Here is a 111558-nt window from a genome sequence, read left to right as displayed (position 1 = left end):
ACGTGCCAGACCGAAGAGCTCCACCAGGGTGGTGCCTGCAGAAGCAACAGCATCGCGCGGGGCGATGGCCTGCTTGGTCTCGACGTCGACAATCAGCTTGTCGAAGTCGGTGCGCTGCTCAACACGGGTTGCTTCCACGCGGAAAGTAACCTTCAGTACCGGCGAGTAGATGGAATCGACCGGGATACGGCCGATCTCTGCATCGCCGGACTTGTTCTGAGCTGCCGAAACGTAGCCGCGGCCGCGCTCGATGGTCAGTTCGAGTTCGAACTTGCCCTTCGAGTTCAGCGTGGCAATGTGCAGATCCGGGTTGTGGAATTCGACGCCGGCCGGCGGAGCGATGTCCGCGGCGGTGACGACTCCGGGGCCCTGCTTGCGCAGGTAAGCGACAACCGGCTCATCGTGCTCGGAGGAAACCGAGAGGCTCTTGATGTTCAGGATGATCTCAGTGACATCTTCCTTGACACCCGGAACCGTGGTGAACTCGTGCAGCACGCCATCGATCCGGATGCTGGTTACAGCAGCACCGGGGATGGAGGAGAGCAGGGTACGGCGGAGGGAGTTTCCGAGGGTGTATCCGAAGCCCGGTTCCAGCGGTTCAATGATGAAACGCGAACGGTTTTCTGAAACTACCTCTTCGGAGAGGGTGGGGCGCTGTGCAATGAGCACTTAGGTTTCCTTTCGGCGAGCATCCGCTATATGACGCAACACAGGTGGTGGAAATTCGGTCTGAAGACTTAACGCGCTGGGCTTGCCCGGACCATCGACGGTCCGGGCAAGCTCATGCGGCGTGGAAAGCCTTAGACGCGGCGGCGCTTCGGCGGGCGGCAGCCGTTGTGCGCAGCGGGGGTGACGTCCTGAATGGAGCCAACCTCGAGGCCTGCGGCCTGCAGCGAACGGATCGCGGTCTCGCGTCCGGATCCCGGTCCCTTGACGAAAACGTCAACCTTGCGCATGCCGTGCTCCTGGGCGCGCTTGGCAGCGGCTTCGGCAGCCATCTGGGCAGCGAACGGAGTGGACTTACGCGAGCCCTTGAAGCCAACCTCACCTGAGGAAGCCCAAGAGATAACAGCGCCGCTCGGATCCGTGATGGAAACGATGGTGTTGTTAAAAGTGCTCTTGATGTGCGCCTGGCCAAGCGCGATATTCTTCTTGTCCTTCTTACGCGGCTTGCGAACCGCGCCACGAGTCTTCGGGGGCATTATTTCTCCTACAGAAAGTTATTGGGGAAGGCTCCGTTAATCCCGGCGGGGATTTTAACGGGCCTTCTTCTTGCCGGCGACGGTGCGCTTCGGGCCCTTGCGGGTACGGGCGTTGGTCTTCGTACGCTGTCCGCGTACGGGCAGGCCCTTGCGGTGGCGCAGGCCTTCGTAGCTGCCGATTTCAACCTTGCGGCGGATATCTGCTGCTACTTCGCGGCGAAGGTCACCCTCAACCTTGTAGTTGCCTTCAATGTAGTCACGCAGCTCAACCAGCTGTGCATCAGTCAGGTCCTTGACGCGGACGTCAGCGCTGATGCCAGTGGCAGCCAGGGTTTCGTGTGCACGGGTCTTGCCCACGCCGTAGATGTAAGTAAGCGCAATTTCCAGCCGCTTTTCGCGGGGAATGTCTACGCCAGCGAGACGAGCCATAGTGGCAGTACTCCTTGATAAACCGGAGGTCGTAGGCAGTACACCCGCACGTTCTGTACGGCCCCAGCCTCCGACCGGGGGTTAGCTGTCCGGACTCTTTCGAGCTCAATGTTCCAGATCAGCTTGTGCTGCCTTTATTTACTTGCGTGGGTTAGCAACCCAGGATTTCCCGATGAAGGGAAATTAGCCCTGGCGCTGCTTGTGGCGCGGGTTCTCGCAGATCACCATGACCCGGCCATTACGGCGGATCACTTTGCACTTTTCGCAGATCTGCTTGACGCTCGGCTTGACCTTCATGGCATTCCTTTGCGTGTAACAGTTGGTCTACTGGAGCGGCCATCAGTTCGCACTGAAGCCGCCCAGCAATTTACTTGTAGCGGTAGACGATACGACCACGGGTGAGGTCGTACGGGCTCAGCTCCACCACTACGCGGTCCTCAGGGAGAATCCTGATGTAGTGCTGACGCATCTTTCCAGAGATGTGTGCCAGTACGATGTGCTTGTTGGTGAGCTCAACGCGAAACATCGCGTTAGGCAGCGCCTCAGTCACAACGCCTTCGATCTCAATGACCCCGTCCTTCTTGGCCATACCCTCCGCTAACTGTTGTTGCCGCAGTCCTGCCGGATTGCACCGGGCATGACCACGAACGTTTTTGTTGGATCGATTGTCAGTTCCAGGCCCCAAAAGGGCGTGGCAGTCCAGACAACCAACAAACAACACTACTCCGTATCGCTGTAAAAGTTAAATCGGCAATAGTAACCTACCGGGCGCCGTACGCACCATAATCGCCGGACGGAGTGCTCACGGCTTCCGCGCTGGTCACGCCGTCAAGGATGGCCAAACGGACGACGTCGGCTGCTGCGCTTTGCAGCGTAATAAGACTGATCTGCCGCGCGGCTTCGTCCGCCCGGTCGAGTGCCACAGTGCCGGTTGCGAGGCAGAAGACAGTGTCCCCGTCAGCGAGGGTGTGGGAGGGATTCAGGGCCCTCGCAATCCCCGCCTGCGAGGCAGAGGCCGTCCGCTTGCACTCGGCCACGTCCAGGACTCCGTTCGTTGCGACAACAACCAGCGTGGTGTTCGTCGTGGTGGTTGCTTTCACCGGTGCTGGTCCTGCAGGTTTGGTCTGGTCGAATGGCAGTCCCAGCGCGTTCACAACAGCAACGGCCCCCACAACTACGCCGTTTTCGAGCGTGATCGATGCCGTACCCAGTCCGCCTTTATAGGTTCGCGCCAGCAACGCGCCGGTGCCGGCACCCACGTTGCCGCGTCCGACGTCGTGCCCGTCCTTCTCTGCAGCGGCGGCGGCGGTTGCAGCGTAACCCATGTCCGCCGTCGGACGGGCCGAGAAGTCACCGCCGCGGCCGAGGTCGAAGATCGCAGCTGCCGGGACGATGGGGACCAAGCCCCCGGGCACCGCAAAGCCCCGGCCGTTTTCCTCGCACCAGCGCTGGGCCCCGTACGCGGACGCCAGGCCGTATGCGCTGCCGCCGGTAAGCACCACGGCGTCCACAGCGCTGACTAGGGCGGTGGGATCAAGCGCGTCCGTTTCGTGGGTAGCCGGACCGCCGCCTTGCACGTCCACTGATCCAACCGTGCCAGGCGGGGGCAGGACCACCGTCACACCACTCAGCCAGCCGGCGTCGGACCTCTGGGCGTGGCCGACACGGATGCCGGGTACGTCAGTGATTGCTCCCATAGGCTCATTGTGCCTGCCGGGAGGGTAGTCCGAGGTGAAGTTCGCCGGAAACGCTCCAGGTCGCCGGCGAACCCGAAGCCCCTGCTACGGAATCGGGACGGGGGTGACGCCGAGGGGCACCAGGTGCTCCGCGCCGCCGTCGGGCGCTGACAGCACCCAGATGCCCTTGTCGTGGACCGCCACAGAGTGCTCCCACTGGCAGGAGCGCTGGCCGTCGGTGGTGACAACGGTCCAGTCGTCCTCCAGCACTGCGGTGTCGATGCTGCCGCGGACCAGCATGGGCTCGATCGCCAGGCAAAGGCCGGGACGGATCTTGGGGCCGCGGTGGCTGGTGCGGTAGTTGAGCACGTCCGGCGCCATGTGCATTTCCGAGCCGATGCCGTGACCCACATAGTCCTCGAGGATGCCCAGCGGCTTACCCGGCACGGATGAAACGTAGTCGTCGATGGCTGCGCCGATGTCACCCACATGCTTGCCTGTGGCCAGTGCGGCGATGCCCCGCCACATGGCTGCCCGGGTGACGTCGGAAAGGCGCTGGTCCTCGGGGTCGGCGGTGCCCACAATAACTGTGCGCGCCGAGTCCGAATGCCAACCGTTCACAATCGCGCCGCCGTCGATCGAGATGATGTCGCCGTCGCGGAGCACGCGGCTGCCGGGGATGCCGTGCACCACTTCCTCATTCACGGAGGTGCAGATGGTGGCGGGGAACCCGTGGTAGCCGAGGAAGTTGGACTTTGCGCCGGCTTCATTCAGCACAGCAGCGAACACGTCGTCCAGGTGCTTGGTGGTGACTCCGGGAACGGCTGCTGCAACGGCTGCATCCAGGGCACGGCTCAGGACCAGGCCTGCTTCGTGCATGGTGCGCATCTGGGCGTTGGTTTTGTATTCGATGCGGGGCTGGCCAAAGGCCATGGTGTTTCCTTTCAAATGGCTGAGGCTCCTCCCGTTTACCGGGAGGAGCCTCGGAAATGCTTTGCCTGGATCAGGCTGCCTGTGCGGCCTTGATGGCCTGCATCACGCGGTCCGTGACCTCGTCGATGGGGCCGATACCGTCCACCTGGGTGAGGATGCCGCGCTCGGCATACTTGGCCACCACGGCTTCGGTCTGCTCGTGGTAGAGGTCCAGGCGGTGGCGGATGACGGCTTCGTTGTCGTCGCTCCGGCCCGTTTCCTTGGCCCGGCCGAGGAGGCGGTGTACCAGTTCCTCATCGTCGGCAGTCAGCTGCAGGACGACGTCGAGCTTCTCTTCGCCCTTGGCGAGGATCTCATCGAGGTAATCCACCTGCGCCGTGGTGCGGGGGTAGCCGTCCAGCAGGAAGCCGTTTTCGACGTCGGCCTCGCTGAGCCGGTCGCGCACCATCTTGTTGGTCACGCTGTCCGGAACGAAGTCGCCGGCGTCCATGTACTTCTTGGCTTCGATGCCAAGCGGCGTTTCGCCCTTTACGTTTGCACGGAAGATATCGCCGGTGGAGATCGCCACAACGCCGAGGCGCTCCGAGATCCGCTCTGCCTGCGTTCCTTTTCCGGAACCGGGAGGTCCAATAATCAGCATTCTCGTCATCGCAAAAGCCCTTCGTAGTGACGTTGTTGTAGCTGCGCATCAATCTGCTTGACGGTCTCCAGGCCAACGCCCACCATGATCAGGATCGAGGTGCCACCGAACGGGAAGTTCTGGTTCGCGTTGATCAGTACCAGTGCCACCAGCGGAATCAGCGCCACGAAGCCCAGGTACAGGGCGCCTGGCAGGGTGATCCGGGACAGCACGTACTGCAGGTAGTCCGCGGTCGGTTTGCCCGCCCGGATACCTGGAATGAAGCCGCCGTACTTCTTCATGTTGTCCGAGACCTCTTCAGGGTTGAAGGTGATCGCGACATAGAAGTAGGTGAAGAAAACGATCATGGCGAAGTAAAGCACCATGTAGATTGGCTGGTCACCGCGGACCAGGTTGTTGTTGATCCATTCCACCCACGGCTGGATCTGCTCGCCTTGCCGCGGCTGGTTGAACTGTGAGATCAGGCCCGGCAGGTACAGCATGGAGGAAGCGAAGATCACGGGGATGACGCCGGCCATGTTGACCTTGATGGGGATGTACGTGCTGGTACCTCCCACGGTGCGGCGGCCGATCATCCGCTTGGCGTACTGCACCGGCACGCGGCGCTGCGACTGCTCAACGAAGACCACCAGGGCCACGGTCAGCAGGCCGATGACAAGGACCATGAAGAACGTTCCGGGACCCTGCGAGCTCCAGATGGCGCCGAGGGAGGTGGGGAACGTGGCAGCGATGGACGTGAAGATGAGCAGGGACATACCGTTGCCCACGCCCTTCTCGGTGACGAGCTCGCCCATCCACATGATCAGACCGGTGCCGGCCGTCAGGGTGATGATGATCAGGATGGTGGTGATCACGCTGGTGTCCGGGATGATCGGCAGGTTGCAGCCGGGAAGAAGCTGCCCGGACCGCGCCAGGGAAACCAGGGTGGTGGCGTTCAGCAGGCCCAGCGCGATGGTGAGGTAACGCGTGTACTGGGTCAGCTTGGACTGCCCGGAAGCGCCCTCTTCGTAGAGCTGCTGGAACCGGGGAATGACCACCCGGAGCAGCTGGACGATGATGCTTGCCGTGATGTAGGGCATGATGCCGAGGGCAAAGATGGACACCTGGAGCAACGCGCCGCCGCTGAACAGGTTAACGAGCTGGTACAGGCCACCTGCGGTCTGACCGTTCTGCAAGCATTGCTGGACATTCTGGTAGTCCACACCTGGCGAGGGAATGAAAGCACCCAAGCGGAAGATGGTGATGATTCCCAGCGTGAACAACAACTTGCGTCGCAGATCAGGCGTGCGAAAGGCCCGGCCAAATGCGCTAAGCAAGCGTCCTCCTGGTGGTGTTAAAAGAGTGGTGTGATGGGGATCTATAAATCCCAACAACCGAGTCTAACGGTTGTTTGCGCCATGCGAACAATCCGTGAAAGTGCGCATGCGGCGGATGGCGGGAAAAATACGCCCGACGGATGTGAAAAACTCCCGGTCTCCAGGGCCTGGGCCCCGGAGACCGGGAGTTCAACAACGGGCTTGGCGCCCACCGGCTCTAGAGAGCGGTGGTGCTTCCGCCTGCTGCAGCAATCTTTTCAGCGGCGCTGGCCGAGAATGCGTGGGCGGTGACGTCAACCTTGACGGTGATGTCACCGGTGCCCAGCACCTTGACGGGCTGGTTCTTGCGAACGGCACCCTTTTCGACCAGGTTCTCCACGGTGACTGCGCCACCTTCCGGGAACAGCTCGTTGAGCTTGTCCAGGTTTACAACCTGGAACTCAACCCGGAACGGGTTCTTGAAGCCGCGCAGCTTCGGCAGGCGCATGTGCAGCGGCAGCTGGCCGCCGGCAAAGCCAGCCTTGACCTGGTAGCGGGCTGCAGTACCCTTGGTGCCACGACCGGCGGTCTTACCCTTGGAGCCTTCACCACGACCAACGCGGGTCTTGGCGGTCTTGGCACCCGGGGCGGGACGCAGGTGGTGAACCTTCAGGGCGTTCTGCTTCTCAGCAGCGGCGCTCTGTGCCTTGTCAGCAGTGTTCTCTGCCATTTACTTCGCCTCCTCTACCTGTACCAGGTGCGGAACCGTGTTGAGCATTCCCACGGTGACGGCGTCGGCGGTGCGGACAACGGTGTGTCCGATCCGCTTCAGGCCGAGGGACCGCAGGGTGTCGCGCTGGTTCTGCTTGCCGCCAATGGCGGACTTGATCTGAGTGATCTCCAACTGGGCGTCGGAGGGAATCAGGTTCTTAGCCATAACTAGACACCCGCCTTCGAGTTCAGGAGAGCCTTCACCAGTGCCGGCGGAGCGATCTCGTCGAGGGGCAGGCCGCGGCGTGCTGCCACTGCTGCCGGCTCTTCGAGGCGCTTCAGGGCATCAACGGTCGCGTGAACGATGTTGATGGCGTTGGAGGAACCGAGCGACTTGGAGAGGATGTCGTGGATGCCCACGCACTCCAGTACTGCACGGACCGGGCCACCGGCGATAACACCGGTACCGGCGGAAGCCGGACGCAGCATAACGACGCCTGCAGCAGCCTCACCCTGGACGCGGTGCGGGATGGTGCTGCCAACGCGGGGAACGCGGAAGAAGGACTTCTTGGCCTCTTCTACGCCCTTCGCGATTGCGGCAGGAACTTCCTTAGCCTTGCCGTAGCCAACGCCGACCATGCCGTTGCCGTCACCGACGACGACCAGGGCGGTGAAGCTGAAGCGACGACCACCCTTGACCACCTTGGAGACGCGGTTGATGGTGACAACGCGCTCTACGAACTGGCTCTTCTCGGCCTCACGGCCGCCGTCGCGGCCGCCACGGCCACCACGGTCGCCGCGGCCCTGGCCACGGTCGCCACGCTCACCGCGACGAGCGCCACCACGGCGGTCGTCGGCAGCTGCGGGGGCAGTGGTCTCAGCGGCAGCTACGGTTTCAGTAGCCTTCTGATCTGCAGACACAGTGTCCTTTTCCTTGTTTGCTTCCGTCACAGTGACAGCCCACCTTCACGTGCACCGTCAGCGACGGCGGCGATCCGGCCGTGGTACTTGTTACCACCGCGGTCGAAGACAACAGCTTCGATACCGGCAGCCTTGGCACGCTCTGCGACGAGTTCGCCAACGCGCTTGGCCTTGGCAGTCTTGTCGCCGTCGAATGCACGAAGGTCGGCTTCCAGAGTGGAGGCGCTCGCTACGGTCAGGCCCTTGGTGTCATCGACAACCTGGACGAATACGTGGCGTGCGGAACGGTTGACGACCAGACGAGGACGTACAGCCGTACCGGAGATGCGCTTACGGATACGAAGCTGGCGGCGGCTGCGCTGGGCAGACTTGCTCTTGTTCGTACGCTTCTTGTTAATTGAGATGGCCATGGTTACTTACCAGCCTTTCCGACCTTGCGGCGGATGACTTCGCCGGCGTAACGGATGCCCTTGCCCTTGTAGGGGTCCGGCTTCCGCAGCTTGCGAATGTTGGCAGCAACCTCGCCGACCTGCTGCTTGTTGATACCTGAAACAGAGAGCTTGGTCGGGGTCTCAACTGCAAAGGTGATGCCCTCCGGTGCGGAGACATTGACCGGGTGGCTGAAGCCGAGAGCGAACTCAAGGTCAGATCCCTTGGCCTGAACGCGGTAACCGGTACCGACGATTTCAAGCTTCTTCTCGTAGCCCTTGGTAACGCCCTCGATCATGTTGGAGATCAGGGTGCGGGTCAGGCCGTGGAGTGAACGGGAGGCGCGCTCGTCGTTCGGGCGGGCGACAGTCAGGGTGTCTGCATCCAGGGTGACCTCGATCGGGCTGGCCACAGTGTGGTTCAGCTCGCCCTTGGAACCCTTGACGCTGACGACAGAGCCGTCAACCTTGACCTCAACGCCGGCAGGAACGGTGATGGGGAGACGTCCAATACGTGACATTATTCTCTTCCTTTCCCGTTACCAGACGTAAGCGAGGACTTCGCCGCCCACGCCCTTCTTGCCGGCCTGCTTGTCAGTCAGGAGGCCGGAAGAGGTGGACAGGATTGCGACACCCAGGCCACCCAGCACGTGCGGCAGGTTGGTGGACTTTGCGTAAACGCGCAGTCCCGGCTTGGAAATACGGCGAACACCAGCGATTGAACGCTCGCGGTTCGGTCCGAACTTGAGCTCGATGGTCAGCTTCTTGCCAACCTCAGCGTCTTCTTCCTTCCAGCCGGCGATGAAGCCTTCGGCCTTGAGGATGTCAGCAACGCGTGCCTTGAGCTTGCTGTACGGCATGGACACGGAATCGTGGTATGCCGAGTTTGCATTGCGCAGACGCGTAAGCATGTCTGCGACAGGATCTGTCATTGTCATTGTGGGCTCTTGCCCTTCCTCATAACGGTTTCCGCGGTGCTGCTTTCCTGAACGGATTCAGGAGCCGGACCGCCGGACCTTTTACGTAGTTAGATTAGTCTTCGGCCTTGAACGGGAAACCAAGCGCCTTAAGCAGCGCACGGCCTTCGTCATCGGTCTTGGCAGTGGTGACAACCGTGATGTCCATACCGCGGACGCGGTCGATCTTGTCCTGGTCGATTTCGTGGAACATAACCTGCTCGGTCAGACCGAAGGTGTAGTTGCCGTTACCGTCGAACTGCTTGCCGGAGAGACCACGGAAGTCCCTGATACGGGGCAGTGCGAGGGTGACCAGACGGTCCAGGAATTCCCACATGCGGTCGCCACGCAGGGTAGCGTGTGCACCGATGGGCATGCCTTCGCGCAGCTTGAACTGAGCGATCGACTTGCGGGCCTTGGTTACCTGCGGCTTCTGGCCGGTGATCTGGGTGAGGTCGCGGACAGCGCCGTCGATCAGCTTGGAGTCCTTGGCGGCATCTCCAACACCCATGTTCACAACGACCTTCACGAGGCGCGGAACCTGGTTGACGTTTTCGTACTTGAATTCCTCAATGAGCGTGCTCTTGATGGATTCGGCGTACTTGGTCTTCAGACGAGGAACGATCTTCGTTGCCGGAGTCTCGAGAGTCTCAGTCATTAGATGTCCTTCCCTGAGCTCTTGGCCACGCGCACGCGCACTTCACGCTTCACGCCATTGCGCTCAACGGTCTCGGTGCGGAAACCGACGCGGGTGGGCTTCTTGGTGGACGGGTCAACCAGAGCCACGTTGGAAATGTGGATCGAAGCTTCAACAACTTCAATGCCACCGGTCTTGGTGCCGCGCTGCGACTGACCGACCTTGGTGTGCTTGGTTACGCGGTTGATGCCTTCGACCAGCACGCGGTTGGTCTCGGGGAACACGCGCAGGACCTTGCCCTGCTTGCCGCGGTCGCCGCCGCGCTCAGCCTTGGCGCCAGTGATGACCTGAACCAGGTCACCCTTCTTGATCTTAGCCATGGACTAGAGCACCTCCGGAGCCAGAGAAACGATCTTCATGAACTTCTTGTCACGCAGTTCACGACCAACCGGCCCGAAGATACGGGTACCGCGGGGGTCACCGTCACCCTTCAGGATCACAGCTGCGTTCTCGTCAAACTTGATGTAGGAACCATCCGCACGGCGGCGTTCCTTCTTGGTACGGACGATGACTGCCTTGACAACATCGCCCTTCTTTACGTTGCCGCCGGGGATTGCATCCTTGACGGTGGCGACAATGACGTCACCGATGCCTGCGTAGCGACGGCCGGATCCACCGAGAACGCGAATGGTAAGGATTTCCTTAGCACCCGTGTTGTCGGCGACCTTGAGTCGCGACTCCTGCTGAATCACTATTTACTCCTTGCGTCGCGCCGGTTCTCAGACCGAAAATCTTCCTACGGAATGAGCCTTGCGGAACGGTTGATCGGGGTGTCTCTTGACCTGCCTGGATTTTGCCAGACCAGGCCTAAACGCCCGTGCCAGAAGCAGTTGCTCCCATCCGGTCCAGGAGATCCTGGGCGCAAGGGGGCACTATGCCGTGGCACGCTTGTTTACGAGGTTGATGTCGGCACACTGAAGGCGCCATACAAACTCAATATCCTAGCACGTTTTCCGCTCATCCCCATATCATCGCCGCCGCTCCCCCGCAAGACGGACGACGGCGTCACGCCCCGCCCTGGGACGCTCTCTCACTTAATGCGCCTTTCCGGTTGACGCTCTCTCACTTTCCTGAGAGAAGTGAGAGAGCGTCGAGGGGGACGACGGCGCCACGCACGGCAGCCTTTTGGCCCACCTTGGGTGCCCCTCCCCCGGTAAGACGCGCCACCGCCGTCGTCCGGTCCCCAAAAGCGCCGCCCAGCGTTGCGGCCGGCGTGGCTGTTAACGCGGAAGCCCCCACTCCCAAGGGGAGCAGGGGCTTCCGGATACCGAAGCAGCAGGTGCTACTTGGCCTTCTCGAGGATCTCCACGAGCCGCCAGTTCTTGGTGGCGGACAGCGGACGGGTCTCAGCGATGACAACGAGGTCGCCGATGCCGGCGGTGTTCTCTTCGTCGTGGGCCTTGACCTTGGAGGTACGGCGGATGACCTTGCCGTACAGGGCGTGCTTCACGCGGTCTTCAACCTGGACAACGATGGTCTTTTCCATCTTGTCAGAGACCACGTAGCCGCGACGCGTCTTGCGGTAACCGCGCTGCTCAGCCGTGGCTGCGGTAGCAGTTTCCGTCACGTTCTCGTCCTTTTCACTCACTTGGCATCCTCCTCGGTCTCAACCGTTTCAGCCTTGTCGGCCTTCTTGGTTGCTGCCTTCTTGGACTTCTTTTCTTCCTTGGCTTCCACAACCGGTGCGGCAACCTCGGCACGAATGCCCAGCTCGCGCTCACGGAGAACGGTGTAGATGCGGGCGATGTCCTTCTTTACCGCGCGCAGACGACCGTGGTTCTCCAGCTGTCCGGTGGCGGACTGGAAACGCAGGTTGAACAGCTCTTCCTTGGCCTTGCGGAGTTCTTCAACGAGACGCTCGTTGTCGAAACCGTCCAGCTGTGCGGGAGCCAGATCCTTGGATCCTACTGCCATTTCTATTCACCACCTTCGCGACGCAGAATGCGTGCCTTCAACGGGAGCTTGTGGATTGCCAGGCGCAGGGCCTCGCGTGCTACCGATTCTTCGACGCCGGAGATCTCAAAGAGAACCCGACCCGGCTTGACGTTTGCGACCCACCATTCCGGTGAACCCTTACCGGAACCCATGCGGGTTTCGGCAGGCTTCTTGGTGAGGGGACGGTCCGGGTAGATGTTGATCCAGACCTTACCGCCACGCTTGATGTGGCGGGTCATTGCAATACGGGCGGATTCGATCTGACGGTTTGTGACGTATGCCGGGCTCAGGGCCTGGATACCGTACTCACCGAAAGTGACCTTGGTGCCGCCCGTAGCAGCGCCGGAACGACCCGGGTGGTGCTGCTTACGGTGCTTGACTCGACGTGGGATAAGCATTTAAGCCTGTCCTCCTTCTGCTGCCGGAGCAGCAGCTTCAGCTGCCGGAGCCTCGGCAGCAGGAGCTGCGTCAGCGGCCGGACGGTCGTTGCGACGGCGGCGGTCACCACGGTCAGCGCCACCCGGGCGGCCCGGACGGTCGCTGGGACCGCGGCCACGGGACGGGGCGGAAGCGGCCTGCTGGGCCAGTTCCTTGGCGGTGACGTCACCCTTGTAGATCCAAACCTTCACACCGATGCGGCCGAAGGTGGTCTTGGCTTCGTAGAAGCCGTAGTCGATGTTCGCGCGGAGGGTGTGCAGGGGCACACGGCCTTCGCGGTAGAACTCCGAGCGGGACATTTCAGCGCCACCCAGTCGACCCGAGCAGGCGATACGGATGCCCTTGGCACCTGCACGCTGCGCGGACTGCATGGCCTTCTTCATCGCGCGGCGGAAAGCCACACGTGAAGTCAGCTGCTCAGCAACGCCCTGGGCAACAAGCTGTGCTTCCATCTCGGGGTTCTTGACCTCGAGGATGTTCAGCTGGACCTGCTTGCCGGTGAGCTTTTCGAGCTCGCCGCGGATGCGGTCTGCTTCTGCTCCACGGCGGCCGATGACGATGCCCGGGCGGGCCGTGTGGATGTCCACGCGGACACGGTCACGGGTGCGCTCGATCTCAACCTTGGCGATACCGGCGCGCTCCATGCCCGTGGACATGAGCTGGCGGATACGGATGTCTTCGCGAACGAAGTCCTTGTACCGCTGGCCGGCCTTGGTGCTGTCAGCGAACCAGTGCGATACGTGATCGGTGGTGATGCCGAGTCGGAACCCGTGCGGGTTTACTTTCTGTCCCACTTAGCGAGCCTCCTCTTTCTCCGGGGTAGCGACTACCACGGTGATGTGGCTGGTGCGCTTCTTGATCTGAAATGCACGACCCTGGGCACGCGGCTGGAACCGCTTCATGGTCGGGCCTTCATCAACAAACGCTTCGCTGATGATGAGGTCGCCTTCGTCAAACGCCACGCCGTCGCGGTCCGCGAGGACCCGGGCGTTGGAGATTGCCGACTGAACTACCTTGAATACCGGCTCCGAAGCTGCCTGCGGGGCAAACTTCAGAATTGCCAGAGCCTCATTCGCTTGCAAACCACGAACAAGGTTGACGACGCGCCGGGCCTTCATAGGCGTTACGCGGATGTGGCGCGCAATTGCCTTGGCTTCCATTGCTTTCCTTCTCTCGTCTTTGACGTAAGTGCAGGCGCCTAGCGGCGCTTGCCCTTACGGTCGTCCTTGACATGGCCGCGGAATGTCCGCGTGGGAGCGAATTCGCCGAGCTTGTGCCCGACCATCGACTCAGTAACAAACACCGGAATGTGCTTGCGTCCGTCGTGTACGGCGATCGTGTGCCCGAGCATGTCGGGGATGATCATCGAACGGCGTGACCAGGTCTTGATGACGTTCTTGGTGCCCTTTTCGTTTTCCCTGGCTACCTTCACAAAGAGGTGCTGGTCAACGAAAGGACCTTTTTTCAGGCTGCGTGGCATGTGTCCAGGCTCCTATCGCTTGTTCTTGCCAGTACGACGGCGACGAACAATAAGCTTGTCGCTCTCTTTGTTGGGGCGGCGGGTGCGGCCTTCCCGCTGACCGTTCGGGTTGACGGGGTTACGTCCACCGGACGTCTTACCCTCGCCACCACCGTGCGGGTGGTCAACCGGGTTCATGGCGACACCACGGACGGTCGGGCGAACGCCCTTCCAGCGCATGCGGCCGGCCTTGCCCCAGTTGATGTTCGACTGCTCGGCGTTGCCCACCTCGCCGACGGTTGCGCGGCAGCGCACGTCAACGTTGCGGATTTCACCGGAAGGCAGACGCAGCTGGGCGAAGCGGCCTTCCTTGGCGACGAGCTGGATGGATGCACCGGCGGAACGGCCCATCTTGGCACCGCCACCCGGACGCAGTTCAACTGCGTGGATAACGGTACCCACGGGGATGTTGCGCAGGGGCAGGTTGTTGCCAGGCTTGATGTCAGCGTTGGCACCTGCCTCTACGAAGTCACCCTGGGACAGCTTGTTCGGCGCGATGATGTAACGCTTGGTGCCATCAACGTAGTGCAGGAGGGCGATGCGAGCCGTGCGGTTCGGATCGTACTCAATTTCAGCAACGCGGGCGTCAACGCCGTCCTTGTCGTGGCGACGGAAGTCGATCAGACGGTACTGGCGCTTGTGTCCGCCACCCTTGTGACGGGTGGTGATCTTACCGGTGTTGTTACGGCCGCCCTTTTTGGGCAGCGGACGTACCAACGACTTTTCCGGCGTCGACCGCGTGATTTCGATGAAGTCCGCTACGCTCGAGCCGCGACGGCCCGGGGTAGTCGGCTTGTATTTACGGATTCCCATAATTTATTTCCTCGTTAAAGTGGTCTCCGCTACGCGAGCGGACCGCCGAAGATGTCGATAGTGCCTTCTTTGAGGGTGACAATCGCACGCTTGGTGTTCTTGCGGGTACCCCATCCGAATTTGGTGCGCTTGCGCTTACCGGCACGGTTGATGGTGTTGATCGATTCGACCTTGACGGAGAAGATCTTCTCCACGGCCAGCTTGATCTCGGTCTTGTTCGACCGGGGGTCCACCAGGAAGGTGTACTTGCCCTCGTCGATCAGGCCGTAGCTCTTTTCCGACACGACGGGCGCAAGCACGACGTCGCGGGGATCCTTGATGGTGGCTGCACTCACTTGGCATCCTCCTCGTTCTTTGCCACTGCCTTGCCGGCAACGAATGCTTCGTAGGCAGCCTTGGTGAAGACAACGTCATCAGACACGAGAACGTCGTAGGTGTTCAGCTGGTCTGCGTACAGAACGTGAACACCGGCGAGGTTGCGCACGGACAGTGCAGCAACATCGTTGGCGCGCTCGATGACAACCAGCAGGTTCTTGCGGTCGGAAACGCCGCGCAGCGTTGCAAGTGCAGCCTTGGCGGACGGCTTGGAGCCCTCAACCAGTTCGGCAACAACGTGGATGCGTCCGTTACGCGCCCGGTCAGACAGTGCGCCGCGCAGTGCAGCAGCAATCATCTTCTTAGGGGTGCGCTGGCTGTAGTCACGCGGGGTGGGACCGTGGACAATGCCACCGCCGGTCATGTGAGGAGCACGGATGGAACCCTGACGGGCGCGGCCGGTGCCCTTCTGCTTGAACGGCTTGCGTCCTGCACCGGAAACTTCAGCGCGGGTCTTGGTCTTGTGGGTACCCTGGCGAGCAGCAGCGAGCTGGGCAACGACAACCTGGTGCAGCAGCGGCACGTTGGTCTGAACGTCGAAGATCTCTGCAGGCAGGTCAACCTGGACAGTGTTAGCCATTTAACTAGGCTCCCTTCACGGCGGTGCGTACGAGTACGACCTGGCCGCGGGCGCCGGGAACGGCACCCTTGATAAGGAGCAGCGACTTCTCGACGTCAACCGCGTGAACCGTGAGGTTCAGCGTGGTGTGACGAACGGCGCCCATGCGGCCGGCCATTTTCATGCCCTTGAAGACGCGGCTCGGGGTGGATGCGCCACCGATTGAACCGGGCTTACGGTGGTTCTTGTGGGCACCGTGGGAAGCTCCAACGCCGTGGAAGCCGTGACGCTTCATAACACCGGCGAAGCCCTTACCCTTGGTGGTGCCGATGACGTCGATCTTCTGGCCGGCTTCGAAGACCTCTACGGAGAGCTCCTGGCCCAGCTCGTACTCAGCAGCATCTGCGGTACGGAGTTCGACGACGTGGCGGCGAGGCGTGACGCCTGCCTTCTCAAAGTGACCAGCCAGCGGCTTGGTGACCTTGCGGGGATCGATCTGGCCGTAGCCGATCTGTACGGCTACGTAGCCATCAGCTTCTGCGTTGCGCAGCTGGGTGATGACGTTCGAATCTGCCTGGACCACAGTGACGGGGATGAGCTTGTTGTTCTCGTCCCAGACCTGGGTCATGCCGAGCTTCGTGCCCAGCAGGCCCTTTACGTTACGGGTTGCGGTCATAGTCTCTCAGCACCTCCCTACAGCTTGATTTCGATGTTCACGTCTGCCGGCAGGTCGAGACGCATGAGCGAGTCAACAGCCTTCGGCGTGGGATCGATGATGTCGATAAGACGCTTGTGCGTGCGCATTTCGAAGTGCTCGCGGCTGTCCTTGTACTTGTGCGGAGAGCGGATGACGCAGTACACGTTCTTCTCCGTCGGCAGCGGCACGGGGCCGACTACCGTTGCGCCTGCGCGCGTGACCGTCTCAACGATCTTCCGTGCTGAAACGTCAATGACCTCGTGGTCGTATGACTTCAGCCGGATGCGGATTTTTTGTCCCGCCATGTCGCCTGACTCTCTTTCAGTAAATGCTGCTCTGTTTACTTACCTGTTGTATGTGGCTGCCGAAGCATTTGAAGTCGTAACTACCACCCGCCGCACAAACTGAATCCGGATGGATCCGGGTTCCTCACCTTGCCGACGTAACCGACCCCCGCGGTCGGGCGTGTCGCGCTTGGCACGCATACAAATCCGCAATTCCATGGGGAGGGGGTTATGTTTGGTCTTCCACTTGGACCCTGGCACCCGGCATTATCCGGATCGGGACACGAAGAAGCGCTTGAACAACTCATCTAGTATGCCGGAATTTGGCGCCAGAAGCGAATTGGCCCTCTCCCTGGGCCGGTTCGAGGGGTCATTGCCTTCGGCAACATCGGAATGGATGATAGGGGCATGACGCTGGAGAGCACCGAATCCGTGACCGAACTGGCCAGCCGCATGCCGCCGTCGTTCACTCTTGGCGTCGCGGCAGCGGCGTTCCAGATTGAGGGCGCCCTGACTGAAGGCGGCCGCGGACCGTCCGGATGGGATGCCTTCGCCGAGAAGCCCGGGACCATCATGGACGGCCACTCCCCCGCGATGGCGTGCGACCACTACAACAGACTTCCCGAGGATGTGGCGCTGCTGCAGGAGCTGGGGGTGGATTCCTACCGCTTTTCACTATCCTGGCCGCGGATCCAGCCGGACGGCCGGGGAAGCTTCAACCCGGAGGGCCTGGATTTCTACGACCGCCTGCTCGACCAGTTGCTGGCCGCCGGCGTTTCCCCCATGGCCACCCTCTATCACTGGGACACTCCCCTGCCCCTGGAGCACCGGGGCGGGTGGATGAACCGGGAAACCGCGCAACGGTTTGGCGAGTATGCGGCAGTGGCCGCCGAACGATTCGGTGACCGAGTGGCGCAGTGGGTAACGCTGAACGAACCGGTGTCCGTGACCCTGAACGGCTACGCCCTGGGGGTCCATGCGCCCGGCCACGCACTGATGTTCGATGCGCTTCCCTCGATCCACCACCAACTCCTGGCCCACGGGCTCGGCGTCCAGGCGTTGCGGGCGGCCGGTGTAACCGGCACGGTGGGCGTGACCAACCTGCACGCACCCGTCCGCCCTGCGTCCCGGAAAATCGGCGACCGGCTGGTCGCCAACCTCTACGACCTGCTGATGAACAGGATCTACGCCGACCCCGTCCTGTTGGGCCGCTACCCCACCCTGCCGGCTTACGCGAGGCCGTGGCTGCGGTCCATCGGCCGGATTTCCGACGCGGACCTGAAATCCATCCACCAGCCACTGGACTTCTACGGCCTCAACTACTACTTCCCGGTAAAGGTTGCGCTGGGCCGCGGGGTGACGCCTATTCCTGCCAACACACACAAGGCGGTAGCCAGGCTCCCCTTCCATGAGGTGGGCTACCCGGAGTTTGACCACACGGGCTTCGGTTGGCCTGTGGCTCCTGGGCACCTGGGCATCCTGCTCAAAGAACTCCAGGACCGGTACGGGGCTGCCCTCCCCCCGGTATACATCACCGAAGGCGGCGCCAGTTTCCCCGAGCCCGAGCGGGTGTCAGGCGCCCTCCAGGATGAGGAACGGGTCCAGTACCTGGCTACCCATCTGGGCGCTGCGCTGGAGGCCACGTCACCGGGCGGAATCGCGTCCGGCGTGGACCTGCGCGGCTACTATGTGTGGACCCTGATGGACAACTTCGAGTGGGCAGCCGGCTACTCCCAGCGCTTCGGGCTGGTCCACGTGGACTTCGAAACGCTGGAGCGTACGCCCAAGCAGTCCTTTTATTGGTACCAGGCGCTCAGCCGGGCACGTCACAACAAAGCGGAAGCGTAGCCCCTGACGTCCGCCCGACGCAGGGGCCCCATCAACTACTGGTTCTTGTTCGCCCGGTTGATCCGCTTGGCGCGGTCGATTTCGTGGCGGAAGTGCTTCTTGGCCCAGAACACACCGGCAACCACGGCGACCGCGATGATCAGAAAAATAAGCCATCCCATGATGAACTCCTTTCGGTCCAGCAACAGTATCAGGCAGGGGTTAACCAAAAAGAACAGCCCCGCTGCAGTAGCAGCGGGGCTGTTCTTCAGTTCAACAAAAATTACTTGTTGATCTTGGTAACGCGTCCTGAACCAACGGTGCGGCCGCCTTCGCGGATTGCGAAGCCGAGGCCCTCTTCCATGGCGATGGGCTGGATGAGCGCAACGGTCATCTCAGTGTTGTCGCCAGGCATAACCATTTCCGTGCCCTCGGGCAGGGTGATAACGCCGGTTACGTCCGTGGTACGGAAGTAGAACTGCGGGCGGTAGTTGGAGTAGAACGGGTTGTGACGTCCGCCTTCGTCCTTGGAGAGGATGTAGACGTTAGCCTCGAAGTCGGTGTGCGGGGTGATGGAACCCGGCTTGACGACAACCTGGCCACGCTCTACGTCATCGCGCTTCAGACCGCGGAGCAGGAGGCCACAGTTCTCGCCGGCCCATGCTTCGTCGAGCTGCTTGTGGAACATCTCGATACCGGTAACCGTGGTCTTCTGGACCGGGCGGATGCCGACGATCTCGACCTCGGAGTTGATGGCGAGGGTTCCACGCTCGGCGCGGCCCGTAACAACGGTGCCACGGCCGGTGATGGTGAAGACGTCCTCGATCGGCATCAGGAACGGCTTGTCACGGTCACGTACGGGGTCCGGAACAGACTCGTCAACAGCAGCCATCAGGTCCTCAACGGACTTGACCCACTCCGGGTCGCCTTCCAGAGCCTTGAGGCCGGAAACGCGGACAACCGGTGCTTCGTCGCCATCGAAGCCCTGCGAGCTCAGGAGCTCACGAACTTCCATTTCAACGAGGTCCAGCAGTTCCTCATCGTCAACCATGTCGGACTTGTTCAGTGCGACCAGCAGGTAGGGAACACCAACCTGGCGGGCGAGCAGAACGTGCTCGCGGGTCTGTGCCATCGGGCCGTCAGTGGCGGCAACCACGAGGATTGCACCGTCCATCTGTGCAGCACCGGTGATCATGTTCTTGATGTAGTCAGCGTGACCGGGGGCGTCTACGTGTGCGTAGTGGCGCTTCTCGGTCTGGTACTCAACGTGGGAGATGTTGATGGTAATGCCGCGCTGACGCTCTTCGGGAGCAGAGTCAATCGACGCGAAGTCACGCTTCTCGTTGAGAGTCGGGTACTTGTCGTACAGCACCTTGGAAATGGCGGCCGTCAACGTCGTCTTACCGTGGTCAACGTGACCAATGGTGCCGATGTTAACGTGCGGCTTAGTCCGCTCGAACTTTGCCTTTGCCACAGGTTCCTCCTAGAACGTTTTCAAATGACATACCCTTCAGCCGCGCTTGTCGCGGCAGAAACTCAGGTAAGTCTACTTGGGGGGCTTTGGATTGGTGAAATTGCAGATTCAGGAACTAATACTAGTCCCTCGAGCCTGTTCGTGCAGGTGGCCGGATTCCGGCTTGACCGGACTGCGTCCGACCGGAAAACCGGCCACCTGCACCAGGCGGCCTCCATCAAACGGAAGCACACCCGGGTTTGTTCGCTTCGAAAGTCCGAAGACTACTCGCCGCGGGTCTTCTGGATGATCTCGTCGGCAACTGCCTTCGGGACCTCGGCGTAGCTATTGAACGTCATGGAGTACACAGCGCGGCCCTGGGTCTTTGAGCGCAGGTCACCGATGTAGCCGAACATGCCGGACAGCGGAACGTGCGCACGGATGACCTTGACGCCCTGTGCATCTTCCATGGACTGCATCTGGCCACGGCGGGAGTTGAGGTCACCGATAACTTCACCCATGTATTCCTCAGGGGTGCGGACCTCGACATCCATCAGCGGTTCGAGCAAAACAGGGTTCGCCTTGCGTGCAGCTTCCTTGAAAGCCATACGGCCGGCGATCTTGAACGCCATTTCCGAGGAGTCAACATCGTGGTACGCGCCGTCAACCAGCGTGGCCTTGATGCCCACAACCGGGTAACCGGCCAGGACGCCGTCGTTCAGCGCATCCTGGATACCAGCGTCAACCGAAGGGATGTACTCGCGGGGAACGCGGCCACCGGTGACCTTGTTCTCGAACTCGTACAGCTCGCCCTCGGCGGTGTCCAGCGGTTCGATCGCAATCTGGATCTTTGCGAACTGACCCGAACCACCGGTCTGCTTCTTGTGCGTGTAGTCGTGACGTTCCACGGCACGCTTGATGGTCTCGCGGTAGGCAACCTGGGGCTTACCAACGTTGGCCTCGACTTTGAATTCGCGGCGCATGCGGTCCACCAGGATGTCCAGGTGGAGCTCGCCCATGCCGGCGATGATGGTCTGGCCGGTGTCTTCGTTGAGGGACACCTGGAAGGTGGGATCCTCAGCGGAGAGCTTCTGGATGGCCGTGGAGAGCTTCTCCTGGTCACCCTTGGTGTTCGGCTCGATGGCAACCGAGATCACGGGCTCCGGGAAGCTCATGGACTCGAGGACGATCTGGTTGGCGGAGTCGCACAGGGTGTCACCCGTGGTGGTGTCCTTCAGACCGATGGCTGCGTAGATGTGGCCGGCGGTAGCACCCTCAACGGGCATTTCCTTGTTGGCGTGCATCTGGAACAGCTTGCCGATGCGCTCCTTCTTGCCCTTGGTGGAGTTGACCACCTGGGCGCCTGCTTCCACGTGACCGGAGTACACGCGGATGAAGGTGAGCTGGCCGAAGAACGGGTGCGCAGCAATCTTGAAGGCCAGTGCGGAGAACGGCTCTTCGGAGGACGGCTTGCGGGTCAGTTCCTTCTCTTCGTCGCGAGGATCGTGGCCGACCATCGGAGGGACGTCGAGCGGGTTCGGCAGGTAGTCGACAACTGCATCGAGCATCGGCTGAACGCCACGGTTCTTGAACGCGGAACCGCAGAAGATCGGGTAGAGCTCGGAGTTGATCGTCATCTTGCGGATGCCGGCCTTGAGCTCGTCGATCGAGATCTCTTCACCCTCGAGGTACTTCTCCATGAGTTCCTCGGAGGACTCTGCAACGGTCTCAACGAGCGCTGCGCGGTACTCTTCGGCCTTTTCCTGGAGGTCAGCCGGGATCTCGCGGATCTCGTACTTAGCACCCATGGTGACGTCACCCTTGGCATCGCCGGGCCACACCAGTGCGCGCATGTAAAGCAGGTCCACGACGCCGATGAAGTCGTTCTCGGCACCGATGGGGAGCTGCATAACGAGCGGCTTGGCGCCCAGGCGGCTGATGATGGTGTCTACGGTGAAGTAGAAGTCGGCACCGAGCTTGTCCATCTTGTTGACGAAGCAGATGCGTGGGACGTTGTACTTGTCAGCCTGGCGCCAAACGGTCTCAGACTGCGGCTCAACGCCTTCCTTGCCATCGAAGACGGCGACGGCACCGTCGAGGACGCGCAGGGAGCGCTCAACCTCTACGGTGAAGTCAACGTGGCCGGGGGTGTCGATGATGTTGATCTGGTTGTTTTCCCAGAAGCAGGTCACGGCGGCAGACGTGATGGTAATGCCGCGTTCCTTTTCCTGTTCCATCCAGTCAGTGGTCGAAGCGCCGTCGTGCGTTTCGCCGATCTTGTGGTTCACACCCGTGTAGAACAGGATGCGCTCGGTGGTGGTGGTCTTTCCGGCATCAATGTGGGCCATGATGCCGATGTTGCGGACCTTACTAAGGTCGGTAAGCACGTCCTGTGCCACGGGGTCTCCTTTTGGGATGGACTACACGTTCGCCGCCGGCTCGGTTGAGCCGGCGGCGTACGGGAAGTATTACCAGCGGTAGTGTGCGAAGGCCTTGTTGGACTCGGCCATCTTGTGGGTGTCTTCGCGACGCTTCACAGCGGCACCGAGACCGTTGGAGGCATCCAGGATTTCGTTCTGGAGGCGCTCGGTCATCGTCTTTTCGCGGCGGGCCTTGGAGTAGCCGACCAGCCAGCGCAGGGCGAGTGCGGTGGAGCGGCCCGGCTTGACCTCAACCGGAACCTGGTAGGTGGCGCCGCCGACGCGGCGTGAGCGGACCTCGAGGGAAGGCTTGACGTTGTCCATGGCCTTCTTGAGGGCTGCCACGGGGTCGCCGCCGGACTTGGCGCGGGCGCCTTCGAGGGCACCGTAGACGATGCGCTCTGCCGTGGACTTCTTGCCGTCAACGAGCACCTTGTTGATGAGCTGGGTAACCAGCGGGGAGCCGTAAACGGGATCTAGTACGAGCGGCCGCTTGGGGGCCGGACCCTTGCGAGGCATATTACTTCTTCTCCATCTTTGCGCCGTAGCGGCTGCGTGCCTGCTTACGGTTCTTGACACCCTGGGTATCGAGGGCGCCACGGACGATCTTGTAGCGGACACCCGGGAGGTCCTTCACACGACCACCGCGAACGAGCACAATGGAGTGCTCCTGCAGGTTGTGTCCCACACCGGGGATGTAGGCGGTTACTTCAACGCCGCCGTTGAGGCGCACACGTGCCACCTTACGCAGAGCCGAGTTCGGCTTCTTCGGGGTGGTGGTGTAAACGCGGGTGCAAACACCGCGGCGCATGGGGCTGCCCTTAAGCGCGGGGGCCTTGGTCTTTGAGACCTTAGGCGTGCGGCCCTTACGGACCAGCTGGTTAATCGTAGGCACTCTCGTGTTCTCCGTTTTATCCGGAGTGGCCGCTTCCGGCCACTCTCCTTTGCGTTGCCCCGCCGCCTGGGCCTTGAAGAAGATCTCCAAGGCGGCGAAGGCGAAGCCTTAATAGTCGGATCGCATACGCAGGGAATGACCTGACTCGCGTCTTCAACGGTCCCTAGGCATGCAAAAATGTGGCATACGTTGCACAAGAACCCTGCAAACCGGAAACGTCGCTCTGGTTCAGCCTTTCAGCTGGAACCGGCGCACTCATCCACTGCCACAATAACAATTGGTAACAAGTCTAGCACGGACGGCCTCCACCCCTTAATCGGCGGGGTTAAACGGGGATGGTCCCCCACCTTGCGGTGAAGGACCATCCTTGCGTCAGGCGCGTCCGGGGTTAGCGGAAGTCGTTGCCCAGGTCGTAGTCATCCAGCGGGATGGCGTGGAACTCAGGAGCTCCGTCGCCGCCCAGGGTGTCGTACGAGAAGTCACTGAATGCGCTGGGGCCGGTGAACAGATTGGCCTTTGCTTCTTCAGTGGGCTCGACGGTGACCTCGGTGTAGCGCGGGAGGCCCGTGCCGGCCGGGATCAGCTTACCGATGATCACGTTCTCCTTGAGGCCGAGCAGCGGGTCGCTCTTGCCTTCCATGGCCGCCTGCGTCAGGACGCGGGTGGTCTCCTGGAAGGAAGCTGCGGACAGCCAGGACTCGGTGGCCAGCGACGCCTTGGTGATGCCCATGAGCTCAGGACGTCCGGAAGCCGGAGTCTTGCCCTCGGACACAACACGGCGGTTGGCGTCCTCGAAGCGGCTGCGCTCGGCGAGCTCGCCGGGCAGCAGGTCCGATTCGCCGGACTCGATGACCGTGACGCGGCGCAGCATCTGGCGGACGATAACCTCGACGTGCTTGTCGTGGATACCGATGCCCTGGCTGCGGTACACGCCCTGGACTTCGTCCACCAGGAACTTCTGTGCCGCACGCGGACCCATGATGCGCAGGACCTGCTTGGGATCCACCGGTCCGTTGATCAGCTTCTGGCCGACGGTGACGTGGTCGCCATCCTCGATCAGCAGGCGTGAACGGCGCAGGACCGGGTAGGCGATCTCTTCGGTTCCGTCATCAGGAGTGATGACCAGGCGCATCTGGCGCTCGGACTCTTCGATGGTGATGCGGCCGGCTGCTTCTGCAATCGGTGCAACACCCTTCGGAGTACGGGCTTCGAAGAGCTCCTGGATACGGGGCAGACCCTGGGTGATGTCGTCGCCGCCGCTGGCGGAGACAGCACCACCGGTGTGGAACGTACGCATGGTCAGCTGGGTACCGGGCTCACCGATGGACTGCGCGGCGATGATGCCCACGGCCTCGCCGATGTCCACGGTCTTGCCGGTGGCCAGCGAACGGCCGTAGCAAAGGGCGCAGGTGCCGACGCTGGACTCACAGGTGAGTACGGAGCGGACCTTGACCTCGGTGATGCCGGCCGCGAACAGCTCGGCGATCACCACGTCACCGCAGTCGGTGCCGGCGGCTGCGAGGACGTTGCCCTCGGAGTCCACGACGTCGACGGCGAGCGTACGTGCGTACGCGCTGTTCTCGACGTTCTCGTCCAGCACCAGCTCGCCGTTGGAATCGGCGACGGCGATGGGCGTGACCAGGCCGCGCTCGGTGCCGCAGTCCTCTTCGCGGACGATGACGTCCTGGGACACGTCCACCAGACGACGGGTCAGGTAACCCGAGTTGGCGGTGCGCAGAGCTGTGTCAGCAAGACCCTTACGGGCGCCGTGCGTGGCGATGAAGTATTCCAGAACCGACAGGCCCTCACGGTAGGAGGACTTGATGGGACGGGGAATAATTTCACCCTTCGGGTTGGCCACCAGGCCACGGATACCCGCGATCTGGCGGACCTGCATCCAGTTACCACGTGCACCGGAGGACACCATGCGGTTGATGGTGTTCATCGGCGACAGGCTGTCACGCATCGCCTGGGCGATTTCGTTGGTTGCCTTGTTCCAGATCTCGATCAGTTCCTGGCGACGCTCATCGTCGTCGATCAGGCCCTTGTCGTACTGGCCCTGGATCTTCGCAGCCCGCTCCTCGTAACCGGCGAGGATGGCCGGCTTCGCGGCCGGAACCTCGATGTCCGAGATGGCGACGGTGACGCCTGAACGGGTAGCCCAGTAGAAACCGGCATCCTTCAGGTTGTCCAGCGTTGCCGCGGTGACAACCTTCGGGTAGCGCTCCGCAAGGTCGTTGACGATGCGGGACAGCTCGCCCTTGTCGGCAACAGCCTCAACCCACGGGTAGTCCTCGGGCAGGGTCTCGTTGAAGAGGACCTGGCCCAGGGAGGTCTGGACGAGCGCGGGCTGACCCGGCTCCCAACCTTCCGGAGCTTCCCAGCCGGCGTAGGGCACGAAGCCTTCGAGGCGGATCTTGACCTGCGAGTTCAGGTGCAGCTCGCGGGCATCGAACGCCATGATGGCTTCCGCAACCGAACCGAAGACGCGGCCTTCGCCGGCTGACCCAACACGCTTGGTGGTCAGGTGGTAGAGGCCGATGATCATATCCTGCGAAGGCAGGGTGACCGGGCGTCCGTCGGAGGGCTTCAGGATGTTGTTCGAGGACAGCATCAGGATGCGGGCCTCAGCCTGGGCCTCGGGGCTCAGCGGCAGGTGGACTGCCATCTGGTCGCCGTCGAAGTCAGCGTTGAAGGCGCCACAAACCAGCGGGTGGAGCTGGATTGCCTTACCTTCAACAAGCTGCGGCTCGAACGCCTGGATGCCGAGGCGGTGCAGGGTAGGTGCACGGTTGAGCAGCACCGGGTGTTCGGTGATGATCTCTTCCAGCACGTCCCAGACCTGCGGACGGTACCGCTCCACCATGCGCTTCGCCGACTTGATGTTCTGGGCGTGGTTGAGGTCAACCAGGCGCTTCATCACGAACGGCTTGAAGAGCTCCAGCGCCATCTGCTTGGGCAGGCCGCACTGATGCAGCTTCAGCTGCGGGCCGACGACGATGACCGAACGGCCGGAGTAGTCGACGCGCTTGCCGAGGAGGTTCTGGCGGAAACGGCCCTGCTTGCCCTTGAGCATGTCGCTCAGGGACTTCAGCGGACGGTTGCCCGGTCCGGTGACCGGACGGCCGCGGCGGCCGTTGTCGAAGAGGCTGTCAACAGCTTCCTGAAGCATGCGCTTCTCATTGTTGACGATGATCTCCGGAGCACCCAGGTCAAGCAGGCGCTTGAGGCGGTTGTTGCGGTTGATCACACGGCGGTACAGGTCGTTGAGGTCGGAGGTCGCGAAACGGCCACCATCCAGCTGGACCATGGGGCGCAGTTCCGGCGGGATCACCGGGACGGCGTCGAGGACCATGCCAAGCGGGCTGTTGTTGGTGGTCAGGAACGCGTTGACCACCTTGAGGCGCTTGAGGGCACGGGTCTTGCGCTGGCCCTTGCCGTTGGCGATGATGTCGCGCAGCAGGTCCGACTCGGCCTGCATGTCGAAGCTTTCAAGACGCTTCTTGATCGCTTCGGCACCCATGGAGCCTTCGAAGTACATGCCGTAGCGGTCGCGCAGTTCGCGGTACAGGCCTTCGTCACCTTCGAGGTCGGCGACCTTGAGGTTCTTGAAACGGTCCCAGACCTGCTCGAGGCGCTCGATGTCGGCGTCGGCGCGCTTGCGCACGTTGGCCATCTGGCGGTCGGCGGAGTCGCGGGCCTTCTTCTTGTCGGCAGCCTTAGCGCCTTCGCCCTCAAGGCGGGCAATTTCGCCTTCGAGGTCCCGGGCGATCGCCGCGATGTCGGAGTCGCGGTTGTCGATCAGCTGCTTCTTCTCGATGTCGTGCTCAACCTGCAGGTTGGGCAGTTCCTCGTGGCGGGCAGCCTCGTCGACGCTGGTGATCATGTAGGCGGCGAAGTAGATGACCTTTTCGAGGTCCTTCGGTGCCAGGTCAAGGAGGTAGCCCAGGCGGGAGGGAACACCCTTGAAGTACCAGATGTGTGTGACGGGTGCGGCCAGTTCAATGTGGCCCATGCGTTCGCGGCGGACCTTGGCGCGGGTGACTTCGACGCCACAACGCTCACAGATGATGCCCTTGAAGCGCACGCGCTTGTACTTGCCGCAGTAGCATTCCCAGTCCCGGGACGGGCCGAAGATCTTCTCGCAGAAGAGTCCGTCCTTCTCGGGCTTGAGGGTGCGGTAGTTGATGGTTTCCGGCTTCTTAACCTCGCCGTAAGACCAGCCGCGGATGTCTTCCGCGGTGGCGAGGCCGATCTGCATGAGGCCGAAGGAGGATTCGCTGGACATATGGTCCCTGTTCTCTCTTGTTCTCTAAATTCTGAAGTCTTGGGTGCGGGATGAGGAAGGTGAGGTACCGGGAAGGGACAGCGCGGGTGGCGCCACCGCTTTCCCGGTACGCCTCCTTAGACCTCTTCTACGGAACTGGGCTCTGCACGGGACAGATCGATACCCAGTTCCTCCGCAGCCGTGAAGACTGCGTCATCAGAGTCACGCATTTCAATTGTGGTTCCGTCCGTGGAGAGGACTTCCACGTTCAGGCACAGCGACTGCATTTCCTTGATCAAGACCTTGAAGGACTCAGGAACGCCCGGCTCGGGGATGTTCTCGCCCTTGACGATGGCTTCGTAGACCTTCACACGACCGTGGATGTCATCAGACTTGATCGTGAGGAGTTCCTGGAGCGTGTAGGCAGCGCCGTAAGCTTCGAGCGCCCACACTTCCATTTCACCGAAGCGCTGGCCACCGAACTGTGCCTTACCACCCAGCGGCTGCTGCGTGATCATGGAGTACGGGCCGGTGGAGCGCGCGTGGATCTTGTCGTCCACCAAGTGGTGGAGCTTCAGGATGTACATGTAGCCGACCGAGATCGGATCCGGGAACGGCTCGCCGGAGCGGCCGTCGAACAGACGGGTCTTGCCGGAGGAGTCGATCAGGCGTTCGCCGTCACGGGTCACGTTGGTGGAGTCCAGCAGGCCCGTGATTTCCTCTTCGCGGGCGCCGTCGAACACAGGCGTTGCAACCGTGGTCTGGCCACTCTCGCGCGGCAGGTTCGGCAGCTGCTTGACCCACTCGGGCTCGCCTTCGATCTTCCAACCGGTCTTGGCAACCCAGCCGAGGTGCGTTTCAAGCACCTGGCCCACGTTCATACGGCCCGGGACACCCAGCGGGTTCAGGACGATATCAACGGGGGTGCCGTCGGCAAGGAAGGGCATGTCCTCGATCGGGAGGATCTTGGAGATAACACCCTTGTTGCCGTGGCGGCCGGCGAGCTTGTCGCCGTCGGTGATCTTACGCTTGGCAGCCACGTAGACGCGGACCAGCTGGTTCACGCCCGGGGGCAGCTCGTCGTCGTTGTCGCGGTCGAAGACGCGCACGCCGATGACGGTGCCGGACTCGCCGTGGGGCACCTTCAGGGAGGTGTCGCGGACTTCGCGGGACTTCTCACCGAAGATGGCGCGCAGCAGGCGCTCTTCCGGGGTCAGTTCGGTTTCACCCTTGGGGGTGACCTTTCCAACCAGGATGTCCCCTGCTTCGACCTCGGCACCGATGTGGATGATGCCGCGCTCGTCCAGGCCTGCCAGTACTTCCTCGGACACGTTGGGGATGTCACGGGTGATTTCCTCGGCACCAAGCTTGGTGTCGCGGGCATCGATCTCGTGCTCCTCGATGTGGATGGAGGAAAGAACGTCCTCGGCAACGATGCGCTGCGAGAGGATGATGGCGTCCTCGAAGTTGTGGCCTTCCCATGACATGAATGCCACGAGCAGGTTCTTGCCGAGGGCGAGCTCGCCCTGGTCCGTTGCCGGGCCGTCGGCGATGATGCCGCCAACTTCCAGGCGCTGGCCTTCGTTCACCAGGACACGGTGGTTGTAGCAGTTGCCCTGGTTGGAGCGGGCGAACTTGTTGATGCGGTAGTTGGTCTCCGTGCCGTCGTCGTTGAGCATGATGACGAGCTCGGCGGAAACCTCGGTGACCACACCGGCCTTCTTCGCGATGACAACGTCACCGGCGTCGACGGCTGCGGCGCGCTCCATGCCGGTGCCCACGAACGGGGCCTCGGAACGGACCAGCGGCACGGCCTGGCGCTGCATGTTGGCACCCATGAGTGCACGGTTGGCATCGTCGTGCTCGAGGAACGGAATCAGGGCGGTAGCCACGGACACCATCTGGCGCGGGGAAACGTCCATGAACTCGACGTCCTCGGCGGGAACGAGCACAGGCTCGCCTCCACCACCACGGGCACGCACCAGCACGGTGTCTTCGGCGAACTTCTTGTTCTCGTCCAACGGCGCGTTGGCCTGGGCGATCAGCACCTCAGCCTCGTCGTCGGCCGTCAGGTACTGGACGTCGTCGGAAACGACGCCGTTCTTGACCAGGCGGTACGGCGTCTCGATGAAGCCGAAGGGGTTGATGCGTCCGTAGGATGCCAGCGAACCGATCAGACCAATGTTCGGGCCTTCAGGGGTTTCGATGGGGCACATACGTCCGTAGTGGGACGGGTGGACGTCACGGACTTCCATGCCGGCGCGGTCACGGGACAGACCACCGGGGCCCAGTGCCGACAGGCGGCGCTTGTGGGTCAGGCCCGAGAGCGGGTTGTTCTGGTCCATGAACTGCGACAGCTGGGAGGTTCCGAAGAACTCCTTGATGGCTGCAACCACGGGGCGGATGTTGATCAGGGTCTGGGGCGTGATGGCCTCAACGTCCTGGGTGGTCATACGCTCGCGGACAACGCGCTCCATACGGGACAGGCCGGTGCGGACCTGGTTCTCGATGAGCTCGCCGACGGCGCGGATGCGGCGGTTGCCGAAGTGGTCGATGTCGTCGATTTCAACGCGCAGGTCCACCTCCTGGCCATCGCGGGTGCCCTTGATGGTCTTCTCGCCGGCGTGTAGCGCGACGAGGAACTTGATCATGGCCACGATGTCTTCAACATGCAGGACCGAAGCTTCCTTGTCGCCAAGGGAGCGGTCGATGCCCAGCTTGCGGTTGATCTTGTAGCGGCCAACCTTGGCCAGATCGTAGCGCTTGGAGTTGAAGTACAGGTTGTCCAGCAGGGACTGGGCAGCCTCGACGGTGGGGGGCTCGCCCGGGCGCAGCTTCCGGTAGATGTCCAGCAACGCGTCTTCGCGCGTTTCGGTGGCGTCCTTCTCCAGGGTTGCCCGCATGGAGTCGTACTGGCCGAACTCTTCGAGGATCTGGCCTTCGGTCCAGCCGAGGGCCTTCAGCAGGACGGTAACCGACTGCTTGCGCTTGCGGTCGAGGCGAACGCCGACCTGGTCGCGCTTGTCGATTTCGAGTTCGAACCAGGCGCCGCGGGACGGGATGATCTTCGCAGTGAAGATGTCCTTGTCGCTGGTCTTGTCGGCGGCACGCTCGAAGTAGGCGCCCGGGGAACGGACCAGCTGGGAGACGACGACACGCTCGGTGCCGTTGACCACGAAGGTACCCTTCTCGGTCATCAGCGGGAAGTCGCCCATGAACACGGTCTGCTGCTTGATTTCGCCCGTGTTGTTGTTCATGAACTCGGCCTTGACGTACAGCGGCGCCGAGTACGTTGCGTCCCGGTCCTTGCACTCGGCCATGGTGTACTTCGGGTCAGCGAACTCCGGATCGGAGAAGCTCAGGGACATGGTGCCCTGGAAGTCCTCAATCGGGGAGATCTCTTCGAAGATGTCCGAGAGACCGGACGTGGTGGCGACGCTAAGATCGTTTTCTTCGACAGCTTTCGCTACGCGTGCCTGCCAGCGTTCGTTTCCGACCAGCCAGTCGAAGCTGTCCGTCTGGAGGGCAAGCAGATTCGGAACGTCAAGAGGTTCGTGAATCTTTGCGAATGAGAGCCGGCGAGTGGCACCATCAGTGCTGTCGGCGGTGTTAGCGGTTTCGTTATTAGAGGTGCTCGAGGCGACCAAGAGGGATCCTTCCACAGACCTTCAGGCGTTTTCAGATCTCCCCCGCTGTGCACCCTGCGGAATGCTCCGCAGTGCTACCATCCGGTTCCGCTATATGACCCGGGGCCGGTGCTGGCAATGCAGTGACGTTGTTGACGGCACGTTGATTGCCAGCTGCCAGGCGAAAGCCCACCGCTATATGAAGGCTGAAGGTAAACAGGGAAGACGCAAATATCTACGATACGGCAAAATAACCTACATGTCTACCCCACATCCGGCCCGATTGCAAGCACCGGTTTTCCGGGCTGTTTGCGGGAGACGGGACTAAAGCCGCAGGGTGACGCCTTCGGCCGTGCAGGTCCCGGCGTTGGCAAACACGGCGTCCCTGACTGCGTCCTGGGATTCCTGCGCCGGTACGCCGCCGGATTCCGCCGCGGCTGAATGGTCGATAGCGAGCAGGCCCAGTGACGCAAAAAGCCCCTGGAGGTCTCCGGCCGCTGCGTCCTTGGCGTCTTCGGCCCGCAGGTAAACATCCTCAAAGCCGTCCGGGTCATCGGCCGGGACGGCCCTGTACTCCGCCATCAGCTCGTTGAAGAGTTCGCAGGCGCCTTTCGCTTCCCCGGCTGCGGCTCCCCCTGCAGCGGACGACGGCGGCGCATCCGTGGCGCTTCCAGCGGAGGCGGTGGAGCGGGGAGAGTTTGCCGGGCTTGATTCAGCCGCAGCCGGCGCCGATGAGGCGGCGTTGGGATCCGGAGTGGCAACGGAACAGGCCGTAAGCGACGCAAGGCCGAAGGCCGCTGCCATGGTCAGGATTTTTTTCACGCTGCTCCAACCGTCCCCGGGGCAGGGGCCTGCTGTCCCCCTGCAAAAGTGTCCGCCGTCCACCCTACGCAAGCCGCCGTCGTCGCGCACATCCCGGCGATGGGGACTTCTCCCCCGCCGCTGCCGTCGTTGGAACCTGGCACTGCCCGGAATGCAGATGGGAACCCGGGCGTTTGTATATATGGGTGACGAGCGTCACGATAGCCTTGGTGGCCTACAACGGATCAGATCGGAAGAGATAAACATGGGCAACTCCGCAGACAACACTGACGTTGTCATCCTTGCAGCAGTTCGTACACCGCAGGGCCGCATCAACGGCCAACTGGCAAGCTTTACCGCCGTCGAGCTCGGGGCACACGCCATCAAGGCAGCCTTGGAGGCAAGCGGGGTGGACGCCGCCCAGGTGGAGGCCGTCGTCATGGGACAGGTGCTCCAGGCGGGTGCCGGCCAGAACCCTGCACGGCAGAGCTCCATCGGCGCGGGCATCGGCTGGAATGTTCCTGCCGTCACCGTGAACAAGGTCTGCCTCTCGGGGCTGACCGCGGTGATCGACGCCGCCCGGATGATCCGCGGCGGCGAGGCAACCGTGGTGGTGGCAGGCGGGCAGGAGTCCATGACCCGGGCGCCGCACCTGCTGCCCGGTTCCCGGCAGGGCTGGACCTACGGCTCTATCCAGGCCCTGGACGCGGCTGCACACGATGGGCTGACGGATGCCTTCGACGGGCAGTCGATGGGGCTGTCCACCGAGACCCGGAACCTCGCGCTGGGGATCGACAGGACATCCCAGGACAACGTGGCCGCCCAGTCGCACCAGCGTGCAGCGTTGGCCGCCAAGAACGGCACCTTCGACGACGAGATCGTTCCCCTCAGCGTCAAGCAGCGCAAGGGCGATCCCCTGGTGGTGTCCGCTGATGAAGGTGTCCGTCCGAATGCCTCCGTCGAGTCCCTGGCCGGACTGCGGGCCGCGTTCGTCACGGACGGCACCATTACCGCCGGCAACTCCTCTCCCCTGTCTGATGGAGCCGCGGCCCTGGTCCTCTCCTCCCGCGCCTTTGCCGAGGAGAACGGGCTTGAATATTTGGCGGTCGTCGGCAAGCCCGGGCAGGTTGCCGGGCCGGACAACTCGCTGCATTCCCAGCCGTCCAACGCCATTAAGAACGCCCTGGGGCGTGCGGGCTGGACCACGGCCGATCTGGACTTTATCGAGATCAACGAAGCGTTCGGGTCCGTGGCGGTCCAGTCGCTGCAGGACCTCGATTACCCCCTTGAAAAGTGCAACATCCACGGCGGTGCCATCGCCTTGGGCCACCCCATCGGCGCATCGGGGGCCCGCCTCGCAGTACATGCCGCGCACGAGCTCAGGCGGCGGGGAACAGGTAAGGCTGCGGTGTCCTTGTGCGGGGGCGGCGGGCAGGGCGAAGCCCTCCTGCTGTACCGCGACTGATGGCGGCTGCAGCCGGGGCCGGCGGCACCGGAACGGGCGGCACCGAAACCGATGGCACCGAAACCCCCGGTAACACGGAAGCCAATAGTGGAGCGGGAAGTGGAAACGGCGCCGGCCGGGACAGGTTCCTGGCCGACGCCGCCGCACGTGGCCTGCAGGTCGAGGTGGTGGAAAGGCCGGCCGCCAAAAGCCTGGAGGAGGCGGCCGGCATCCTGGGTATTATGCCCGCGGACATCGTGAAGTCGTTGGTGGTCAAGCACAAGGACGGTTCGTTCCTCTTTGCGCTCATTCCCGGTGACCGCCAGATCTCCTGGCCCAAGCTCCGGAACCTCGTGGGCGTGAACAAGCTCTCCCTGCCGCCCGCACACGTGGCGCTGGATGCCACCGGTTACGAACGCGGCACCATCACACCCCTGGGCAGCACCAACAGCTGGCCGGTGTACGCCGATGCCACCATCACGGGCCGGAGGATCTCGATGGGTGCAGGTGCACACGGGTACAGTGCCTTCGTGGATGCCGATGCCCTCACCGGAGCGCTGCGCGCCGTCGTCGCGGATATCAGCGACCCCGCCTGACCCAACCTCAACTGGGAACGCAAAAAGCCCCGCCCACAAACGTGGACGGGGCTTTTGAGGAAACGCGTTGTTACTTGAGGGTAACGGTGGCGCCTGCAGCCTCGAGCTGCTCCTTGGCCTTCTCGGCAGCTTCCTTGGTTGCACCTTCGAGGACAGCCTTGGGAGCGCTGTCAACCAGGTCCTTGGCTTCCTTGAGGCCCAGGGAAGTGATGGCGCGAACTTCCTTGATCACTGCGATCTTCTTGTCACCGGCAGCTTCGAGGACGACGTCGAAGTCGGTCTTCTCTTCAACCTCTTCAGCAGCGCCGCCGCCGGCGGGGCCAGCAACAGCTACAGCAGCAGCGGTAACTTCGAAGGTCTCTTCGAAGAGCTTGACGAACTCGGAGAGCTCGATGATGGTCAGTTCCTTGAAAGCTTCAATGAGCTCTTCGTTGGTGAGCTTCGCCATGGTAGGCGTCCTTCCTGTTGTGGTGTTCAGCGGCACGGGCTGTGCTTCACACCGGAGTCTTGTGGGGTAAAGAGAATTAGTTCTCTTCGGCTGCGGGAGCTTCGGCCGGGGCTTCAGCTTCGGCAGCGGGAGCTTCTTCAGCGGCGGGTGCCTCGGCAGCTGCCGGTGCACCGTTCTCTTCTTCAAGCTTGAGGCGCAGTGCGTCAATGATGCGTGCAGCTGCGGCGGCAGGGGCCTTGAGGACGCCTGCAACCTTGGCGAGCTGCAGCTCGCGGGACTCAAGGGCCGCCAGTTCGGCAACCTCGCTGGCGTTCAGTGCCTTGCCCTCGAAGTAGCCGGTCTTGATGACGAGCTGCTTGTTGGTCTTGGCAAAATCCGTCAGGCTCTTGGCAGCGGCAACTGCGTCACCCTTGATGAACGCGATTGCAGTGGGGCCGGAGAGCTGGTCGTTGAATGCTTCAACGCCGGCTTCCTTGGCTGCAATGGCGGTCAGGGTGTTCTTGACGACCGCGAACTTGGTGTCCTGGCCGAGAGAAACACGCAGCTGCTTGAGCTGTGCAACGGTGAGCCCGCGGTATTCGGTCAGGACAGCGGCGTTCGATTCCTTGAAATCGTTAGTGATCTCAGCTACTGCTGAAACCTTGGTAGGCGTTGCCATAACCCTCCTTCCGGGGATAGTGCCGGTATGCGACGGTCCCCGCTCAGGTGAGCTAAAACTAAAAACGCCCCGCGCAGATGCACGGGGCTTGGCTCAACACAGATATTCCGTGGAGCTTTGCTTCGTTCACCTGCGCCGGCCGCCCTACGTTCAGGGTCCTTCGTCCAGAAAGCCACTGCTTCTCCCGCGCACAACTGCAGAGTTGAGCCATGTTCGAGAGAGTGGATTTCCAACAACCGACGGTCTTTGGTCCTTCAAGTCTACGGGGAGAGCCCCCGGTCCGCCAAATCCAGGATCAGCTGGTGCTGGTGTGCACGTGCGGGAGCTCCTTTTGCCAGATCCCGGTGACTCCGGCCGTCTGGAAACCGAGTTGCTGGTTGACGGTCAGGAGGTACCTGTTTTCCGGGGCGTTCCAGGTATAAATGACCCGCGCATCGGGAAATTGCTCGGTGAGCCGCTCCATGTTGGCCACCTTGATCAGCAGGCCCAGCTTGTTCCCCCGGTGCTCCTGCAGCACCAGGGTGTCGTCCTGGAAGACGACGTCGGCGCGGTGCGCCAGTACCGTGATGGTGGTCAGGCCCACGAGCGTTCCCGAGGCGAGGTGTTCGACGGCGGTGACCACGGTCCGCCTGCCCTGCGCGATGGCAACCTCTTCGGCCTCACGAAGGATGGCGCCGTCGAGCACCATGTCCTGCTCAACCGGAGGCTCCAGGGCGGGATCGACGCCGGCCCCTGCCTGGTTCTCGAGGGCCGCGACGGCCTCCAGCCACTGGTCCGGGCAGCGGTCCGTCCAGTGGTGTAGCCGGTAGCGGCCGTTATTGGCTGCGTCTGCTTCCGCCTGGAGGTCGGCCACCAGTTTGGTGTCCAGAGGCAACGCGCATGAGCTGAACTGCTCAATGTGCTGAAGTGTGTACCCCGTCCGCTGGGCGAACTCCACTTCGCGGCTCTCCAACGGCACGAAGCCCTGACCCGAGCCCGGAACCAACTGGGCGCGCTCAAATTCATGGAGGGAGGCACCCGGATGGTTGGTGTCCACCAGGATCATGGTGCGCCCTTCGCCGCGGGCCAGCTGTTCGGCGGCCTGGAGAAGCCGGCGGCCCACTCCCTGGCGCTGGAACTCGGGAAGGATATCGAGGGTGAATTCGGCCAGGTCCAGGTTGTCAGTCAGGGGCAGTGCGATATCGACGGTCCCCACGATCTCCCCGTCCACCTTCGCTACGAGAATGAGCTGGCGCTCGTACGGGTCCTGGAACTCGAGCAGTTTCTCCAAGGGACCATAGGCGAGGTCATCGCTGCCCCAGGTCTGCATCCTGACTTTGCGCCCCACCTCGACGGCGGCAAGGAAGTCCGCTGCGTCCGGCGCGTCCAGTGAGTCGGGAATCCAAAGCTGCTCGATCTTCACGTCTTTTGCCATAGGCGAATCATCCCAGCCGTTTCTGCCACTCGCCTTCATAACCTGCGGGCTTGAATCCAAGTGCGATATTTATGGCCAGCATATGTTGGTTTTCGTTGGCATTCCATGTCAGCACCGACCGCGCCGACGGCCATCGTCTCTGGGCCCGCCGCAGGTTTGCCACTTTGGTCAGCATGCCCAGGCGGCGGCCGCGGTGTTCAGAGGTGACCAGGGTGTCCTGCTGCACGATGGAGTCCGGCACGCCCGGGCGCCAGTTCAGGACGGTGTAAGCAGCCAGGTGCCCCGTCTCTCGGTGCCCGGCCGCCGTCACTGCTGATTCAATCCCACTGCGGATCAGCGTGTTTTCCTCTTCCCGGACCCTGGCAACGTCCCAGTCCTCACGTTCCCAGTCCAGCCCGGCGGTGGGAACGTCCGTGCTCATGGTCGCTTTGAGCTCGGCATACGCCTGCACCAGGTCCTCGGGGCAGTGGTCGTCCCAGCCGCTAATGGAGTATTCCGCTGCCATAGCGGAGGCATCGGCCTCCAACCGGTCCAAGTGTTCCGGCGGCACAGGCAGGGCGAGGCGGCTGGACCGTTCCACCTGCTCCAGCTCATAGCCGGCAGCAACGGCAAAAGCGACCGCGGGCTCGTCAAGCGGCAAGCCGCCCGAGCCGGATTTTGCCGGCAGCAAGGCGGAGCCGTTCGCAGCCTCCAACGGCACCTCGTGATAGGCGTCAAGGGATGTCCTGCCACGCTCCCGGGCGATCGCCTCGGCATGCTTCAGAAGGGCACGGCCCAACCCTTGGCGCCGGTGGACAGGAGCAACCAGGACATCGACGCCAGCGGTATGGGTATTCTCGCGCAGCGGGAGCGTGACCGAGCACGTGCCCACAATGTCCGCGCCAAGCCTCGCCAGGTACAGGTGCCGTTCCTCATACTCGTTGCCCAGCCAGAACTCGGCAGCTTCCTGCAGTATGGGGCAGCGGTCCAAGTTGCCCCAGGCAGCACGTTCGTGGGCCTCCCGCAAAGCGTGGCACGCCTCAAATTCGGCGGTCACCCGCGGGGCACCCGCAACTGTTTCGCCGCCGGACTGCAGGACGTCCACTTCGGTTATTGCGAGCACAACGGTTTCATGCAGGGATGGATCCACCTCCGGTTCGGCCATTCCTACAGCTTAGGCAGGACCCTGCCCCTTCGGGCATGGTTTCCAGGGTTAAACAAAAACCGCCCGGCACGGGTGCCGGGCGGTTTTTGTTCGCGACGGAAGGATCCGAAGCGTTGGCTTCACACGAGGATTTAGGCCTCGGTCAGAACCTTGGTGACGTTCGGATCCACGGAGATGCCGGGGCCGAAGGTGGTGGCAACGGTGGCCTTCTGGATGTAGCGGCCCTTGGAAGCGGACGGCTTCAGGCGAAGGACCTCTTCCAGTGCTGCTGCGTAGTTCTCAGCCAGCTTGATGACGTCGAAGGACACCTTGCCGATGATGAAGTGCAGGTTGGAGTGCTTGTCGACGCGGAAGTCGATCTTTCCACCCTTGATGTCGTTGACGGCCTTGGTGACGTCGGGGGTCACGGTGCCCGTCTTCGGGTTCGGCATCAGGTTACGCGGGCCCAGGACCTTACCGAGGCGGCCAACCTTGCCCATGAGGTCAGGGGTGGCGACGGCGGCATCGAAGTCGGTCCAGCCGGCTGCGATCTTTTCGATCAGGTCATCGGAACCAACGAAGTCGGCGCCGGCAGCGATTGCTGCCTCAGCCTTGTCACCCGTGGCGAAAACCAGGACGCGGGCCGTCTTACCGGTGCCGTGGGGCAGGTTGACGGTGCCGCGGACCATCTGGTCAGCCTTGCGGGGGTCGACGCCGAGGCGGAATGCAACCTCAACGGTGGCGTCGAACTTGGACGGGTTGGTGTCCTTGGCCAGCGTTACTGCCTCGAACGGCGCGTAGAACTTCTCCGCGTCGATCTTGGCGGCTGCTGCCTCATATGCTTTGCTGCGCTTTGCCATGCTGCTTATTTCTCCTTGTGCAGTTGTGGTCTGCGGACCGCGCTGGGCCCTGCCACAGTTGGTGAGCGGGCTCGTTATCCGTGCCCGGTTCCCAACATTTCAATTTCGGTGGTGCCGGTTGCCCGGCGGTGCCGCCCGTCGTCGTGATCGGTTTCCCGAACCCGACATGTGGCAGCGGGGGGATTAACCCTCGACGGTGATGCCCATGGAGCGGGCGGTGCCGGCGATGATCTTCGCTGCGCCTTCGAGGCTGGTGGCGTTGAGGTCTTCCATCTTGGTGGAAGCGATCTCGTTGACCTGGGCCTGGGTCAGCTTGGCGACCTTGACGGTGTGCGGGGTAGCTGAACCCTTGGCAACGCCTGCAGCCTTCTTGATGAGCTCTGCAGCCGGCGGGGTCTTGGTGATGAACGTGAAGGAACGGTCCTCGTAGACCGTGATTTCCACGGGGATGACGTTTCCGCGCTGGGCTTCCGTCGCAGCGTTGTACGCCTTGCAGAATTCCATGATGTTGACACCGTGCTGGCCAAGCGCAGGACCGATCGGCGGAGCCGGGTTAGCGGCACCTGCCTGGATCTGCAGCTTGATGAGGCCGGTGACCTTCTTCTTGGGAGCCAATGTAGGGTCCTTCTCTCAATAACGTCCTGGGACACAGGAGCGTGCCTCAGGTTTTTGGCCGCCATGGCAAGGCGGCCGGCCGTTCCGGTGCCGCTAAGCGGGCAGCACCGGGACGAATTCTTTGGGGTCTCAGATCTTGGTGACCTGGTTGAACGCCAGGGTGACCGGCGTTTCGCGCTCGAAGATGGAAACCAGCACCACGAGGGTCTGGGATTCGACCTTGATCTCGGAGATGGTGGCGGGAAGGGTCTCGAAAGGACCTTCCTTGACGATGACGGACTCGCCAACTTCGAAGTCCACGTCCACGGGGGCCTGGTTCTGCTTGTTGACCGGCTTGCCCTTCTCAGCCTGCTCTTCTTCGAAGACCGGGGCGAGCATGGAGAAGACTTCGTCCAGGCGCAGCGGCACGGGGTTGTGGGCGTTGCCCACGAAGCCGGTGACGCCGGGGGTGTGGCGGACGGCGCCCCAGGAGGCGTCGGTCAGGTCCATGCGGACCAGCACGTAGCCGGGGATGCGGACGCGGTTGATGACCTTGCGCTGAGCGTTCTTGATCTCAACGACTTCTTCCATGGGCACCTGGATCTCGAAGATGTAATCTTCCATGTCCAGGGTCTGGATGCGGGTTTCAAGGTTGGCCTTCACGCGGTTTTCGTAACCGGCGTAGGAGTGGATGACGTACCAGTCACCTTCCTGGCGGCGCAGCTTGGCCTTGAATTCCTCAGCGGGATCAACATCGGCCTTGGCGGCGGCGGCTGCGAGGGCGTCTGTTGACTCTTCCTCGGCGCCGGCGTCGTCCGCCTCAGCGTCTTCAGACCCGGCGTCGCTGGCTTCGGGCGCGGAGGAATCAACCTCAGACTCGTCACCGGCTTCTGCCGTGATGTCCGCGGACTCTTCCAGCTCAGTCTCGGTTACCTCGAGCTCCTGCTCAGACACTTGGTCTCCTGCTTCCTCATTGCCTAACATGCCTATTTAAATGGCTCAATTCCGCACACCGGTGTTTCCCTCCGGTTTCCCGGACGGAACACGCGGCCTGCGGACGGTTCAGCCTTAGCTGTCCGTGGGGACGCTACCGCCGAAGATCCAGCTGACAGCGGTTCCAAAACCGAGGTCCAGCAGGCTGACGATGATCATCATGATGCCAACGAACACCAGCACCACGAGCGTGTAGTTGATCAGTTCCTTGCGGGTTGGTGCAACAACTTTCTTCAGCTCGCCGATGATCTGGCGGATGAAGAGCGCAATGCGGGCGAAGAAGTTTGCCTTGGCGTCCTTCTTAGCTGGGCGGCCCTTGGAGCTGCTGGCAGCTGTTTCGGTCACCTGGTCCTCGCTCATCTTTGCAATGTTGGATTACCCGGCCCTGATCAGAACCATGGTTGCTGCGCTTGCCCCGGATTTTCGTCCGGGGCAGCTTGCGCAGGGCAGACAGGACTCGAACCTGCAACCTGCGGTTTTGGAGACCGCTGCGCTACCAATTGCGCCACTACCCTATGGAGTGAATTCCACGCTCCGACGACCAACCGCCAGCTTGCACTGGGGCGCACGTCATCATCCGTGTTTTCAACACCGGTGAACCAGTCTACGCAACAACTTCGCGTTCGTCGAACCAGCCCGTTTTCGGCCCTCCCCGCTGGCCAGGATTGACCTTGACTGGCAGGCAGTCACAAATCAAAACCGGCAACCCGGAGGGTCCGGTGAACAGCATAGAGTAGATCACGTCGAAACCCACATTCCAGCCTCCGGGCTGCAAGCGAAGAACGGACCCCGCCATGCCTGCCGCCCGCGTTTCCCAACGCATTTCCGCTATTGCCGAATCCGCAACCCTCGCCGTTGATGCCAAGGCAAAGGCGCTGAAGGCAGCAGGCCGGCCGGTCATTGGTTTCGGCGCGGGTGAACCGGATTTCCCCACCCCGGACTACATCGTCCAGGCGGCCATTGAAGCCGCAGGCCAGCCCAAGTACCACCGCTACTCCCCCGCAGGCGGCCTGCCCGAGCTGAAGAAGGCCATCGCCGAGAAGACGCTGCGGGACTCAGGCTACGCCGTGGACGCTTCCCAGGTCCTGGTGACCAACGGCGGCAAGCAGGCCGTCTACAACACCTTCGCCACCCTGGTTGACCCGGGCGACGAAGTCATTGTGCCCACCCCGTTCTGGACCACGTACCCGGAAGCCATCCGGCTCGCAGGCGGCGTGCCCGTGGAAGTGTTCGCCGGCCCTGAGCAGGACTACCTGGTGACGGTGGAGCAGCTCGAAGCAGCGGTGACCGACCGGACGAAGATCCTGCTGTTCGTGTCGCCCTCGAACCCCACCGGCTCCGTCTATTCACCGGAGCAGGTGGCGGAGATCGGCAAGTGGGCCGCCGCCAAGGGCCTGTGGGTGGTCACCGATGAGATTTACGAGCACCTGACCTACGACGGCGTTCCCTTCACCTCCGTCGCCACAGCTGCCCCGGAACTGGGCGACAAAGTGGTTATCCTCAACGGCGTGGCCAAGACCTACGCCATGACCGGCTGGCGTGTGGGCTGGATGATCGGCCCGGCCGACGTCATCAAGGCCGCCACCAACCTGCAGTCCCACGCCACCTCCAACGTCTCCAACATTCCCCAGGTCGCCGCCCTCGCCGCCGTCTCCGGCCCGCTGACCGCCGTCGACGAAATGAAGGTCGCCTTTGACCGCCGCCGCAAGGCCATCGTCGCCGGCCTGAATGCCATCGAAGGCGTGGAATGCCCGACGCCGAAGGGCGCCTTCTACGTGTACGCGGACGTCCGCGCGCTGCTGGGCAAGGAATTCCCGACCGCGTCGGGTACCGCCACGCCGCAGACCTCCGCCGAGCTCGCAGCCCTGATCCTGGATGAGGTTGAGGTGGCAGTGGTTCCGGGTGAGGCTTTTGGCCCTTCCGGCTACCTGCGCCTGTCCTACGCACTGGGCGACGAGGACCTGGCCACCGGCGTGCAGCGCCTGCAGGACTTCCTGGGCAAGGCCCAGTTGGGACGCTCTCTCACTTAACGCGGGAAAAACCCAAACGCTCTCTCATTTAACGTCGGAAAGCCCGGGACGCTCTATCGCTTTACGCAGGGAAAACCGGAACGCTCTATCACTCTCTTCAGGAGAGTGATAGAGCGTTCCGCCTTAAGCCGCATCAAGGGAGAGAGCGTCCCGGCTAGAGGAGGCGGCGTTCGGCGGCCCACTTGGTGAGCTCGTGCCGGCTGGAGAGCTGCAACTTGCGGAGCACGGCGGACACGTGGGTTTCCACGGTCTTGATGCTGATGAACAGCTCCTTGGCCACTTCCTTGTAGCTGTAGCCGCGGGCGATGAGGCGCATGACCTCAAGCTCCCGGGCTGAGAGCTTGTCCAGTTCGTCGTCGGCGATGTCTGCGGGGGCGGTGCCAAAAGCGTCCAGGACGAAGCCTGCGAGCCGCGGCGAGAAGACGGCGTCCCCGCCGGCAACCCGGTACACGGCGTCGGTGATTTCTGCCCCCGAGATGGTCTTGGTGACGTAGCCGCGCGCTCCCGCCCGGATCACAGCCACAACGTCCTCTGCCGCGTCCGAAACGCTAAGGGCAAGGAACCTGGTGGTGGACAGCAGGCCAGCGGAGCCGGCGATGACTTCGCGGCCCCCGCCCCCGAGGCCGCCAGGCAGGTGGACATCCAGCAGCACCACGTCCGGGCGCTCCCGGGCGATCACGGCGATGGCCTGCTCCACCGTCGCCGCCTCGCCCACCACCTGGATGCTCGGATCCAGGTCCGCCTTCAGGCCCGAGCGGAAAATCGCATGGTCGTCCACAATCACCACCCTGGCGGACCTGGCGGTTCGGACGGGACCGGTACCGGCTCCCTGCGTTGCGTTCATGGTTTGCCTTCCGTGCTGTCCTCCGGCGCGGCGGGGAAGCCCAGCCGCACCTCCGTGCCTTCACTGGTACTGGTGATCGCCGCCGTGCCGCCGTGCCGGTTCATCCGGCCGATGATCGACTCCCGCACCCCAAGCCTGTCCTCCGGCACGTCCTGCAGTTCAAAGCCCGGGCCCCGGTCTTTGACAAAGACTTCCGCACGTCCTGCGGCTGCCTCCAGGTAGACCGAGACGGTCCCGCCGCCGTGGCGGGAAGCGTTGAGCATGGCCTCGCGGCTCGCCTGGATCAGCGCTTCATGGCCCTCGGTGACGGCCGTATCCCCCACGCTGACCACCTCGACGGCGTTGCCCAGCAGGTCTTCCACTTCGGCGGCTACGGCCTTGATCCGGTCCGACAACTGCCCCGCGTCCTTGCCGGGATCCGCAAACAGCCAACCCCGCAGCTCCCGCTCCTGTGCGCGGGCCAGCCGGACGACGTCGTGCTCATTGGCAGCCCGCCGCTGGATAAGGGCCAGCGTCTGCAGCACGGAGTCGTGGAGGTGGGCGGCGATCTCGGCCCGCTCGGTTTCCCGGATCCTGCCGGCGCGCTCCGCTTCCAGGTCACGCCAGAACTTCAGCGCCCACGGCAGCAGGACCAGCACCACCCCGCCAAGGACAGCCACGGACGCCAGCAGCGCCAGCCACGTCTGCTCCCAGGAACCGGATCCGGACACCATCACCAGAACGCCCGCCACCACCAGGGCCAGGCCTGCCGCCAGCCGCGCCCAGCCACCCGCCTGGTCAGCTTTGGTTTTATCCACCAGCCCCGCACGCCGGGTTTCATCCAGCTGCATCCATGCGATGGAAGCACCGCCAAGCACTGCCGCTGCCGGGATCAGCGTGCCCAGGGGTACGTCCACGCCCAGGAGCTGGGCGACCAGGATGCCCGCGACCAGGAGCAGCCCCACTCCCAGTAGGATCTCCTTGCCGTAGCGCATGTCCTGGAACCTGAACCAGGGCCTGGCGGCTTCGGAAAGGTTTCCTGCGGCCTCCGCCGGTGCCGGGTAACCGCCGCCGGCGGGAGGGACTGCGGCAGGGCCAGGGCCGCCATCGGCCGTTCCGGGCAGGGCCGTTCCCGGCAGAGCCATTCCCAGGGCATCGCCGGGGCCGGCGTGGGCCGCGGTCCCATGAACAGCGGCCGGAACGTGCTCGCGGCTTACCGCCGGTGCAATGGGCGACGCCGGCCGGCGCGCCTGCCGTCGGGCGCTTTCGTCCGCGGTGGGCACCATGATCCACAGCCAGGCATAGAAGACGACGCCGGCTCCGCCAGCCAGCGAAGCGAGGACCATCGCCACCCGTACGTTGCGGACCGGCCACCCCAGATGCGCGGCCAGGCCAGAGCACACGCCCGCGATAAAGCGGTCGCTGCGGCGGACCAGCGGGGGGCGGGCGGGGACGGTTGTCATGGTTCAATCCAAGCACGGATCAGGGTTCCCCGGACCGCAATCCGGCCGGAACCGGGGGCCACTCAGGGGACGTTCAGGGTGTCCCCCAGTACAGCCAAAGCCTCGCGGACGGGAGGATCGAGGTATGAACTCGCAAACCCCCACCCCAGACGACGGCCAGCCAACGGAACCCCTCCCCAAGCGGGAAAACGAACACCCCACGGAGCCCCTGGTGCCGTCTGCCACCCCAACTGCGTCGAACCAGAATCCGGAGCAGGATTCCACCCGGGACTCCGCCCAGGATTACCCGGCGCAGGAGAGCTACGGCGGGCCCTCGGCCGAGCCGTCGGCCGGACCCTCCTCCAGCCACAGCAGCTCCAGCCAGAACACCGGCAGCTACGCCTACGCAGGAATGCCCAGCCAGCAGACGGACTTCTTCGGTTGGGTCCGCAGCCACGGCATCACCCGCGGCCCGGACCGCTGGATCGGCGGCGTCTCCAGCGGCATCGCACACCGCATGGGCATCGACCCGCTGATCGTGCGCGGCGTCTTCATTGTCCTCACCCTCTTCGCCGGCATCGGCGTTCTTGCCTACGGCCTGGCGTGGGCCTTCCTGCCCGAGCCCGATGGCAGAATCCATGTCCAGGAGGCCGGCGCCGGCCGATGGACCAGTGGCATGACAGGTTCCCTGATCGCCGTTATCCTGGGCTTCAGCGGACTGGGCGGCGGCTTCTGGGGCTGGGGCAACCAGGGCTTCGGCGCCTTCCTCTGGACCATCTTCTGGGTTGGCGGCGCCATCTACCTGATCTACTACCTGGCGCAGCGGAACAAAGCGGCCGTTGGAACACCGGCGGGCGCAGCGGCCGGCACCACCTCCTACGCAGGGACCGCCTACCCCGGCGCCACCGCGTACTCCACGCCTACTTCCACCGGCACCACTCCCCCTTACTCAGATGTTGCGGGCACCGGTCCTTTTACCGGCAGCCCGTACGGCGGCAGCGGGTCGGGCAGCGGATGGAACAACGGGGGCACCGGCGGCACGCGGCAACCGCAGGGTCCCGCACCTGCACCGAAGGTACGTCCCGCAGGTCCCGGCACGCCAGCTGTCGCGATCGCCGCCGGCAGCGCCCTGATCGTCGGCGCGGGAGTGAAAGCACTGGACGTAACCAACGTCATTGACCTTGGCGATTCCACCAACGCCATCGCCTGGGCCAGCGCAGCGGCCGTCCTGGGCATCGGCATCCTCATCCTGGGCCTCCGCGGCCGGACCTCCGGCATCCTCTCGTTTTTCGCGGTGGCGGCCCTGATCATCGGCGGAATCTTCAACGTGGTGGGCAACAACGGCGACCGGGTCCGCTTCCAGCAGGTCGACTGGACGCCCACCAGCATCCAGCAGGCGAGCGACGGGCTCAACATCACGGCAGGACGCGGCACCGTTGACCTGACAGCACTGGCCGGAAGCGCCCCGCTCCAGTCAGAGGTCCTGGTCCCGCTGGACTTCACGGCCAGCAACGTCACGGTGGTCATTCCCGACACCGTGCCCGTGGAAATCAGGGCGGACATGACCCTCGGCAACCTGACCGAAGGCGGGAGCCAGCGCGGCGGGACCACCACACGGGAAAGCAGCTACAACACCGACAAGCCCGGCAGCCCCCTGGTGATCCAGATCGACGGCACCGTCAGCAACGTCATCATCAAGGAAGGTAACTGACATGAGCAGCCACACTCCGGACCCGGACCCGTACGTTCCGGGAAGCACGACGACGGCACGCACCGACTCTGCCCCTCCGTCCGGGGCGCGGGTGGGAACGGTGGTCTGGGGACTGATCGTTCTGGCCCTCGCCGCCCTGATCATCATCGCGCAGCTGGGCATCGTCACCCTGAACGGAACCTACGTGGTGATAGGGCTCATGATCGGAGCCGGCGCGGCCCTGGTGATCGGCGGACTCCTCTCCGCCCGGAAACGTGACAACAGTCCTACAACAGGGAAGTCTTAAGCCATGGACAAGTTTTTCAGCATCGTCAGGGGCCTTGGCCTGAAACGCGGACCGCAGCGCTGGCTGGGAGGCGTTCTGGGAGGCATCGCCGCCAAGCTCAACGTGGACGTGGCCTATGTCCGCATCGCTTTCCTCCTCTTCTGCCTGCTGCCCGGACCGGCCGTTATCTTCTACCTCATGGCCTGGGTGGTCCTGCCGGACCAGCGCAACGTCATCCCGCTCCAGACGTTCCTCGACCGCCGGTCGCTCAACCGTCCCTGAGAGCCCAACAAGAAAGTGTCCCGCTCGCCTTGCGAGCGGGACACTTCTCTTTTGCGCCGCTTGATCCCCGACCGGGCCTTTTGTAACCGGTTTGTGTCGTACCCCACACCCCCCACTAGACTCTATGTGAGCTCAGCGTGGCGCTCTGCCTGTACACCTTCTCTCCAGGATTTGAGCCGAGACATGAAAATTGGAATTCTCACCAGCGGTGGCGACTGCCCCGGACTGAACGCCGTGATCCGCGGAGCCGTCCTCAAAGGCATTGCCATCCACGGTCACGAATTCGTGGGTTTCCTTGACGGCTGGCGCGGTGTCGTCGAGGGCGACATCATCGACATCCCCCGCACCATGGTCCGCGGCATCGCCAAACAGGGCGGCACCATCCTTGGCACCTCGCGCACCAACCCGTTCGAAAACGGCGGCGGCCCCGAGGTCATCAAAGCCCACATGGACCGCCTCGGCATTGACGCCATCATCGCCATCGGCGGTGAGGGAACCCTGGCAGCGGCCAAGCGCCTCACCGACGCCGGCCTGAAAATCGTGGGCGTTCCCAAGACGGTGGACAACGACCTCGACGCCACCGACTACACCTTCGGCTTTGACACCGCCGTCCAGATCGCCACCGAAGCCATCGACCGGCTCCGGACCACCGGCGAATCACACCACCGCTGCATGATCGCCGAAGTCATGGGCCGGCACGTCGGCTGGATCGCGCTGCACGCCGGCATGGCGGCCGGCGCCCACGCCATCCTGATCCCGGAGCAGAAGGTCAGCATCGACCAGATCACCGAGTGGGTGAAGGAAGCCCATGCCCGCGGCCGCGCACCGCTGGTGGTGGTGGCCGAAGGCTTCGTTCCCGAGCACATGGAAACCCCGCACTCCGAACGCGGCCTGGACACCTTCGGCCGGCCCCGCCTGGGCGGCATCGCCGACCAGCTCGCTCCCGAACTTGAAGCCCGCACCGGCATCGAAACCCGTGCCACCATCCTGGGCCACATCCAGCGCGGCGGAGTGCCGTCCGCCTTCGACCGCGTCCTGGCCACCCGCCTGGGCATGGCGGCCATCGACTCAGTGGTGGAAGGCTACTGGGGCACCATGGTGGCACTGAAGGGCACGGACATTGAGCACGTGGGTTTCCAGGAAGCCCTCGGCCAGCTCAAGACCGTTCCGCAGAAGCGCTACGACGAAGCCGCCGTCCTGTTCGGCTGAGGTGCCCTGCTTGGCTGAGGTGCCCTGTTCGGCTGAGGTGTCCTGCTCGGCGGGGCCACTTGCCCGCCCTAGGCTGGGACTATGACACTAGACCCCGGTTCCGCCGCCATCATCCAGCTTGCCTGGGCCCGGCGCCTGGGACTTGACGACGACGCCTTCGGAACTGCCCTGGCCTCCGGGGAGCGGATTGTCCGCGCCGACGAATCGGCGCGGACCGTGGAGTTCGTGCGGCTCTTCGGCAGTTCGGCACTGGTAGGCCCGCAGTGGGTCATTGATGCCGCCGAGGGCATTCCCGATGCCGAGATGGCCCAGCATGTCACGCTCCTGACGCTGACCCGGTCCCACGGCGGCCACGGCCTGGGTGCCGCGGCGTTGTTCTTCGCGGACGACCTGCCCCTGCAGCAACCCTCGAAAGAGATGACGGTGTCGCACGGCAACCCGGAGGCCATCGAGCTGGAGGGCCGCTGCCCGCCGGATGACGTCAACGAGGTTGGCCTGTCCGACCTCGACAACCGCTACACCATCGTCCACGAAGTGGACGGGCGCCGGGTGCCGCTGGCCTGCGGCGCCTACTCCGAGTGGGTGGGCCTGCTGGCCCACCTGGGCGTGCTGGTGGACCCGGAATGGCGGCGCCGGGGCCTGGGCTCGCTCGCCGTCTCCATTGCTGCCCACGAGGCACTGTCAGCCGGCCTTACGTTGCAGTGGCGGACGGACGTCAGCAACACCGGGTCCCTGGCGCTGGCCCGGAAGCTTGGGCTGTCAGCCGGCGGGATCCAGACCAGCGTCCACCTGGGCTAGCCGCGCGTGCCCGCTGTTGCCCCAGCCCTGAACGGCTGGGCAGCGCAAAGAAGCCCGCGACGGCTGCGTCCACTAGCCCAGGAGATCCAGGATCTCCTGGCGCGCGAACATCTGGGCGGCGGCCCGTGCTGTGGGCGAACCCGCGTCCGGGTCCGCTCCGGCATCCAGCAGGACCCGGGCAACGTCGGTGTAGCCCTTGAACGCCGCCCCGGCGAGCGGAGTCTGGCCGCGGTCATTGGCGGTGTCGGCCTCGGCGCCGTGTTTCAAAATGAGCTGAACGGCCTCCGCGTGACCATGGTAGGCAGCGAGCATCAGGAGCGAATCGCCGGCGGAATTGGTCAAGGTGGCGGGAGCGCCGGCGTCGAGATAGGCATGCAGCAGCGCAGTGTCCCCTTCCCTGGCCGCCTGGAAGAGCGTATGCGCCAAAGCCACGGCCTCCTCGTCGGGCCCTCCCTGGTCCGCAGGCGGGTCCGATGGCACGGTGTTGGTTCCGGCGTTGTCAGTCATGAGCGTGGCCCCTTGAGGAATCCGGTCTGGCGCCCCACTACCTGGCCGGCGTCGGGGGCAACGATAAGTTCCTGGGCGGCAGGATAAGGCTCCTCGCCGTCCAGGACCGTCAGTATTTCATCCGCACCCACGGAACGCTTTATGACTGCCAAGGCAACCGGGCCCATCTCGTAATGCTGGGCAACCGAGGTGACCGTCCCCACCTTCCGCTCCCCCACCAGCACCGGGCTTCCGGCCTGGGGCAGGGTGTGCTGCGATCCATCCAGCTGGAGGAACACGAGCCGGCGCGGCGGGTGCCCGAGGTTGTGCACGCGCGCGACCGTCTCCTGTCCCTTGTAGCAGCCCTTGGCCAGGTGTACTGCCGTGCGGAGGAGGTCCAGCTCATGCGGAATGGTCTTGTCATCGGTTTCAGCGCCGATCCGGGGGCGCCACGCCGCCAGCCGCAGCGCTTCCGCTGCGAGGACTCCGGCCAGCTGGCGGTCGGCTACCCGCTGTTCCAAGTCTGCGGCCGGAACCAGGTACTCAAACCAGGGCCGCTCCAGCCCTGGATGGCTGGCTTCCGGAACGGTGGCATAGGAGTAGCCGCCCACCGCCACGTTGGGCCAGGGGTCCTGCCACACCAGCAGCTCCGACCACTCCGGAACGGATTTAGTGCTGCCCACGACGGCATAGTCGGCGGAGACGTCTGAAATGTCCACGCGCAGCATAAACTTCATCCGGTTCAGGAATTCTGCCAAGGGAGCTGCTTCGGCGGCCTCAACGATCAGCCAGGTGGTGGCGCCGTCGTCAATCACCCGGGCGTCGAAATCGATCCTGCCTTGGACGCTTAGGAGGAGAAGTTCACTTGACTCCCCGGGCTGAAGGCCGGCCACCTGCTGCGAGGAGAGGGTGTTGAGCCAGGTCAGCCTGTCCGGGCCGGCGACGGTGACAATACCGCGGTGGGAAAGGTCGACGACGGCGGTACCGGCGGCGAGTGCGCGCTGCTCGCGCAGCGGCTCGCCATAGTGGGATGCGACGCCGGCGTCCGCGCCGCTGGCCTCAACGGCTCCAGGGCGCGACAGCAGAGGGCTGGGAGTAGTCATATGTAGTAGAAGTCCTTGGAGGTCGGCAGTATTCCGGATTCTCAATATCCGGCCCGGTTTGCCGGCCGACGGCTTGTCGCTCGGGATGACCCGAGGGGTCAGGCGACTTTCTTGAGGAAGGCGGAAGCGTGCGCTTCCAGCCCCTTGCCCTCTTTGCCGCCAACGGCGACATCCCAGCGCCACAGCAGGTTCCCGTCCACCAGGCCGAAGATACGGGTGGCGGCGCTGTAGTCCTTTGAGTGGCTCCCGCGCATCACCATATCCGTGGTGAGCTGGATCTGCGGTCCCTTGATCTGTCCGTAGTACAGCTCCGAGATGCCGCCGGGATGAGAAATGGACACCGAGATGTCAAAGCCGCCCTCGCTGTTGCGGAGGGCTTCCACCTCATCGGCACTCTTCAATGCGGGAACGATGTCCGCCGGGATCAGGCCAGGGCCGCCGTCGGCATCCAGCTGCTTGCGCTCCAGTGCCCAGAAGCCGGTCTCAACGGTCAGCGGCCGCAGGCGCGTGCCGTCGTCGTCCGTCAACCAGCTCTCCGCGCGGTACTGGAGATAGGGCAACCCGTTGTGGGTGAAGGACACGTGCTGCAGGAAGTGTTCCGAGTCCTCGTCCCCTGTACCCAACCGGCCGCGGCCCTCCCACTCACCAATGAGCCAGGATAGGGGGACAAGTTCTGGGGTCAGGTCGGTGGGAATCTCAATAGGCACAGCAATTACCTCGGGAAACGGCTAGCTCCGGAAAGGGTCTACTTTTGGCCTTTGAACAGGCGGTAGACCACAAAGCCGGCAAACCATGCCATGGACAGGCTGGCGATGCCGAGCAGGACAAGGAAGAAGATTTCAAAAGCAAGTACGGACATGATGCCATCCTAACGCGTTAGTAGATGAGGAGTTTGTCTATGAAGTAAGCCAGGGAACCCACCGCCGAGACAGGCGCCAGCCCCATGCTAAGGGCAGCAGGAACATTAATTGGAGCGCCGCGGAGTGTCACGAGCCGGCGGAAGCTGACCAGGACCGCACCCACCACCACGCCAAAAATCGCCGCCGGCAGGACTTCGATATCGGAGAGCACCAGCCCGGCCAGCGGACCGGCAAGGCCCGCAAGGACGATGCCCAGGGGCGCAACAATACTGTCCGGCCACCTGATCAATCCTGCCAACAGGGCAACTGCGGCGCTGATGGCCGCCACCAGCAGCATCTCCCGTACCCCGTTGAACCGGGCACCGGCGATCCAGCCCGCACCCAGGCAGGCGAGCAGCACTCCGGCCGAGCAGCCAAGCGTTGATTCCAGCCGTTGCGCCTGCCCTGTTCCACGGATGAGCTGCACCACAAAAACCGCCATGATTCCCAGTGCAATAAAGGGCGGTGTCCAGTCAAGGTAGCCGGGAGCAGGAGCGTAGGCGGCAGCGAGCGCCGACCCGGCACCGGCCAAGGCGATGACCGCCGCGAGCGTCTTTTTGGCGGGAATCCGGAGGAAGTGCGGCCAGCCGATGCCCACCGCGGCCGCGCTGGCCACGGCAACAGCCACAAGGGCCTCGCGGGACATGTAGACCGCTGCGATGATGGCCGCCAGCCCGGCGATGCCCACCACCCCGATGGTCCACGAGCCCAGGGAGCGCACGGGGGCCTGCAGTTCCGCCGTCATACGGATCCCGGCCCGGGCTTAGTCTGTGCACTCACTGCGCTGCATCCCATCCTGCGTTGACCTTGGAAGGCGGTCCGCCCCCAGTGGCAGGGCATCGGGCCCTGCCACAATCCTGCCCTATGTGAACGGCTTATGTCGCAAAACGTAGCCTGATCGGGGACGAATCCGTGGCGCCGGCGGGGCCTGAGGGTATACTCGGAGCTCAGCTACGTTCCCTGCTGAAGTGGCCGGACCGCTGTCATTGGCAGAGTCCCAAACCGGGGCAGGGAGCCAGTACCGGCCGGTGAAAATCCGGTTCAGTCGCCCAACGATGCGCGGACGGCCCTTGGAGGAACAATGTCGCACATCCTGTTACTGACGAACAGCACCGGTTCTTCGGTAGACATTCTGCCTGCCTTGGAATTGCTGAACCACCGGGTCCACATCCTGCCCGCGGAGCCGACCGCCCTGCTGGAGACGGACCCCTGCGACATTGTGCTGCTGGACGCCCGCAAGGACCTGGTGGGTGCCCGTTCCCTCACCCAGCTCCTGAAGGCCACCGGCCTGAGCGCCCCGCTGGTGCTGATCCTCACCGAAGGTGGCATGGCTGCCGTCTCCTCCGCGTGGGCCGTGGACGACATCGTGCTGGAATCCGCCGGGCCCGCCGAGGTTGAGGCCCGCATCCGGCTGTCCGTCGCCCGGGCCGTCCCCGAGCAGGAGGACACGCCCTCGGAGATCCGCGCCGCCGGCGTCGTCATCGATGAGGCGAGCTACACCGCCCGCGTGAACGGGGCACCCCTGAACCTGACATTCAAGGAATTCGAGCTTCTGAAGTACCTGGCGCAGCACCCCGGCCGGGTGTTCACCCGGCAGCAGCTGCTCACCGAGGTGTGGGGCTACGACTACTACGGCGGCACCCGCACCGTGGACGTCCACGTCCGGCGCCTGCGCGCCAAGCTGGGCGCCGACCATGAAAACCTCATCAGCACTGTCCGCAACGTCGGCTACCGGCTCACGCTGGTCCGGCAGCAGGAAGACGAGCTGACGGAAGCCTGAGCCCGGCGGCCGCCGTCCGGCCGCCGGCGATCCCGTATAGCCTTGCCTCATGACTCCAGCGCACCCTGAGAAGTGGCCCGTCCATGTTGTTCAAGGCGGGGTTGACCGGCAGCTCCTGAAGGACTGCAGCGATCTCCTGGCCGCCGCGGAAGAGTCGGACGGCAACCCGTCCATCTCGGAGCAGACCCTCATCAGCATGCGCGCCGGGGATTCCGCGGAACACAAGCTGCTGACCTTGGCGCTCTATGCGCCGGACGAGGACTCTGATCCGTCCTCCGGCCAGGACCTTGCCGGTTTCGCCGCGGTGGTCGAAGAACAGGACGGCAACGGTGTGGTTGAAATCGCCGTGCACCCCAGCTACCGCAACCAGGGGGTCGCCGACCGCCTCGTTGGTGCCCTTCAGGACCGGCGGGGGCTGCAGGGACTTAAGGCCTGGTCCCACGGTAACCACGAGGCGGCGGCAGACCTCGCCTCCCGCTACGGCTTCATTCCGGTGCGGGAGCTGTGGAAGATGCGGATGACGACGGCGGCGGCGGACCTTCCCGACGCCTCCCTTCCGGACGGCGTTTCGATCCGCGCGTTCGTGCCCGGACAGGATGAAGACGCCTGGCTGGCGGCGAACCGCGCCGCGTTTTCCCACCACCCGGAGCAGGGCAGCCTCACCCGCACCGACCTTGATGCCCGGATGGCTGAGGACTGGTTTGATCCCGCCGGCTTCCTCCTTGCCGTGAACGGGAACGGCAGGCTGCTGGGATACCACTGGACCAAGGTGCATCCCAGCCACGGCACCCACCCCGCCATCGGTGAAATCTACGTGGTGGGTGTGAGCCCGGAAGCCCAGGGTTCGGGCCTGGGCAAAGCCCTGACGGTGGCGGGCATCAAATACCTGCAGGGCCTGGGGCTGCACGCGGTCATGCTGTACGTCGACGCCGACAACACCCCGGCGGTCTCCCTCTACCGGCGGCTGGGCTTCACGCGCTGGGACATGGACGTGATGTACGGCCCGGCGGCGGGTTAGTCCAATCCCCTGACGCAACTGCCCGTGGGCGCTAAATCAAAGGCCCCCGGGCACTGAATGCTTGTAAGGTTGAAACAGAACCGCGCAGGCCGGAAACGGCAGCATCAAGCGCCAGGTAAAGGAGATGCCATGAACCCGGAACCCTCCGGAGCAGCCACGTCCCAAGAGACTCCAGTCCCCGTGCGCGCCCGCTTCGGCTCCTCGGAGGTTCCGGCGTCGCGGGCCACGCAGGACCGGATCGACATCCCGGACTTCGCACCCAACCTGGAACCCGAGGGCGACATCCGGCCGGACCGCTTTCTTGACCGGGAACTGAGCTGGCTCAGCTTCAACTCCAGGGTCCTGGAACTTGCCGAAGACGCTTCCCTGCACCTGCTGGAACGGGTCAGCTTCCTCTCCATCTTCGCGTCAAACCTGGACGAGTTCTTTATGGTCCGCGTAGCCGGCCTGAAGCGGCGCATCGCCACCGGACTTGCTGTTCCCTCCCCCGCAGGCCTGAGCCCAGTGGAAGTGCTGGAAAAAATCGGCGAGGAGGCCCACCGGCTCCAGCAGCGCCATGCCCGGGTCTTCGCAGAACAGATCCGGCCGGCTTTGGCATATGAGCACATCCACCTCATGCACTGGGACGAACTGGATGACGCGGCCAAGCAGCAGCTCAGCCAGATGTTCGCCGAAAAGGTTTTCCCCATCCTCACCCCCCTGGCAGTGGACCCGGCACACCCGTTCCCCTACATTTCGGGCCTTTCCCTGAACCTGGCCGTTGTGGTACGGAACCCGGTCAGCGACAAGGAGTTGTTCGCCCGCGTCAAGGTGCCGGACCAGCTGCCGCGGCTCATATCCATCGACGGTCCGCGCGCCGGCGCGGTGGCAGGCCGGGTGGCGCGCTTCATCGCGCTTGAGGAAGTCATTGCCGTTCACCTGGACAAACTGTTTGCCGGGATGGAGGTCCTGGAGCACCACACGTTCCGGGTCACCCGGAACGAGGACGTGGAGGTTGAAGAGGACGACGCCGAGAACCTGCTGCAGGCGCTCGAAAAGGAACTGCTGCGCCGCCGCTTCGGCCCTCCTGTCCGGCTCGAGGTCACCAATGACATCAACCCCAACATCCGGGCGCTGCTGATCCGCGAACTGGGCGTTGAGGAATCCGAGGTCTACTCGGTCCCGGCCCCGCTGGACCTCCGGGGCCTGTCGGTTATTGCCGGCATCGACCGCGCCGACCTGCACTACCCCAAGCACGTTCCGCATACCTCCCGGTACCTGAACGAGTCCGAGACCTCCAAGGCCGCCAATGTCTTCGCGGCTATGCGCCGCCGCGACATCCTGCTCCACCACCCGTACGACTCGTTTTCCACGTCGGTCCAGGCCTTCCTTGAGCAGGCCGCGGCCGACCCCAAGGTGCAGGCCATCAAACAGACCCTCTACCGCACCTCCGGCGACTCCCCCATTGTTGATGCCCTGATCGATGCCGCCGAAGCCGGCAAGCAGGTCCTGGCCCTGGTGGAGATTAAGGCCCGGTTCGATGAGCAGGCGAACATCTCCTGGGCCCGCAAGCTGGAACAGGCCGGCGTGCACGTGGTGTACGGCATCGTGGGCCTGAAGACCCACTGCAAGCTCTCGCTGGTCGTGCGCCAGGAAGTGGACGGGCTGCGGCGCTATTGCCACATCGGCACCGGCAACTACCACCCGCGGACAGCCCGCTACTACGAGGACCTGGGCCTCCTGACCGCCAACGAGCAGGTGGGCGAGGACCTTTCAAAGCTCTTCAACCAGCTCTCCGGCTACGCCCCCAAGTCGACCTTTAAGCGGCTTCTCGTTGCTCCGCGTTCAGTCCGTTCCGGGCTGATCGACCGGATCGAGACCGAGATCCGGAACGCCCGCGCCGGGCTGCCGGGCCGGGTCCAGATCAAGGTCAACTCGATGGTCGACGAGGCCATCATCGATTCGCTGTACCGCGCGTCCCAGGCCGGGGTGAAGGTGGACGTGGTGGTCCGCGGCATCTGCTCGTTGCGTCCGGGCGTGCCGGGGCTCAGTGACAACATCACCGTCCGCTCCGTCCTGGGCAGGTTCCTGGAGCACTCCCGTGTGTTCGCCTTCGCCAACGGCGGTGATCCGGTGGTGTACATCGGTTCGGCAGACATGATGCACCGCAACCTGGACCGCCGGGTGGAGGCCCTGGTCCAGTTGGCAGCCCCCGATGACATCAACTACGTCCTGGACCTGATCCGCCGTTACATGGCTCCGGAGACGGCGAGCTGGCATTTGGACAACGAGGGGAAGTGGACGCGTCACCACTTGGGCGACGACGGCAGGCCCCTTGAGGACGTCCAGTCCTTCCTGCTGGCATCCCGTCCCCGTCAGCGCAGCCTGAGCCGACGGTAAGGGCAGCTGTTTTGTCGAGCGACGCACTTGTAGCTGACCAGACAGACCACCCAGGCGAACCGGTAGCAGTTACTGCTGCCGGCGCCCTGCCCTGGCGCGTCACCAAGGACAAGCTTGAAGTCCTGCTGATCCACCGGCCGCGTTACGATGACTGGTCGTGGCCGAAGGGCAAGATTGACGACGGTGAGACCATCCCGGAATGTGCTGTCCGGGAGGTGCAGGAGGAGATCGGGCTCACCGCCCAGCTGGGTATCCCGCTGCCGCCAATCCACTATCACGTGGCTTCCGGCCTGAAGGTGGTGCATTACTGGGCCGTCAAAGTCAACGGCGGCGGACGGCTGGTTCCCGACGGCAAAGAGGTGGACAGCGTGATGTGGTGCGCCCCGGACAAGGCGGCCCGGCTGCTTTCCAACCCGTCCGACGTCGAGCCCCTTGAGTACTTGCGGCAGGCCCATGAGCGCGGGGAACTGGACACCTGGCCCCTCCTGGTGGTCCGCCATGCGAAAGCAAAACCCCGCTCGTCCTGGACGAAGGCGGAAGGCGAGCGGCCGCTGGCTGCCACCGGAACCCGCCAGGCGCAGGCTGTTGGCCGGCTGCTGCAGGCGTGGAAGCCGCCCAGGGTTGTGACCAGCCCATGGCTGCGGTGCGTCGCCTCCGTGGCGCCTTATGCCAAGGCTGCCGGGGCCAAGGTGAAACTGGCGGAGGCGCTCACGGAACACCGGCATGAGCGGAACCCCAAGAAGACGGCAGCCGTCATCGAGGGCCTGCTCGATAAGCAGCGTGCGGTCGCCGTCTGCACCCACCGCCCGGCGTTGCCCACCGTTTTCGGGCAGCTTTCCAAGCACATGCCGCCGCACCTGGCCGCCCTCCTGCCGGTTGAGGAACCGTACCTGTCCCCCGGCGAACTGGTGGTGTGCCATGTGGCACCGGGCGGAAAAAACCGGATTGTTGCCGTGGAGCAGTTCAAGCCCTTCGACGACTAGCCGCCGTGCAGCTGCCTTTATCAACCAAAGTAGACTTGAGCCGTGAGCATCCCAACGCCTTATGAAGACCTCCTGCGCGATGTCCTGGCCTCCGGCACGCACAAATCGGACCGCACCGGAACCGGAACCACCAGCGTTTTCGGGCGCCAAATGCGCTTTGACCTGGCAAAGGGCTTTCCCCTGATCACCACCAAGCGGGTCCATTTCAAGTCGGTGGCAGTGGAGCTCCTGTGGTTCCTGCGCGGTGAGACGAACGTGAAATGGATGCAGGAACAGGGTGTCACCATCTGGAACGAGTGGGCGGACGGCGATGGCGACCTCGGCCCGGTCTACGGTGTCCAGTGGCGCAGCTGGCCCACCCCTGACGGCGGTCACATCGACCAGATCGCGGAACTCATCCAGAACCTGAAGTCCAACCCGGACTCGCGCCGGCATATCGTCTCGGCCTGGAACGTTGCCGAGCTCAACGACATGGCATTGCCGCCGTGCCACGCGTTTTTCCAGTTCTACGTGGCGGACGGCAAGCTCTCCTGCCAGCTGTACCAGCGCTCCGCGGACATGTTCCTGGGCGTGCCGTTCAACATCGCCTCATATGCACTGCTCACGTGCATGGTGGCACAGCAGGTGGGGCTCGAGCCGGGCGAGTTCGTCTGGACCGGCGGCGACGTGCACATCTACGAGAACCACATGGACCAGGTCCTCAAGCAGCTGGACCGGGAGCCGTACGAGTACCCGCAGCTGAAGATCACCCGGAAACCCGCCTCGATCTTTGACTACACGCTGGAGGACTTCGAAATCGTGGGCTACCAGCACCACCCCACGATCAAGGCACCGATCGCGGTATGAGCACGGAAAATTCGACCGATCCCCAGTCCTTCACCGAGGAACTGGCCGCATCGGTGACGGGCGTGGGACTGGTATGGGCGCAGACTCCCGACGGCGTGATCGGCAAAGACGGCGACATGCCCTGGCACCTGCCCGAGGACCTGAAGCACTTTAACCGGCTGACCATGGGCCACCCGGTGGTGATGGGCCGCAAGACCTGGCTGTCCTTTCCGGAAAAGTACCGCCCCCTGCCCGGCCGGACCAACATCGTGATCACCAGGCAGAAAAACTGGGCCGATACGCCCGAGGCGGAGGGCGCCGTCGTGGTCCCTTCGCTTGATGACGCACTGCTCGAATCCCAGTTCGTCGACGGCGGCGAAACAGTCTGGATCCTGGGCGGCGGCGAGATTTTCCGCCAGTCCACCGAGCTCGCCAACGTCGCGGTGGTCACTACCATCGACGTCGATGCCGACGGCGACACTTTCGCCCCCGAGCTTGGCACCAGCTGGGAGGCCGCAGTCTCCGTTCCGCCGGACGGGTGGCTGACAGCCGCCAACGGCACGCGCTACAGATTTACTAAATGGTCAAGGACTGAGGGCTAGGAATGTTGAAGAAACCGGAAACCCTTTTTGTGCTGGGCTACATGCTGCTCCCCCTGCTGGCGCTGCTGTCTGCCATCGTTGGGCTCACGATGATCCTGGGCGGCAACAAGATCACCGGGATTATTGTGCTCGTGGTGGTGACGCAGGTGTTCGCCTTCGGCGCGTTTTTCGCCCTGCGTGCCCGCAAAGCGGCTGTACTCGAGGAGTCCCAGCGGGGCTGACCCCGGCTGCGCCTCAGGGCCGAACGGGGAATCCCGGAACCTATAGCCAAGCAATTCGACTGGTAAGGGGCAACCTGCTGATGGTTTTCAGTCGGGAAGCTGAGCGGCGAAACGACGCCGTGTATGCCGAGCACAAGGAGGCGCTGGCACGGGGTGAAAAGCGGGTGCTGCGTAAGACTGACACTGGCGAGTTGCACAGCTACCCCGCCGACGAGATCGGGTTCTCACCCGGCCGAGGCCAAGCCCAGGTCCGGACATGGTGGGGCATGGGAATTATGTCTGCAGTCTTAGGGCTTTCAGCCATCCTTTCATTGGTAATTCTTCTGATTCCGGCGGAAAGCGGAGGGCAGTCTTTCTGGGGCGCCTTGTTCCTCACCGCGCTGGGAGGATTCGGAGCCTGGTACACCTTCGGCATGGCAAGGGACGAGTACCGAACCAAAAAGCTGCGGAAAGAGCGAGGGGCACCCGAGCCAGGCGCAGGACACATCTCCCAATGACCCGCTGGCCGGGCACGAGCAGGTTAGTCGCTGCCTCCCGCCATCGTCAGTTCCACCCGGGAGTGACGTAACCGACTGCGCCCTCCCGGCTCCGAAGTCTAAACTGGACGAATGACTACAGCAGCTACCCCTTCCGTCGGCCTGGTCGGATGGCGCGGCATGGTCGGTTCCGTCCTGATGCAGCGCATGCAGGACGAGGGCGACTTCGCCAACATCAACCCGGTGTTCTTCTCCACCTCCAACGCAGGAGGTGCCGCGCCCTCCATTGCTGGAACAGCAGAAGGCAGCGCCGGCAAGCTCGAGAACGCGTTCGACATCGACACCCTCGCGAAGCTGCCCATTATCGTCACCGCCCAGGGCGGTGACTACACCAAGCAGGTCCACGGCGAACTCCGCAGCCGCGGCTGGGACGGCCTCTGGATCGACGCCGCCTCCACCCTGCGCATGAACGACGATTCGATCATCGTCCTGGACCCCATCAACCGCGACGTCATCGACAAGGGCCTGGTCAACGGCACCAAGGACTTCATCGGCGGCAACTGCACCGTGTCCTGCATGCTGATGGGCCTCGGCGGCCTGTTCAAAAACAACCTGGTGGAATGGGGCACCTCCATGACCTACCAGGCTGCCTCCGGCGGCGGCGCCCGGCACATGCGCGAGCTCCTCAGCCAGTTCGGCACGCTCAACGCCGAGGTCAGCACGGAACTGGACGACCCGGCGTCGGCCATCCTGGACATCGACCGCAAGGTCCTGGCCCACCAGCGCACGGGCATCGACGCCACCCAATTCGGCGTGCCGCTGGCCGGCTCCCTCATCCCCTGGATCGACGCCGACCTCGGCAACGGACAGTCCAAGGAAGAGTGGAAGGCCGGGGTCGAGACCAACAAGATCCTGGGCACCGGCGAGGAAAACGGTGTGATCATGGACGGCCTCTGCGTCCGCATCGGCGCCATGCGGTCCCACTCCCAGGCCCTCACCCTCAAGCTCCGCGAGGACCTGTCCGTGGCCGAGATCGAGAAGCTCCTGGCCGAGGACAACCAGTGGGCCAAGGTGGTTCCGAACACCAAGGAAGCCTCCATGGCCGAGCTGACCCCCGTGGCAGCTTCCGGCACCCTGGACATCCCTGTGGGCCGCATCCGCAAAATGGAGATGGGCCCGCAGTACATCAGCGCCTTCACCGTGGGCGACCAGCTCCTCTGGGGCGCCGCCGAGCCGCTGCGCCGCATGCTCAACATCGCCACCGGCAACTTGTAGCCACCCGTCTTCAGCCCCAAAAGCGGCCCTGCCCCGCTTGGACGGTCCCGCCCAGGACCGCTCAAGCGGGGCAGGGCCGCTTTTATTGCCAGGCGGAGAACCTCCGGGAACGCTCCGCCATGTCCTGGAGGCGACGTTTGATCTCTGCAGGCCGGTCAAGGTGCTTCCATTGGAGCCTTAAAACCAGCCACCCTTCTTCGATCAGCGCGCTTTCCCTGCGCCGCTCGGCGTCCCGCCGGAGGCGCAGGACCACGCCGCTGCGCACCGCGTATGCGGGGCAGGGCCGCGCGTGCGGTGCGCCCGGTCAGCTCGCCAGGAACTCGAGATACCGCCGGGCTGCGCGGTCGAATACAGCCTGCGCGGCCGGACCGAGCGGCCGGGTGTCGTCGAAGAGCTCAGGCACGACGGCGGCACGCGGACCCGTCCCTTCCCGCGCCCAGGTGCCAGTCACCTCTCCCCCGGCCACCAGGGTCTTCTTGAAGACGCCGTTGCCGCCAGGGACAATCTTGTTGGCGTGCTCCGGCGCCAGGACCAGGCTCCGGTCCGTATAGCCGAGCACAAACTCGTCGAAGCCGGGCAGCAGCAGCACGGACCTCTGGCCCGGTACGCCGGCGTCGAGCAGGGACGCGGTCTCCGGGGAAAGCCAGTAGCTTGCGCCCTCGAACTCAAGCTCCACCAACTGCCCGTTGACGTCCTCGAACGCCGCCCGAATCTCGGTCAGGGGAAGCTGCGTCCACCAGGCGAAGTCCCGGATCGTCGCCGGGCCGTGGCTCCTGAAGTAGCGCAGCAGAAACTCCGCGATGGCCTCCCGCCGCTCCAGTTTGCGCGACACGGGAATCCAGCTATCGAAGGCCACCATCAGTTGCTGGTTGCCGGCCAGGGGCCCCTGCACCAGCCAGCCGTGCCGGCACAGCGTCCCCAGGATGTGGATGCCCCGCTGGCCCTCGGTGGGCTGCCCGGCGGCGTCGAACACCTGGAAGAGCTCTGGGCGGCTGGCAGCTCCGCCACCGGCAACCTGTTCCAGCGCGATGTCCCGGCACTTCTCAATGTCGGCCCAGGTGATGCCCAGTTCGCGGTGCCTGGCGGCGATGCTCTTCGTGAGCCGCTCCGCAGTCAGGTCCAGCATCCAGTGCAGATCCTCCGGCGCCACGAGGTGCAAGGTACCGCGCATCGGCCACGACCGGACCACAGCACCCGAGTCGATGGCGGACCGGGCGTCGCTCAAACCGGCTCCCGGTACTCTGGCACCCACGGCCCACAGGGCGGCCTGCAGGTCCTGGGCCTGCATTGCCGTCATCCACCGGACAGTCCCGGCGATGGAGCCGGAAACGTCAGGAGCGGATGCAGGTGGCACGGCCGGATGCGGCACCAATCGTTGGGACGCCAGCCGCAGCCGGCCCAAGGTCCGGCGGTCAATACGTTTCCCCACCCTCGCAGCCATGGGCCCATCCTAGGCTCCGGGACGGGCCCGCCGACATGGGCCATTAGGGTAGAAGCATGACTTTGGGGAGTTTGTGGCAATTGCTTGATTTAAGAACGAAGCGGTGGATGGTGGGCGGGACGGTTTCCGTCCTGGCGGGAACGGGCCTGGGGGTGGCGTCGTTGCCCGGTTTCGTGGAGAGCGGCAGCTCGGACCCTTTGCTCCTTTTGCCGTCCCTCGCCTTATGCCTGGGCGGCGGCTACGCGGTACTCTTCCCGGCCATAAGCGTGGGCCGCAGGGGGCTGCGGGTCTTCCGAGACTGGCGGCGCCACCCCCGGGCAGGAAAAGTCCTTTGGGTGCTGTCCCTCGCGATCGCCGTCGGCGGTTTGGCGACCTGCGTAGTGGCCGGAACCGCCAACCCGCTGGCCCCCGGCCTGCTCGTGTGGCTGTTTATGGGGCTCTACCTGGCCAGCGCCGGCTGGGCCTCCGCCATGATGGGACTTGGCAACGAAGCAACAGACGAGACCCTCAACGGGGCGGCACCAGCTACGGCGCGGGCTACAGTTCCAGGCCGATAAGCAGCGGTTCGGGGTGCAGTGTGATGCCGAAGCGCTGTTCGACGCCGGCACGCACTTCCCGCGCTACTGCCACCACGTCCGCAGCGCTGGCCGAGCCGCGGTTGGTGATGGCCAGGGTGTGTTTGGTGGACAGGGATGCGCGGCCCCCGCTGACGCTGCCGGGCTCCAGGCCAAAGCCCTTGCCAAAGCCGGATTGGTCGATCAGCCAGGCAGCGGAGAGCTTCACCAGCCCGTCCTGGCCGGCTGGGTAACGGGGCGCCCCTTCCGGCAGGGCGTCCGCAACCTCGGCCGGGACGATGGGGTTGGTGAAAAAGGAACCCGTGGAGTAGGTGTCCCGGTCCCCGGGATTCCACACCATGCCTTTGGAAGCCCGCAGCCGAAGCACTTCCCGGCGCACGTCGGTGGAATAGGCGCGCTTGCCCTGCTCCACCCTCAGCGACCGTGCCAGTTCCGCGTACCGGATCGGGGCGCTCATCCGCCCCAGCGGCAGCTGGAACTCAACAGTGAGCACCACGTAGCGGGGCGAGCCGTTAACCGTGGTCTGCTTCAGGATGGAATCCCGGTACCCGAACTTCAGCTCGGAGTTGGTAAATGTCTTGACAGCATTCCGCTCCCGGTCCCAGGTCCGGACAGCAGCGATGGTCTGGGAAACGTCCGAGCCGTAGGCGCCCACGTTCTGCACGGGAGTTGCGCCGGTTGAGCCCGGGATGCCGGCGAGGGCCTCGATCCCGGACCAGGCGTGAAGGACAGCATGTTCCACCAGCTTGTCCCAGTTGTGCCCGGCCTGCACCACCACAGCCACGCCCCCGCAGGAGTCCTCCGCGTTGACGGTGAACCCTTCCGAAGCGATCCTGACGACCGTGCCCGGGAACCCGTCGTCGGAAATCAGCAGGTTGGAGCCGCCGCTGAGGATCAGCAGCGGCTCACCGGCTGCATCCGCGGTGCGGACGGCGTCCATGATCTCAGCCTCGGTCCGGGCCTCGATATAGGCGCCGGCAGGGCCTCCGACGGCGGCCGTGGTCAGCTGGGAGAGCAGGGTGGAAGTCACCAATCCACCATATCCGTAAACTCCGGCCCGGCTTCCCGGTTCAGTTGAGCCGGACGACCGCCTGCGCCTTCATCAGGACTTTCTGCCCCGCGGAAACGACGGTGAGGTCAACACGGGCGGTGCCCGCATCGGCGTCGAGCTTTCCGATGGTGCCGCTGACCTCGATGGTGGCGCCGGGGTCCGGGGTCCCGGTAGTGTCGGTGACCAGGACCGGCTTGGTGAAACGGGTCTGGAAGTCGACGACGGCGGCCGGGTCGCCTGCCCAGTCAGTGACCAGCTGCACCGCTGAGCCCATGGTGAACATGCCGTGGGCAATGACGCCGGGCAGTTCTACTCCGGTGGCGAAGGCCTCGTTCCAGTGGATGGGGTTGAAGTCGCCGGAAGCGCCGGCGTACTTGACCAGGTCGGTACGGGTGACCTCGATGGTGCGGCTGCCGATGTCCTGGCCGGCGGTGAGTTCGTTGAAGGTGGGGCTCATGGGTTACTGTCCCTCTCCGCGGACCAGGATGGATGACGTGGTGGTGGTGACCGGTTCCCGGGAATCATCGGAGCCGAGCGCGAAGATCTCGGAGCGCGTGGTGATCATTGCACCGCCGCCCATGGCCCGGACGCCGTCCACGTGGAGCTCCGCGACCAGGCGGTCGCCGGCGAGGATGGGCCGGTGGTGGGTGAAGCGCTGGTCTGCGTGGACCACGCGCGAGAAGTCGATGCCGGCGTCCGGATCCTCGATGAGTTGGGCGTCTGCGCGCTGGGCGATGATGATGGCAAACGTTGGCGGGGCCACCAGGTCGGTGTGGCCCAGGGCTTTGGCGGCATCCACGTCGAAGTGTGCAGGATGGGTGGCTTTGACGGCGCGGGCAAAATCGCGGATCTTCTCGCGGCCAACGTCGTACACCTCTGCGGCAGGGTAGCTTCTGCCCTGCAGGTCCGGATTGATAGTCATGGGCTCAAGCCTATCGTCAGGCTTCGGAGCGCCCGAAAGGTTACCGGCGCAGGTTCTTGCGGATGCTTTGGCCGCGGACCACGATCCCCGCGATGTGCAGGACGAGGCCCAGCCCGATCAGCGGGAGGGAGGCGGTGGCGAGGGCGGAGTTGCCGCTGGTGTTTCCCACCAGGTTCAGGATGATGCCGACGGCGATCAGTCCCATCGCGCTGAAGACCAGGACTTTGTAGCGGGTTGGCGCGGTGGCCCAGAATTCGTTCAGCACCCTGCCATTCTACTGGCACGCACCCCGGCGTCTGGGAGGCGCCGGCGGCGGAGTCAGAACAGCGCCTCCTGGACTGCCGGAACCTCTGAGCTGTACTGGCCCAGTTCGATGGTCCGGCCCTTGAGCTGGCCAAGGTCCACCACGAATTCCAGGTCGTCGTCATCGAGGGCTGCCAGGACAAAGCTTCCGGCGGCGGACCGGATGGTGAACCCGTGCTGCCCGGAAGCCAGCGTGTGGGGGTAGGCGTGCCGGGCGGTTCCGGAGCACAGCCGCTGCGCGAGTCCGGGCCGGTTCCAGCCTTCGTCCACCAATTCGAAACCGTCCAGGCCTGCAGCGGAAATGACCTTGCGTGCGGTGGTTGCGTGCGCATCATTGTGTGCAGTGAGCCAGGAAGCAGGAGCCGGAGTTGCCAGGGCGGCAGCCTTGGCGGCAGACCGTACCTGCTGCGGAAGCCCGCCGTCGCGCGTCACCAGGTCCTCCAGGATCCGCACCACCCGCCCGTCAACGGCACGGGCGACGTAGCTCGCCACCACGGCCCCCTGCTCGGCCAGCCGCTGCCACTTCCGCAGATCCGATGCCGTACCTACCTTGGTTGCCCCGGTGGCGAAGGTGGCGACGTAAAGCCAGTGCGGCTGCATCAGGTAGCTGCGCAGGCCGGGGGGAACATCGCCGTTCCGGTGGAAGTCGTGCATATGACGGAAATCGTCCAGCACGAAGCACCGCTCACACTGATGCCCCCGGGATGCCGGAGCTTGCCCGGGGCACAGCACGTGATCCCGGTGGCCGGGGCTGTGCACTCGGTGGTGGCCAAGGCAGGATTTTCCTTCGGCGGCGAGCCGGAAGCCCAGGCGGGCGCCGTCGTCGAGCGCTAAATCCTCGAAGGTGCCATCCGGCGCCTGCAGCCGCAGTACCGGGCAGGAGGCCGGCGGCGCAGGCCAAAAGACCCCGTGGACCAGATAGCGGGTACCGGTCACGGGGTCTCCTGAAATGAATGTAGGTGCTACAGCGCGGGCTGCACCCCAAAGGCTACCGCGAGCTTCATGATCTTCTCGGCGCGGCCCAGGCGGGGCAGGTCGGAGCCGTCACGGATGACACGGCCGTTGGCTTCGAAGTCGGCCATAAAGTCGGTGGCCCAGGCGACGTCGGACGGGGTGGGGCTGATGACCTCGTTGATGACGGGGGTCTGGTCGATGGCCAGGCACAGCTTGCCCGTCATGCCCATCATCACGGTGATGCCGGTCTGCTCCCGCAGGATGGGGTGGTTGGTGCCGACAGTGGGGCCGTCGATGGGGCCCGGAAGGTTGCCGACGCGGCTGGCGACGACCAGCTTGGCGCGCGGGTAGGCCATAGCCTCGGCCGTGGCCGCCATGCCGGTGTCGCGGCGGAAGTCACCGGAGCCGAAGGCCAGGCGGAACGCGCCCTGGGCCTTCGCGATCTGGTTGGCTTCCTCGATGCCGACGGCGGACTCCACCAGCGGGATGACGGGGGTCTTGCCGTCCATGCGGTGGAAGCTCTCGGTGACCTGGTCGGCGGATTCGGTCTTCGCGAGCATGACCCCAAGGAGGCCCGGGGTGCCGCGGAGGCCAGCCAGGTCGTCTGCCCAGAAGGGGCTGGTGGCGTCGTTGATCCGGACCCAGGCCTTGCCGCCGGCGGTCAGCCAGTCAACCACGTTGCCCCTGGCCTGGTCCTTCTGGGAAGGGTCCACGGCATCTTCAATATCCAGGATGATCGAATCGGCGCGGGACACTGCCGACTGGTCAAAAAGCTCGGTCTTCATGGCATTAACGAGGAGCCATGAGCGGGCGATCTCTGCTGGGATATTGCGTTCCGGCCTTACGGTCTCGGTGGCGATGGTAGACGTCATGTATCTACCGTATCCGCCCGGCAACCGGCATAGCGAAGAAAACGGCCCGCTTGTGAGGTTCAATACGAACTAAACGGGATGTGACTACAGCCGCCGCGGATGCCGGTGGCAGCAAGTGCCGTCGTGAGCGTCTCAACGCACTTGCTGCCACCTGGTTGGGGCTGCTCAGGGGATGTTGCTGCCCCGCGCCGTCACCCACAGCTGGTACCACTCGGCCCGGCTCATCACCTGTGCCACGCGCGCAGCATCCGCACAGGCATGGATCCGTCCGGGGTTGACCGTCCCGATCACCGGGGCGATGTCCGCCGGGTGCTTCATCAGCCATCCCAGCAGGACTGCCTCGCCCGAACTGCCGTACTTCGCGGCGAGCCCGGACACCAGTTCCGCCGTGGCCGCTTCGGCCGACGTCGGGCTGTCCGGTTCCGCCCCCGTGTACAGGCCGCGGGCCAGCGAACCGTAGGCCTGCAGGGTGACCGAGTTCCGGGTGCAGTATTCCAGTGTGCCGTGCGGGAAGCTGTAGTCCAGGTGCTCGGCGTGGTTGACCAGCACCTGGCTTTCCAGCCACGCCCGCTTGAGCAGGCTCATTTCCAGCTGGTTTGCCACCACCGGGGTTTCCAGCCGGTCCTGCAGCGCCTCGATCTGTGCCCCGGACATGTTGGACACGCCCAGCTGCCGGACCTTGCCTTCCGCCATCAGCTGCCCGACGGCGGCGGCCACCTCTGCAGGGTCCGCCAGGGGGTCCGGGCGGTGCAGCAGGAGGATGTCCACGTAGTCCGTCCGCAACCGCTTCAGGCTTTCGTTGACCCGCTCCAGGGTGGCCTCGCGGCTGAGGTCGTAGTGCGTCTGCAGGCCACGCTCGTTCAGCCTGATGCCGCACTTGGTCTGGAGCCGGATGCGGTCCCGCAGCCCTGGCGTGGCTGCCAGCACCTCGCCGAAGACGGCTTCCGACTTGCCGCTGCGGTAGATGTCCGCGTGGTCAAACAACGTGATGCCGGCATGCAGCGCGGCCTCGACGGCGGCAGCAGCTTCGTCCACATGCTCGCCGGCATGCGGTTCCTCGGACCAGCTGCCGCCAAGGCCCATGCAGCCATAAATGAGTTCCTGCATCAGGCAGCCCGCCCCGAAAGGCAACGGGGCATCAGCGCAGCCACGCGGTGGTATTGGCAGGCAGCTTGCCGTCTTCCAGCGGCGCGCTGCTGACCAGGACGGTGCCTGCCGGAAGGTCGACGGCGGTGTCCCCGAAGTTGGTCAGCGACTGCCAGCCGTTGGGGCGGCGGAAGTGCAGGACGTCCGCTGTGCCGGCCTCGACCCACTCCAGCTCTTCGCCGGTCAGCAGTTCGCCGCGCAGTTTCAGGGCGGCGCGGTAGAGCTCCAGCGTGGAGCCCTTGGTACCGTCCTGCGCCTCCACGGCGTACTTGCTGAACCAGTCAGGCTGGGGAAGGTGGGAACCGCCGTCGCCGAATCCGAACGATGTGCCCTCCACTTTCCACGGCAGCGGCACGCGGCAGCCGTCGCGGCCGATTTCCACACCCCTGTTGCGGAAGAAGGAAGGGTCCTGCCGCTCCGATTCGGGGATATCGGCCACTTCCTGCAGGCCCAGTTCCTCGCCCTGGTACAGGTAGGCGGAACCGGGGACGGCGAGCATCAGCAGCGTGGCGGCACGGGCGCGGCGTTCGCCCAGCTCCACGTCCAGCGCCTCGGCGGGACCGCCGGCGAGCAGCCAGTCCTTGCCGTCCTGGCCCTTGGTGCGCTCCTTGTGCTGCGATACCTGGGGCAGGCCGTAGCGGGTGGCGTGGCGGACCACGTCGTGGTTGGAAAAGACCCACGTGGAGGAGGCGCCGGTGGCCGCTGCCTCGGCGAGGTTCCGGGTGATGACTTCCTTGTACTCGCCAGCGTCGAAATCGGCCTGCAGCAGGTCGAAGTTGAAGGCCTGGCCGAGTCCCTGAGGGCTTGCGTAGCGGGCGCGGCGCGTGGCGTGGACCCATGCTTCCGCGACAGCGGTGCGGGGCGGGTTGTATTCGTTGAACACCTCGCGCCATTCGGCATAAATCTCGTGGACTTCGTCCCGGTCCCAGAAGGGGTGGGTTCCGTCGTCGAATCCGTCCACGCCGCTGTTCGCAGCGCTCAGTTCCAGCTTGGACAGCAGCGGCTCGGTGAGGTCCTTGGTGAGGGCGTGGGCCACGTCCACCCGGAAGCCGTCAACGCCGCGGTCCGACCAGAAGCGAAGGGTCTTGAGGAAGTCCTCGCGAATTTCCCGGTTGGACCAGTTCAGGTCCGGCTGTTCCTTGGCGAAGATGTGCATATACCACTGGCCGGGGGTGCCGTCCGGTTCGGTGATGCGCTCCCAGGCCGGGCCGCCGAACACGGAGTCCCAGTCCGACGGCGGGAACTCACCGTTGGGGCCCTTGCCGTCACGGAAGATGTAGCGGTCCCGGGCCGGGGAACCTTTCGGGGACGCGAGGGCCTCCTGGAACCACTCGTGCCGGTCAGAGGAGTGGTTCGGGACGATATCGGCGATCAGCTTGATGCCGGCCTCGTGCAGCGCGTTGGCCATCTCGTCGAAGTCCTCGAGAGTGCCCAGCTTGGGGTCCACATCGCGGTAGTCGTCCACGTCGTAGCCGCCGTCTGCCAAGGCCGAGGGGTAGAACGGGCTCAGCCAAACGGCGTCGATCCCCAGGGACTTCAGGTATGGGACCTTGGCGGTGATGCCCTTCAGGTCACCGATGCCGTCGCCGTTGGAGTCCGCGAAGCTCCGCGGGTAGATCTGGTAGACGGAGGCCTGGCGCCACCAGTTCGGATCGGCCGTACGGTCGGCATCGGACAGGGTTGCCAGAGTGGCGGTGGTGGACAAGGGTTGATCCTTTGCTGCTTGTCGACGGTATTTATTTTGGTTCTAAATTTAGTTGCCCGTTCATTATCTGGCGCGATGCAAGGAATGGTCAACAGCACGTCCGGATCCTGCCAGCGACCGCCTTGGTCCAGGGCTTGCTGCAACCGCCGGCTACAGCGACTCCAGCGCGGCGGCAACGGGCAGCGAGCCGTCGCAGAATTCAATGGTCCGGCCTGCTGTCTCCGGCAGGTCCAGCACCGCTGCTGCCACGATGGCAGTGTTGCTGCGCGACGTTCCCCGGTCTCCCTCCCCCGGGCTGGGATCCACGGTGATCAAACCCGTGCCCGGCTTGTCCGTGAGGGTGCCCGGCCCCAGGATGGTCCAGGCGAGGCCGCTTCCGCGGAGATAGTCGTCAGCGGCGGCTTTCGCCTCGGCGTAGGCAAAAAAGCCATTGCTCTCCGGCACACCGTGATCCTTGCGGGCACCCAGGTAGGAGACCATCACGTACCGGTCCACTCCCGCCTGGGCTGCCGCATCCATCGACCGGATGGCTGCGTCCCTGTCAACGGCGTAGGTCCGGGCGGGGTTCCCGCCGCCTGCGCCCGCTGACCAGACGACGGCGTCGTGGCCCTTCAGCGACTCGGCGATGGCCGCCGTCGTCGAATTCTCGATGTCAAGGACCGACGGCGTTGCGCCCGTTTGCGCGACCTCCCCCGCGTGGTCCGGGTTGCGGAAGAACGAGGTGACGCTGTGGCCCTCTTCCGTGAGCAGGGTGGACAGGTGCAGGGCCACTTTGCCGTGGCCGCCGATGATTGCGATTCGGGTCATTGCCCCATTCTGCTCCCCCATCCCCCGGACGCCATATCCCGGCGTGGCGACCCGAAGAGGATCAGGAGACAGTGCGGTAGCTGAGGTACACCACCCCGTTGCGGAACCTCCGCTCGTCCTGGAGCTCAAGCCGCAGGTTCAGCCCGTCCGGCAGGAACCGCAAGCCGCCTCCCACTGCCACCGGGTTGAGGAAGATCCGGCACTCGTCCACCAACCCCGCCCCGAGTGCCCTGGCTGCCAGGGTGGAGCCGCCAATGCCAATGCTGCCCCTGCTGCTCTCCTTCAGGTCCCGGATGGCATCGGGTTCGAAAGAGCGCTGGACTGTTGTCCTGGCGGTCAGCGGGGCGTCCAACGTCGTGGAGAAAACCACTTTGTCCGCTGCCCGCCAGATGCGCCCGTAGTCCTGGATGACGGGCGGATCATCGGTTCCGCCCAGGGTCTCCCACACGGACAGGACCTCGTACATGCGCCGCCCCAGAAGGTACGTGCCGGCGTCGCGCTCCAGGTTGTTGACGAAGGCGTGGACTTCCTCGTCAGGGGCACTCCAGTCGAAGTTGCCATTCCGGTCGGCAACGTATCCGTCCAGGGAGGTGATGCCCGTGTAGATCAGCTCAGCCATGGGCTCATTCTGCCTGCACTTCAGCGGTCCCGTAAGACCACTGCTTCCTCCCGGCAGGACTACCCGGTTCCGGATGTCCGCCGCTCCCGGACGAAAAACTGCTGCCCCATGGTCCAGAGGTTGGTGACCGTCCAGTAAACCAGGACGCCGATGGGGAAGAAGACCCCGCCCAGTGCGAACACCACCGGGAGGATGTACAGAAGCATTTTTTGCTGCCGCATCAAGGGGCTGCCGGCGTCCGCTGACGGCACAGTCCTCGCCATCACCATTTTTTGTGTGATGAACTGCGCCGCCATCATGGCAAGGATCATCAGGAGGGTCAGCACCATAACGGCTGTCTGGTTGCCGCTGCCGCCATGCAGCACTGAGGCCGTCAATGGTGCGCCGAAGATGCTGGACTGGTCGAACTGCACCACCTGGTCGTGGCTCATGGAGCCTGTTCCCTCACCCTGCGCTGCCCGGGTGCTGATGCCGGCGAGGACCTGGTACAGCGCGAAGAAGAACGGCACCTGGATCAGCAGGGGCAGGCAGGCGGAGAAGGGGTTGGTCCCGTGCTTCTTGTATAAGGCCATCTGCTCCTGCGCCATCGACTGGCGGGAGAGCTGATCGGTTCGGCCTTTGTACTTTTCCTGCAGCGCCTTCAGGTCCGGCTGCAGCAGCCGCATCCGGCGCTGGGCGTCGACCTGCTTCAGGAACACGGGAATCAGGGCGGCGCGGATCAATAAAACCAGACCGGTGATGGACAGGGCCCATGTCCATCCGCTGGCGGGAGGCATGCCCATGGCGCTCAGCCCGTCATGGATGCCGACCATAACGACGGACACCAGCCATCTGAACGGCACCATCACCGCGTCAAAGAAGTCCATGCGTTTCCCCCGTCGGTCAGATGCGGCAAAGCTACGGGGAAACAGGGAACTTGTCACGCTTCGGCCCGGCCGGGGCCGCCGGGAGTCCCGGGAGCCGGGAACGGCTGGCGGAAATACAAACAAAAGCGGGGGCCGGCGAAGTACGCCGGCCCCCGCAGGACCTTCCGTGGATCTTAGGACTGGTCCGCCTGTTGCTACTGCTTTACGAGCGCGTTGCCGTAGCCAGCGTCGCACTTTCCGTCATGGATAACGCCGGCCCCCGGCGCCACTGCATAGTTGCTTGCCGGGTTGAAAACAGCAGTGTTGACGTTTGTCACCTTGCGGGCGCAGGCGTCGGCAGCTTCAGCATTCACGCTCTGGCCGCCGATCCACATATCAATCCAGATGGTGGAGTTGGTGCCGTGGACATTGGTGCCCTGGTGGCAGGGTCCGCCCTGCGGATCCCTGCCGTCGCCGCAGGTGTCTTCAACGATGAAGTAGCGCCGGACGTCCGGAAGGTAGATGCGGGTGCCGGCCGGGAAGTCGAGCACATCCTGGCCGGTGGCAAGGGAGTGCCCCACGGCGATGGTGATCGGGTCCTCATAGGTGCCGGTGCCCCCGGCAGTTTTGTGCAGTACCGGGTGGCTGATGGCAGACGAGCCTGCTGGGGTGTTGTCGTACCAGGTGTACGCCGTTGTGTACGTGGTAGTGACAATCCGCTCCGAGGACGACGACGGGACGGCCGGGGCCGCTTGCTGCTTGGGGGCCGCGGGCGCCGCGGGGACAGCGGAGGGCGCGGCGGGAGCGGGACCCGCCACTGGCAGCCTGCTCGCTGCCTGCTCCATTGCGGCTGCATCCTTAGCCTTTGCCGCGGCGGCTGCATCAGCCTTCTTTGCTGCTGCGTCGGCCTCGGCCTTCTGGGCCTTCTCTGCCGCCATGGCTTTCTCGGCCTTCTCAGTTGCGGCGGCTGCCTCGGCCTTTTTGGCCTTCTCCGCGGCGACCTTCTCCGCGGCGGCACGCTGGCTGGTCCCCACCTCGGAGGACTTGTCGCCCCAGGTGCTGGAGCTTGCTTCAAGGCCGGCGTTCGCAGGAACGGCTGACTGTGAGGGTGAGTTTGGGGCGCCCGTTACGGCCCCACACGCCGATGTGGCGAGAAGAACCGAAAGCATACCGGCGGCAAGCAGACTATTTCTGCGCATGGAAAACAAAGCCTCTTCATGGGAGTGCGGAAAGGGCAGTCGCTGGGGTGTCCTGCCCGGAGTTGGTCACGGTCTGCGGAACACAAAAGGCGCTGCCACCTGGGGACGTACCACACGCAAAAGCGTTCAGGACGCTTTCGTCGGGCGTGTGCGCCGACCGGTTACCTAAACGTTACAACGACGGGCAGGGAAGTAGCTAATCGGTGCGAGAGGGCGTTTCGCGGGTTGCTCCCCCCTACTACCCGCCCGTAGCGTAGCGCCGCGTTTTGGAGCAGGAGCATACTGAATACGCCGCTCCAGTCGATGGACGATGTACCGTCCGGGCGGCTCCTTCACCGGCAGTTCCCGGGGAACTCTGCCGGCATCTTGGCGAAGGCGGGACTCCCTTCCCACGCTTCGCATCCCTTCAACAGAAAATATCGGTCTCAGAGGGGTAGAAGATCAACGATGAATCGCACCAGGACGGGGCTACTGTCGATGGCCACCGCTGCAGTGCTTGCCTTGGGACTTGCTCCCGGAACGGCGGTCGCGCATGGAGGCTCCGGGCACGGGGGCGCAGACCACAGCGATGACTGGCGGAACAATGACGATCAGCGCCGGCTGGTCAAGATCCTGCGCCACGTTACCTATGACTATCGGTGGCTGGAGAACGCAGAGAGGGATGGCTACAAAAAAATCACTGAATGCATCGAGAAACCCGGCGTGGGGGCAATGGGCTTCCACTACGCGAAGCAGGAACTGATCGACGACAAGACCCAGGCCCGAAAGCCTGAGGTTTTGGTGTACATGCCGAACAAGTACGGGCGGTACAAGCTGGTAGCCGTGGAATTTATATCGACGGCGGCGCACCGGCCTTCGATTGCCGGCGTCAAGTTCGACGACGGGCCGTTCCCCAAGTCCTTCGCGCTCCACGCCTGGGTATGGAGGGATAACCCGCATGGCATGTTCGCAGCCTACAACCGGGACCTGAGCTGCCCGAAGTAAGTGCCCTGCCGGCAGGTCACGCTCGACGCGGCTGGACGCCAACCCGCAAACAAAACAAAAGCAGGTCAGGGGCTGAAGCCTCTGACCTGCTGCTTTGGTAGCGGTGGGGAGGCTCGATCTCCCGACCTCACGATTATGAGTCGTGCGCTCTAACCAACTGAGCTACACCGCCACGAATGAGAAAAACCTGTGCCAAGCCGGTCAAAACCGCCTTGACACAGGCCCTCATTCAGAGCCCCCCACCGGAATCGATCCGGTGACCTCGTTCTTACCAAGAACGCGCTCTACCACTGAGCTAGGGGGGCAACGAGTAAATACTCTACCGGAAGATTCCACCACCAACAAATCGGCGTCCGGGCGGGTGGGGAGGGGTTGGAACAGGTGCCTGACGAGCGCGCTATCGGCCGGAAATAGCCGGAAAACCAAGGAAAATCGACACCTCCCAGCCGGCGCAGGCGGCACCGGCCAGAGCCTTTCCCAAGGACCCGGCACAAGAATGTGTCGATCCCCACACTCAGGCAGGAGGTGTCAGGCGTCACGGCGACGCCCTCCGCCGTCGTCGGTCGAGAGCCGTTAAACGCCGGTGGGCCGGCTCGAAAGCCGGCCCACCGGGGGAACGTGTCAGACTGGCTGACGATTTACCACTTGCCCTTGCGGTTGAAGTCGCGCTGTCCGCCTTCGTTGCCGTGGCGGGGCTTGCGGGAGCCGTCGCCGTGGCCGGCGAAGCGGGAATCGCTGGCCTGGCCGCGGGTGGCACCGCTGTCAGCGCTGAAGGAACGCTCGCTGTACGAGCGGCCGCCGCGGTCGGCGGAGCTGCGCTCGCCGTCGTTCTTCCGGAATTCCTTTTTGAACCCGCCGTTGCCCTTGAAGTTGCCGCCACGGTCGCCGCCGCGGTTGCCTTGGTAGGCGCCGCGGTCGCCGGAGGGCTTGCGTCCATTGTCCAGCTCGAGGTGGATCAGCTCGCCGCCGATCCTGGTGCGGGACAGGGCACGCAGCTGCTCGGGGCTGAGGTCCGCCGGCAGCTCCACGAGGGAGTGGTCCGAGCGGATGTCGATGCCGCCGATCTGGGCCGAGGAGATGCCGCCCTCGTTGGCGATGGCGCCCACGATGGAGCCGGGCATAACGCGCTGGCGGCGTCCCACGGCAATCCGGTACGTGGCATTGCCCTCGGTGAGCGTACGGGTAGGCCCGCGGGAGCCGAAGCCGTCCTTGGAGCGCTCGCGCTTCTGGAACTCAGGAGCTGCAGGCAGTTCCTTGACCAGCAGCGGCTGCCCGCCCTGCGCCATAACAGCCAGGGCCGCAGCGATCTCCGCAGCCGGAACGTTGTGCTCTTCCTCGTAGGAGGCGATGAGGTCGCGGAACGCGGCGACGTCCTCAGAAGCGAGGGTCTCCGTGATGCGCTCGGCGAACTTGCCCAGCCGCAGCGTGTTCACGGTTTCCGCAGTCGGCAGGTGCATCTGCTCCACCGGCTGGCGGGTTGCCTTCTCGATGGAACGCAGCAGGTACTTCTCCCGCGGCGTCATAAAGAGGATGGCGTCGCCGGAACGGCCTGCGCGGCCGGTGCGGCCGATGCGGTGGACGTAGGACTCGGTGTCGTGCGGGATGTCGTAGTTGATCACGTGGCTGATCCGCTCGACGTCGAGGCCGCGGGCGGCGACGTCGGTAGCAACGAGGATGTCGATGCGGCCTTCCTTCAGCGCGTCGACGGTCCGCTCACGCTGCTGCTGCGGAATGTCGCCGTTGATGGCGGCAGCCTGGAAACCGCGGGACTTCAACTTGTCAGCCAGGTCCTCGGTTGCCATCTTGGTGCGAACAAAGGCGATCACGCCGTCGAACTCTTCAACCTCGAGGATGCGGGTCATGGCGTCGAGCTTGTGCGGGCCCATGACCTGCAGGTACCGCTGGCGGGTGTTGGCGCCGGTGGTGGTCTTGGACTTGACGGAAATCTCGGCCGGGTTGTTCAGGTACTGCTTGGACATGCGGCGGATCTGGCTCGGCATGGTTGCGGAGAACAGCGCCACCTGGCGGTCCGACGGCGTCTGCTGGAAGATCTGCTCAACGTCCTCGGCGAAGCCCATGCGCAGCATCTCGTCAGCCTCGTCCAGCACCAGGTACTGGAGTTCGGACAGGTCCAGGGAACCCTTGGAGATGTGGTCGATCACGCGGCCCGGGGTACCCACAACAACCTGGGCACCGCGGCGCAGGCCTGCGAGCTGCGGGCCGTAGGCGGAGCCGCCGTAGACGGGCAGGACGGTGAAGTCGTCAATGTGCTTGGCGTAGGAGGTGAAGGCCTCCGCTACCTGGAGCGCGAGCTCGCGGGTGGGTGCCAGCACCAGGGCCTGGGTCTTGCGGGACGGGCCGTTGAGGTCGTGGAGTTCGGCCAGGCGGGACAGGGCCGGTACTGCGAATGCTGCAGTCTTACCGGTGCCGGTCTGGGCGAGGCCAACAACGTCGCGGCCTTCCAGCAGCAGCGGAATGGTTGCTGCCTGGATGGGGGACGGCTTCTCGTAGCCGACGTCCTGCAGGGCGGCGAGCACGCGGCCATCAATGCCGAGGTCGGCGAACTTGATGCCTTCTTCATCCTCGGTGTTGGCTGCGGGGGCCTGCTCAGCGTTGGCTGCGGGAGCGGCCGGTGCTTCTACGGAAGCTTCGGCTGCGGTGGCGGGCTCTGCTGCGGGAACAGCGGCCTCGGTGAATTCGACGGCGGCGGTTTCGGCGGTTGCCGCTTCGAAGGTGGAGTCGTTTTGATTTTCGGGCATAGGGAAATATTCCTCATCCATAGGGGGCCAGGCGGCACTACCCGAGGTGAGCGGAGCCGCAGTACGTGTGCCGTGGGTGCCGGGCAAACGTTGACCGGCCGGTCACATAGAAGTCCGGCGCTTTCGCAATCCCGTGGCAGGACTTCCCGCTGCATCTCTTGGCTGCTATCCCAGCAGTCTGTACAGCGTTTTCTTTAGCCGGCTCTCCCTATGAAAATGCCCGCATCGCATGTGCGGGCCCCAACACTTGCCAGTCCTGCCTCAAAAATTGGGCAGGAATAAGGGATTTCCGGAGTGGGGGATATTTCAAGTGTAGGGCACGCACCCGCCCCGGCGGTAATTGGGGCCACGACGGCGGCGGTGAGCTTGCCCACACGGCTCCCCTACCAGCCACCTGGGTGTGCTGTTAGCGGGCCAACTGCCGTTCCAGCGCCGCGAACTTCTGCTTGAATTCAGGCTGCTGCAGCCGGATCTCGCCGTCGGCGTCGGCGTCACGCAATGCTTCCATGGACTCAAGGTCCGGCTTGCTGAACCACTTGCCCACGGTGACCCCGTGCCTGGGAACGTACGTCCGGTGGATATGGTCCCCTGCCCGGATGGTGCCAACGCGGATCACCCGGAGGTAGGCGCCCACCCTGCCCTCACCTGTGAAGCGTTTGACGAACTGCGGCTCACCCAGCCGCCGCTGGAAGGTAGCGCAGGGTGTACGCGGGGACGTAACTTCCACTTCCACGTCGAGGCCGATCTTCCAGCGTTCGCCGATCACCGCCGCGGTGGCGTCGATTCCGGCAACGCGCAGGTTCTCACCGAAAATGCCTGCCGGCAGGTCGCGCTGGAGCTCAGCCGCCCAAAAGTCGGCGTCCGCCTGGGAGTAGGCGTAAAGGGCCTGGTCCGGTCCGCCGTGGTGGACCCGGTTCGCCTGGATGTCGCCCTGCAGGCCCAGCTTGTGCACCTTCACCGGCCCCTCCACCGCACGCTTGTCGATGGCCGTTACACCCACGCTGGAGGCATCCGGGACGAGCTGGTAGACACGGCAGACGGCAAGCACAGAAGCGGTTTCCATGGGACCAGTGTAGGTTTCCGGCGCTGCCCGTGGCGGCTACCCCGCCATGGGGAGTTCTCCCGGCTTTCCTGCTCGCAGCAGCAGGCTGCAGGGACTACGCTGATTTGAGGATTGCAATTGGGGGTGCAGCGCTGTGCCCAATTCACGTGGACAACTGAGGGGGACGCCGTGGACCCGAACAAGGACCCGGAGCACGATCCAGCTAGGGGCGATAGCCGGCAGGCCGGTGCGGCGGGCAGCTCCGGTGCTGCAGCAGACGGCACCCCGGCGCCGGACGCCCCCAAGCCTCCCCCGTGGCAGGTACCCAAACCGGAGCTGCGCCCGGAACTCCTGAACGAACCAGTCACCCCGGTGGACCCCTTTGCCCGTGACCGGGAGAAGCAGCAGACCGAGGCGGTGGCACGGAAGAAGCGCTCCCAGCGCCGCACCGTAGTGGTGGGCCTGGGGGTGACGGCCCTGCTGGCCGGCACCATCACAGCAGTTGTGGCCAGTAACAAGGACGAGCCGGAGTACGCACAGGTGTGCTTCAACGACGAAACCGGCGAGCGCGTCGAGGATACCAACTGCAACAGCTCCGCCGGCCGGGGCGGCGGCATCTACGCCTGGTACTTCTTTTCCCGCGGCGCATTTGTCCCTGCCGTGGGACAGAACCGTTCCACGGCACCCAACTACACCCGGACGGCGCCCAGCGGCGCCAAGGCCTCCACCGGCTACAGCACCAAGGGCGGCACCGTCAGCCGGGGCGGCTTCGGCACCAGCGCCAAAAGCGGCACCAGTGGCGGCGGCGGCAAGGTTTCGGGGGGTTAGGCGTGAAGCGGAAGTTGATCGAGCCCAGGCCCGGGTGGAAGCAGAAGATTGAAGAACAAGGCCTGGTGTTCTCCACCACCACCATGCCGGACGGCCGCAGGATCGAGTACTGGAACGAGGCCGCTTACTACGAGTTCACCCTGGACGAGGTGGAGACCCTCGAGGCAACGGCCGAGGATATGCACAAGATGTGCCTGGAGGCCGCCCGGTTCCTGGCTACCGGCGCCATGGGTGACATTGGCATCGGCCAGCAGGCCCTCGAGCTGGCCGCGGAATCATTGCAGGCCGGCGATTTCGATGTTTACGGCCGGTTCGACTTCATTTACGACGGGCAGGGCGGGCCCGCCAAGATGCTCGAGTACAACGCGGACACCCCTACCGGCCTGATCGAGGCCTCCGTAGCGCAGTGGTTCTGGCTGCAGGACGTCTACCCTAAAAAGGACCAGTGGAACGGTATCCATGAAGCGCTGATCCGGCAGTGGAAGAAGATGCAGTACCGCACCGGCATGAGCACCCTCCATGTTGCGCACTCCGAGGTTGAGGAGTCCGGTGAGGACTGGATGACGGCGGCCTACATGCGGGACGTGGCCAGCCAGGCGGGTTGGACCACCATCGGGATCAACATGTCCGATATCGGCTGGGACCCCAACCTGAACCGCTTTGTGGACCTGGACAACTTCATGATCAGCACCCTGTTCAAGCTCTACCCGTGGGAGCTGATGATGAAGGAACCCTTCGGACCCCGCCTCCTTGAGCGTGCCCACAATCCCCGCTGGGTTGAACCCGCCTGGAAGATGCTGCTCTCCAACAAGGCACTCCTCGCCGCACTGTGGCACCTGTTCCCTGGTCATGCCAACCTGCTGCCGGCGTACTTGAACGAACCTGGGCCGCTCAAGGAATGGGTGGCCAAACCGCTGCACGGCCGCGAAGGCGACAACATCAAGATCCACGCCCAGGGCATCAGCCTGGAACAACCCGGCGGATACGGCCGCGAAGGCTGGTGCTACCAGCAGTACCATCCGCTGCCGGACTTCGACGGCAACCATCCCGTCCTCGGCCTCTGGGTGGTGGATGGTGAGTCGGTGGGCTGCGGGATCCGCGAATCGGACGGCCCCATCACCGACTATTTCTGCAGGTTCGTGCCCAACACCATTGACGCCCCGGCCCCGCTCTCGGCCGCGGCCCACTCCAGCAAAGCAGGTATCGCACTATGACTCCGGTGACACTATGAGCACAGAAACCACGACGGCGGGAGGACCGGGCAGCGGGCCTGGCACCTCCGTTCCGCCCAAGGGGCTCCGCGCCGGCATCCTGGACCTGGGCGACTCCGTCATGCTGGGCCTGGCCTCGACGGCGCCGGTGTATTCGCTGGCGGCCACGCTGGGCCTCATTGTTGCCGTAAACGGCAACTACACTCCCCTGATCCTGCTGCTCGGCTTTATCCCCGTCCTGTTCATCGCCTACGCATTCCGCGAACTCAACAGCGCAATACCGGACTGCGGCACCACCTTCACCTGGTCCCGGCGGGCCTTTGGACCCTGGGCCGGATGGCTGGGCGGCTGGGGTGTTGCGCTTGCCGGCATCGTGGTCCTGGCCAATCTCGCGCAGGTGGCGGGCCAGTACCTGTGGCTTCTGGTGGGTGACGGCTCGCTGGCTGAAAACAAGGTGGTAGTTACCGCCACAGGTGTCCTGTTCATCGCTGTAATGGCGTGGGTGAACTACCGGGGAATCCGGCTGGGCGAACACGTGCAGCGGGTGCTGACCTACGTGCAGTACATCGCGCTGGGCATCTTTGCGCTGGCGATCGTGATGCGGATTGTCGGGGGCGCACCGGAGGGGCAGCCTTTCGATTTCGAGTGGTTCAACCCCGCCGGGGCGTTCGCCGATCCGGGCGCAGTAATCCACGGCGCGCTGCTTGCACTCTTTATCTACTGGGGCTGGGACACCTGCCTGGCGGTCAATGAGGAAACCGAAAACCCCTCCACCACCCCCGGCCGCGGTGCAGTGATCTCCGCCTTCATCCTGGTGGCCATCTACGTCTCCGTCGCGCTCCTGGTCATGATGTACGCCACCGTGGGCTCTGAAGGCGTCGGCCTGGGCAACGAGGCCAACCAGGACGATGTCTTCCTGGCCATGAAGGATGTGGTCCTAGGCCCCTGGGGCTGGCTGATCGTCGTCGCAGTCCTCGCTTCGGTGCTCTCCTCCACCCAGACCACTATCCTGCCCACCGCCCGCGGCACCCTGTCCATGGGAGTGCACGGCGCCCTGCCGGCCAAGTTCGGCGAGGTGCACCCGAAGAACCAAACCCCGGGTTTCTCCACCCAGGTCATGGGCGCGGCGGCGATTGCCTACTACGTTGCCATGAGCTTCCTTAGCGAAAACCTGCTTTCCGACTCCATCAGCGCGATCAGCCTCTTCATCGCCTTCTACTACGCCCTCACCGGCTTCGCCTGCTTCTGGTACTTCCGGGGTACTTTGCGGCACTCGGCACGTAACCTCTGGTTCCGGGGCATCCTGCCCCTGGTGGGCGCGCTGCTGCTGACGGCTGCGTTCTTCATCTCGGCCGTGCAGATGTGGGATCCGGCGTATGGCGACACCCGGATTTTCGGCGTCGGCGGGGCGTTCATCAGCGGTGTGGTGCTGCTGGCACTCGGAGTGGTGCTCGCCGTCGTCTGCCGGTTCCTGCCGGCAACCCGCGGCTACTTCACCGGCAGGACTCCCGCCAGAACGGGCTAGGCGGAGAAGCCGCCGTCGGCTTTGATGAGCTGGCCGGAGACCCAGCGGCCAGCCGGCGAGAGCAGGAACGCTGCGGTACCGGCGACATCGGCAGGAGTGCCCAGGCGGCCGGTGGGCTGGCGTTCGACGACGGCCTGCCGGATGTCGTCATCCATCCAGCCCGTGTCCACCGGCCCCGGATTGAGGACGTTGGCCGAGATGCCCTGCGGTCCCAGTTCCCGTGCCGCCGCGATAACGATCCTGTCCAGCGCCCCCTTCGAGGCGCCGTAGGGAAGGTTGAAGGCTGTGTGGTCACTGGTCAGCGCAACGATCGCACCGCCGTCGGCCGTTGCCTGCCGCGCGAAGGCGGCAATCAGCTGCCAGCTGGCCCGCGTGTTGACGGCGAAATGCCGCTCGAAGGATGCCAGGCTGGTGTCCAGGATCCCTGAGTCCACGGATTCCGCATGGCTGAGCACCATCCCCTGCAGCGGCCCCGCAAGCGTGACCGCCTCCGCTACCAGGCGGTCCGGGACGTCGGGGTCCTCCAGGTTGGCGGGCAGCGAATGGACGCGGGCGCCGATCGCTTCCAGCTCGGCAGTCAAACGGACGACGTCGTCCGGCTCGCTCCCCCAAGGCATCCGGGCGTCGTAGTCCTGCCAGTACGCCAGCACCAGGTCCCAGCCTTCAGCGGCAAGCTGGCGGGCGATGCCGGCGCCGATGGAGGCAAGCCGGCCCGCGCCGGTAACCAGGGCTACGTTGCGGACAGGGCCTTCGGCAGGGGTTTCCATGGGATCAGCGTACTGGCCGGATGCGTCGGGCCTGGCTAGGTTGCAGCGCTGGCGGGGACGGTTTCGCGGGAGCTGCCGTGCTTTCGGATGGTGGCGCTGATGACTGCGGCGACGGTGCATATAGCCGCAGCGCCGAACCAGGCATAGGTGTACTGTCCGGTGGCGTCCCTGATGGCACCGGCGCCCAGTGCCGCTGCTGCCGCTCCGAGCTGGTGGGCCGCGAAGACCCATCCGAACACCACGCTGCCGTCCGCGCCGAAGGTTTCCCGGCAGATGGCCGCTGTCGGCGGGACAGTGGCCACCCAGTCCAAACCATAGATCACCACAAAGACAATCATGCTGGGCTGGACTTCGGCACTCAGGAGCAAGGGCAGCACCAGCAGTCCGATCCCGCGGAACTGGTAATAGACGGCGAGCAGGATCCGGGGGTTGAACCGGTCCGTCAGCCAGCCGGAGGCGATGGTGCCCACGATGTCAAAGATACCGACCACGGCGAGCAGGCCGGCTGCGGTGGTTTCGGGCATCCCATGGTCGTGCGCGGAGGGAATGAAGTGGGTGCCAATCAGCCCGTTGGTGGTGGCACCACAGATCGCGAACCCGGCCACCAATGCCCAGAACGTCCTAACGCGGCTGGCCCTTTTGAGGACCTGCAGCGCCCGTACCGCGGCGTTGCTTCGCGGCCCGGAATCCTCCACCCGGGACTGCGGCAGCACCTCACCGGCAGGCGCAGTTTCGCCGTAAGGCAAGGCGCCGACGTCGGCCGGGGAGTTCTTGAGGAACTTCAGCACCAGCGGGACCACGGCCAGCGCTCCGGCAGCGATCAGCAGGGATGCCTGGCGCCAGCCCGGATCCTGGGCCAGCGTGGCGATAAACGGCAGGAAGACCAGCTGGCCGGCAGCGCTGCCGGCGGTGAGGATGCCGATCACCAGTCCGCGGCTCCTGACGAACCAGGTGTTGGCAATGGTGGCGGCGAAGACCAGCGCCATGGACCCGGTGCCTAGGCCGATCAGCAGACCCCACGTCAGCAGGATCTGCCAGGACTGGTTCACCAGCACGGTGAGGGCGCTGCCCGTGCCGATCAGGACCAGCGCGATGGCCGTGACTGCCCGGATGCCGAACCGCTCCATGAGCGCAGCAGCAAATGGCGCCGTCAGCCCAAAAAGGACCAGGTTGATGCTGACGGCAGCCGACAAAACGGTGGTGGACCAGCCGAACTCCTCCTGCAGCGGCACCATCAGGACTCCTGGTGCGGCCCGGAAGCCGGCGGCACCCACGAGGGCAAGGAAGGCTACGGCGGCAACGGTCCAGGCAGGGTGAAAGCGCCGGGGCCGCCGATGGGGCTTGGTGAGTACGGAATCGGATACCTCCAGCCGCGCCTTCATCTAGGGAATGGACGCGAATGCCTGGTCGAGGTCGGCCACCAGGTCCTCCACGTCCTCGATGCCGCACGACAGTCGGAGCAGGTTCACCGGCACCGCCAGTTCGGTGCCCTTAACCGAGGCGTGCGTCATCTCCGACGGGTAATTCATCAGTGACTCGATACCGCCCAGCGACTCCGCCAGGATGAACACCTTGGTGGACTCTGCCACCTTTCTTGCGGCAGCTTCACCCCCCTTGAATTGCACCGACACCATGCCGCCGAAATTCCGCATCTGCTTCCTGGCCAGTTCATGGCCCGGGTGCGACGGCAGCCCCGGGTAGAGGACGCTTTCTACCTCAGGACGTTCCAGCAGCCACTCCGCCACCGCCTGGCCATTGAGGCTGTGCCGGTCCATCCGGACGCCCAGCGTCTTGAGCCCGCGGGTAGTGAGGAAGGCGTCCAGGGGACCCGAGACGGCTCCCACGGCAAACTGAAGAAAACCGATCTTTTCGGCCAGTTCAGCGTCCTTGACGATGACGGCGCCGCCCACCACGTCCGAATGGCCGCCGATGTACTTGGTGGTGGAGTGGACCACGACGTCGGCACCCAGGGCGAGCGGTGTCTGCAGGTAGGGGGACGCAAAGGTGTTGTCGACGATCAGGAGGGCGCCGGCGTCGTGCGCTATGCCGGCGAGCGCGGCAATGTCCGTGATCTTCATGAGCGGGTTGGACGGCGTTTCCACCCAAAGCAGGCGTGCCTTGTTGGCCACAACGGCCTGCTGGACGCTGTCCAGGTCAGCCATGTCCACGGGAGTGTTGCCTATCCCCCAGGGACCGAGCACCCGGCTGATGAGCCGGTAGGTGCCGCCGTAGGCGTCGTTGCCCAGCACGATGTGGTCCCCTGGCCCGGTCAGGGCGCGGATCAGGGAGTCCTCCGCCGCGAGGCCGGAACCGAAGCTGAAGGCATGCGTTCCCAACTCCAGCGCTGCCAGCTGTTCCTGCAGCGCATCCCGGGTAGGGTTGCCGCCGCGGCTGTACTCGTAGCCTTCGCGGAGGCCACCTATGCCGTCCTGCGCATAAGTGGTGGCGAAATGCACGGGCGGCACTACGGCACCGGTACGCGGCTCGAAATCCTGGCCGGCATGGACAGCACGGGTATTGAAGCCGTGATTCTCGGAGAAGGACATGATGCTCCTTTGTCGCGGTGTTGCAGTTTCAGTTGCTGAGGTAGGCCAGGAGGTCGTGGCGGGTGAGGATCCCCACGGGAGCGCCCACAAAGGTGACCATCACCGTGTCCACGTCCGAGAGCAGCTCCCTGGCGGCCGAGATGGTTTCCAGCGAACCGATCACCGGCAGCCTCGGACCCATATGCTCGGAGATCTTGTCCGTCAGCTTCGCTTCGCCGCGGAACAGCTTGGCAGTGAGGGTCCGCTCATCCACCGCGCCCAGCACCTCGCCCATCACCACCGGCGGCTCCTGGGACAGGACCGGGATATGGCTGACGCCGAACTCGTTCATGATGTTGATGACATCGCGGACCGACTCGTTGGGGTGGATGTGCACCAGGTCCGGCAGTTCGCCGTTCTTGGAGCTGATGACCTCGCCCACGGAGGTCTCCTCGCCGCCGGAGAGGAAGCCGTAGGACCGCATCCACTGGTCGTTGAAGATTTTGGCCAGGTAGCCGCGCCCGGAGTCAGGCAGGATCACGACGACGACGGCGCTTTCCGGCAGGTCCCGCGCCGCCTGCAGGGCGGCCACCACAGCCATGCCTGAGGATCCGCCCACCAGCAGTCCCTCTTCACGGGCCAGGCGCCGGGTCATGGCGAACGAGTCGGCGTCGCTGACGGCGATCACCTGGTCCGGGACGGACTTGTCATAGTTGGCGGGCCACATGTCCTCGCCCACGCCCTCCACGAAGTACGGGCGGCCGGTGCCGCCGGAGTAGACCGAGCCTTCGGGGTCGGCGCCGATGATCCGGACCGTCCCGCCGTCGGAAGCCGGCCGGCCCGCCGAAACTTCCTTGAGGTACCTGCCCACGCCGGTGATGGTGCCGCCGGTGCCGGCGCCGATGACGCAGTGGGTGACCTTCCCGTCAGTATCCCGCCAGATCTCGGGGCCAGTGGTCAGGTAATGGCTGCCGGGCGCTGCGGGGTTGGAGAACTGGTCCGGCTTGTACGCTCCGGGCGTCTCGCGGACGATGCGGTCAGAAACACCATAGTAGCTTTGGGGGCTGTCCGGCGGGACGGCGGTGGGCGTCACCACCACTTCGGCGCCATAGGCCTGCAGCACGGCACGCTTGTCCTCGCCCACCTTGTCGGGCACCACGAAGATGCACTTGTAGCCCTTTTGCTGCGCCACGAGCGCCAGGCCCACACCAGTGTTTCCGGAAGTGGGCTCAACGATGGTGCCGCCGGGCTGCAGCTTGCCGTCCCGCTCGGCATCCTCCACCATCTTCGCCGCGATGCGGTCCTTGATGGATCCCCCCGGGTTCAGGTACTCCAGCTTGACCAGGACTGTGGCTTTGACGCCCTCCGTCACGTGGTTGAGCTTGATTAGCGGGGTATTGCCGATGAGGTCCAGGACGGACTGGGCGTACTTCATGAGTACAAAGCTACCGCTTTCGCAGGTGCATGCCGCTACCCGGCGGCCTGTGCCTGCTCCTCAGCGGGAAGGTTCTCCCACAGGCCCATGACGTTGCCCTCGGTGTCCTTGAAATATGCGAAGGAGCCCATCCCGGGGATGGTTTCCTTCGGCCGCACCACGGCACCGCCCAAAGACTCCACTGTCTTCAGCGTTGCCTCAATGTCCTCAACGTCCACGGTGAGGACGGGGTTCGCCAGGTCTGCCTCCCGGGCCATCATGCCACCGTTGATCGCGCCCGCTTCCGTGGGTTGTCCTGTGGACTCGTCCATGGGCGTAGTGATCACCATGTTGTAGTCCATGCCCGGGACGGGATCGATCCGCCAGCCCAGGACCTCCTTGTAGAAGCCCCTGGCCCGCTCCTGGTCGTCCGCGGGAATTTCGAAATGCACTACTCCACCCATTGTTGCCTCCTGGTTTTTCGAGCCTTCAGTGCAGTGTTCCGCACCACACGGTGGAGTCTAGTCCTCCGTCCGCAGCCCGGTAAGGGCCGCGGACGAGCCGGCAGGAGGGCACGTTGTCGGCCCGCCGTGGGACGATTGGTGCATGACGATCGCAGAGGCACCCGCGCGGCTGGCGGCCGCCGCGGACGCCTCGCTCCGGTGGTATCCGGACGGCCCCTACGACTTGGCCCGGACCCTCGGCCCGCTCCTGCGCGGCACCAGCGATCCATCCTTCAGCGTCCAGGGAAGTGTCATCTGGCATGCCTTCACCACCGAAGAAGGCCCCGCCACGGTCCGTTTCAGCCCGGCCGGCAGCCTGGAGCTGGAGCACCGCGTCGACGTCCAGGGCTGGGGCCCCGGGGCCGCCGCTGCCATCGACTCGGTCCCGCGTCTCCTCGGGGCCGATGACGACTGGCGCGCCTTCGATGAGCCAGCCTTCCACGCCACCCTCCCCCGCATGGTCCGGGAGGCACGACGCCGAAGCCTGGCCCTGCGGCTTCCATCCAGCGGGCGCATGATCGACCAGCTCGTGCCCATCATCCTCGAGCAGAAGGTGACAGTCATCGAGGCGCGGCGGGCCTACCGGTACCTGGTGCACCGGTACGGAACACCGGCGCTGCGGGCAGGCAACTCCACGCCGCCAGGCCTGGTGCTGCCGCCCACGGCCGCCCAATGGCTGCAGGTCCCCAGCTGGGAGTGGCACAAGGCCGGAGTGGGCCCGCAGCGCTCGGCGACGGTCATGCGGGCGCTGCGGTCCGCCGTCGCGCTCGAACGGCTGGCAGCGCTGCCGGCGCTGGAGGCCGCAGCCAAGATGCAGACCATCCCCGGAATTGGCATCTGGACCGCGGCAGAGGTGGTGCAGCGCACCCACGGCTGCCCGGACTCCATCTCCGTGGGCGACTATCACCTCGCTGCCTACGTGGGGGCGGCACTGACGGGCCGCCGGACGGACGATGCCGGCATGCTCCGCCTCCTTGCCCCCTGGGAAGGGCACCGCCAGCGCGTGGTGCGGATGATCCAGGCCAGCGGCTTCCGCAAGCCCACCTTTGGCCCCCGGATGACCATCCAGGACCACCGCCGGCATTAGGCCAGGCGAGCGGGGTCACAACCCCAGCCTGGCCACAGCTTCCTCCCGCATCTCCACTTTGCGGACCTTCCCCGAGACGGTCATGGGAAAGCTGTCCCGGATATCCACATAACGCGGGACCTTGTAGTGGGCCAGCTTGCCCCGGCAGAACTCTGAAACCGCGTTCGCGTCCAGCGGCTCCGCGCCGGGCTTGAGGATGATGCAGGCCATCAGTTCCTCCCCGTACTTGCCGTCAGGCACCCCGATGACCTGCACGTCCTGGATGGACGGGTGGGTGTAGAGGAACTCCTCGATTTCACGCGGATAGATGTTTTCACCGCCCCTGATCACCATGTCCCTAATGCGGCCCTCCACCACCACGTAGCCGTCATCGTCCATCCTGGCCAGGTCGCCGGTGTGCATCCAGCCGTCACCGTCAATCGCCTCGGCCGTTCTCTCCGGCTGGTTCCAGTACCCGGCCATTACGGCGTAGCCACGGGTGCACAGCTCCCCGATCTGCCCGCGCTCCAGGACTTCCCGGGAGCCGGGGTCGATGATCTTGCTTTCCAGGTGCGGCATGGTCCGGCCACTGTTTCCGTGCGGTGCTGCAGGGTATCGCCGTTCCGGGTCATGGTGGACACCGGCGACGTTTCGGTCATGCCGTAGCAGATGGCCACGTCCACCATGTTCATCTCGGCGATAACGCGGTTCATCACCTCAATAGGGCACAACGATCCGGCCATAACCCCGGTGCGGAGGGACGACAGGTCGTAGGAAACAAAGTCGGGCAGTGCGAGCTCGGCGATGAACATGGTGGGCACCCCGTACAGCGACGTCCCGCCGAAGTCCTGCACGGCTTCCAGCGCCGCGGCGGGGTTGAAGCCCCGGCCCGGAATGATGGTGGCGGCCCCGTGGCTCAGCGCGTTCAGGTTGCCGATCACCATGCCGAAACAGTGGTAGAACGGCACCGGAATCACCACCCTGTCATGCTCGGTGTAACCAAGCAGCTCCCCTATGGAGTAGCCGTTGTTGAGGATGTTGTGGTGGGTCAGCGTGGCGCCCTTGGGAAAACCCGTTGTCCCGGAGGTGTATTGCAGGTTGATGGGATCGTGCGGACTGAGTTCAGCCATGCGGGCCCGCAGCCCGGAATGCCCGACGTCGTCCGCCCGCCTCAGCAGCTCGGCGTAGGTCAGCTCCTCGTCACTCAGCGGAACCCCGCCGTCGAGCCCCTCCCCTCCGGCGACAGGGAGGAACACTAATTGACGCAGGTCCGGGCACTCGGCGAGCGCATGCCGTGCCATGGCTACGTAGTCGCTGTGCCGGTCCGAGGGCGCCGTGACCAGCATGCGCATGCCGTTTTGCTTCACCACGAACTCCAGCTCGTGGCTGCGGTAGGCGGGGTTGACGTTGACAAGGATGGCGCCGGCCTTCGCGGTGGCGTACTGCAGGAGCGTCCACTCGGCGCAGTTGGGGCTCCAGATCCCCACCCGGTCACCCTTTTCGATGCCCAGGGCGAGGAGCGCACGCGCCAGCCGGTCGACGTCGTCGTTCATCTTGGTGTAGCTCCAGCGCCGCGCGTCACCGCCGGGCACCGGGGCCGCCTCGATCAGGGCGTCATGGAACGGAAACTTTGCCACCACCCGCTCGAAGTTTCCGCCGATGGTCTCTTCGAGAAGCGGAACGTCAGTGTTCCCGGCTGTGTAAGCACGCATGATGGCACGCTACCAACAGGAACGGGGCAATAGAAGGACATCAAAGCGCAACAGTCGCGCCGGCCGGCGTCAACCGAAGCGGGCCGGCCGGCGGTGGCCGGTATTGTGAAATCCATGACTTCACCCATTGACCTGCAGGCAACGTTCATCCCCAACGACGGCGAGTTTTACCGTGTAAAGCTGGCCCTCGAAATCGCTATCGACGAGGTGGTGAACGAACCCGGCTGCATCCGCTATGAGCTCACCGAAGCCACGGAGCAGAAACTGGTCCTCACGGAGCAGTGGGCGTCGGAGGAGGACCTGGCCAAGCACTCCAACGGCATCGCGGTGCAGGACCTGAACGAATCCCTCAGCGCGCTCCTGGCCGAGCCCGTCAAACTGGAACGCCTCTAAGGGCCATTTACACCGGCTAAAGGCGAAGCGGCGCCCTCTCATGGAGAGGGCGCCGCTTCGTCAGTTTTAGCAAGGGTGGGGCGTCGGGGATCACGCTTCCGGAATCTGCGTACCGTCCTGCGGGCCTGCTGCGGCTGCGGCTTCCTCCCGCTGGCGCGCCACGTGGGCGTGCACTTCGTCCATGTCCAGCGCCTTCACGGCGTCAACCACCTGTTCGAGCTGCTGTGAGTTCAATGCGCCGGGCTGTGAGAACACCAGCACCTTTTCGCGGAAAGCCATCAGCGTGGGAATGGAGGAGATGCCTGCCTCGGCGGCGAGCTGCTGCTCAGCCTCCGTGTCCACCTTGGTGAAGAGCACATCCGGGTGCTTCTCCGAGACGGCCGAGTACGTGGGTCCGAACTGCTTGCAGGGGCCGCACCATTCTGCCCAGAAATCCACCAGGACAATATCGTTGCCCTCGATGGTCGATGCGAACTGTTCACCTGTGATGTCAACGGTAGCCATGTGTCAACGGTACGCGCGGCGGCGCCTGATGTCGCGGCCAGGGCCGCTTGTTCGCTCCCCGCGTCATTGGGAATAACTCCGCCCCCCAGCTAACCCCACCCGCCACCGTGCGGGCGTGCTAGCTCCACACGTGCGGCGCAGGCGTCCGGCTCCCCGGCAGCGCGCTGGACGCCCACCAATCGTGGACCCACGCCGGGAGCGCCAGGTCCGCCGGCGGCTGGCCAAACTCCCGCAGGATCTCCTCCTGGCTGACGGGCCGGCCCTTGTGGACCAGGCGGGTGGCGATGTAAGCACGGGCGTAGATTTCGCCGTCGGCCACCATCCGCTGCTCGAAATAGATCGCCTTTGCGTCCAGGCCGATGATGCGGGTTTCGATCGTGTACTGCTGCCAGAGCTGAAGGGACTTCCGGAATGCGATGGTCTCTGCGGCAACCACCGGGCCCCAACCGCGCCGGCGCATCCGCTTCCACACGCCGCTGCGCACCATCAGGTCAAACCGGCCCAGGTCCATCAGGGAAAGGTACATGCCGTTGTTGACGTGCATGGCGATGTCGATGTCCGTGGGCAGAACGCGCAGCGGCAGCGAGGACCCGTCCCAGACGGTCAACGGCGGGCGGCGGGATGAGGTGATCAGCAGCAGGAGGGTTCGCAGGAGCAGGTGCATGAACCTATGTTACCTGCGGGTAACTTGAGGTGGCGGCAGCAGGTGAAGCACTTGGGAGTGTCCGCGTAGGATTTCCTGCATGACCCAACAACGCTACCGGGACCTGGCGGACTGGCCGCTGACGGTGACGGCGCTCATCTTCCTGGCAGCGTATGCCTGGCAAGTGATTGGCCGCATTGAAGGCAGCGGTGCGTTGTGGCTTGAGGCCGTGATGTGGGCTACCTGGGGCATCTTTGCGGTGGACTACGTGGTCAACCTTTGGCTGGCCGAGGACCGCAGCGGCTGGTTCCTGCGGAACCTCCATGAACTCCTCATTGTGGCCCTGCCGTTCTTTCGGCCGCTTCGCCTGCTCCGGCTGGTGACGCTGCTGTCCGTACTGCACCGGACCCTGGGTGACACGCTTCGGGGACGCGTAGTGACCTACGTGGCGGGATCCGCCGCGATGCTGGTGTTTGTGGGCGCGCTCGCCGTCCTTGATGTGGAACAATCAGCGCCCGACGCAAAAATTGTTACCTTTGGCGATGCGCTGTGGTGGGCCATGACCACTATCACCACTGTTGGCTATGGGGACATGTTCCCGGTGACGCCCATGGGCCGGATGGTCGCGGCCGCGCTCATGATGAGCGGGATCGCCGTCCTGGGTGTGGTCACGGCGTCCATCGCGGCCTGGCTGGTCCAGCGTGTGGAGGACACGGCTGAAGCGGTGTCGGATGCCGAGGAGCCGGTCCGGGCCGGAGTGGCCGAACTGGCCGCGGAAATGGCTTTGCTTCGCCGCGAGATTGCGGAGCTGAAGGACCAGCACAGCCGCTAGTCCGGGCCGCTGCGCAGCAGGTAGCAGGCTGCCGCCGTTTTGAGTATCCGTCCGGGGCCGCCCAAGTACCGGACCGGAATATTCGAGTAATCCCTACTCGTGCCGCGGGCTGTGCAGGGTTCCTAGACTCGGGACTCCTAGGACCGAACAAGTGCTGGCCTGTTCACCGGGTGGCTTCCGATGGCAGCGCCTCCTCGCGGAGCCTCCGTACTTCTGGGTATGCGGACGCCTGCATCGTGCGCCGTGTGCGGCCCGGCTTGAAGCTGGGCAACAGCGCATCACACCTCGATCCGTCCCGCCGTCTCCTGGTGCACATGCACCTGCCGGCTGGACCGAACCTCGATGGGCTACCCATGCACGAGCTCAACCTTAAAGCCACAGATCCACCTGGCAGCAGTTTCGCAACCGATGTCCCCCACACCGACCCGATGGCGGGCGGCCCCACCATCAGCAACAAGCTGTGGGCCGGGATGGCCGCCGCTGCCGTGGTGGCGGCTGTGGGAGTCGGAGCGCTGGCTGCGCCCGCTCCCTTCCTGATGCAGGATACGACGGCGGCTGCTCCCGTTGCGGAGGCAGCGCCCGACGTGCCCGGCGGCGTTGAAGCCGCGGGCCAGGCTGCGCCCGGCACCGATCCTTCCGGCGTCTCATCCAGCGTGGGGCAGGGGCAGACGGCAACACCGGCGGACGCACCACCTGCTGCGGAAGCACCCACGGCTGCTCCGGCGCCGGCTGCCGAACCTGTATCCGCCCCTGAACCACCCCCTGCAGCACCTGCAGCGGATCCCAACCTGTATACGGTGCTCCCCGGGGATACGGTGGGGGCCATCGCGGCCAGGTTCGGCGTGGACATGAACGGGATGCTTGCCGCCAACGGGCTAAGCCCCTTCAGCATCATCGTCCCGGGCCAGACATTGGTCCTGACGGGTCCAGCTGTTGCCGTCCCCGCGGCGGCGCATGCCGCGGCCGGCGCTGCCGCACGGGAGGCTGCCGCGCCGGCGGCTGCGGCTCCGTCACCCGCGGCGGCTCCCGCCGTCGTTCCGGCCGCTCCGGCAGTCCGCACCATCTATGTTGCCGGTGCCGGCGGGCAGGCCATGGTGGACGCCTGCATCGGACCCATCCATTACACGCCCAACGACGGCTACTCGCTTTTCATCACCGAGCATGATTTTTGCGGCGGCTGGGGGCGCTTCTCGGGAATCGGGGTCGGTGAGACAGTGAGCATCCCGGGCTACGGAACGTACACGGTAACTGCCAGGGGCAAGGTACCCAACCCTGGAACCACCAACGATGTCGTCGCAGTATTCGGCGGGTTCCCCCGGGCCATTCTGCAAACCTGCATTCCCGGGACCAGCCAGATGCTCCTCATTGCACTGAACTGATTGCCCCCTGACTGCCCAGGCTTGTTCGCGGCTCCTGGCCTTCGCGGCAGGGAGCTGTGGACAAGGCTGTAAAAGGGCAACAAGAAACGCCACGGAGACGGCTCCGTGGCGTTGGTTGCGGGAATAACCCCGGCGGGCAATCCCGGTTATGCGTTCATCGGTTTGCGTTCCGAAATGTGCTCCACGAGCTCACCAACACGCTGTTCGGAGTAGTTGCGGGCGATGTCCCCCTGGCTGATGATTCCCACCAGCTTGTGGTCGGCGATAACCGGGAGCCGCCGGACCTGGTACCGCTCCATCATTTCGATGGCGGCATCAACATTCGCGTCGGCGTCCACCCAGTGGGGCCTGCCCGAGGCGAGGTCGCGGGCCATCATTTCCCGCGGATCCCGTCCGACGGCTACGCACTTGAGCACGATGTCGCGGTCGGTGATCATTCCCTTCAGCTTGCCGTCGTCACCGCAGATCGGCAACGATCCGCAGTCCAGATCCATCATCATCCGGGCGGCATCTGCCAGGGACTGGCTTTCCTTAATACACTGCGCGTCCGTAGTCATAAACTCACGTACGGCACTCATTGGTCCTCCTTCATCGATTGGTTTATCGACGCAGGGCATCGGGGCACGTGCGCCGATGCTGCCAGCCTACGCCCGGCCCGGCGCCGGTGTCGACGGCGGTTTGCGGAGCTGAACGGGCTCCTGCCTGGGTGGCGGGAAGGCAGAGGTTAGCCGCGGCGGGCGGGTATCAAAGGGCCGACCTTGCACCGCTCACAGCCGAGTGACAATCAGCCGGGAAACGCGCACCGTTCAGTACGGCATTGAGATCAACATTGCTGTCAAACTCACCGTCGGAGAACCGGACGTCGAATGTGAAATACGTCCGTCCAAGAGCAGAGAGCGACGCGTCCTGGTTACCCGTGTGGCCCTAACGTGAACGGGTAGTGCATCTGTCATATCTTCCCTTTCGGATTCATTCGCCATTATGGGTCGAGTCAGCAAACTGGCTCCTGCTTCCGGAGCTTCACCGAGTATGGGATGGAGTCCAGGGTCATCTGGATGAGGGGATCCGGGTGCCGCAGGAACCATTCGTAGGCGCGGTCGTCGTCCGCAGTCCACCAGGGCTTCGGCAGCCCGCTGCGCTTCCGGGCCTTGCGCCCCCGCCACTCTTCGGTGACGTTGAAGTATCCCTGCACCACTGCGAGACCGAAGAGGAGCCCGAAGAACACCGTGACCAGCCCCATGACCAGCCCCATGATCGACAGATTGAAGAACAGGTTGACCAGCAGAATGACGCCAAAGGCCAGGGCGATCAGCGACGCCGGCAGGGCAATCAGTACCGTGAGCAAAATGCTGAAGTAGAAGGAGCGGATCAGGTTGTGATCGCCGCCGCCCGAGCTGGCACCGATGCCCCACTCTTCCTTCGTGTACGCATAGATGGTCTTACCTGTCTTTGCGTATCCGAAGTAGTACGGCCGGTTGATGGCACGCTGATAATGCTCGTCGATCTTCTTCTTCTCCCCCACAGCATCAACCCTATCCGTCATCATGGCGAGGCCTGGTCAGCCTGCCCAGCTGCTCGCCAATGCCAGGGCCCTTCATTGGAATTTCTTACGGCCAGGGGACGTCCTGGAGGATGGTCCGATACCTCATCGGGGAGGGTAATCAGCGATGTTGCCGATTCGGTCCAGCTCGTCTTCGCGAGTAAGCGATGGGCCTACGCACCTAATTTTAAGCATGCTTATTATGGGTTCAGTCGAACGGGAGACGGCTGCGAGTGGAATCGAAATGGGTGCGCTCAGCGAACGGGGCGCACCTTTTTCGTGCCCTCACGTATGTCCGCCGGCTCCTCGTCTCTGCTTGTGCAAATTGAGGCTCCGATGCTGCGGAGTTGCGTCCGACAATCAAAGCGGCACAGTCCTAGACTTTTCGGCATGCACCCCTTAGTGCAATCGCCCTGGTGTTGCTGGCCGCGACTGCCTGGACGGTCACCGTCCTAACCATGCTCATGGTTCTGGTCAAAGCCCGGCGCCGGCCAGCCGACGTCAGGCGTGCAGTCCAGAGTGCCGAGATCCAAAGCTCCGATGAAAGGGCAGCTTAGACATAGCCGAGTGCCGCTGGCGCCGCGCCTTACCGCAGGGCCGCACGCACCCTGTTGCGACCGTGTGCTGGCGGCATCGCTTCAGGCGGCAGATGCGCTGACGGTGAATTCACTAGTGGGGACAAATGCAAGATTCGCGTGTGAGGACATTCCTGCTCGGCCTTGGGCTACTGCCCCTCGGGTGGGTGCTGTTTGAGGTACTGGGTGGACGATCCAGCCAGTACCGTAGCGACGAGGATCTCTATGCGCTGCTCTCACTGGTTGGCATGCTGATCCTGGCCGTCGGGCTGGTGTGCATACTCGGCAGCATTTACGAGTGGATCAGGGAAGCAATCCGGACGTGGCGAGCACCGCATCCGCGTCCGCCGTTGAGCACTTCAGGGAGCCGGATCAGTCGTGACGTGTACGCGCTCATGGTGGGAGACGCCGCGAGGAACGCCGCTGGGGTGACTCTTCGCTGCTGCTGGCGTCAAAGAAAAGCCAAGGCGTGCTCACAACTGTGCTCCCAGGTGAATAAGAAAGACCCGCCCGGACCTCCGAAGAGATCCGAACGGGTCTAAATTCCCGGAAATCCGGGACTGTGGCAGATGAGGGATTCGAACCCCCGTAGGCGTTGCCAGCTGATTTACAGTCAGCCCCCTTTGGCCGCTCGGGTAATCTGCCGAACTTCAAAAGAAGATCACCCCCGGCTGCAGTCTGCGAACCGCCCGTTTCCGGACCGTTCCGCTTCCAGTAACCGCGGGCAACACAACAATACAGAACTTCCGCTGAAGAATCGAATCGGCCCCCGCAGGCCCTCAACGGCAGGGAATTCCCGGCTTTCAGAGCCTGCAGGGTAAGCGTGTCAGGCTTCGCCCAAAATCCTTCCGGCGAGCCGGGCCTCGAACTTCAGGGCCTGCTCCTCGGTGATCTGGTTCAGCTGGACGGCGCGGAGCAGGTCCGCGTGGACGCCTTCCATCCGCGAGGAGGCGTCCGCCACGGGACTGAAGATGATGGAGGCGGCCACCGCCGCTGCCGCCACCGACGTTGCTGCCGTGGCCACCGCACCAGCCGCGGCCGAGGTGGTGCGCGTGACATATCGGACGGCCTTGCGGTGCATGGTGTTCCCTTCGTGCAGCGTTCCAACTCCTACAACTCTGCCCGGGCCTCCTTCGTTCCCCCGGAGCGTCCGCTGAGAGGGAACTGTGAATGCGGCCCACCCCTCAACGGGAGCATCCGTATTAGGCTTGAATTCAGCGACCCAGGCCCTGTCCGCGGACGGGGCCCCCACCAGCACAAGGAGAGAGTCATGGCAGGCGAGTCAACGTTCGACGTCGTAAGCAAAGTGGACAAGCAGGAAGTGGCAAACGCCCTCAACCAGGCACAGAAGGAACTGGCCCAGCGCTACGACTTCAAGGGCGTGGGCGCCGAGGTGGACTTCAGCGGCGAGAAGATCCTGATGAAGGCCAATTCCGAGGAACGAGTCCTGGCCGTCCTGGACGTGCTCCAGTCCAAGCTGATCCGCCGGGGCATCTCGCTGAAGTCCCTGGATACCGGCGAGCCCTACGCTTCCGGCAAGGAATTCCGCCTTGAAGCCTCCATCAAGGAGGGCATCGCCCAGGACCTGGCGAAGAAGATCAACAAGCTGATCCGCGACGAAGCCCCTAAGTCCGTGAAGTCCCAGATCCAGGGCGACGAACTGCGCGTCACGTCCAAGTCCCGCGACGATCTGCAGGCCACCATGGCGCTGCTGAAGGACTTCGACGAGGCCGACCTGCAGTTTGTGAACTTCCGCAGCTAGCCGCGGACCGTCGTTTTTGACGCGCCCCTGTCATTGCCGCAGCACAAAGAGGCCGGCCACGTCCGCATATCGGGCGCGCCGGCCTCTTTGCGTCCCGGCAATCATCAGGTGGGAGGCGTTCACCAGCCGCTGGTCCTGCGGAAGCGGCGCGATGCCCACGCCCCGCTCGATCTTGCGCAGGGCTGAGGCGAGCGCCAGCGGATCGCCGGTCACCTGCGCGCCGTCCTCGTCGGCGTCGTATTCCCTGGTCCTGGAGATGGCCAGCTGGATCAGGGACGCCGCGAAAGGCGCGAGCAGCGCCATCGCCAGCATCGCCAACGGGTTCGAGTTCCGCCGGTCGCCGCCGAAGAACAGCAGCATCTGCCCTACCGAGGTGATGACGCCCGCAACAGCGGCCGCCACCGAGGACGTGAGGATGTCCCGGTTGTAGACGTGCATAAGTTCATGTCCCAGGACTCCGCGGAGTTCCCGGACGTCCAGGAGCTCCAGGATTCCCTCGGTACAGCAGACGGCCGCGTTCCTCGGATTGCGCCCGGTGGCAAACGCGTTCGGATTCATCGTGGGTGAGAGGTAAATGCGCGGCATTGGCTGGTTGGCCCGCACGGAGAGTTCCCGGACTATCTGGTACAGCTGCGGAGCCTGCGCTTCGGTGACGGGATAGGCTTGCATGGACCGGATGGCAATTTTGTCGCTGTTCCAATACCCGTAGGCCGTCGTCGCAACCCCCACCAGTGCCATGATCCAGATGGGCGCGGAACTGCGGGTGCTGGCGCCGATCAGCGCCCCAAGGCCCAGCAGTACCGCCCACAGGACGCCGAAGAGCGCCGCCGTCTTAAGCCCGTTGTAGTGTTTGTGCACTTCTCATCCTCCCTCTTCTATGGGAACGGCTTTTTGCTTCTATGGGAACGGCTTTTTGCGGGGCAGGGTTCCGTGCCACCTCCTTGAGAAGCGCCGGTGGATCACTCAGCGAACCACTCCTGATACAGAAGTTGCCTATGGGTCTGGCGAGGTTAGCCAAGCCTTATTGTGAGATGTTCATAATAAGTGCTTCAATAGTGTCATGACAGAGCACTTTGACGGCCACGAGGCATGGGCTGCCGCCCTGCGCGCCCATGGCCGCAGGGTGACCAAGCAGCGGCTTGCGGTGCTCGCCGCCGTCGAAAGCCATCCCCACTCCCCTGCGGAAAGCATTCTGGCCGCGGCCCGCGCCGAGCTTCCGGAACTCACGGCCCAGTCCGTGTATGTGGTCCTCGGGGACCTGACAGACCTGCATATGCTTCGCAGGTTCGAACCCCCGCACTCCCCGGCGCTGTACGAAACCCGGGTCGGCGACAACCACCACCACGCCATCTGCATCAGCTGCGGCCGCGTGGAGGACGTGGACTGCGCTGTGGGCCACGCGCCCTGCCTCACGCCCCACTGGGACGAGACCACCAGGCCCATGACCATCCAGATCGCCGATGTGATGTACCAGGGCATCTGCCAGGACTGCCAGCAGTCCCAACAACTTCCTTCCAATCGTCCCTCAGAAGAAATAGAGAAATAGGAGAACAATGACTGCCATTTCAACAACCCAGTCAGGTGCCCCCGTTACGTCCGACGCACACTCAAAGTCAGTCGGTGCCGACGGTGCCATCATCCTGACTGACCACTACCTGGTGGAAAAGCTCGCCCAGTTCAACCGTGAGCGGGTGCCGGAGCGCGTAGTGCACGCCAAGGGCGGCGGTGCATTCGGTACGTTCAAGACCACCGAGGACGTGTCCAAGTACACGAAGGCAGCCTTCCTCCAGCCCGGCGTCGAAACCGAGATGCTGATCCGCTTCTCCTCCGTCGCGGGCGAGAACGGTTCCCCGGACACCTGGCGCGATCCCCGCGGTTTCGCCGTGAAGTTCTACACTTCCGAGGGCAACTACGACCTCGTGGGCAACAACACCCCGGTGTTCTTCATCCGCGACGGCATCAAGTTCCCGGACTTCATCCACTCCCAGAAGCGCCTCCCGGGCACCCACCTGCGCGACGCCGACATGCAGTGGGACTTCTGGACCCTGTCCCCCGAGTCCGCCCACCAGGTCACCTGGCTCATGGGTGACCGCGGCCTGCCCGCCTCCTGGCGCGAAATGCAGGGCTACGGCTCACACACCTACCAGTGGATCAACGCCGAGGGCGAGCGCTTCTGGGTGAAGTACCACTTCAAGTCCAACCAGGGCGTGAACTCCATGAGCAGCGAGCAGGCCGAGGCCCTGGCCGGTTCGGACGCGGACTTCTACATCCGCGACCTGTCCGAGAACATCGAAGCGGGCAACTCTCCGTCCTGGGACCTGCACGTGCAGGTCATGCCGTACGAGGACGCCAAGACCTACCGCTTCAACCCGTTCGACCTGACCAAGGTGTGGCCGCACGGCGACTACCCCCTGATCAAGGTGGGCACCATGGAGCTGAACCGGAACCCGGAGAACTACTTCGCGCAGATCGAACAGGCCACCTTCGCGCCGTCGAACTTCGTGCCTGGCATCGCCGCTTCCCCGGACAAGATGCTGCAGGCCCGCATCTTCTCCTACGCTGACGCACACCGCTACCGCGTGGGCACCAACCACGCCCAGATCCCGGTGAACCAGCCGAAGAACCAGGTCAACAACTACAGCCAGGACGGCGCCGGGCGGTACCACTTCAACGCCCCCACCGTCCCGGTCTACGCCCCTAACTCCGTGGGTGGCCCGGCTGCAGTTGAGCCGCAGAACCCGGCCGGCGGCTGGGAGAACGACGGCGAGCTGACCCTTGCCGCGCACTCCCTCCACGCCGAGGACAGCGACTTCATCCAGGCCGGCGCCCTTTACCGCGAGGTTTACGACGACGGCGCCAAGGCCCGCCTGCTCGAGACCATCACCGGTGCAGTGGGCGGCGTCAAGAGCCCTGGCATCAAGGAACGTGCCATCCAGTACTGGACCAACGTTGACGCCGAACTCGGCGCCAAGCTCCGCGCCAACCTCGGCGCCGTAGCTGTTGCGTCGGCACCGTCCTCCGACGCAGAGGCCGCCAACAAGATCGGCTGATTGGCCTCAAACTGCTGAAAGCCGCCCCGTCACGGATTCCCGTGGCGGGGCGGCTTTTTGTTTTTCCATATAAGGGGCGCTTTCCACATACGCACTAAGTCCATAGCCGCCACTGGCAGCCGTCCCTAGGATCAACGCATGACAACTTTCCAGGGCATCCCCGCCGGCGCCTTCGAGTTCTACAAAGAGCTGCAGGACAACAACAATCGTGAGTGGTGGCTGGAGCATAAGGACAGGTATCAGGAACTGGTCCGTGAACCGATTACACTCCTGCTCGCGGAACTGGAGCCCCGGTTTGGCCCCGGCAGGATTTTCCGGCCCAACAGGGACATCCGGTTCTCCCTGGACAAATCGCCATACAAAACCGCCCAAGGTGCTTTTGCCTCCATCCAGGAAGGGATGGGCTATTACCTGCAGGTCAGCGCGGAGGGGCTGCTGGTGGGCGGAGGCTACCATTCCCATACGCCGGCCCAGCTGGTGAGGTACCGCAACTCGGTCGACGCCTCCGGAACAGGAGAATCACTTCGGCACATTATCGACGCAGTCGGTGCTGCTGGTTTTGTGGTGGAGGGAGAGAAGCTCAAGACTGTTCCGCGCGGGTACCCCCGGGACCATCCGCGGAGCGAGCTCCTGAAGCACAAGTCCCTCGCGGCCAGTAAAGACCTGGGCCGCCCGGACTGGCTGGACAGTCCTGCCGCCGCCCGGGAACTCGGAACATTGTGGGACGAGCTGCGGCCGTTGGTGGACTGGGTTGGCCGCTACGCCGCACCCTGAGCTTCAGCCGGTGGCGTCAGGCACCAAGTTCCACATTGTAGGAACGGATCCGGACCACCCGTCCGTCCAGGAAGTCGTAGATGTCGCAGGACGCAACCCTGCTGATGCTGCCGTCCGCAGCGAGGTAGCTGGCAACGCTGTCAACAACAACGCATTCGGGAGCGACCACCACCCTGAACTGGTCAAAACTGGTTTTCACGTCCTCGAGGTCCCGGGCCAGGGATGTGCAGACATCCACAACGGCTGCCTTGCCCCTCAGCTCTTCACCGCCCACCAGCTCCCAGGCAACGTCGTCGTCCAGCTGGGGAAGGGAATCCTCAAACCGGTGGCTCGAAAAAGCCCTTGCCACCGACTCCGTGACCGTCTGCATAGCGCCAGTTCCTCCCGCGGCGTCCTTGGGCCCACCTCGGGTCCAGTCCTTATTGAACTCCAAAGTCTGCCGGTCCGCACGGGAATTCTTAGGCAGGATGCTGCTGGGAAAAGCAGAACCGCCCGCTGATCAGGAATCAGCGGGCGGCCGGCACAGCTTGGTTGAGCAACTTTTGCGGCCTCAGGCGCGGGTCAAGTTGTCCTCATCATCCTTGGACGACGCGACGGGGGCGCCGTTGACAGCCGTGTTGGCCTCGGCGAAACGCTCGTTAAGCCTTGAGTGGCGCTGGCCGTAGGCGAAGTAAATGGCGAGGCCAATCACCAGCCAGATGGCAAAGAAGATCCAGGTCTCCACCGCGAGGTTGGTCATCAGGTAGAGGCAGAGCACGGCGGAGACGATCGGCAGGACCTTGCCGAACGGGACCCGGAAGGCCGGCTTCAGGTCCGGGCGCTTCTTGCGCAGCACCAGGATGCCGAAGCTCACCACCACAAATGCGGAGAGCGTACCGATGTTGATCATTTCCTCGAGCAGGTCCACGTTGGTCAGCCCGGCCACCAACGCAACCGCGGCACCGCAGATGACCTGGAGGCGTACAGGGGTGGAGCGCTTGTCACTGGTCTTGGACAGTGAACGTGGCAGGAGGCCGTCGCGGCTCATGGCAAGGACCACGCGCGACAGACCCATGAGGAGCACCATGATCACGGTTGTCAGCCCCACAAGGGAACCGAAGGCAATGACCTTGGCCGCGGAGGTGTCGCCCACTGCTTCGAAAGCGGTGGTGAGGGTGGGGCTCTCCGCCTCGGCCAGCTGGGTGTAGGACACCATGCCGGTCAGGGCCAGGGAAACCAGGATGTAGAGGAGCGTCACCAGGGCAAGACCGCCGAAGATGCCGCGCGGCAGGGTCTTCTGCGGGTTCTTTACTTCCTCGGCAGACGTGGCCACCACATCGAAGCCGATGAAGGCGAAGAAGACCAGGGCAGCGCCGGCGAAGATGCCGAGGGTGCCGTACTGTGCCGGGGCCGCTCCGGTGAGGAAGCCGAAGAACGACTGCTTCAGGACATCTGCGGTGCCGGCGCCCCCGGTCGGCTCGGCGGCCGGGATGAACGGGCTGTAGTTATCGAACTTCACGTAGGTGAAACCAACGATGATCACAAAGAGGACCACGCCGATCTTGATCAGGGTGAAGATGTTGCCCACGCGGGCGGACAGCTTGGTGCCCAGCACCAGCAGCACCGTGAAGACGGCAACGATCAGGAAGGCGCCCCAGTAGAGGTCCACGCCGCCGAGGGAGATTGCCGCCGGGACGTCGGCGCCCATGAGGGAGAAGACCTTGCTGAGGTAAATCCCCCAGTACTTGGCGATGACGGCGGCTGCTGTGAAGAGCTCAAGGATAAGGTTCCAGCCGATGATCCAGGCAAGGAGTTCGCCCATCGTGGCGTAGGTGAAGACATAGGCGGAGCCGGCCACGGGGATGGCGGTGGCAAACTCGGCGTAGCACATGATGGCAAGGGCGCAGGTGACGGCGGCGATCGCAAAGGACAGCGTGACGGCAGGGCCTGAGAAGTTGGCCGCTGCCTTGGCGCCGACGGAGAAGATACCGGCGCCCACTGCCACTGCAACACCCATGATCATGAGGTCCCAGGTGCTGAGGGACCGCTTGAGCTTGCGTCCGGGTTCATCGGCGTCGGCCATCGACTGCTCGATCGATTTGGTCCGGAGAAGGTTCATAAGGGGATCACTATCCTGATTTCTGATGGAAACAGACCTATCAACGATAGTGTCCATCCACTGGACGGTCCCAACTGTCCCGAATGGTGAGACGGCCAAAAGACCGAACTTCATTCCGTAAACACGCTTGGGACCCTCCACAAGGAGGGTCCCAAGCACTTTCCATCGAACTGCTAAACGAGCCAGTCCATCAGCGTTGACCGGATCAGGAAGCGTTTGCCTTCCGGTGCTTCCACCGAGAAACCGCTGCCCCGCCCCGGCACCACATCAACTGTCAGGTGCGTGTGGCTCCAGTAGTTGAACTGCTCCCGGGACATCCAGAATTCCAGGGGCTGGGGTTCAAGGCCATCGGAGACATCGAACAGGCCCAGCAGGACATCAGAGTCACCGGTGAGGAAGTCGCCTACGGGGAAACACATGGGCGACGAACCGTCGCAGCACCCGCCGGACTGGTGGAACATCAGCGGCCCGTGCCGGAGCCAGAGCGTCCGCAACAGTTCCGCCGCCTCGGTTGTGAGCGCCACCCGGGAGAAGTCCTCCCCGGGCAGCGTCACCGCGGCGTCGATCGCGTTTCTCGGAGCCATGGCCTAGAAGAAGCCCAGCTTGTTTTCGTTGTAGCTGACCAGCAGGTTCTTGGTCTGCTGGTAATGATCCAGCATCATCGCGTGGTTCTCACGTCCGATGCCTGAGGACTTGTACCCTCCGAACGCGGCCCCGGCCGGGTAGGCGTGGTAATTGTTGACCCAGACGCGGCCGGCCTGGATCTCACGGCCTGCGCGGTAGGCCACATTGCCGTTGCGGGACCACACACCCGCGCCCAGTCCGTAGAGGGTGTCGTTGGCGATGCCCATGGCGTCGCTGTAGTCGCTGAACTTCGTCACGGCAACCACCGGGCCGAAAATCTCCTCCTGGAAGATGCGCATCTTGTTGTGGCCTTCGAACACGGTGGGCTGGACGTAGTACCCGCCGGCCAAGTCGCCCGGCAGTTCTGCACGGCCGCCTCCGGTGAGGACCTTGGCGCCTTCCTGCTTTCCAATGTCGATGTAGGAGAGGATCTTTTCCAGCTGGTCGTTCGAGGCCTGGGCACCCACCTGCGTCTCGGTGTCCAGCGGATTGCCCTGGACCATCTTTTCGACCCGGGCGACGGCGTCGGCCATAAACGACTCGTAGATGTCCTCCTGCACCAGCGCGCGGGACGGGCAGGTGCACACCTCACCCTGGTTGAAGGCGAACAGCGCAAACCCTTCCTGTGCCTTGTCGTAGAAAGCATCAGAGGTGTCGGAGGCGACGTCGCTGAAGTAGATGTTGGGGCTCTTGCCGCCCAGCTCCAGCGTGACGGGTATGAGGTTCTGGCTGGCGTACTGGCTGATGAGGCGGCCGGTGGTGGTCTCGCCGGTGAACGCGATCTTGCGGATCCGGGGGCTGGAGGCCAGCGGTTTGCCCGCCTCCACGCCGAAGCCGTTCACCACGTTGATCACGCCGGCGGGAAGCAGGTCCCCGATGAGCTCCATCAGGACCAGGATGGACGACGGCGTCTGCTCGGCTGGCTTGAGCACCACCGCGTTCCCGGCGGCGAGTGCGGGGGCGAGCTTCCATACGGCCATGAGGATCGGGAAGTTCCACGGGATGATCTGGCCTACGACGCCGAGGGGTTCGTGGTAGTGGTAGGCGGTGGTGTCGTCGTCGAGCTGGGACAGCCTGCCCTCCTGGGCGCGGACGGCCGAGGCGAAGTAGCGGAAATGGTCTGCAGCGAGCGGCAGGTCCGCGTTGAGGGTTTCGCGGATGGGCTTGCCGTTGTCCCAGGATTCGGCCACCGCCAGCATTTCCAGGTTCCCGTCGATGCGGTCCGCAATTTTGTTCAGGATCGCGGCCCGCTCGGCCACGGAAGTCTTACCCCAGGACGGTGCAACCTTGTGTGCGGCATCCAGCGCCAGCTCGATGTCCTCGGCGGTGCCGCGGGCCACTTCGCAGAAGGCTTGGCCCGTTACCGGCGTAATGTTCTCGAAGTACTGCCCTTTCACCGGGGCCACCCACTCCCCGCCGATCCAGTTCTCGTAGCGGTCTTTGAAGGTGACCTTCGAACCCTCGGTTCCGGGCTGTGCGTAAACAGTCATGCTAGCTCCTTTGCTGTGCAGGTCAGGCTTTCGCCGTGGGAGCCAGCGTAGGAGCGGGAAGGTTGCAGCAAGGTTGCAACCTTCGGAACCGGCCCCTCTTAGGCGTGCAGTTCGGCTTCCAGCCGCTCGAGGTCGGCGACGACGGCCGTCCGCTTGGGCGAGCGGGCCGGAAGGAGGCGGAGCGCGGCACGGCGGATGCCGACGTCGTCCCTTGCCTCCGGGAGCGCGGCGTACCTCAGCAGCGACTCGGCGCTGCCGTCCGTCATGACTGCTTCCCGCAGCAGCGACGAAACCTTGTTCCGCAGCTCGATAATGCCCGGCGCCTCGGAGCGGGGAAGCACTGCGCCGCGGTAAATCTCCAGGGCGATCCGGTGGGCGCCGCGTTGCAGGCAGCTCAGCACCTGGGAGCAGTCCGGGACGAGGTCGAGGGGAAGCCGGTATGGCCGGGAGCCCGGAACGGCGTCCGGATCGAGTTGCTGGAGGACTTTGCGCAGCCGCACCATTTCGGCGCGGAGCGTGATGGTGGAACCATCCCCGCGGTAGAGCAGGAGGTTGAGCTCCTCGGCGCTGAGTCCGCCCGGGTGGGTGCTCAGCAGGGCAAGGATTTCGCTGTGCCGGGCGGACAGCGAAACGGTCCTGCCGGCCAGGCTGAGCAAGGCCTGGTCGCGGCCCAGCAGCTGAAGGCTGTTCCGGTAGAGGCTGCCATCCCTGGTGTTGTCGCCTGGCGGGCGGGAGGCGGCACTTGTGGACCGCCGCCGTGCCGGCCTGCTCCCGGGCCCGGCCGCATGTTGGAGCCGTTCAACGCGCAACTGCGCCTGGGCGGCAGCCACCGTTGCCTCTACGAGGGACAGCGTGTGCGGTGCCACGGCGGTGGCCGTGCCGGTGATGTCCACGACTCCCAGGAGCGCTCCGGAGTCGGGGTCGTGGAAAGGAACAGCAGTGCAGCTCCAGGCATGGACAGCCCGCTGGTAGTGTTCGGCACCGGCGATCTGGATGCCGCGGCCAAGGGCGAGGGCAGTACCCGGAGCACTGGTGCCGACGGTCGCTTCGGACCAATCCGCGCCGGGGACAAACATCATGCCCTCGGCCCGCCGCTGCAGGGCGGGGTCACCCTCCACCCACAGCAGGCGCCCAACTTCATCCCCCACCGCCACCAGCAGTCCGCTGTCGTGGCTGGGCTGGACCAGGAGCTTGTTGATGACCGGCATGATGGCAGCCAGCGGATGCTGCCGCCGGTAGTCCTCAAGCTCGTCCCGGTCGATGGCCAGCGGGGCTGCGGCGTTGTCCGGGTCCGCCTTGAAGCTGGCCGACCGCTGCCAGGACTCCCGGATGAGTTTCCGCAGCCCGGGGAGCTGCTGGCCCTCCGGGAGCGCGGCGCTACCCGGAAAATTGCTGTCGCGGGAGTTGTCCAGGTATTCATGCCCGGCGAGGGCGGCGCGCTGGCGCGGTTCGGCGTCGGCTGCCGGGCCTGGCTGGATCAGGTTCCTCATTGAACTCCTGCTGCTGCCTGCGGGCGCGGCTTCAGGTCAGCCGGCCAAGGGGTGGTCGCCATTCTAACGCGGCCCTCCTCCCCCACCTAGGTTGGAGGTGGAGGCCAGGACGTCAGGCGCGGGAGATGCGGATCATCTCCTCGCGCGGCACCACCTTGATGCGTTCGCGCACCACGTGGTCCGCGCCTTCCGGCCCGGTCCAGGCCGCACCCAGGGCGGCTTCGTGGGCGTCGAGCCTGTTCCAGCCTTCCCACGTGGTGTATTCGATGCCGCGCTCTTCCAGCAGGTCGATGATGGCCTGCGGATCAGGATTACGGGCTGGCGGAAGCGTGAGCCGGTCCTCCAGCAGGAAGCCGATCGTTTCCAGGGCGTCACCTTTGGTGTGGCCGATCAGGCCGACAGGTCCGCGCTTAATCCAGCCGGTGGCGTAGATTCCCGGGACCGGGCTGCCTTCGGCGTCCAGTACGCGGCCGCCTTCGTTGGGGATGACTCCGCGCTTGGCGTCGTACTCCAGCTCGTCCAAGGCCGAGCCGTGGTAGCCGATGGCGCGGTAAACGGCCTGTACGGGGTAGTCGATGAACTCGCCCGTGCCCTTGGCGTTGCCGGTACCGTCAAGCTGCGTACGCTCGAACTTGATGCCTGCCACCTTGCCGGATCCGCCGTCGTCGTAAATCTCAACCGGGCTGTGCAGGAAGTGCAGGTGCAGGCGGCGGGAGGACGGGTTCTCGGACTCGGTGTGCTCCTCTACCAGCCAGTTGGTGAGCGTGTTCACCATGGTCTTGATCTGGTTGTTGCTGCGGATCGCTTCATCGGAGGCCTCATCGAACTCGAAGTCCTCCGGATAAAGCACGATGTCAACGTCGTTCATGTGGCTGAGCTCCCGCAGCTCAAGGGGAGTGAACTTGACCTGGGCCGGGCCGCGGCGGCCAAAAACGTGCACGTCCGTGACCGGCGAGGCCTTCAGCCCCTGATACACGTTGTCCGGAATCTCGGTGGAAAGCAGCTCCTCCGGGTGCTTCACCAGCATCCGGGCCACGTCCAGGGCCACATTGCCGTTGCCGATCACGGCAATCTCCTTCGCTTCCAGCGGCCATTCGCGGGGAACATCAGGGTGCCCGTCGTACCAGGAAACAAAGTCCGCCCCGCCGAAGGAGCCCTGCAGGTCAATGCCCGGGATGGCCAGGTCCGCATCCTTGACCGCCCCGGTGGAGAAGATGACGGCGTCGTAGAAGGCACGGAAATCGTGCAGGGTGAGGTCCCGCCCGTAGGTCACGTTGCCCAGGAACCGGATGTCACCGCGGTCCAGGACCTTGTGCAGGGCATTAACAATCCCCTTGATCCGGGGATGGTCCGGCGCCACGCCGTACCGGATCAGTCCGTACGGCGCAGGATACGCCTCGAAGAGATCGATGCTCACCTCGAAGTCGCCGTCTTTCACCCCGCTGGACTTGGTGAGGATATCCGCAGCGTAGACACCGGCAGGTCCCGCGCCCACAATCGCTACGCGGAGGGGACGTGCGGGGGTGGATTCGCCGTGGTTGGACACCTGGGACCCTTCTGGCCGATGACAATACGCCGCAGCTGCAGCGCACAGTCACTTATTCTAATTAACCGGTTCCGCGAAATAACGCTGCCTGTAACGCCGGGGCCCTAGCCGCTTTTGGCCAGCGGCACCACGTTGCCCTCGCGGTAGAGCAGCGCCCGCAGCTCCGCTTCGGCGGAGTCGGGCCGCTTGGGGTCGATGGTTTCGCCCTCGTGGTAGTGGTCCAGCACGCGCGGGTCAACGTAGCTCTTACGCGCGATCGACGGCGTATTGCCAAGCACCTCGGACGCTTCGATCATGGCACGGCTGATGGCCCGCTTGCGCTTGGCAGCCGTCCGCTGGGGGCCCGTCCTGGCGAGGCTGGCGGCGGCAGCCACCGTGCCCCGCAGCGTCCGGAAGTCCTTGGCGGTGAAGTCCGAACCGGTCCGCTCCTTCACGTACGCATTGATGTCCGCGCTGGTGACGGGCCGCCATTGCCGGCCTTCCTTATATGCCAGGAGCCTGGCGTTGGCGCCGCGGCGCTTGAGCAGGCGCAGCAGGGCCGCGAGGTCGGCGTCGCGGATTTCGGACTCCCAGTCCTTGCCGCTCTTGGCCGGGAACCTCAGATGGATCCGGTCCTTGCGCACCTGGACGTGGGCGCACAGCAGGGTGGCCAGACCGTGGCTGCCGTTTTCGTTGGTATACCGCTCGGACCCCACCCGCAGGGACCCGCTGTCCAGCATCCTGAAGGCTCCGGCGAGGACCCGCTCGCGGGAGAACCCCTCGCCGCGCAGGTCCATGGTGACCCGCCGGCGGGCGGCGGGAAGCGATTCGGCCAGTTGCAGGGCCCGGTCGAACTTCAGCCGGTCCTTCCGTTCCCGCCATTCCGGGTGGTAGATGTACTGCCGCCGGCCCACAGCGTCCACCCCGGTGGCCTGGATGTGCCCGTTTTCAAACGGGGCGATCCACACGTCTGTCCAGGCCGGCGGGATACCGATGCCCTCCAGCCGCTCACGGACAGGGCCCGGCGGCAGCGTGGAACCATCGAGGTCCCGGTAGCTGAACCCCTTGCCTGCGGCGACCCGGCGGTATCCACGGCCTGAGGCGTTGCTGCGCCGGAGCCTCATCAGGTGGCCTCCATCCGGTCGGCAAATATCATAAAAGCAAGCCTACTGATTATTTGCCGGAATACCTGCCCTGGAACTGATGTTATGGATGTCGTGCCCTCTCCCGATGGATCCCCCTCGCCTGTCCCTGCTCCGTCCGCACCTCCGGCATGGCCCTCTGCGCCGGGGTCGGAAGTTCCGGGGGCAGCGTCCGCGGCAGGCAGCAGGGGTGCGCCGCCCAAGGCAGTGGATAAGGAGACGACGGCGGGGATCCTTTTTGGCATTGGGGCGTACGGGCTGTGGGGGCTGCTCCCCCTGTACTTCTTTGTCCTGATGCCGGCCGGTGCCGTGGAAATCGTGGCGAACCGCGTGGTGTGGTCGCTGCTGTTCTGCGCGCTGCTGATCACCGTCACCCGTTCGTGGGCCGCCCTGGCCGGAGCGCTGCGGAACCGCGCCGTGTTTGGCTCCCTGGCCCTGGCGGCGTTCCTGATTGCCGTCAACTGGCTGACGTACACGTACGGGGTGACCACGGGACAGGCAGTGGAGGCCTCCCTCGGCTACTTCATCAACCCGCTGGTCTCCGTCCTGCTGGGCGTGTTTGTGCTGAAGGAAAAGCTTCGTCCGCTGCAGTGGGCGGCGGTGGGGATCGGGTTCGTCGCGGTGGGCGTCCTCACCTATTCCTACGGCAAGCTGCCGTGGATCGCCCTGACCCTGGCATTCAGCTTTGGCCTCTACGGCTTCGTCAAGAAACGTGTTGGCCCCAGGGTTGACGCCGTCACCAGCCTCAGTGTGGAAACCATGGTGCTGGCCCCGTTCGCGGCGGTGACCATGGTCTACCTCGCCGCAGCCGGAACGGCGACCCTCACCACCCAGGGCCCGGGCCATTTCTGGCTCCTGCTGGCCTCCGGTGTGATCACCGCGGTGCCGCTGTTGTTCTTCGGTGCCTCCGCGCGCAGGCTCCCCATGACCACCATCGGGCTGCTCCAGTACTTCGCACCCCTGCTGCAGTTTGTCCTCGCCCTCGTGGTGTTCAAGGAAGCGATGACCCCCGACCGGTGGATCGGGTTCGGAGTGGTCTGGGTGGCCTTGCTCGTCCTGACCGTGGACATGCTCCGGAACGCACGCAAGACGTCCGTGGCACGGCGGGCGAGCAAAGCGGCTCTGAAATCCTCCTAGGCACTGTTGCCGGGACCCCCGGTGGAGTAGGTTGCTCGGATGGAGGACTCATATCAGGTCATCGTGGCCGGGGCCGGTTTCGGCGGCATAGCCGCAGCGAAGGAACTTGGCCGCAAGGGCGTGCGCGTACTGCTGATCGATTCGAACAACTACCACCAGTTCCAGCCCCTGCTGTACCAAGTGGCCACGTCACAGATCGGCGTGTCAGCCATAGCCCGGCCCATTCGGTCCGTCTTCCGGCGGCTTCGAAACGTTCGGGTGCTGACTGCGGAGGTGGCCGCAATTGATGCCGCCAATCACACTGTCACCACCGCCGAGGGTGACACGTTCCGGGCCCAGGCCCTGGTGGTTGCCGTCGGCGCCGTGCCGAACTTTTTCAATACCCCCGGCGCCGAGGAACATGCCTTCCCGTTGTATTCGGTCACGGACGCCACGCGGCTGGGCACCAGCGTGACGCGGCTCCTGGACCGGGCCGACAGGGAGCCGGAGTCCGCAGTGGACATGGTGGTGGTCGGTGGCGGCCCTACCGGCGTGGAGACCGCCGGAGCCCTGGCGGAGAACATCAAATTCGTGGTGACCAAGTACTTCTCCCCTGAACTTGCGGCACGCTGCCGCGTGCACCTCGTGGACATGGTCCCGACAGTACTGACCATGTTCTCGTCCAAGTCGCAGGAATATACCCGGCAGCGCCTCACGAAGATCGGTGTCCAACTGCACATGGGAGTTGGCGTGACCGAGGTCAGGGCAGATGGTGTGACGCTTGCAGACGGGACGGACATCCCGGGCGGCATCGTGGTCTGGGCCGGCGGCCTGAAAGCCGGCGACCTGCTCGCCGGTTCGGGGCTTCCCCAGGGAAAAGGTGGACGGATCGACGTCCGCACGGACCTGACTGCTCCCGGTTTGGAAGGCGTCTACGTCATCGGCGACGCAGCCAACATCACCGATTCAACCGGGGCGAAGCTGCCGCAGCTTGGGTCCGTGGCCCAGCAGGCCGGAAAGTGGGCGGCCCGCAACGTCTATGCCGATCTCAACGGCGGTACCCGGCAGCCTTTCCGCTACACGGACAAGGGATACATGGCCATGATCGGCCGCGGTGCCGCCGTCGCTGAACTTGGCCGCAAGCGCGTCCAGCTTCAGGGATCCTTGGCTTTTGTGTCCTGGCTCCTGGTCCATCTTGCCCTCCTGTCCGGATTCCAGCAGAAAGTCCGTGCCTTGTTTTCCTGGCTCAACGGGTATGTCCTGCACAGCCCGGCGCAGGTCGTCATTGGCGGACCGGACAACGACGTCAGAT

Annotated in this window: 116 protein-coding genes, 4 tRNA genes and 3 pseudogenes (2 of these 123 cut by a window edge); 33 read left to right on the top strand and 90 right to left on the bottom strand. The window is 64.3% G+C overall.

Going from position 1 to position 111558, the window contains the following annotated elements:
• From M1D32_RS06305 to rpsJ, 29 genes are all read right to left on the bottom strand, one after another.
• Positions 1 to 669 carry the 5' portion of a DNA-directed RNA polymerase subunit alpha gene (locus M1D32_RS06305; protein ID WP_013601812.1) on the bottom strand. The gene continues 342 nt to the left of window position 1, outside the view, so 669 of the gene's 1011 nt are visible here — the first part of the coding sequence; its start codon is at positions 667 to 669; its stop codon lies off the left edge, out of view.
• 131 nt (positions 670 to 800) lie between these two features.
• The gene (gene rpsK, locus M1D32_RS06300; RefSeq protein WP_018760435.1) at positions 801 to 1202 is read right to left on the bottom strand and encodes a 30S ribosomal protein S11; all 402 of its coding nucleotides are present in this window, start codon (positions 1200 to 1202) and stop codon (positions 801 to 803) included.
• Between the two features lie 54 nt (positions 1203 to 1256).
• Positions 1257 to 1631 (bottom strand): 30S ribosomal protein S13, encoded by a 375-nt coding sequence (gene rpsM / locus M1D32_RS06295; protein ID WP_003803743.1) that lies wholly within the window; start codon positions 1629 to 1631, stop codon positions 1257 to 1259.
• A 183-nt stretch (positions 1632 to 1814) separates the two neighbouring features.
• Complete coding sequence (gene rpmJ / locus M1D32_RS06290; RefSeq protein WP_009358722.1) at positions 1815 to 1928, bottom strand: 50S ribosomal protein L36; 114 nt, start codon at positions 1926 to 1928, stop codon at positions 1815 to 1817.
• 70 nt (positions 1929 to 1998) lie between these two features.
• The gene (gene infA / locus M1D32_RS06285; RefSeq protein WP_009358723.1) at positions 1999 to 2220 is read right to left on the bottom strand and encodes a translation initiation factor IF-1; all 222 of its coding nucleotides are present in this window, start codon (positions 2218 to 2220) and stop codon (positions 1999 to 2001) included.
• Positions 2221 to 2392: 172 nt separating this feature from the next.
• A complete protein-coding gene (locus M1D32_RS06280; protein ID WP_458781434.1) occupies positions 2393 to 3328 on the bottom strand; it encodes a P1 family peptidase in 936 nt (311 codons plus the stop codon).
• 84 nt (positions 3329 to 3412) lie between these two features.
• A complete protein-coding gene (gene map / locus M1D32_RS06275; RefSeq protein ID WP_458781433.1) occupies positions 3413 to 4240 on the bottom strand; it encodes a type I methionyl aminopeptidase in 828 nt (275 codons plus the stop codon).
• 70 nt (positions 4241 to 4310) lie between these two features.
• On the bottom strand, positions 4311 to 4880 hold the full coding sequence (locus tag M1D32_RS06270; protein WP_458782114.1) for an adenylate kinase: 570 nt from the start codon (positions 4878 to 4880) through the stop codon (positions 4311 to 4313).
• A gap of 5 nt (positions 4881 to 4885) precedes the next feature.
• Positions 4886 to 6196: a preprotein translocase subunit SecY gene (gene secY / locus M1D32_RS06265; protein WP_458781432.1), complete on the bottom strand. Its 1311-nt coding sequence runs from the start codon at positions 6194 to 6196 to the stop codon at positions 4886 to 4888.
• Positions 6197 to 6413: 217 nt separating this feature from the next.
• Positions 6414 to 6905: a 50S ribosomal protein L15 gene (gene rplO / locus M1D32_RS06260; protein ID WP_163161909.1), complete on the bottom strand. Its 492-nt coding sequence runs from the start codon at positions 6903 to 6905 to the stop codon at positions 6414 to 6416.
• Positions 6906 to 7112 (bottom strand): 50S ribosomal protein L30, encoded by a 207-nt coding sequence (gene rpmD / locus M1D32_RS06255; RefSeq protein ID WP_142038794.1) that lies wholly within the window; start codon positions 7110 to 7112, stop codon positions 6906 to 6908.
• Between the two features lie 2 nt (positions 7113 to 7114).
• Positions 7115 to 7837, bottom strand: a complete 723-nt coding sequence (rpsE, locus tag M1D32_RS06250) for a 30S ribosomal protein S5 (RefSeq protein WP_458781431.1) — start codon at positions 7835 to 7837, stop codon at positions 7115 to 7117.
• Entirely contained in the window at positions 7834 to 8217 is a 384-nt protein-coding gene (gene rplR, locus M1D32_RS06245) for a 50S ribosomal protein L18 (RefSeq protein WP_163161903.1), read from the bottom strand. The genes rpsE and rplR overlap by 4 nt, the downstream gene beginning before the upstream one ends.
• 2 nt (positions 8218 to 8219) lie before the next feature.
• Positions 8220 to 8756 carry a 50S ribosomal protein L6 gene (gene rplF, locus M1D32_RS06240; protein ID WP_050054319.1) on the bottom strand — a complete coding sequence of 179 codons (537 nt, stop codon included), beginning with the start codon at positions 8754 to 8756 and terminating at the stop codon, positions 8220 to 8222.
• Between the two features lie 18 nt (positions 8757 to 8774).
• Positions 8775 to 9173: a 30S ribosomal protein S8 gene (gene rpsH, locus M1D32_RS06235; RefSeq protein ID WP_050054318.1), complete on the bottom strand. Its 399-nt coding sequence runs from the start codon at positions 9171 to 9173 to the stop codon at positions 8775 to 8777.
• A gap of 94 nt (positions 9174 to 9267) precedes the next feature.
• Positions 9268 to 9849: a 50S ribosomal protein L5 gene (gene rplE, locus M1D32_RS06230; RefSeq protein WP_066277862.1), complete on the bottom strand. Its 582-nt coding sequence runs from the start codon at positions 9847 to 9849 to the stop codon at positions 9268 to 9270.
• Positions 9849 to 10208, bottom strand: coding sequence for a 50S ribosomal protein L24 (rplX, locus tag M1D32_RS06225; RefSeq protein WP_056626626.1), 360 nt, complete (start codon positions 10206 to 10208; stop codon positions 9849 to 9851). Before rplX ends, rplE begins: the two co-directional genes overlap by 1 nt.
• 3 nt (positions 10209 to 10211) lie before the next feature.
• Positions 10212 to 10580, bottom strand: a complete 369-nt coding sequence (rplN, locus tag M1D32_RS06220; RefSeq protein ID WP_009358299.1) for a 50S ribosomal protein L14 — start codon at positions 10578 to 10580, stop codon at positions 10212 to 10214.
• 590 nt (positions 10581 to 11170) lie between these two features.
• On the bottom strand, positions 11171 to 11476 hold the full coding sequence (gene rpsQ, locus M1D32_RS06215; protein ID WP_104042537.1) for a 30S ribosomal protein S17: 306 nt from the start codon (positions 11474 to 11476) through the stop codon (positions 11171 to 11173).
• Positions 11473 to 11802 carry a 50S ribosomal protein L29 gene (gene rpmC / locus M1D32_RS06210; RefSeq protein WP_163161897.1) on the bottom strand — a complete coding sequence of 110 codons (330 nt, stop codon included), beginning with the start codon at positions 11800 to 11802 and terminating at the stop codon, positions 11473 to 11475. Before rpmC ends, rpsQ begins: the two co-directional genes overlap by 4 nt.
• Positions 11803 to 11804: 2 nt before the next feature.
• On the bottom strand, positions 11805 to 12221 hold the full coding sequence (rplP, locus tag M1D32_RS06205) for a 50S ribosomal protein L16 (protein ID WP_050054315.1): 417 nt from the start codon (positions 12219 to 12221) through the stop codon (positions 11805 to 11807).
• Positions 12222 to 13055 carry a 30S ribosomal protein S3 gene (gene rpsC / locus M1D32_RS06200; RefSeq protein ID WP_142038804.1) on the bottom strand — a complete coding sequence of 278 codons (834 nt, stop codon included), beginning with the start codon at positions 13053 to 13055 and terminating at the stop codon, positions 12222 to 12224. It abuts the gene before it with no gap.
• Positions 13056 to 13421 (bottom strand): 50S ribosomal protein L22, encoded by a 366-nt coding sequence (gene rplV, locus M1D32_RS06195; RefSeq protein WP_009358304.1) that lies wholly within the window; start codon positions 13419 to 13421, stop codon positions 13056 to 13058. It abuts the gene before it with no gap.
• Between the two features lie 38 nt (positions 13422 to 13459).
• The gene (gene rpsS / locus M1D32_RS06190) at positions 13460 to 13741 is read right to left on the bottom strand and encodes a 30S ribosomal protein S19 (protein WP_003803803.1); all 282 of its coding nucleotides are present in this window, start codon (positions 13739 to 13741) and stop codon (positions 13460 to 13462) included.
• A gap of 12 nt (positions 13742 to 13753) precedes the next feature.
• On the bottom strand, positions 13754 to 14593 hold the full coding sequence (gene rplB / locus M1D32_RS06185) for a 50S ribosomal protein L2 (RefSeq protein ID WP_009358305.1): 840 nt from the start codon (positions 14591 to 14593) through the stop codon (positions 13754 to 13756).
• A gap of 29 nt (positions 14594 to 14622) precedes the next feature.
• A complete protein-coding gene (gene rplW, locus M1D32_RS06180) occupies positions 14623 to 14928 on the bottom strand; it encodes a 50S ribosomal protein L23 (RefSeq protein ID WP_011692807.1) in 306 nt (101 codons plus the stop codon).
• Positions 14925 to 15548: a 50S ribosomal protein L4 gene (rplD, locus tag M1D32_RS06175; protein ID WP_458781430.1), complete on the bottom strand. Its 624-nt coding sequence runs from the start codon at positions 15546 to 15548 to the stop codon at positions 14925 to 14927. Before rplD ends, rplW begins: the two co-directional genes overlap by 4 nt.
• A 4-nt stretch (positions 15549 to 15552) precedes the next feature.
• Complete coding sequence (rplC, locus tag M1D32_RS06170) at positions 15553 to 16203, bottom strand: 50S ribosomal protein L3 (RefSeq protein ID WP_013601833.1); 651 nt, start codon at positions 16201 to 16203, stop codon at positions 15553 to 15555.
• 17 nt (positions 16204 to 16220) lie between these two features.
• A complete protein-coding gene (rpsJ, locus tag M1D32_RS06165; protein WP_003803825.1) occupies positions 16221 to 16529 on the bottom strand; it encodes a 30S ribosomal protein S10 in 309 nt (102 codons plus the stop codon).
• Positions 16530 to 16916: 387 nt separating this feature from the next.
• Between rpsJ and M1D32_RS06160 the strand changes: the two genes are divergently transcribed.
• Complete coding sequence (locus M1D32_RS06160) at positions 16917 to 18356, top strand: GH1 family beta-glucosidase (RefSeq protein WP_458781429.1); 1440 nt, start codon at positions 16917 to 16919, stop codon at positions 18354 to 18356.
• Between the two features lie 35 nt (positions 18357 to 18391).
• On the opposite strand, the gene M1D32_RS06155 is transcribed toward M1D32_RS06160, so the two are convergent.
• From M1D32_RS06155 to M1D32_RS06120, 8 genes are all read right to left on the bottom strand, one after another.
• A complete protein-coding gene (locus M1D32_RS06155) occupies positions 18392 to 18517 on the bottom strand; it encodes a hypothetical protein (RefSeq protein ID WP_255470686.1) in 126 nt (41 codons plus the stop codon).
• 101 nt (positions 18518 to 18618) lie between these two features.
• Positions 18619 to 19809 (bottom strand): elongation factor Tu, encoded by a 1191-nt coding sequence (tuf, locus tag M1D32_RS06150; RefSeq protein WP_163161890.1) that lies wholly within the window; start codon positions 19807 to 19809, stop codon positions 18619 to 18621.
• Between the two features lie 263 nt (positions 19810 to 20072).
• On the bottom strand, positions 20073 to 22187 hold the full coding sequence (gene fusA, locus M1D32_RS06145) for an elongation factor G (RefSeq protein ID WP_256248265.1): 2115 nt from the start codon (positions 22185 to 22187) through the stop codon (positions 20073 to 20075).
• Between the two features lie 69 nt (positions 22188 to 22256).
• On the bottom strand, positions 22257 to 22727 hold the full coding sequence (gene rpsG / locus M1D32_RS06140) for a 30S ribosomal protein S7 (protein WP_026531948.1): 471 nt from the start codon (positions 22725 to 22727) through the stop codon (positions 22257 to 22259).
• 1 nt (position 22728) lies between these two features.
• The gene (gene rpsL, locus M1D32_RS06135; RefSeq protein WP_009358312.1) at positions 22729 to 23103 is read right to left on the bottom strand and encodes a 30S ribosomal protein S12; all 375 of its coding nucleotides are present in this window, start codon (positions 23101 to 23103) and stop codon (positions 22729 to 22731) included.
• A gap of 388 nt (positions 23104 to 23491) precedes the next feature.
• A complete protein-coding gene (locus M1D32_RS06130; RefSeq protein WP_163161886.1) occupies positions 23492 to 27391 on the bottom strand; it encodes a DNA-directed RNA polymerase subunit beta' in 3900 nt (1299 codons plus the stop codon).
• Positions 27392 to 27507: 116 nt separating this feature from the next.
• Positions 27508 to 31017: a DNA-directed RNA polymerase subunit beta gene (gene rpoB, locus M1D32_RS06125; RefSeq protein WP_458781428.1), complete on the bottom strand. Its 3510-nt coding sequence runs from the start codon at positions 31015 to 31017 to the stop codon at positions 27508 to 27510.
• A 303-nt stretch (positions 31018 to 31320) separates the two neighbouring features.
• The gene (locus M1D32_RS06120; protein ID WP_458781427.1) at positions 31321 to 31818 is read right to left on the bottom strand and encodes a hypothetical protein; all 498 of its coding nucleotides are present in this window, start codon (positions 31816 to 31818) and stop codon (positions 31321 to 31323) included.
• Between the two features lie 244 nt (positions 31819 to 32062).
• Between M1D32_RS06120 and M1D32_RS06115 the strand changes: the two genes are divergently transcribed.
• Together M1D32_RS06115 and M1D32_RS06110 are read left to right on the top strand one after the other, a co-directional pair.
• Positions 32063 to 33262, top strand: coding sequence for an acetyl-CoA C-acetyltransferase (locus M1D32_RS06115; RefSeq protein ID WP_458781426.1), 1200 nt, complete (start codon positions 32063 to 32065; stop codon positions 33260 to 33262).
• Entirely contained in the window at positions 33262 to 33837 is a 576-nt protein-coding gene (locus M1D32_RS06110; RefSeq protein ID WP_458781425.1) for an aminoacyl-tRNA deacylase, read from the top strand. The genes M1D32_RS06115 and M1D32_RS06110 overlap by 1 nt, the downstream gene beginning before the upstream one ends.
• Before the next feature lie 70 nt (positions 33838 to 33907).
• Here M1D32_RS06110 and rplL read toward each other — a convergent pair whose 3' ends face one another.
• The 9 genes from rplL to M1D32_RS06065 form a co-directional block, all read right to left on the bottom strand.
• Positions 33908 to 34285: a 50S ribosomal protein L7/L12 gene (gene rplL, locus M1D32_RS06105; RefSeq protein WP_050054302.1), complete on the bottom strand. Its 378-nt coding sequence runs from the start codon at positions 34283 to 34285 to the stop codon at positions 33908 to 33910.
• Between the two features lie 76 nt (positions 34286 to 34361).
• Complete coding sequence (rplJ, locus tag M1D32_RS06100) at positions 34362 to 34943, bottom strand: 50S ribosomal protein L10 (protein ID WP_228404034.1); 582 nt, start codon at positions 34941 to 34943, stop codon at positions 34362 to 34364.
• A 295-nt stretch (positions 34944 to 35238) separates the two neighbouring features.
• Positions 35239 to 36357: a GNAT family N-acetyltransferase gene (locus M1D32_RS06095; RefSeq protein WP_458781424.1), complete on the bottom strand. Its 1119-nt coding sequence runs from the start codon at positions 36355 to 36357 to the stop codon at positions 35239 to 35241.
• A gap of 7 nt (positions 36358 to 36364) precedes the next feature.
• Complete coding sequence (locus M1D32_RS06090) at positions 36365 to 37501, bottom strand: GNAT family N-acetyltransferase (RefSeq protein ID WP_458781423.1); 1137 nt, start codon at positions 37499 to 37501, stop codon at positions 36365 to 36367.
• Between the two features lie 131 nt (positions 37502 to 37632).
• Complete coding sequence (gene rplA, locus M1D32_RS06085) at positions 37633 to 38340, bottom strand: 50S ribosomal protein L1 (RefSeq protein ID WP_458781422.1); 708 nt, start codon at positions 38338 to 38340, stop codon at positions 37633 to 37635.
• A 183-nt stretch (positions 38341 to 38523) separates the two neighbouring features.
• A complete protein-coding gene (rplK, locus tag M1D32_RS06080) occupies positions 38524 to 38955 on the bottom strand; it encodes a 50S ribosomal protein L11 (protein ID WP_003803853.1) in 432 nt (143 codons plus the stop codon).
• A 129-nt stretch (positions 38956 to 39084) separates the two neighbouring features.
• Positions 39085 to 39888 (bottom strand): transcription termination/antitermination protein NusG, encoded by an 804-nt coding sequence (gene nusG, locus M1D32_RS06075; protein ID WP_458781421.1) that lies wholly within the window; start codon positions 39886 to 39888, stop codon positions 39085 to 39087.
• 114 nt (positions 39889 to 40002) lie between these two features.
• Positions 40003 to 40287, bottom strand: a complete 285-nt coding sequence (gene secE, locus M1D32_RS06070) for a preprotein translocase subunit SecE (RefSeq protein WP_104042553.1) — start codon at positions 40285 to 40287, stop codon at positions 40003 to 40005.
• Between the two features lie 82 nt (positions 40288 to 40369).
• Positions 40370 to 40442, bottom strand: a tRNA-Trp gene (locus tag M1D32_RS06065).
• 279 nt (positions 40443 to 40721) lie between these two features.
• On the opposite strand from M1D32_RS06065, the gene M1D32_RS06060 reads away from it, so the two are divergent.
• Complete coding sequence (locus tag M1D32_RS06060) at positions 40722 to 41957, top strand: pyridoxal phosphate-dependent aminotransferase (RefSeq protein WP_458781420.1); 1236 nt, start codon at positions 40722 to 40724, stop codon at positions 41955 to 41957.
• Positions 41958 to 42111: 154 nt separating this feature from the next.
• Here the strand turns inward: M1D32_RS06060 and M1D32_RS06055 are convergent, their stop codons facing one another.
• On the bottom strand, positions 42112 to 42801 hold the full coding sequence (locus M1D32_RS06055; protein ID WP_458781419.1) for a LuxR C-terminal-related transcriptional regulator: 690 nt from the start codon (positions 42799 to 42801) through the stop codon (positions 42112 to 42114).
• Entirely contained in the window at positions 42798 to 44243 is a 1446-nt protein-coding gene (locus M1D32_RS06050; RefSeq protein ID WP_458781418.1) for an ATP-binding protein, read from the bottom strand. Before M1D32_RS06050 ends, M1D32_RS06055 begins: the two co-directional genes overlap by 4 nt.
• 124 nt (positions 44244 to 44367) lie before the next feature.
• Here M1D32_RS06050 and M1D32_RS06045 point away from each other — a divergent pair, with 124 nt between their 5' ends.
• The 5 genes from M1D32_RS06045 (at position 44368) to M1D32_RS06025 (ending at position 48487) form a co-directional block, all read left to right on the top strand.
• Complete coding sequence (locus tag M1D32_RS06045) at positions 44368 to 45933, top strand: PspC domain-containing protein (RefSeq protein WP_458781417.1); 1566 nt, start codon at positions 44368 to 44370, stop codon at positions 45931 to 45933.
• A 1-nt stretch (position 45934) separates the two neighbouring features.
• Positions 45935 to 46219, top strand: coding sequence for a hypothetical protein (locus M1D32_RS06040; protein WP_458781416.1), 285 nt, complete (start codon positions 45935 to 45937; stop codon positions 46217 to 46219).
• 3 nt (positions 46220 to 46222) lie between these two features.
• A complete protein-coding gene (locus tag M1D32_RS06035; protein ID WP_458781415.1) occupies positions 46223 to 46480 on the top strand; it encodes a PspC domain-containing protein in 258 nt (85 codons plus the stop codon).
• Between the two features lie 183 nt (positions 46481 to 46663).
• Entirely contained in the window at positions 46664 to 47689 is a 1026-nt protein-coding gene (locus tag M1D32_RS06030; protein ID WP_050054289.1) for an ATP-dependent 6-phosphofructokinase, read from the top strand.
• 81 nt (positions 47690 to 47770) lie between these two features.
• On the top strand, positions 47771 to 48487 hold the full coding sequence (locus tag M1D32_RS06025; RefSeq protein WP_458781414.1) for a GNAT family N-acetyltransferase: 717 nt from the start codon (positions 47771 to 47773) through the stop codon (positions 48485 to 48487).
• A gap of 72 nt (positions 48488 to 48559) precedes the next feature.
• On the opposite strand, the gene M1D32_RS06020 is transcribed toward M1D32_RS06025, so the two are convergent.
• From M1D32_RS06020 to M1D32_RS06005, 4 genes are all read right to left on the bottom strand, one after another.
• Positions 48560 to 48994 carry an ankyrin repeat domain-containing protein gene (locus tag M1D32_RS06020; protein ID WP_458781413.1) on the bottom strand — a complete coding sequence of 145 codons (435 nt, stop codon included), beginning with the start codon at positions 48992 to 48994 and terminating at the stop codon, positions 48560 to 48562.
• Positions 48991 to 50076, bottom strand: coding sequence for a CAF17-like 4Fe-4S cluster assembly/insertion protein YgfZ (gene ygfZ / locus M1D32_RS06015; RefSeq protein WP_458781412.1), 1086 nt, complete (start codon positions 50074 to 50076; stop codon positions 48991 to 48993). The genes M1D32_RS06020 and ygfZ overlap by 4 nt, the downstream gene beginning before the upstream one ends.
• 98 nt (positions 50077 to 50174) lie before the next feature.
• Positions 50175 to 50783, bottom strand: a complete 609-nt coding sequence (locus tag M1D32_RS06010) for a nitrobindin family protein (RefSeq protein ID WP_458781411.1) — start codon at positions 50781 to 50783, stop codon at positions 50175 to 50177.
• Between the two features lie 169 nt (positions 50784 to 50952).
• Complete coding sequence (locus M1D32_RS06005) at positions 50953 to 51720, bottom strand: permease (protein WP_458781410.1); 768 nt, start codon at positions 51718 to 51720, stop codon at positions 50953 to 50955.
• Between the two features lie 336 nt (positions 51721 to 52056).
• Here M1D32_RS06005 and M1D32_RS06000 point away from each other — a divergent pair, with 336 nt between their 5' ends.
• From M1D32_RS06000 to asd, 9 genes are all read left to right on the top strand, one after another.
• Positions 52057 to 52755, top strand: a complete 699-nt coding sequence (locus M1D32_RS06000; protein WP_163161846.1) for a winged helix-turn-helix transcriptional regulator — start codon at positions 52057 to 52059, stop codon at positions 52753 to 52755.
• 49 nt (positions 52756 to 52804) lie between these two features.
• Positions 52805 to 53773, top strand: coding sequence for a mycothiol synthase (mshD, locus tag M1D32_RS05995; protein WP_458781409.1), 969 nt, complete (start codon positions 52805 to 52807; stop codon positions 53771 to 53773).
• Positions 53774 to 53902: 129 nt separating this feature from the next.
• Complete coding sequence (locus M1D32_RS05990; protein WP_458781408.1) at positions 53903 to 56152, top strand: RNA degradosome polyphosphate kinase; 2250 nt, start codon at positions 53903 to 53905, stop codon at positions 56150 to 56152.
• Positions 56153 to 56163: 11 nt separating this feature from the next.
• On the top strand, positions 56164 to 57135 hold the full coding sequence (locus tag M1D32_RS05985; protein WP_458781407.1) for an NUDIX hydrolase: 972 nt from the start codon (positions 56164 to 56166) through the stop codon (positions 57133 to 57135).
• Positions 57136 to 57177: 42 nt separating this feature from the next.
• Positions 57178 to 57981, top strand: coding sequence for a thymidylate synthase (locus M1D32_RS05980; protein WP_458781406.1), 804 nt, complete (start codon positions 57178 to 57180; stop codon positions 57979 to 57981).
• Entirely contained in the window at positions 57978 to 58562 is a 585-nt protein-coding gene (locus M1D32_RS05975; RefSeq protein ID WP_458781405.1) for a dihydrofolate reductase, read from the top strand. The genes M1D32_RS05980 and M1D32_RS05975 overlap by 4 nt, the downstream gene beginning before the upstream one ends.
• A gap of 2 nt (positions 58563 to 58564) precedes the next feature.
• Complete coding sequence (locus M1D32_RS05970; RefSeq protein WP_458781404.1) at positions 58565 to 58783, top strand: NF038396 family protein; 219 nt, start codon at positions 58565 to 58567, stop codon at positions 58781 to 58783.
• Positions 58784 to 58863: 80 nt separating this feature from the next.
• The gene (locus M1D32_RS05965; protein WP_458781403.1) at positions 58864 to 59280 is read left to right on the top strand and encodes a hypothetical protein; all 417 of its coding nucleotides are present in this window, start codon (positions 58864 to 58866) and stop codon (positions 59278 to 59280) included.
• A gap of 111 nt (positions 59281 to 59391) precedes the next feature.
• A complete protein-coding gene (gene asd / locus M1D32_RS05960) occupies positions 59392 to 60534 on the top strand; it encodes an aspartate-semialdehyde dehydrogenase (protein WP_458781402.1) in 1143 nt (380 codons plus the stop codon).
• Between the two features lie 304 nt (positions 60535 to 60838).
• On the opposite strand, the gene M1D32_RS05955 is transcribed toward asd, so the two are convergent.
• Positions 60839 to 61975: a winged helix DNA-binding domain-containing protein gene (locus M1D32_RS05955; protein WP_458781401.1), complete on the bottom strand. Its 1137-nt coding sequence runs from the start codon at positions 61973 to 61975 to the stop codon at positions 60839 to 60841.
• 56 nt (positions 61976 to 62031) lie between these two features.
• On the opposite strand from M1D32_RS05955, the gene M1D32_RS05950 reads away from it, so the two are divergent.
• On the top strand, positions 62032 to 62532 hold the full coding sequence (locus M1D32_RS05950; protein WP_458781400.1) for a hypothetical protein: 501 nt from the start codon (positions 62032 to 62034) through the stop codon (positions 62530 to 62532).
• Here the strand turns inward: M1D32_RS05950 and M1D32_RS05945 are convergent.
• The 12 genes and pseudogenes from M1D32_RS05945 to M1D32_RS05890 form a co-directional block, all read right to left on the bottom strand.
• Positions 62513 to 63580 (bottom strand): UDP-N-acetylmuramate dehydrogenase, encoded by a 1068-nt coding sequence (locus M1D32_RS05945; RefSeq protein ID WP_458781399.1) that lies wholly within the window; start codon positions 63578 to 63580, stop codon positions 62513 to 62515. The two genes, M1D32_RS05950 and M1D32_RS05945, sit on opposite strands and share 20 nt — an antisense overlap.
• Positions 63581 to 63620: 40 nt before the next feature.
• The gene (locus tag M1D32_RS05940; protein ID WP_458781398.1) at positions 63621 to 64058 is read right to left on the bottom strand and encodes a MaoC family dehydratase; all 438 of its coding nucleotides are present in this window, start codon (positions 64056 to 64058) and stop codon (positions 63621 to 63623) included.
• 3 nt (positions 64059 to 64061) lie between these two features.
• Positions 64062 to 64523, bottom strand: coding sequence for an FAS1-like dehydratase domain-containing protein (locus M1D32_RS05935; protein WP_458781397.1), 462 nt, complete (start codon positions 64521 to 64523; stop codon positions 64062 to 64064).
• Positions 64524 to 64563: 40 nt separating this feature from the next.
• Positions 64564 to 64788 (bottom strand): DUF3188 domain-containing protein, encoded by a 225-nt coding sequence (locus tag M1D32_RS05930; RefSeq protein ID WP_387545379.1) that lies wholly within the window; start codon positions 64786 to 64788, stop codon positions 64564 to 64566.
• 53 nt (positions 64789 to 64841) lie between these two features.
• Positions 64842 to 65762 (bottom strand): DUF2797 domain-containing protein, encoded by a 921-nt coding sequence (locus tag M1D32_RS05925; RefSeq protein WP_458781396.1) that lies wholly within the window; start codon positions 65760 to 65762, stop codon positions 64842 to 64844.
• A gap of 26 nt (positions 65763 to 65788) precedes the next feature.
• On the bottom strand, positions 65789 to 66652 hold the full coding sequence (locus M1D32_RS05920) for an HpcH/HpaI aldolase/citrate lyase family protein (RefSeq protein ID WP_458781395.1): 864 nt from the start codon (positions 66650 to 66652) through the stop codon (positions 65789 to 65791).
• A gap of 165 nt (positions 66653 to 66817) precedes the next feature.
• Positions 66818 to 67759: an aldo/keto reductase gene (locus M1D32_RS05915; RefSeq protein WP_458781394.1), complete on the bottom strand. Its 942-nt coding sequence runs from the start codon at positions 67757 to 67759 to the stop codon at positions 66818 to 66820.
• Positions 67760 to 67790: 31 nt separating this feature from the next.
• Positions 67791 to 69503, bottom strand: a complete 1713-nt coding sequence (locus M1D32_RS05910; protein WP_458781393.1) for a glycoside hydrolase family 13 protein — start codon at positions 69501 to 69503, stop codon at positions 67791 to 67793.
• 150 nt (positions 69504 to 69653) lie between these two features.
• The gene (locus M1D32_RS05905; protein WP_458781392.1) at positions 69654 to 70310 is read right to left on the bottom strand and encodes an SDR family oxidoreductase; all 657 of its coding nucleotides are present in this window, start codon (positions 70308 to 70310) and stop codon (positions 69654 to 69656) included.
• A gap of 61 nt (positions 70311 to 70371) precedes the next feature.
• On the bottom strand, positions 70372 to 70929 hold the full coding sequence (locus M1D32_RS05900) for a dihydrofolate reductase family protein (RefSeq protein ID WP_458781391.1): 558 nt from the start codon (positions 70927 to 70929) through the stop codon (positions 70372 to 70374).
• 46 nt (positions 70930 to 70975) lie between these two features.
• Positions 70976 to 71795 (bottom strand): annotated as a pseudogene (gene yidC / locus M1D32_RS05895) (membrane protein insertase YidC); the annotation flags it as partial.
• A gap of 194 nt (positions 71796 to 71989) precedes the next feature.
• The gene (locus M1D32_RS05890) at positions 71990 to 72973 is read right to left on the bottom strand and encodes a hypothetical protein (protein WP_458781390.1); all 984 of its coding nucleotides are present in this window, start codon (positions 72971 to 72973) and stop codon (positions 71990 to 71992) included.
• A gap of 447 nt (positions 72974 to 73420) precedes the next feature.
• Here M1D32_RS05890 and M1D32_RS05885 point away from each other — a divergent pair, with 447 nt between their 5' ends.
• Positions 73421 to 73957 carry a hypothetical protein gene (locus M1D32_RS05885; RefSeq protein WP_458781389.1) on the top strand — a complete coding sequence of 179 codons (537 nt, stop codon included), beginning with the start codon at positions 73421 to 73423 and terminating at the stop codon, positions 73955 to 73957.
• Positions 73958 to 74052: 95 nt separating this feature from the next.
• On the opposite strand, the gene M1D32_RS05880 is transcribed toward M1D32_RS05885, so the two are convergent.
• From M1D32_RS05880 to M1D32_RS05865, 4 genes are all read right to left on the bottom strand, one after another.
• Positions 74053 to 74129, bottom strand: a tRNA-Met gene (locus M1D32_RS05880).
• 61 nt (positions 74130 to 74190) lie between these two features.
• Positions 74191 to 74262: transfer RNA gene (locus tag M1D32_RS05875), tRNA-Thr, on the bottom strand.
• A 333-nt stretch (positions 74263 to 74595) separates the two neighbouring features.
• On the bottom strand, positions 74596 to 76716 hold the full coding sequence (locus M1D32_RS05870) for a DEAD/DEAH box helicase (RefSeq protein WP_458781388.1): 2121 nt from the start codon (positions 76714 to 76716) through the stop codon (positions 74596 to 74598).
• A gap of 406 nt (positions 76717 to 77122) precedes the next feature.
• Positions 77123 to 77779 carry an MOSC domain-containing protein gene (locus tag M1D32_RS05865; protein ID WP_458781387.1) on the bottom strand — a complete coding sequence of 219 codons (657 nt, stop codon included), beginning with the start codon at positions 77777 to 77779 and terminating at the stop codon, positions 77123 to 77125.
• A 168-nt stretch (positions 77780 to 77947) separates the two neighbouring features.
• Here M1D32_RS05865 and M1D32_RS05860 point away from each other — a divergent pair, with 168 nt between their 5' ends.
• From M1D32_RS05860 to M1D32_RS05850, 3 genes are read left to right on the top strand one after another with little or no spacing between them, the layout of a single operon-like run.
• Positions 77948 to 78586: a Tat pathway signal protein gene (locus M1D32_RS05860; RefSeq protein WP_458781386.1), complete on the top strand. Its 639-nt coding sequence runs from the start codon at positions 77948 to 77950 to the stop codon at positions 78584 to 78586.
• 2 nt (positions 78587 to 78588) lie between these two features.
• Positions 78589 to 79800, top strand: coding sequence for a glutathionylspermidine synthase family protein (locus tag M1D32_RS05855; protein ID WP_458781385.1), 1212 nt, complete (start codon positions 78589 to 78591; stop codon positions 79798 to 79800).
• A gap of 13 nt (positions 79801 to 79813) precedes the next feature.
• Entirely contained in the window at positions 79814 to 81322 is a 1509-nt protein-coding gene (locus tag M1D32_RS05850; protein ID WP_458781384.1) for an APC family permease, read from the top strand.
• Here the strand turns inward: M1D32_RS05850 and M1D32_RS05845 are convergent.
• From M1D32_RS05845 to M1D32_RS05825, 5 genes are read right to left on the bottom strand one after another with little or no spacing between them, the layout of a single operon-like run.
• Entirely contained in the window at positions 81319 to 82089 is a 771-nt protein-coding gene (locus M1D32_RS05845) for an SDR family oxidoreductase (RefSeq protein ID WP_458781383.1), read from the bottom strand. The genes M1D32_RS05850 and M1D32_RS05845 overlap by 4 nt on opposite strands.
• A 35-nt stretch (positions 82090 to 82124) precedes the next feature.
• A complete protein-coding gene (locus M1D32_RS05840) occupies positions 82125 to 83471 on the bottom strand; it encodes an MFS transporter (protein ID WP_458781382.1) in 1347 nt (448 codons plus the stop codon).
• On the bottom strand, positions 83472 to 84635 hold the full coding sequence (locus tag M1D32_RS05835; RefSeq protein ID WP_458781381.1) for a cystathionine gamma-synthase: 1164 nt from the start codon (positions 84633 to 84635) through the stop codon (positions 83472 to 83474).
• Between the two features lie 28 nt (positions 84636 to 84663).
• Positions 84664 to 86049, bottom strand: a complete 1386-nt coding sequence (locus M1D32_RS05830) for a cystathionine beta-synthase (protein ID WP_458781380.1) — start codon at positions 86047 to 86049, stop codon at positions 84664 to 84666.
• A gap of 35 nt (positions 86050 to 86084) precedes the next feature.
• Positions 86085 to 86492 carry a VOC family protein gene (locus M1D32_RS05825; RefSeq protein WP_458781379.1) on the bottom strand — a complete coding sequence of 136 codons (408 nt, stop codon included), beginning with the start codon at positions 86490 to 86492 and terminating at the stop codon, positions 86085 to 86087.
• A 142-nt stretch (positions 86493 to 86634) separates the two neighbouring features.
• Between M1D32_RS05825 and M1D32_RS05820 the strand changes: the two genes are divergently transcribed.
• Positions 86635 to 87618, top strand: coding sequence for a DNA-3-methyladenine glycosylase family protein (locus M1D32_RS05820; protein WP_458781378.1), 984 nt, complete (start codon positions 86635 to 86637; stop codon positions 87616 to 87618).
• 15 nt (positions 87619 to 87633) lie between these two features.
• Here the strand turns inward: M1D32_RS05820 and M1D32_RS05815 are convergent, their stop codons facing one another.
• Both M1D32_RS05815 and M1D32_RS05810 read right to left on the bottom strand, forming a co-directional pair.
• Positions 87634 to 87951, bottom strand: coding sequence for an AMP-binding enzyme (locus M1D32_RS05815; protein ID WP_458782113.1), 318 nt, complete (start codon positions 87949 to 87951; stop codon positions 87634 to 87636).
• Between the two features lie 174 nt (positions 87952 to 88125).
• Positions 88126 to 89309 (bottom strand): annotated as a pseudogene (locus M1D32_RS05810) (AMP-binding protein); the annotation flags it as partial.
• A gap of 114 nt (positions 89310 to 89423) precedes the next feature.
• Here M1D32_RS05810 and M1D32_RS05805 point away from each other — a divergent pair.
• Positions 89424 to 89702, top strand: coding sequence for a putative quinol monooxygenase (locus M1D32_RS05805; protein WP_458781377.1), 279 nt, complete (start codon positions 89424 to 89426; stop codon positions 89700 to 89702).
• 90 nt (positions 89703 to 89792) lie between these two features.
• Here the strand turns inward: M1D32_RS05805 and M1D32_RS05800 are convergent, their stop codons facing one another.
• Both M1D32_RS05800 and M1D32_RS05795 read right to left on the bottom strand, forming a co-directional pair.
• Positions 89793 to 90206, bottom strand: a complete 414-nt coding sequence (locus M1D32_RS05800; protein WP_458781376.1) for a thioredoxin family protein — start codon at positions 90204 to 90206, stop codon at positions 89793 to 89795.
• A gap of 118 nt (positions 90207 to 90324) precedes the next feature.
• Positions 90325 to 90870 (bottom strand): acyl-CoA thioesterase, encoded by a 546-nt coding sequence (locus M1D32_RS05795; protein ID WP_458781375.1) that lies wholly within the window; start codon positions 90868 to 90870, stop codon positions 90325 to 90327.
• 79 nt (positions 90871 to 90949) lie between these two features.
• Here M1D32_RS05795 and M1D32_RS05790 point away from each other — a divergent pair, with 79 nt between their 5' ends.
• Positions 90950 to 91681 carry a potassium channel family protein gene (locus tag M1D32_RS05790; protein ID WP_458781374.1) on the top strand — a complete coding sequence of 244 codons (732 nt, stop codon included), beginning with the start codon at positions 90950 to 90952 and terminating at the stop codon, positions 91679 to 91681.
• Between the two features lie 353 nt (positions 91682 to 92034).
• A complete protein-coding gene (locus M1D32_RS05785) occupies positions 92035 to 93060 on the top strand; it encodes a LysM peptidoglycan-binding domain-containing protein (RefSeq protein WP_458782112.1) in 1026 nt (341 codons plus the stop codon).
• Positions 93061 to 93206: 146 nt separating this feature from the next.
• Here the strand turns inward: M1D32_RS05785 and M1D32_RS05780 are convergent, their stop codons facing one another.
• The 4 genes from M1D32_RS05780 to M1D32_RS05765 all read right to left on the bottom strand — a co-directional run bounded on the left by M1D32_RS05780 (position 93207) and on the right by M1D32_RS05765 (position 96256).
• Positions 93207 to 93638: a CBS domain-containing protein gene (locus tag M1D32_RS05780; RefSeq protein ID WP_458781373.1), complete on the bottom strand. Its 432-nt coding sequence runs from the start codon at positions 93636 to 93638 to the stop codon at positions 93207 to 93209.
• Between the two features lie 413 nt (positions 93639 to 94051).
• Positions 94052 to 94606: a hypothetical protein gene (locus M1D32_RS05775; RefSeq protein ID WP_458781372.1), complete on the bottom strand. Its 555-nt coding sequence runs from the start codon at positions 94604 to 94606 to the stop codon at positions 94052 to 94054.
• A 1132-nt stretch (positions 94607 to 95738) separates the two neighbouring features.
• Positions 95739 to 95820, bottom strand: a tRNA-Tyr gene (locus M1D32_RS05770).
• 181 nt (positions 95821 to 96001) lie between these two features.
• A complete protein-coding gene (locus M1D32_RS05765; RefSeq protein ID WP_458781371.1) occupies positions 96002 to 96256 on the bottom strand; it encodes a hypothetical protein in 255 nt (84 codons plus the stop codon).
• Positions 96257 to 96445: 189 nt separating this feature from the next.
• Here M1D32_RS05765 and M1D32_RS05760 point away from each other — a divergent pair, with 189 nt between their 5' ends.
• The gene (locus M1D32_RS05760) at positions 96446 to 96937 is read left to right on the top strand and encodes a YajQ family cyclic di-GMP-binding protein (RefSeq protein WP_050054209.1); all 492 of its coding nucleotides are present in this window, start codon (positions 96446 to 96448) and stop codon (positions 96935 to 96937) included.
• 81 nt (positions 96938 to 97018) lie between these two features.
• On the opposite strand, the pseudogene htpX reads toward M1D32_RS05760, so the two are convergent.
• Positions 97019 to 97795 (bottom strand): annotated as a pseudogene (htpX, locus tag M1D32_RS05755) (zinc metalloprotease HtpX); the annotation flags it as partial.
• A 202-nt stretch (positions 97796 to 97997) separates the two neighbouring features.
• Between htpX and M1D32_RS05750 the strand changes: the two are divergent.
• From M1D32_RS05750 to M1D32_RS05740, 3 genes are all read left to right on the top strand, one after another.
• Positions 97998 to 98483 (top strand): Fur family transcriptional regulator, encoded by a 486-nt coding sequence (locus tag M1D32_RS05750; protein WP_458781370.1) that lies wholly within the window; start codon positions 97998 to 98000, stop codon positions 98481 to 98483.
• 7 nt (positions 98484 to 98490) lie between these two features.
• On the top strand, positions 98491 to 99987 hold the full coding sequence (locus M1D32_RS05745) for a catalase (RefSeq protein ID WP_458781369.1): 1497 nt from the start codon (positions 98491 to 98493) through the stop codon (positions 99985 to 99987).
• A gap of 138 nt (positions 99988 to 100125) precedes the next feature.
• A complete protein-coding gene (locus tag M1D32_RS05740) occupies positions 100126 to 100761 on the top strand; it encodes a DUF2461 domain-containing protein (protein ID WP_458781368.1) in 636 nt (211 codons plus the stop codon).
• 16 nt (positions 100762 to 100777) lie between these two features.
• On the opposite strand, the gene M1D32_RS05735 is transcribed toward M1D32_RS05740, so the two are convergent.
• The 7 genes from M1D32_RS05735 to M1D32_RS05705 all read right to left on the bottom strand — a co-directional run bounded on the left by M1D32_RS05735 (position 100778) and on the right by M1D32_RS05705 (position 109112).
• Positions 100778 to 101131, bottom strand: coding sequence for a nuclear transport factor 2 family protein (locus M1D32_RS05735; protein WP_458781367.1), 354 nt, complete (start codon positions 101129 to 101131; stop codon positions 100778 to 100780).
• A 180-nt stretch (positions 101132 to 101311) separates the two neighbouring features.
• A complete protein-coding gene (locus tag M1D32_RS05730) occupies positions 101312 to 102859 on the bottom strand; it encodes an amino acid permease (protein ID WP_458781366.1) in 1548 nt (515 codons plus the stop codon).
• A 173-nt stretch (positions 102860 to 103032) separates the two neighbouring features.
• The gene (locus M1D32_RS05725; RefSeq protein ID WP_458781365.1) at positions 103033 to 103443 is read right to left on the bottom strand and encodes a DUF779 domain-containing protein; all 411 of its coding nucleotides are present in this window, start codon (positions 103441 to 103443) and stop codon (positions 103033 to 103035) included.
• A 3-nt stretch (positions 103444 to 103446) separates the two neighbouring features.
• Positions 103447 to 104973, bottom strand: coding sequence for an acetaldehyde dehydrogenase ExaC (gene exaC / locus M1D32_RS05720; protein WP_458781364.1), 1527 nt, complete (start codon positions 104971 to 104973; stop codon positions 103447 to 103449).
• A gap of 98 nt (positions 104974 to 105071) precedes the next feature.
• Complete coding sequence (locus M1D32_RS05715) at positions 105072 to 106463, bottom strand: helix-turn-helix domain-containing protein (RefSeq protein ID WP_458781363.1); 1392 nt, start codon at positions 106461 to 106463, stop codon at positions 105072 to 105074.
• Positions 106464 to 106575: 112 nt separating this feature from the next.
• Positions 106576 to 108009 (bottom strand): FAD-dependent oxidoreductase, encoded by a 1434-nt coding sequence (locus tag M1D32_RS05710; protein WP_458781362.1) that lies wholly within the window; start codon positions 108007 to 108009, stop codon positions 106576 to 106578.
• A gap of 104 nt (positions 108010 to 108113) precedes the next feature.
• Positions 108114 to 109112 carry a DNA topoisomerase IB gene (locus M1D32_RS05705; RefSeq protein WP_458781361.1) on the bottom strand — a complete coding sequence of 333 codons (999 nt, stop codon included), beginning with the start codon at positions 109110 to 109112 and terminating at the stop codon, positions 108114 to 108116.
• Positions 109113 to 109337: 225 nt separating this feature from the next.
• Here M1D32_RS05705 and rarD point away from each other — a divergent pair, with 225 nt between their 5' ends.
• Both rarD and M1D32_RS05695 read left to right on the top strand, forming a co-directional pair.
• On the top strand, positions 109338 to 110267 hold the full coding sequence (rarD, locus tag M1D32_RS05700) for an EamA family transporter RarD (RefSeq protein ID WP_458781360.1): 930 nt from the start codon (positions 109338 to 109340) through the stop codon (positions 110265 to 110267).
• A gap of 39 nt (positions 110268 to 110306) precedes the next feature.
• Positions 110307 to 111558, top strand: the 5' portion of a protein-coding gene (locus tag M1D32_RS05695; RefSeq protein WP_458781359.1) for an NAD(P)/FAD-dependent oxidoreductase. The gene runs 2 nt beyond the window's last position; the window shows 1252 of its 1254 coding nt (coding positions 1–1252); its start codon is at positions 110307 to 110309; its stop codon straddles the right edge of the window (only 1 of its three bases is visible, at position 111558).

The organism is Arthrobacter sp. D3-16 (assembly GCF_054408515.1).
Note: the sequence above shows the minus strand (reverse complement) of the source record. Positions and strands in the feature narration are given on the sequence as shown.

What these genes read in the sequence shown, in the direction of transcription:
- M1D32_RS05955 (WP_458781401.1), bottom strand. Translation starts at nt 61,975, where the DNA reads ATGGCTGCGAGGGTGGGGAAACGTATTGACCGCCGGACCTTGGGCCGG.
- M1D32_RS05940 (WP_458781398.1), bottom strand. Translation starts at nt 64,058, where the DNA reads ATGAGCCCCACCTTCAACGAACTCACCGCCGGCCAGGACATCGGCAGC.
- map (WP_458781433.1), bottom strand. Translation starts at nt 4,240, where the DNA reads ATGGCCTTTGGCCAGCCCCGCATCGAATACAAAACCAACGCCCAGATG.
- M1D32_RS06130 (WP_163161886.1), bottom strand. Translation starts at nt 27,391, where the DNA reads ATGTCCAGCGAATCCTCCTTCGGCCTCATGCAGATCGGCCTCGCCACC.
- rplR (WP_163161903.1), bottom strand. Translation starts at nt 8,217, where the DNA reads ATGGCCATCTCAATTAACAAGAAGCGTACGAACAAGAGCAAGTCTGCC.
- M1D32_RS05745 (WP_458781369.1), top strand. Translation starts at nt 98,491, where the DNA reads ATGACTGCCATTTCAACAACCCAGTCAGGTGCCCCCGTTACGTCCGAC.
- M1D32_RS06060 (WP_458781420.1), top strand. Translation starts at nt 40,722, where the DNA reads ATGCCTGCCGCCCGCGTTTCCCAACGCATTTCCGCTATTGCCGAATCC.
- M1D32_RS05725 (WP_458781365.1), bottom strand. Translation starts at nt 103,443, where the DNA reads ATGGCTCCGAGAAACGCGATCGACGCCGCGGTGACGCTGCCCGGGGAG.
- rplB (WP_009358305.1), bottom strand. Translation starts at nt 14,593, where the DNA reads ATGGGAATCCGTAAATACAAGCCGACTACCCCGGGCCGTCGCGGCTCG.
- M1D32_RS05840 (WP_458781382.1), bottom strand. Translation starts at nt 83,471, where the DNA reads ATGAAGGCGCGGCTGGAGGTATCCGATTCCGTACTCACCAAGCCCCAT.
- rplE (WP_066277862.1), bottom strand. Translation starts at nt 9,849, where the DNA reads ATGACTGAGACTCTCGAGACTCCGGCAACGAAGATCGTTCCTCGTCTG.
- rplV (WP_009358304.1), bottom strand. Translation starts at nt 13,421, where the DNA reads ATGGAAGCCAAGGCAATTGCGCGCCACATCCGCGTAACGCCTATGAAG.
- M1D32_RS05800 (WP_458781376.1), bottom strand. Translation starts at nt 90,206, where the DNA reads ATGGCTACCGTTGACATCACAGGTGAACAGTTCGCATCGACCATCGAG.
- M1D32_RS06045 (WP_458781417.1), top strand. Translation starts at nt 44,368, where the DNA reads ATGAACTCGCAAACCCCCACCCCAGACGACGGCCAGCCAACGGAACCC.
- exaC (WP_458781364.1), bottom strand. Translation starts at nt 104,973, where the DNA reads ATGACTGTTTACGCACAGCCCGGAACCGAGGGTTCGAAGGTCACCTTC.
- M1D32_RS05820 (WP_458781378.1), top strand. Translation starts at nt 86,635, where the DNA reads ATGACGATCGCAGAGGCACCCGCGCGGCTGGCGGCCGCCGCGGACGCC.
- M1D32_RS06030 (WP_050054289.1), top strand. Translation starts at nt 46,664, where the DNA reads ATGAAAATTGGAATTCTCACCAGCGGTGGCGACTGCCCCGGACTGAAC.
- M1D32_RS05785 (WP_458782112.1), top strand. Translation starts at nt 92,035, where the DNA reads ATGCACGAGCTCAACCTTAAAGCCACAGATCCACCTGGCAGCAGTTTC.
- M1D32_RS05965 (WP_458781403.1), top strand. Translation starts at nt 58,864, where the DNA reads ATGGTTTTCAGTCGGGAAGCTGAGCGGCGAAACGACGCCGTGTATGCC.
- M1D32_RS05870 (WP_458781388.1), bottom strand. Translation starts at nt 76,716, where the DNA reads ATGCCCGAAAATCAAAACGACTCCACCTTCGAAGCGGCAACCGCCGAA.
- rplX (WP_056626626.1), bottom strand. Translation starts at nt 10,208, where the DNA reads ATGGCTAAGATCAAGAAGGGTGACCTGGTTCAGGTCATCACTGGCGCC.
- rplA (WP_458781422.1), bottom strand. Translation starts at nt 38,340, where the DNA reads ATGGCAAAGCGCAGCAAAGCATATGAGGCAGCAGCCGCCAAGATCGAC.
- M1D32_RS05765 (WP_458781371.1), bottom strand. Translation starts at nt 96,256, where the DNA reads ATGCACCGCAAGGCCGTCCGATATGTCACGCGCACCACCTCGGCCGCG.
- M1D32_RS05740 (WP_458781368.1), top strand. Translation starts at nt 100,126, where the DNA reads ATGACAACTTTCCAGGGCATCCCCGCCGGCGCCTTCGAGTTCTACAAA.
- M1D32_RS06280 (WP_458781434.1), bottom strand. Translation starts at nt 3,328, where the DNA reads ATGGGAGCAATCACTGACGTACCCGGCATCCGTGTCGGCCACGCCCAG.
- rpsM (WP_003803743.1), bottom strand. Translation starts at nt 1,631, where the DNA reads ATGGCTCGTCTCGCTGGCGTAGACATTCCCCGCGAAAAGCGGCTGGAA.
- rpmJ (WP_009358722.1), bottom strand. Translation starts at nt 1,928, where the DNA reads ATGAAGGTCAAGCCGAGCGTCAAGCAGATCTGCGAAAAGTGCAAAGTG.
- rpsJ (WP_003803825.1), bottom strand. Translation starts at nt 16,529, where the DNA reads ATGGCGGGACAAAAAATCCGCATCCGGCTGAAGTCATACGACCACGAG.
- mshD (WP_458781409.1), top strand. Translation starts at nt 52,805, where the DNA reads ATGACTCCAGCGCACCCTGAGAAGTGGCCCGTCCATGTTGTTCAAGGC.
- rpsK (WP_018760435.1), bottom strand. Translation starts at nt 1,202, where the DNA reads ATGCCCCCGAAGACTCGTGGCGCGGTTCGCAAGCCGCGTAAGAAGGAC.
- M1D32_RS05790 (WP_458781374.1), top strand. Translation starts at nt 90,950, where the DNA reads ATGACCCAACAACGCTACCGGGACCTGGCGGACTGGCCGCTGACGGTG.
- infA (WP_009358723.1), bottom strand. Translation starts at nt 2,220, where the DNA reads ATGGCCAAGAAGGACGGGGTCATTGAGATCGAAGGCGTTGTGACTGAG.
- M1D32_RS06160 (WP_458781429.1), top strand. Translation starts at nt 16,917, where the DNA reads ATGACGCTGGAGAGCACCGAATCCGTGACCGAACTGGCCAGCCGCATG.
- M1D32_RS06090 (WP_458781423.1), bottom strand. Translation starts at nt 37,501, where the DNA reads ATGGCCGAACCGGAGGTGGATCCATCCCTGCATGAAACCGTTGTGCTC.
- rpsS (WP_003803803.1), bottom strand. Translation starts at nt 13,741, where the DNA reads ATGCCACGCAGCCTGAAAAAAGGTCCTTTCGTTGACCAGCACCTCTTT.
- M1D32_RS05705 (WP_458781361.1), bottom strand. Translation starts at nt 109,112, where the DNA reads ATGAGGCTCCGGCGCAGCAACGCCTCAGGCCGTGGATACCGCCGGGTC.
- M1D32_RS05735 (WP_458781367.1), bottom strand. Translation starts at nt 101,131, where the DNA reads ATGCAGACGGTCACGGAGTCGGTGGCAAGGGCTTTTTCGAGCCACCGG.
- asd (WP_458781402.1), top strand. Translation starts at nt 59,392, where the DNA reads ATGACTACAGCAGCTACCCCTTCCGTCGGCCTGGTCGGATGGCGCGGC.
- M1D32_RS05825 (WP_458781379.1), bottom strand. Translation starts at nt 86,492, where the DNA reads ATGGGTGGAGTAGTGCATTTCGAAATTCCCGCGGACGACCAGGAGCGG.
- M1D32_RS06270 (WP_458782114.1), bottom strand. Translation starts at nt 4,880, where the DNA reads ATGCTGATTATTGGACCTCCCGGTTCCGGAAAAGGAACGCAGGCAGAG.
- M1D32_RS05990 (WP_458781408.1), top strand. Translation starts at nt 53,903, where the DNA reads ATGAACCCGGAACCCTCCGGAGCAGCCACGTCCCAAGAGACTCCAGTC.
- M1D32_RS06115 (WP_458781426.1), top strand. Translation starts at nt 32,063, where the DNA reads ATGGGCAACTCCGCAGACAACACTGACGTTGTCATCCTTGCAGCAGTT.
- M1D32_RS05850 (WP_458781384.1), top strand. Translation starts at nt 79,814, where the DNA reads ATGAGCACAGAAACCACGACGGCGGGAGGACCGGGCAGCGGGCCTGGC.
- M1D32_RS05730 (WP_458781366.1), bottom strand. Translation starts at nt 102,859, where the DNA reads ATGAACCTTCTCCGGACCAAATCGATCGAGCAGTCGATGGCCGACGCC.
- rpmC (WP_163161897.1), bottom strand. Translation starts at nt 11,802, where the DNA reads ATGGCAGTAGGATCCAAGGATCTGGCTCCCGCACAGCTGGACGGTTTC.
- M1D32_RS05970 (WP_458781404.1), top strand. Translation starts at nt 58,565, where the DNA reads ATGTTGAAGAAACCGGAAACCCTTTTTGTGCTGGGCTACATGCTGCTC.
- M1D32_RS05775 (WP_458781372.1), bottom strand. Translation starts at nt 94,606, where the DNA reads ATGATGACGGATAGGGTTGATGCTGTGGGGGAGAAGAAGAAGATCGAC.
- M1D32_RS06005 (WP_458781410.1), bottom strand. Translation starts at nt 51,720, where the DNA reads ATGACGGCGGAACTGCAGGCCCCCGTGCGCTCCCTGGGCTCGTGGACC.
- M1D32_RS05815 (WP_458782113.1), bottom strand. Translation starts at nt 87,951, where the DNA reads ATGGTGATCAGGGGCGGTGAAAACATCTATCCGCGTGAAATCGAGGAG.
- M1D32_RS06035 (WP_458781415.1), top strand. Translation starts at nt 46,223, where the DNA reads ATGGACAAGTTTTTCAGCATCGTCAGGGGCCTTGGCCTGAAACGCGGA.
- M1D32_RS05835 (WP_458781381.1), bottom strand. Translation starts at nt 84,635, where the DNA reads ATGTCCTTCTCCGAGAATCACGGCTTCAATACCCGTGCTGTCCATGCC.
- M1D32_RS06050 (WP_458781418.1), bottom strand. Translation starts at nt 44,243, where the DNA reads ATGACAACCGTCCCCGCCCGCCCCCCGCTGGTCCGCCGCAGCGACCGC.
- rplP (WP_050054315.1), bottom strand. Translation starts at nt 12,221, where the DNA reads ATGCTTATCCCACGTCGAGTCAAGCACCGTAAGCAGCACCACCCGGGT.
- M1D32_RS06055 (WP_458781419.1), bottom strand. Translation starts at nt 42,801, where the DNA reads ATGAACGCAACGCAGGGAGCCGGTACCGGTCCCGTCCGAACCGCCAGG.
- M1D32_RS05715 (WP_458781363.1), bottom strand. Translation starts at nt 106,463, where the DNA reads ATGAGGAACCTGATCCAGCCAGGCCCGGCAGCCGACGCCGAACCGCGC.
- M1D32_RS05975 (WP_458781405.1), top strand. Translation starts at nt 57,978, where the DNA reads ATGAGCACGGAAAATTCGACCGATCCCCAGTCCTTCACCGAGGAACTG.
- M1D32_RS06095 (WP_458781424.1), bottom strand. Translation starts at nt 36,357, where the DNA reads ATGGCAAAAGACGTGAAGATCGAGCAGCTTTGGATTCCCGACTCACTG.
- M1D32_RS05935 (WP_458781397.1), bottom strand. Translation starts at nt 64,523, where the DNA reads ATGACTATCAATCCGGACCTGCAGGGCAGAAGCTACCCTGCCGCAGAG.
- M1D32_RS05950 (WP_458781400.1), top strand. Translation starts at nt 62,032, where the DNA reads ATGACTTTGGGGAGTTTGTGGCAATTGCTTGATTTAAGAACGAAGCGG.
- rplF (WP_050054319.1), bottom strand. Translation starts at nt 8,756, where the DNA reads ATGTCACGTATTGGACGTCTCCCCATCACCGTTCCTGCCGGCGTTGAG.
- rplD (WP_458781430.1), bottom strand. Translation starts at nt 15,548, where the DNA reads ATGGCTAACACTGTCCAGGTTGACCTGCCTGCAGAGATCTTCGACGTT.
- M1D32_RS05905 (WP_458781392.1), bottom strand. Translation starts at nt 70,310, where the DNA reads ATGACCCGAATCGCAATCATCGGCGGCCACGGCAAAGTGGCCCTGCAC.
- rplJ (WP_228404034.1), bottom strand. Translation starts at nt 34,943, where the DNA reads ATGGCAACGCCTACCAAGGTTTCAGCAGTAGCTGAGATCACTAACGAT.
- M1D32_RS05830 (WP_458781380.1), bottom strand. Translation starts at nt 86,049, where the DNA reads ATGAAGTACGCCCAGTCCGTCCTGGACCTCATCGGCAATACCCCGCTA.
- M1D32_RS05900 (WP_458781391.1), bottom strand. Translation starts at nt 70,929, where the DNA reads ATGGCTGAGCTGATCTACACGGGCATCACCTCCCTGGACGGATACGTT.
- M1D32_RS06110 (WP_458781425.1), top strand. Translation starts at nt 33,262, where the DNA reads ATGGCGGCTGCAGCCGGGGCCGGCGGCACCGGAACGGGCGGCACCGAA.
- M1D32_RS05795 (WP_458781375.1), bottom strand. Translation starts at nt 90,870, where the DNA reads ATGCACCTGCTCCTGCGAACCCTCCTGCTGCTGATCACCTCATCCCGC.
- rpsH (WP_050054318.1), bottom strand. Translation starts at nt 9,173, where the DNA reads ATGACAATGACAGATCCTGTCGCAGACATGCTTACGCGTCTGCGCAAT.
- ygfZ (WP_458781412.1), bottom strand. Translation starts at nt 50,076, where the DNA reads ATGACTACTCCCAGCCCTCTGCTGTCGCGCCCTGGAGCCGTTGAGGCC.
- M1D32_RS05805 (WP_458781377.1), top strand. Translation starts at nt 89,424, where the DNA reads ATGACTTCACCCATTGACCTGCAGGCAACGTTCATCCCCAACGACGGC.
- M1D32_RS05890 (WP_458781390.1), bottom strand. Translation starts at nt 72,973, where the DNA reads ATGCGCAGAAATAGTCTGCTTGCCGCCGGTATGCTTTCGGTTCTTCTC.
- rpsG (WP_026531948.1), bottom strand. Translation starts at nt 22,727, where the DNA reads ATGCCTCGCAAGGGTCCGGCCCCCAAGCGGCCGCTCGTACTAGATCCC.
- M1D32_RS05750 (WP_458781370.1), top strand. Translation starts at nt 97,998, where the DNA reads ATGACAGAGCACTTTGACGGCCACGAGGCATGGGCTGCCGCCCTGCGC.
- secE (WP_104042553.1), bottom strand. Translation starts at nt 40,287, where the DNA reads ATGAGCGAGGACCAGGTGACCGAAACAGCTGCCAGCAGCTCCAAGGGC.
- M1D32_RS05915 (WP_458781394.1), bottom strand. Translation starts at nt 67,759, where the DNA reads ATGCAGGAACTCATTTATGGCTGCATGGGCCTTGGCGGCAGCTGGTCC.
- rplL (WP_050054302.1), bottom strand. Translation starts at nt 34,285, where the DNA reads ATGGCGAAGCTCACCAACGAAGAGCTCATTGAAGCTTTCAAGGAACTG.
- M1D32_RS06020 (WP_458781413.1), bottom strand. Translation starts at nt 48,994, where the DNA reads ATGACTGACAACGCCGGAACCAACACCGTGCCATCGGACCCGCCTGCG.
- M1D32_RS05885 (WP_458781389.1), top strand. Translation starts at nt 73,421, where the DNA reads ATGAATCGCACCAGGACGGGGCTACTGTCGATGGCCACCGCTGCAGTG.
- M1D32_RS06040 (WP_458781416.1), top strand. Translation starts at nt 45,935, where the DNA reads ATGAGCAGCCACACTCCGGACCCGGACCCGTACGTTCCGGGAAGCACG.
- M1D32_RS05920 (WP_458781395.1), bottom strand. Translation starts at nt 66,652, where the DNA reads ATGACGTCTACCATCGCCACCGAGACCGTAAGGCCGGAACGCAATATC.
- M1D32_RS06000 (WP_163161846.1), top strand. Translation starts at nt 52,057, where the DNA reads ATGTCGCACATCCTGTTACTGACGAACAGCACCGGTTCTTCGGTAGAC.
- M1D32_RS05865 (WP_458781387.1), bottom strand. Translation starts at nt 77,779, where the DNA reads ATGGAAACCGCTTCTGTGCTTGCCGTCTGCCGTGTCTACCAGCTCGTC.
- rplC (WP_013601833.1), bottom strand. Translation starts at nt 16,203, where the DNA reads ATGACCGCAACCCGTAACGTAAAGGGCCTGCTGGGCACGAAGCTCGGC.
- M1D32_RS06025 (WP_458781414.1), top strand. Translation starts at nt 47,771, where the DNA reads ATGACACTAGACCCCGGTTCCGCCGCCATCATCCAGCTTGCCTGGGCC.
- M1D32_RS06155 (WP_255470686.1), bottom strand. Translation starts at nt 18,517, where the DNA reads ATGGGATGGCTTATTTTTCTGATCATCGCGGTCGCCGTGGTTGCCGGT.
- M1D32_RS05760 (WP_050054209.1), top strand. Translation starts at nt 96,446, where the DNA reads ATGGCAGGCGAGTCAACGTTCGACGTCGTAAGCAAAGTGGACAAGCAG.
- rpmD (WP_142038794.1), bottom strand. Translation starts at nt 7,112, where the DNA reads ATGGCTAAGAACCTGATTCCCTCCGACGCCCAGTTGGAGATCACTCAG.
- M1D32_RS05845 (WP_458781383.1), bottom strand. Translation starts at nt 82,089, where the DNA reads ATGGAAACCCCTGCCGAAGGCCCTGTCCGCAACGTAGCCCTGGTTACC.
- M1D32_RS05780 (WP_458781373.1), bottom strand. Translation starts at nt 93,638, where the DNA reads ATGAGTGCCGTACGTGAGTTTATGACTACGGACGCGCAGTGTATTAAG.
- rplO (WP_163161909.1), bottom strand. Translation starts at nt 6,905, where the DNA reads ATGGCAGAGAACACTGCTGACAAGGCACAGAGCGCCGCTGCTGAGAAG.